General features: G+C 32.8%; 114 protein-coding genes (2 of these 114 cut by a window edge). 54 read left to right on the forward strand and 60 right to left on the reverse strand.

Annotation, left to right across the window (positions count from 1 at the left end; translation table 11 throughout):
• Positions 1-596 carry the 5' portion of a hypothetical protein gene (locus HRU50_RS10470; RefSeq protein WP_296350992.1) on the reverse strand. It extends 304 nt beyond the left edge of the window, so the window shows 596 of its 900 coding nt (coding positions 1-596); the start codon lies at positions 594-596; its stop codon lies off the left edge, out of view.
• Between the two features lie 44 nt (positions 597-640).
• On the reverse strand, positions 641-1618 hold the full coding sequence (locus HRU50_RS10475; RefSeq protein WP_296350994.1) for an aspartyl protease family protein: 978 nt from the start codon (positions 1616-1618) through the stop codon (positions 641-643).
• An 84-nt stretch (positions 1619-1702) separates the two neighbouring features.
• Here HRU50_RS10475 and HRU50_RS10480 point away from each other — a divergent pair, with 84 nt between their 5' ends.
• A complete protein-coding gene (locus HRU50_RS10480) occupies positions 1703-2323 on the forward strand; it encodes an L-threonylcarbamoyladenylate synthase (protein WP_296350996.1) in 621 nt (206 codons plus the stop codon).
• Positions 2324-2482: 159 nt separating this feature from the next.
• Entirely contained in the window at positions 2483-7264 is a 4782-nt protein-coding gene (locus tag HRU50_RS10485) for a GEVED domain-containing protein (protein ID WP_296350998.1), read from the forward strand.
• A 59-nt stretch (positions 7265-7323) separates the two neighbouring features.
• Here HRU50_RS10485 and HRU50_RS10490 read toward each other — a convergent pair whose 3' ends face one another.
• Positions 7324-8529, reverse strand: coding sequence for a multidrug effflux MFS transporter (locus HRU50_RS10490; RefSeq protein WP_296351000.1), 1206 nt, complete (start codon positions 8527-8529; stop codon positions 7324-7326).
• A gap of 22 nt (positions 8530-8551) precedes the next feature.
• Complete coding sequence (locus tag HRU50_RS10495) at positions 8552-8971, reverse strand: MerC domain-containing protein (RefSeq protein WP_296351002.1); 420 nt, start codon at positions 8969-8971, stop codon at positions 8552-8554.
• 186 nt (positions 8972-9157) lie between these two features.
• Here HRU50_RS10495 and HRU50_RS10500 point away from each other — a divergent pair, with 186 nt between their 5' ends.
• From HRU50_RS10500 to HRU50_RS10510, 3 genes are all read left to right on the forward strand, one after another.
• Complete coding sequence (locus HRU50_RS10500) at positions 9158-9535, forward strand: transcriptional repressor (protein ID WP_296351004.1); 378 nt, start codon at positions 9158-9160, stop codon at positions 9533-9535.
• 248 nt (positions 9536-9783) lie between these two features.
• Complete coding sequence (locus tag HRU50_RS10505; RefSeq protein ID WP_296351005.1) at positions 9784-11058, forward strand: ribonucleotide-diphosphate reductase subunit beta; 1275 nt, start codon at positions 9784-9786, stop codon at positions 11056-11058.
• Positions 11059-11061: 3 nt separating this feature from the next.
• Complete coding sequence (locus HRU50_RS10510) at positions 11062-12852, forward strand: ribonucleoside-diphosphate reductase subunit alpha (protein WP_296351007.1); 1791 nt, start codon at positions 11062-11064, stop codon at positions 12850-12852.
• Positions 12853-12925: 73 nt separating this feature from the next.
• Here the strand turns inward: HRU50_RS10510 and HRU50_RS10515 are convergent, their stop codons facing one another.
• From HRU50_RS10515 to HRU50_RS10545, 7 genes are all read right to left on the reverse strand, one after another.
• Positions 12926-14467: an acyl-CoA carboxylase subunit beta gene (locus tag HRU50_RS10515; RefSeq protein WP_296351009.1), complete on the reverse strand. Its 1542-nt coding sequence runs from the start codon at positions 14465-14467 to the stop codon at positions 12926-12928.
• Between the two features lie 5 nt (positions 14468-14472).
• Positions 14473-15912, reverse strand: a complete 1440-nt coding sequence (gene accC / locus HRU50_RS10520; protein WP_296351010.1) for an acetyl-CoA carboxylase biotin carboxylase subunit — start codon at positions 15910-15912, stop codon at positions 14473-14475.
• A gap of 55 nt (positions 15913-15967) precedes the next feature.
• A complete protein-coding gene (locus HRU50_RS10525) occupies positions 15968-16444 on the reverse strand; it encodes an acetyl-CoA carboxylase biotin carboxyl carrier protein subunit (RefSeq protein WP_296351012.1) in 477 nt (158 codons plus the stop codon).
• Positions 16445-16529: 85 nt separating this feature from the next.
• Positions 16530-17201 (reverse strand): PrsW family glutamic-type intramembrane protease, encoded by a 672-nt coding sequence (locus HRU50_RS10530; RefSeq protein ID WP_296351014.1) that lies wholly within the window; start codon positions 17199-17201, stop codon positions 16530-16532.
• Positions 17198-17758, reverse strand: coding sequence for an NUDIX domain-containing protein (locus HRU50_RS10535; protein ID WP_296351016.1), 561 nt, complete (start codon positions 17756-17758; stop codon positions 17198-17200). Before HRU50_RS10535 ends, HRU50_RS10530 begins: the two co-directional genes overlap by 4 nt.
• 121 nt (positions 17759-17879) lie before the next feature.
• Positions 17880-22745, reverse strand: coding sequence for a LamG-like jellyroll fold domain-containing protein (locus tag HRU50_RS10540; RefSeq protein ID WP_296351018.1), 4866 nt, complete (start codon positions 22743-22745; stop codon positions 17880-17882).
• 180 nt (positions 22746-22925) lie between these two features.
• The gene (locus tag HRU50_RS10545) at positions 22926-24014 is read right to left on the reverse strand and encodes a M42 family metallopeptidase (RefSeq protein WP_296351020.1); all 1089 of its coding nucleotides are present in this window, start codon (positions 24012-24014) and stop codon (positions 22926-22928) included.
• A gap of 124 nt (positions 24015-24138) precedes the next feature.
• Between HRU50_RS10545 and HRU50_RS10550 the strand changes: the two genes are divergently transcribed.
• Positions 24139-24828, forward strand: a complete 690-nt coding sequence (locus HRU50_RS10550; protein WP_296351022.1) for a DUF4294 domain-containing protein — start codon at positions 24139-24141, stop codon at positions 24826-24828.
• Positions 24829-25458, forward strand: a complete 630-nt coding sequence (locus HRU50_RS10555; RefSeq protein ID WP_296351024.1) for a hemolysin III family protein — start codon at positions 24829-24831, stop codon at positions 25456-25458.
• A gap of 9 nt (positions 25459-25467) precedes the next feature.
• Here HRU50_RS10555 and HRU50_RS10560 read toward each other — a convergent pair whose 3' ends face one another.
• The 4 genes from HRU50_RS10560 to HRU50_RS10575 are packed head-to-tail and all read right to left on the reverse strand — an operon-like array spanning position 25468 to position 27689.
• Positions 25468-25794, reverse strand: coding sequence for a hypothetical protein (locus tag HRU50_RS10560; RefSeq protein ID WP_296351026.1), 327 nt, complete (start codon positions 25792-25794; stop codon positions 25468-25470).
• A gap of 58 nt (positions 25795-25852) precedes the next feature.
• The gene (locus tag HRU50_RS10565; protein ID WP_296351028.1) at positions 25853-26281 is read right to left on the reverse strand and encodes a DUF4268 domain-containing protein; all 429 of its coding nucleotides are present in this window, start codon (positions 26279-26281) and stop codon (positions 25853-25855) included.
• Positions 26281-26955, reverse strand: coding sequence for a ZIP family metal transporter (locus tag HRU50_RS10570; RefSeq protein WP_296351031.1), 675 nt, complete (start codon positions 26953-26955; stop codon positions 26281-26283). Before HRU50_RS10570 ends, HRU50_RS10565 begins: the two co-directional genes overlap by 1 nt.
• 2 nt (positions 26956-26957) lie before the next feature.
• Positions 26958-27689 (reverse strand): methyltransferase domain-containing protein, encoded by a 732-nt coding sequence (locus HRU50_RS10575; RefSeq protein ID WP_296351033.1) that lies wholly within the window; start codon positions 27687-27689, stop codon positions 26958-26960.
• A gap of 125 nt (positions 27690-27814) precedes the next feature.
• On the opposite strand from HRU50_RS10575, the gene HRU50_RS10580 reads away from it, so the two are divergent.
• Positions 27815-28972, forward strand: a complete 1158-nt coding sequence (locus tag HRU50_RS10580; RefSeq protein WP_296351035.1) for a THUMP domain-containing protein — start codon at positions 27815-27817, stop codon at positions 28970-28972.
• A gap of 47 nt (positions 28973-29019) precedes the next feature.
• Here HRU50_RS10580 and HRU50_RS10585 read toward each other — a convergent pair whose 3' ends face one another.
• The 19 genes from HRU50_RS10585 to uvrA form a co-directional block, all read right to left on the reverse strand.
• Positions 29020-29652: an outer membrane beta-barrel protein gene (locus HRU50_RS10585; RefSeq protein WP_296351036.1), complete on the reverse strand. Its 633-nt coding sequence runs from the start codon at positions 29650-29652 to the stop codon at positions 29020-29022.
• A 66-nt stretch (positions 29653-29718) separates the two neighbouring features.
• The gene (locus tag HRU50_RS10590; protein ID WP_296351037.1) at positions 29719-30195 is read right to left on the reverse strand and encodes a hypothetical protein; all 477 of its coding nucleotides are present in this window, start codon (positions 30193-30195) and stop codon (positions 29719-29721) included.
• A 3-nt stretch (positions 30196-30198) separates the two neighbouring features.
• Entirely contained in the window at positions 30199-30891 is a 693-nt protein-coding gene (locus HRU50_RS10595) for a LytTR family DNA-binding domain-containing protein (RefSeq protein ID WP_296351039.1), read from the reverse strand.
• Positions 30881-31537 carry a sensor histidine kinase gene (locus HRU50_RS10600; protein WP_296351042.1) on the reverse strand — a complete coding sequence of 219 codons (657 nt, stop codon included), beginning with the start codon at positions 31535-31537 and terminating at the stop codon, positions 30881-30883. Before HRU50_RS10600 ends, HRU50_RS10595 begins: the two co-directional genes overlap by 11 nt.
• 391 nt (positions 31538-31928) lie before the next feature.
• A complete protein-coding gene (locus HRU50_RS10605; protein WP_296351043.1) occupies positions 31929-32591 on the reverse strand; it encodes a hypothetical protein in 663 nt (220 codons plus the stop codon).
• A gap of 119 nt (positions 32592-32710) precedes the next feature.
• On the reverse strand, positions 32711-32983 hold the full coding sequence (locus HRU50_RS10610; protein ID WP_296351045.1) for a DUF202 domain-containing protein: 273 nt from the start codon (positions 32981-32983) through the stop codon (positions 32711-32713).
• A 1-nt stretch (position 32984) separates the two neighbouring features.
• Positions 32985-34595 (reverse strand): class I SAM-dependent methyltransferase, encoded by a 1611-nt coding sequence (locus HRU50_RS10615; protein ID WP_296351047.1) that lies wholly within the window; start codon positions 34593-34595, stop codon positions 32985-32987.
• Positions 34596-34670: 75 nt separating this feature from the next.
• Positions 34671-35567: a DUF2807 domain-containing protein gene (locus tag HRU50_RS10620; protein ID WP_296351049.1), complete on the reverse strand. Its 897-nt coding sequence runs from the start codon at positions 35565-35567 to the stop codon at positions 34671-34673.
• A 9-nt stretch (positions 35568-35576) separates the two neighbouring features.
• The gene (locus tag HRU50_RS10625; RefSeq protein WP_296351051.1) at positions 35577-35960 is read right to left on the reverse strand and encodes a hypothetical protein; all 384 of its coding nucleotides are present in this window, start codon (positions 35958-35960) and stop codon (positions 35577-35579) included.
• A gap of 11 nt (positions 35961-35971) precedes the next feature.
• Positions 35972-36469 (reverse strand): DoxX family membrane protein, encoded by a 498-nt coding sequence (locus HRU50_RS10630; protein ID WP_296351052.1) that lies wholly within the window; start codon positions 36467-36469, stop codon positions 35972-35974.
• 102 nt (positions 36470-36571) lie between these two features.
• On the reverse strand, positions 36572-37747 hold the full coding sequence (locus HRU50_RS10635) for an AraC family transcriptional regulator (RefSeq protein ID WP_296351054.1): 1176 nt from the start codon (positions 37745-37747) through the stop codon (positions 36572-36574).
• Between the two features lie 80 nt (positions 37748-37827).
• Positions 37828-39003, reverse strand: a complete 1176-nt coding sequence (locus HRU50_RS10640) for a cytochrome-c peroxidase (protein ID WP_296351056.1) — start codon at positions 39001-39003, stop codon at positions 37828-37830.
• Between the two features lie 86 nt (positions 39004-39089).
• Positions 39090-39914, reverse strand: coding sequence for a polyphosphate kinase 2 (gene ppk2, locus HRU50_RS10645; RefSeq protein WP_296351058.1), 825 nt, complete (start codon positions 39912-39914; stop codon positions 39090-39092).
• A 1-nt stretch (position 39915) separates the two neighbouring features.
• Entirely contained in the window at positions 39916-40770 is an 855-nt protein-coding gene (gene ppk2 / locus HRU50_RS10650) for a polyphosphate kinase 2 (protein ID WP_296351060.1), read from the reverse strand.
• A 136-nt stretch (positions 40771-40906) separates the two neighbouring features.
• A complete protein-coding gene (locus tag HRU50_RS10655; RefSeq protein WP_296351062.1) occupies positions 40907-43318 on the reverse strand; it encodes a thiamine pyrophosphate-dependent enzyme in 2412 nt (803 codons plus the stop codon).
• Between the two features lie 154 nt (positions 43319-43472).
• Entirely contained in the window at positions 43473-46325 is a 2853-nt protein-coding gene (locus tag HRU50_RS10660; protein ID WP_296351064.1) for a metalloprotease, read from the reverse strand.
• On the reverse strand, positions 46322-47593 hold the full coding sequence (locus tag HRU50_RS10665) for a T9SS type A sorting domain-containing protein (RefSeq protein WP_296351066.1): 1272 nt from the start codon (positions 47591-47593) through the stop codon (positions 46322-46324). Before HRU50_RS10665 ends, HRU50_RS10660 begins: the two co-directional genes overlap by 4 nt.
• A 26-nt stretch (positions 47594-47619) precedes the next feature.
• A complete protein-coding gene (locus HRU50_RS10670) occupies positions 47620-48306 on the reverse strand; it encodes a TIGR00730 family Rossman fold protein (protein ID WP_296351068.1) in 687 nt (228 codons plus the stop codon).
• A gap of 88 nt (positions 48307-48394) precedes the next feature.
• A complete protein-coding gene (uvrA, locus tag HRU50_RS10675) occupies positions 48395-51223 on the reverse strand; it encodes an excinuclease ABC subunit UvrA (RefSeq protein WP_296351069.1) in 2829 nt (942 codons plus the stop codon).
• Positions 51224-51382: 159 nt separating this feature from the next.
• Here uvrA and HRU50_RS10680 point away from each other — a divergent pair, with 159 nt between their 5' ends.
• The 3 genes from HRU50_RS10680 to HRU50_RS10690 all read left to right on the forward strand — a co-directional run bounded on the left by HRU50_RS10680 (position 51383) and on the right by HRU50_RS10690 (position 52735).
• Positions 51383-51673 carry a DUF2188 domain-containing protein gene (locus HRU50_RS10680; protein WP_296351071.1) on the forward strand — a complete coding sequence of 97 codons (291 nt, stop codon included), beginning with the start codon at positions 51383-51385 and terminating at the stop codon, positions 51671-51673.
• Positions 51674-51828: 155 nt separating this feature from the next.
• The gene (locus tag HRU50_RS10685; protein ID WP_296351073.1) at positions 51829-52083 is read left to right on the forward strand and encodes a hypothetical protein; all 255 of its coding nucleotides are present in this window, start codon (positions 51829-51831) and stop codon (positions 52081-52083) included.
• A 124-nt stretch (positions 52084-52207) separates the two neighbouring features.
• Entirely contained in the window at positions 52208-52735 is a 528-nt protein-coding gene (locus tag HRU50_RS10690) for a hypothetical protein (RefSeq protein WP_296351076.1), read from the forward strand.
• Between the two features lie 89 nt (positions 52736-52824).
• Here HRU50_RS10690 and HRU50_RS10695 read toward each other — a convergent pair whose 3' ends face one another.
• From HRU50_RS10695 to HRU50_RS10705, 3 genes are read right to left on the reverse strand one after another with little or no spacing between them, the layout of a single operon-like run.
• Positions 52825-53556, reverse strand: coding sequence for a hypothetical protein (locus tag HRU50_RS10695; protein ID WP_366927375.1), 732 nt, complete (start codon positions 53554-53556; stop codon positions 52825-52827).
• 42 nt (positions 53557-53598) lie between these two features.
• Complete coding sequence (gene ggt / locus HRU50_RS10700; protein ID WP_296351077.1) at positions 53599-55299, reverse strand: gamma-glutamyltransferase; 1701 nt, start codon at positions 55297-55299, stop codon at positions 53599-53601.
• The gene (locus tag HRU50_RS10705) at positions 55296-55898 is read right to left on the reverse strand and encodes an acyl carrier protein phosphodiesterase (RefSeq protein ID WP_296351078.1); all 603 of its coding nucleotides are present in this window, start codon (positions 55896-55898) and stop codon (positions 55296-55298) included. The genes ggt and HRU50_RS10705 overlap by 4 nt, the downstream gene beginning before the upstream one ends.
• Positions 55899-55968: 70 nt before the next feature.
• Between HRU50_RS10705 and glmM the strand changes: the two genes are divergently transcribed.
• Together glmM and HRU50_RS10715 are read left to right on the forward strand one after the other, a co-directional pair.
• Entirely contained in the window at positions 55969-57357 is a 1389-nt protein-coding gene (gene glmM / locus HRU50_RS10710) for a phosphoglucosamine mutase (protein WP_296351079.1), read from the forward strand.
• 34 nt (positions 57358-57391) lie between these two features.
• On the forward strand, positions 57392-58894 hold the full coding sequence (locus HRU50_RS10715; RefSeq protein WP_296351080.1) for an aminotransferase class V-fold PLP-dependent enzyme: 1503 nt from the start codon (positions 57392-57394) through the stop codon (positions 58892-58894).
• 11 nt (positions 58895-58905) lie between these two features.
• Here HRU50_RS10715 and HRU50_RS10720 read toward each other — a convergent pair whose 3' ends face one another.
• Positions 58906-59796, reverse strand: a complete 891-nt coding sequence (locus HRU50_RS10720) for a lysophospholipid acyltransferase family protein (RefSeq protein WP_296351081.1) — start codon at positions 59794-59796, stop codon at positions 58906-58908.
• Positions 59797-59857: 61 nt separating this feature from the next.
• Between HRU50_RS10720 and HRU50_RS10725 the strand changes: the two genes are divergently transcribed.
• Positions 59858-60511 (forward strand): rhomboid family intramembrane serine protease, encoded by a 654-nt coding sequence (locus HRU50_RS10725; protein ID WP_296351082.1) that lies wholly within the window; start codon positions 59858-59860, stop codon positions 60509-60511.
• A gap of 53 nt (positions 60512-60564) precedes the next feature.
• On the opposite strand, the gene HRU50_RS10730 is transcribed toward HRU50_RS10725, so the two are convergent.
• Positions 60565-61716 carry a TlpA disulfide reductase family protein gene (locus tag HRU50_RS10730; protein WP_296351083.1) on the reverse strand — a complete coding sequence of 384 codons (1152 nt, stop codon included), beginning with the start codon at positions 61714-61716 and terminating at the stop codon, positions 60565-60567.
• Positions 61717-61849: 133 nt separating this feature from the next.
• On the opposite strand from HRU50_RS10730, the gene mnmE reads away from it, so the two are divergent.
• The 14 genes from mnmE (at position 61850) to HRU50_RS10800 (ending at position 73769) form a co-directional block, all read left to right on the forward strand.
• On the forward strand, positions 61850-63241 hold the full coding sequence (gene mnmE / locus HRU50_RS10735) for a tRNA uridine-5-carboxymethylaminomethyl(34) synthesis GTPase MnmE (RefSeq protein WP_296351084.1): 1392 nt from the start codon (positions 61850-61852) through the stop codon (positions 63239-63241).
• Positions 63242-63362: 121 nt separating this feature from the next.
• Complete coding sequence (locus HRU50_RS10740) at positions 63363-63824, forward strand: helix-turn-helix domain-containing protein (RefSeq protein ID WP_296351085.1); 462 nt, start codon at positions 63363-63365, stop codon at positions 63822-63824.
• A gap of 6 nt (positions 63825-63830) precedes the next feature.
• A complete protein-coding gene (locus HRU50_RS10745) occupies positions 63831-64925 on the forward strand; it encodes a site-specific integrase (protein WP_296351086.1) in 1095 nt (364 codons plus the stop codon).
• Positions 64925-65875 carry a DUF6617 family protein gene (locus HRU50_RS10750; RefSeq protein WP_296351087.1) on the forward strand — a complete coding sequence of 317 codons (951 nt, stop codon included), beginning with the start codon at positions 64925-64927 and terminating at the stop codon, positions 65873-65875. The genes HRU50_RS10745 and HRU50_RS10750 overlap by 1 nt, the downstream gene beginning before the upstream one ends.
• Before the next feature lie 157 nt (positions 65876-66032).
• A complete protein-coding gene (locus HRU50_RS10755; protein WP_296351088.1) occupies positions 66033-66332 on the forward strand; it encodes a helix-turn-helix domain-containing protein in 300 nt (99 codons plus the stop codon).
• The gene (locus HRU50_RS10760) at positions 66329-66625 is read left to right on the forward strand and encodes a helix-turn-helix domain-containing protein (RefSeq protein WP_296351089.1); all 297 of its coding nucleotides are present in this window, start codon (positions 66329-66331) and stop codon (positions 66623-66625) included. The genes HRU50_RS10755 and HRU50_RS10760 overlap by 4 nt, the downstream gene beginning before the upstream one ends.
• A complete protein-coding gene (locus HRU50_RS10765) occupies positions 66612-67520 on the forward strand; it encodes a BT4734/BF3469 family protein (RefSeq protein ID WP_296351090.1) in 909 nt (302 codons plus the stop codon). The genes HRU50_RS10760 and HRU50_RS10765 overlap by 14 nt, the downstream gene beginning before the upstream one ends.
• A complete protein-coding gene (locus HRU50_RS10770; protein WP_296351091.1) occupies positions 67517-69268 on the forward strand; it encodes a DUF3987 domain-containing protein in 1752 nt (583 codons plus the stop codon). Before HRU50_RS10765 ends, HRU50_RS10770 begins: the two co-directional genes overlap by 4 nt.
• Positions 69269-69422: 154 nt before the next feature.
• Positions 69423-69743 (forward strand): helix-turn-helix transcriptional regulator, encoded by a 321-nt coding sequence (locus tag HRU50_RS10775; RefSeq protein WP_296351092.1) that lies wholly within the window; start codon positions 69423-69425, stop codon positions 69741-69743.
• The gene (locus HRU50_RS10780; RefSeq protein ID WP_296351093.1) at positions 69740-70285 is read left to right on the forward strand and encodes a hypothetical protein; all 546 of its coding nucleotides are present in this window, start codon (positions 69740-69742) and stop codon (positions 70283-70285) included. Before HRU50_RS10775 ends, HRU50_RS10780 begins: the two co-directional genes overlap by 4 nt.
• Positions 70286-70305: 20 nt before the next feature.
• The gene (locus HRU50_RS10785; protein ID WP_296351094.1) at positions 70306-70431 is read left to right on the forward strand and encodes a hypothetical protein; all 126 of its coding nucleotides are present in this window, start codon (positions 70306-70308) and stop codon (positions 70429-70431) included.
• Positions 70432-70555: 124 nt separating this feature from the next.
• Positions 70556-71623, forward strand: coding sequence for a hypothetical protein (locus HRU50_RS10790; protein ID WP_296351095.1), 1068 nt, complete (start codon positions 70556-70558; stop codon positions 71621-71623).
• 34 nt (positions 71624-71657) lie between these two features.
• Positions 71658-71945: a hypothetical protein gene (locus tag HRU50_RS10795; RefSeq protein WP_296351096.1), complete on the forward strand. Its 288-nt coding sequence runs from the start codon at positions 71658-71660 to the stop codon at positions 71943-71945.
• 57 nt (positions 71946-72002) lie between these two features.
• Positions 72003-73769: a Piwi domain-containing protein gene (locus HRU50_RS10800; protein WP_296351097.1), complete on the forward strand. Its 1767-nt coding sequence runs from the start codon at positions 72003-72005 to the stop codon at positions 73767-73769.
• 113 nt (positions 73770-73882) lie between these two features.
• Here the strand turns inward: HRU50_RS10800 and HRU50_RS10805 are convergent, their stop codons facing one another.
• Positions 73883-74728: a LysR family transcriptional regulator gene (locus tag HRU50_RS10805; RefSeq protein WP_296351098.1), complete on the reverse strand. Its 846-nt coding sequence runs from the start codon at positions 74726-74728 to the stop codon at positions 73883-73885.
• 122 nt (positions 74729-74850) lie between these two features.
• On the opposite strand from HRU50_RS10805, the gene HRU50_RS10810 reads away from it, so the two are divergent.
• The 6 genes from HRU50_RS10810 to HRU50_RS10835 all read left to right on the forward strand — a co-directional run bounded on the left by HRU50_RS10810 (position 74851) and on the right by HRU50_RS10835 (position 81273).
• The gene (locus tag HRU50_RS10810) at positions 74851-75150 is read left to right on the forward strand and encodes an antibiotic biosynthesis monooxygenase (protein ID WP_296351099.1); all 300 of its coding nucleotides are present in this window, start codon (positions 74851-74853) and stop codon (positions 75148-75150) included.
• Between the two features lie 11 nt (positions 75151-75161).
• Positions 75162-75971: an SDR family oxidoreductase gene (locus HRU50_RS10815; protein ID WP_296351100.1), complete on the forward strand. Its 810-nt coding sequence runs from the start codon at positions 75162-75164 to the stop codon at positions 75969-75971.
• A 71-nt stretch (positions 75972-76042) separates the two neighbouring features.
• Positions 76043-78247 carry an FUSC family protein gene (locus HRU50_RS10820; protein ID WP_296351101.1) on the forward strand — a complete coding sequence of 735 codons (2205 nt, stop codon included), beginning with the start codon at positions 76043-76045 and terminating at the stop codon, positions 78245-78247.
• 122 nt (positions 78248-78369) lie between these two features.
• Positions 78370-78984, forward strand: coding sequence for an NAD(P)H-dependent oxidoreductase (locus tag HRU50_RS10825; RefSeq protein WP_296351102.1), 615 nt, complete (start codon positions 78370-78372; stop codon positions 78982-78984).
• Between the two features lie 29 nt (positions 78985-79013).
• Positions 79014-80519 (forward strand): aldehyde dehydrogenase family protein, encoded by a 1506-nt coding sequence (locus tag HRU50_RS10830; protein ID WP_296351103.1) that lies wholly within the window; start codon positions 79014-79016, stop codon positions 80517-80519.
• A 106-nt stretch (positions 80520-80625) separates the two neighbouring features.
• Complete coding sequence (locus HRU50_RS10835; protein WP_296351104.1) at positions 80626-81273, forward strand: peroxiredoxin-like family protein; 648 nt, start codon at positions 80626-80628, stop codon at positions 81271-81273.
• 82 nt (positions 81274-81355) lie between these two features.
• Here HRU50_RS10835 and HRU50_RS10840 read toward each other — a convergent pair whose 3' ends face one another.
• A complete protein-coding gene (locus HRU50_RS10840; RefSeq protein ID WP_296351105.1) occupies positions 81356-81721 on the reverse strand; it encodes a helix-turn-helix domain-containing protein in 366 nt (121 codons plus the stop codon).
• 106 nt (positions 81722-81827) lie between these two features.
• Between HRU50_RS10840 and HRU50_RS10845 the strand changes: the two genes are divergently transcribed.
• From HRU50_RS10845 to HRU50_RS10890, 10 genes are all read left to right on the forward strand, one after another.
• Positions 81828-82421 carry an NAD(P)H-dependent oxidoreductase gene (locus HRU50_RS10845; RefSeq protein ID WP_296351106.1) on the forward strand — a complete coding sequence of 198 codons (594 nt, stop codon included), beginning with the start codon at positions 81828-81830 and terminating at the stop codon, positions 82419-82421.
• 18 nt (positions 82422-82439) lie between these two features.
• Complete coding sequence (locus HRU50_RS10850) at positions 82440-83522, forward strand: bestrophin family protein (RefSeq protein WP_296351107.1); 1083 nt, start codon at positions 82440-82442, stop codon at positions 83520-83522.
• A gap of 40 nt (positions 83523-83562) precedes the next feature.
• Positions 83563-83985: a hotdog fold thioesterase gene (locus HRU50_RS10855; RefSeq protein ID WP_296351108.1), complete on the forward strand. Its 423-nt coding sequence runs from the start codon at positions 83563-83565 to the stop codon at positions 83983-83985.
• An 18-nt stretch (positions 83986-84003) separates the two neighbouring features.
• On the forward strand, positions 84004-84534 hold the full coding sequence (locus HRU50_RS10860) for a peroxiredoxin-like family protein (RefSeq protein ID WP_296351109.1): 531 nt from the start codon (positions 84004-84006) through the stop codon (positions 84532-84534).
• A 4-nt stretch (positions 84535-84538) separates the two neighbouring features.
• Complete coding sequence (locus tag HRU50_RS10865) at positions 84539-85294, forward strand: peroxiredoxin-like family protein (protein WP_296351110.1); 756 nt, start codon at positions 84539-84541, stop codon at positions 85292-85294.
• A gap of 208 nt (positions 85295-85502) precedes the next feature.
• A complete protein-coding gene (locus HRU50_RS10870) occupies positions 85503-86261 on the forward strand; it encodes a hypothetical protein (RefSeq protein ID WP_296351111.1) in 759 nt (252 codons plus the stop codon).
• A gap of 1 nt (position 86262) precedes the next feature.
• Positions 86263-87585 carry an aldehyde dehydrogenase family protein gene (locus HRU50_RS10875; RefSeq protein ID WP_296351112.1) on the forward strand — a complete coding sequence of 441 codons (1323 nt, stop codon included), beginning with the start codon at positions 86263-86265 and terminating at the stop codon, positions 87583-87585.
• Between the two features lie 934 nt (positions 87586-88519).
• A complete protein-coding gene (locus HRU50_RS10880; protein WP_296351113.1) occupies positions 88520-89236 on the forward strand; it encodes a hypothetical protein in 717 nt (238 codons plus the stop codon).
• Positions 89237-89596: 360 nt separating this feature from the next.
• Positions 89597-90238, forward strand: coding sequence for a DUF6266 family protein (locus tag HRU50_RS10885; protein ID WP_296351114.1), 642 nt, complete (start codon positions 89597-89599; stop codon positions 90236-90238).
• A gap of 289 nt (positions 90239-90527) precedes the next feature.
• Complete coding sequence (locus tag HRU50_RS10890) at positions 90528-92318, forward strand: tetratricopeptide repeat protein (RefSeq protein ID WP_296351115.1); 1791 nt, start codon at positions 90528-90530, stop codon at positions 92316-92318.
• Positions 92319-92327: 9 nt separating this feature from the next.
• Here HRU50_RS10890 and HRU50_RS10895 read toward each other — a convergent pair whose 3' ends face one another.
• Positions 92328-93422, reverse strand: coding sequence for an adenylate/guanylate cyclase domain-containing protein (locus HRU50_RS10895; RefSeq protein WP_296351116.1), 1095 nt, complete (start codon positions 93420-93422; stop codon positions 92328-92330).
• 165 nt (positions 93423-93587) lie between these two features.
• On the opposite strand from HRU50_RS10895, the gene HRU50_RS10900 reads away from it, so the two are divergent.
• From HRU50_RS10900 to HRU50_RS10945, 10 genes are all read left to right on the forward strand, one after another.
• On the forward strand, positions 93588-94364 hold the full coding sequence (locus tag HRU50_RS10900) for a serine hydrolase (RefSeq protein ID WP_296351117.1): 777 nt from the start codon (positions 93588-93590) through the stop codon (positions 94362-94364).
• Positions 94365-94367: 3 nt separating this feature from the next.
• Complete coding sequence (locus HRU50_RS10905) at positions 94368-94853, forward strand: hypothetical protein (protein ID WP_296351118.1); 486 nt, start codon at positions 94368-94370, stop codon at positions 94851-94853.
• Positions 94854-94873: 20 nt separating this feature from the next.
• A complete protein-coding gene (locus tag HRU50_RS10910) occupies positions 94874-95749 on the forward strand; it encodes an SDR family oxidoreductase (RefSeq protein ID WP_296351119.1) in 876 nt (291 codons plus the stop codon).
• Positions 95750-95853: 104 nt separating this feature from the next.
• Positions 95854-96105: a DUF983 domain-containing protein gene (locus HRU50_RS10915; protein WP_296351120.1), complete on the forward strand. Its 252-nt coding sequence runs from the start codon at positions 95854-95856 to the stop codon at positions 96103-96105.
• 93 nt (positions 96106-96198) lie between these two features.
• Complete coding sequence (locus tag HRU50_RS10920) at positions 96199-97113, forward strand: NAD(P)-dependent alcohol dehydrogenase (protein ID WP_296351121.1); 915 nt, start codon at positions 96199-96201, stop codon at positions 97111-97113.
• A gap of 10 nt (positions 97114-97123) precedes the next feature.
• On the forward strand, positions 97124-97702 hold the full coding sequence (locus tag HRU50_RS10925) for an NAD(P)H-dependent oxidoreductase (protein ID WP_296351122.1): 579 nt from the start codon (positions 97124-97126) through the stop codon (positions 97700-97702).
• A gap of 22 nt (positions 97703-97724) precedes the next feature.
• Positions 97725-98135, forward strand: a complete 411-nt coding sequence (locus HRU50_RS10930; RefSeq protein WP_296351123.1) for a cupin domain-containing protein — start codon at positions 97725-97727, stop codon at positions 98133-98135.
• Between the two features lie 26 nt (positions 98136-98161).
• Entirely contained in the window at positions 98162-99085 is a 924-nt protein-coding gene (locus HRU50_RS10935) for a hypothetical protein (protein WP_296351124.1), read from the forward strand.
• 2 nt (positions 99086-99087) lie between these two features.
• Positions 99088-100044 (forward strand): NAD(P)H-dependent oxidoreductase, encoded by a 957-nt coding sequence (locus HRU50_RS10940; protein ID WP_296351125.1) that lies wholly within the window; start codon positions 99088-99090, stop codon positions 100042-100044.
• Positions 100045-100046: 2 nt separating this feature from the next.
• Positions 100047-100766 (forward strand): GNAT family N-acetyltransferase, encoded by a 720-nt coding sequence (locus tag HRU50_RS10945; RefSeq protein WP_296351126.1) that lies wholly within the window; start codon positions 100047-100049, stop codon positions 100764-100766.
• Between the two features lie 405 nt (positions 100767-101171).
• Here HRU50_RS10945 and HRU50_RS10950 read toward each other — a convergent pair whose 3' ends face one another.
• From HRU50_RS10950 to HRU50_RS11035, 18 genes are all read right to left on the reverse strand, one after another.
• On the reverse strand, positions 101172-102611 hold the full coding sequence (locus tag HRU50_RS10950; RefSeq protein ID WP_296351127.1) for an alpha/beta hydrolase-fold protein: 1440 nt from the start codon (positions 102609-102611) through the stop codon (positions 101172-101174).
• A 94-nt stretch (positions 102612-102705) separates the two neighbouring features.
• Complete coding sequence (locus tag HRU50_RS10955) at positions 102706-103746, reverse strand: LuxR C-terminal-related transcriptional regulator (RefSeq protein ID WP_296351128.1); 1041 nt, start codon at positions 103744-103746, stop codon at positions 102706-102708.
• 132 nt (positions 103747-103878) lie between these two features.
• Positions 103879-104916 carry a serine hydrolase gene (locus tag HRU50_RS10960; protein WP_296351129.1) on the reverse strand — a complete coding sequence of 346 codons (1038 nt, stop codon included), beginning with the start codon at positions 104914-104916 and terminating at the stop codon, positions 103879-103881.
• 68 nt (positions 104917-104984) lie between these two features.
• Positions 104985-105428 carry a lipocalin family protein gene (locus tag HRU50_RS10965; protein ID WP_296351130.1) on the reverse strand — a complete coding sequence of 148 codons (444 nt, stop codon included), beginning with the start codon at positions 105426-105428 and terminating at the stop codon, positions 104985-104987.
• A gap of 32 nt (positions 105429-105460) precedes the next feature.
• Positions 105461-106015, reverse strand: coding sequence for a hypothetical protein (locus tag HRU50_RS10970; protein WP_296351131.1), 555 nt, complete (start codon positions 106013-106015; stop codon positions 105461-105463).
• Between the two features lie 127 nt (positions 106016-106142).
• Positions 106143-106397 (reverse strand): hypothetical protein, encoded by a 255-nt coding sequence (locus HRU50_RS10975; RefSeq protein WP_296351132.1) that lies wholly within the window; start codon positions 106395-106397, stop codon positions 106143-106145.
• A gap of 116 nt (positions 106398-106513) precedes the next feature.
• Complete coding sequence (locus HRU50_RS10980) at positions 106514-107017, reverse strand: YgcG family protein (protein WP_296351133.1); 504 nt, start codon at positions 107015-107017, stop codon at positions 106514-106516.
• A gap of 52 nt (positions 107018-107069) precedes the next feature.
• A complete protein-coding gene (locus HRU50_RS10985) occupies positions 107070-110204 on the reverse strand; it encodes a carboxypeptidase regulatory-like domain-containing protein (RefSeq protein WP_296351134.1) in 3135 nt (1044 codons plus the stop codon).
• 224 nt (positions 110205-110428) lie between these two features.
• A complete protein-coding gene (locus HRU50_RS10990) occupies positions 110429-110887 on the reverse strand; it encodes a hypothetical protein (RefSeq protein ID WP_296351135.1) in 459 nt (152 codons plus the stop codon).
• A gap of 34 nt (positions 110888-110921) precedes the next feature.
• Positions 110922-111140: a hypothetical protein gene (locus tag HRU50_RS10995; protein WP_296351136.1), complete on the reverse strand. Its 219-nt coding sequence runs from the start codon at positions 111138-111140 to the stop codon at positions 110922-110924.
• Between the two features lie 29 nt (positions 111141-111169).
• Complete coding sequence (locus tag HRU50_RS11000; RefSeq protein WP_296351137.1) at positions 111170-111670, reverse strand: hypothetical protein; 501 nt, start codon at positions 111668-111670, stop codon at positions 111170-111172.
• A 67-nt stretch (positions 111671-111737) separates the two neighbouring features.
• Positions 111738-112235: an ankyrin repeat domain-containing protein gene (locus HRU50_RS11005; RefSeq protein ID WP_296351138.1), complete on the reverse strand. Its 498-nt coding sequence runs from the start codon at positions 112233-112235 to the stop codon at positions 111738-111740.
• Positions 112236-112307: 72 nt separating this feature from the next.
• Entirely contained in the window at positions 112308-112865 is a 558-nt protein-coding gene (locus HRU50_RS11010; protein ID WP_296351139.1) for a DUF4240 domain-containing protein, read from the reverse strand.
• Positions 112866-112915: 50 nt separating this feature from the next.
• On the reverse strand, positions 112916-113485 hold the full coding sequence (locus tag HRU50_RS11015; protein WP_296351140.1) for a hypothetical protein: 570 nt from the start codon (positions 113483-113485) through the stop codon (positions 112916-112918).
• A 117-nt stretch (positions 113486-113602) separates the two neighbouring features.
• A complete protein-coding gene (locus tag HRU50_RS11020; protein WP_296351141.1) occupies positions 113603-114073 on the reverse strand; it encodes a DUF1801 domain-containing protein in 471 nt (156 codons plus the stop codon).
• Between the two features lie 34 nt (positions 114074-114107).
• Positions 114108-114569 carry a VOC family protein gene (locus tag HRU50_RS11025; RefSeq protein ID WP_296351142.1) on the reverse strand — a complete coding sequence of 154 codons (462 nt, stop codon included), beginning with the start codon at positions 114567-114569 and terminating at the stop codon, positions 114108-114110.
• Between the two features lie 7 nt (positions 114570-114576).
• Entirely contained in the window at positions 114577-115131 is a 555-nt protein-coding gene (locus HRU50_RS11030) for a hypothetical protein (RefSeq protein WP_296351143.1), read from the reverse strand.
• 34 nt (positions 115132-115165) lie between these two features.
• Positions 115166-115343, reverse strand: the end of a protein-coding gene (locus tag HRU50_RS11035) for a glycoside hydrolase family 16 protein (RefSeq protein WP_296351144.1). 590 nt of this gene lie beyond the right edge of the window; only the last 178 of its 768 coding nucleotides appear in the window; its start codon lies beyond the right edge, outside the window; the stop codon is at positions 115166-115168.

The following is a 115343-nucleotide window of genomic DNA, read 5'->3' on the forward strand; positions in this document are numbered from 1 at the left end:
GATGGGTTTTGAGGATCTTCAATCCAAATATCATTATCAATGACAAACTTGTATTGATAAATGTCTGGTTTTAATTGTAGAGTCACTTCCCAACCTTCATCAGTTGATTCCATAATAAAACCTGTTTCATCCCAACGATTAAAGGTTCCACTGAGTACTACTTTCTTGGCGGTTTTATAACCCTTAAGTCTAAAAGTTACATTACCATGATCTGTAGCAAAGGCGCTATAGAGCTTAAGGTTGTATACCATAAGTCTATGACCCTTATAGTCAACCGCATCGACTATATTTTCAAATTCTTCTGATGGTTCTGCCCAATATTTGCTATTTACAATGAACTTGAACTCCCAATCAAAATCTGACGTAAATACAGACAGCTCTTTCTTTAATGTGAATATGGAGTCGTTAGACTTTGTCATTTTCCATTGATTTTTAGCCCAATCATTAAATTCACCTGAGACAAACACGTCATTAACCGCATCAACATCAGCTTTAATATTGGGGTAGTCGTTTATGTTAAAAATAAAGTAAACATCTTCACCTTTAATTTCATAACCTTTTTTGTTATTGTTTTGTCCTAATAGATTGAAGGTCACAAACAGGAGAAATAGATTTGATAATATTTTTAAAACGTAACTATTCAATTTTTGAAAATTGGATTTTGAATAAAATAAAGTTTCTTTTTTCTATAATTAATTATTGTTCTCTTTTGTTTAAAGAACTCAAACCCTAAAATACCATCTAGTTTTGTACCGAAGGCATTATTCATTTTTTTTAGGTTAGTGAGAACGGTTTTCATTGGGCCAAAGTAAATAGAATCATTAAGTTTTACTTTATATAGCTTACCAACCAGGACTTTCTTCTTTTTACCACTTGCTCCTGTTAAACTTAATTGATTGGTTGGGTAAAAATAATCTAAAACATCTAGACTAAGTTTTTTATTTAATTGATTGTATTCTGCTGCAGTATCTAACCCAAATGTTACTTTTTTGTTACCAATTAGAGCATCTAAGATTATTGTATGTTTTTTAAGTTTGAAATTAATACTATCTGAAATTGTCTCTGCATATACCTTTTCTGATAGTTTGTTACCATTTTTATCAACTTTTGAAATTGTCAATTGATTAAGGTGCATATCTATAAATAATTCAAAATCTTTTAAAACACTATGCCCTATAATACCTAGTACTTTAATTTTTTTTGTTTTTTCTATATGCGAAAGATCTATAACATCTGCACTTAATTTTTTTAAATTGATATCTTTAATACTCAGTATTCTTAAGTGTTTCTCTTTTACATCTTCAATTTCATTATGTATTCCGCTTGTCTGTTTGCCTTCATCTTTTTGTTTTCGCGCGTACCTAAAATGTTTACTATTTAAGATTAGAGATGCAGAACCCGTATCTATTATAAAGTTTCCCTTTTTATTTAATAGATTAACCTCTACGATAATAAGTTGATCAATAACCTTAAAAGGAATTCTGGTAGTAGTTTTATTAATCATTTCAGCTTTTATGAAATGAATCGTTGGAATGTCTTTTATAACATCCTTAGCAAATAACTGATTTGAAATTAGTATAAGATTCAGTGCGAGGATTATTTTGATTGATTGATTCATATTATATAGACATCCAAATCATGTTTATTGTTACACACAATTAAAAAATTATACTTATTTAACATTTATATGTATCTTTAATTTATGGCAGAATTTATCAAGATATATCCTGACAATCCTAATCCCAAGGCCATTCAAAAGGTTGTAGATGTTTTAAAGCGTGGTGGATTAGTAATTTACCCAACAGATACAGTATATGGTCTTGGTTGTGACATCACTAATATTAAAGCACTAGAACGTATAGCTAGAATTAAAGGTGTAAAACTTGAAAAGTCTAATTTCTCATTCATTTGTAAAGACTTAAGTAATCTAAGTGATTATGTTAAACAAATAGATACTTCTACTTTTAAAATCCTAAAGCGAGCCTTGCCTGGTGCATACACTTTTATATTACCAGGATCTAAAAACTTACCTAATCCATTTAAGAAAAGAAAAACGGTTGGTATTAGAGTACCTAATAACTCTATTATATTGTCTTTAGTTGAGGTTTTAGGCAACCCAATTGTTTCTACTTCAATAAGAGATGACGATGATATTTTAGAGTATACTACAGACCCAGAATTGATTCTAGAAAAATGGGAAAATTTGGTTGATATTGTCATTGATGGTGGTTATGGTGGGAATGAGGCCTCTACCATTATAGATTTATCTGAAAACGAGCCAATTATTGTCAGAGAAGGTAAAGGTGATGTAAGTATTTTATAGCATTTTTAGAATTTCTAATTAATTTATGTTAAAAAAAAGTGTATTTCATCGAAAAAAATACGCTTTTTATCCTATGTTAATTATTTTAGCAACGTGATATCAGTTATCCCTAAAATTGATTGATTTCACACCCCAAATTAACCGCTTATAATAGTAACCATGGACAACCCTAAATGCTGCCCTACACAGCGTACATTGTTGTGTTGTATTTCAAATTCTAAAGGAATAGCATTAATTCTCTTTTCCTTTTTATTTTCTATTGTATCACATGCTCAACTACCTATAACAGACGATTTTGAATCCGGTTGGGGCAATTGGATTGATGGTGGTAATGATTCTAGAAGACCCAATTCAACCTTATTAAATGGTAATCGTCATTTAATGCTAAGGGATGATTCAAATTCTTCAATAGCTACAACGGTATCATTAGATTTGACTTCCTACAGTGATGTAACAGTTGCATTCATATATCGCACACAAAGTTTTGATAATGGTGAACGTTATGAATTACAGTACTCAGATGATGATGGTACGTCTTACGCAACAATTGCGCAGTTTCGAAGAGGTACTGAATTTGCTTCTAATAATACTCAATATTCAACTTCAATAACGATTGATACAGAATCATATTCATTTTCAGCAAATGCTAGATTTAGGCTGAGATCATTTGGTGAAGAAGATTCAGAAAGAGTTAGAATAGATGACATTACAATTTCAGGAACAAGTTCCTCAGGATATTGTGATACAGTTAGTTTTTATTGGGATGTGGAGCCTATAACTAATGTGAGTTTTAATACAATTAATAATACGTCTTCTAATAATGTAGGTGGACAAAACATAGAGGATTTTACAACTTCTGTATCGCCTACTACGGTTTATCAGTCTTCAACATATAGTATTAGTCTACAGGGAAATACTGTAGGTCCATATTTTAACTACTTTACGGTTTTTGTAGATTGGAATCAGAATAGTGTACTTGATGATTCAGGTGAAATCTATTATTTAGGTTCTATCTTTGATTCAGATGGAATTGATGGTCAAATAGCGACATCTACAATTGCAATTCCAGCAGACGCATTACTTGGTGATACAAGAATGAGAATTATAAAAAACTATAACTCTTGGGCAACAAACCCTTGTGGATTTTATGGTTACGGACAAGCTGAGGACTACACAATCACAGTTAGTGGTCCGATAGAATGTACAACACCAATTAATGCTCCAACTAATTTAATAACATCAGCAGATAGTAACACTATCAACGGATCTTTTAATGCAGAGGCAACTGCAGATAGCTATTTAGTAATTTATAGTACTAACAGTACATTGCCTGGGAACCCAACCGACAACCAAGCTTATAATATCGGTGATGAGATTGAGCCTAACTATATTGTGGCTGATAACGATACAGATACTAATTTCACAATTTCAGGTTTATTACCTACAACTCAATACTACATTTACGTTTATGCAATGAATAGCAATTGTGTTAATGGACCTCTCTACTATACTTCACCTTTAACAGGTGATGAAACAACAGATACCATATCTTATTGTATTCCTCAATCACTTGCAGATGAAAGTGATTTATATATTGATAATATTGAATTTATAGGAACACTTAATGATGTTCAAAATTTAAATACAGGATATTCTTCTACTTCAGGATCTGTAGGTTACCAAGATTGGACATCACTACCTAATAGTGTTCAAGCGCAAGGCTATGGAATTAATGTTTCTTGGGAATCAGGTGTAGATAGGGGGAGATTTAAGGCATGGGTTGATTGGAATCAAGATGGAGTATTTGATGATTCTTCTGAGTTAGTTTATGACACAGACGGTATTGGACTATCTAGTTCTACATTTGGTATCCAAGTGCCAAACACTCAAGCACCAGGCGATTATCGTCTAAGGTTAAAATTTTATCATTATAATTCTAATTACTATAATGCCGATTCGCAACCGTGTGATGATTTTACTGGTTGGGGAGATGATAGATATGGTGAAACTGAAGATTATGAATTTACGGTAATATCAGCTTGTGATGCTTTAGTTACATCAGTAACAGAAGGCGAACATTGCAATGAAACCGATGGTGATGTTCAAGTAGATATCAGTGTTACAGGAAATACAGGTGTAACAGAGTTTAGATGGTATGATGATAAATTAGGTGGTAATCTTGTTGCAACAACAGTTGCTGATGCATCTTTTTCAAGTACTTATTCGCCTAATCTAACAGAATCAACATTTTTTTATGTGACTGCTTTTAACGGATCATGTGAATCTTTATACAGAACTAGAGTAGGTGCAACAGTAAATCAGTCTTCAGAACTTACATTTTCACCTTCATCTGTCGAAGCTTGTGGTGATAACGATACAATTGAGGTTAATGTAACTGGATTTGATGAAACAGTCTATCTTATTGAAGAAAACTTTGAAGCTGGTTTAGGCAGTTTTAGTCTTAATAATATTGTGTCTAATGGCGCCACTGAAAACGAAGCAACAGAATGGCAATTAGAAAGCAGTACTTATATACCTTCCTTACAAGTATGGTATCCGGCAGTATCTTCAGGAATCACAGGTGATCAATTTGTAATGGCAACCTCAGATTATGGAAGTTCTAATCCTGTTGAAACAGCAATAGAATCAAGTTCGGTTAGTACGGTTGATATGTCAAATCTAACCTTAAACTACGAGATCTATTTTTCAAGATATTTTGCTTCTATAGATGAATTTGTTCATATAGATGTTACTACAGATGGTGGTGCTTCTTGGACTACGGTATTTACACATAGTGATGATGCTGGTTATGGAACTGCCTTTGAAGCTCAGACACTAGACTTATCATCATATGTTGGTGAATCTAATTTCAAGGTGCGATTTAGATATGACGCAAGTGATTGGTGCGATGGAGTGGCCATTGACAACATTGAGTTATTTGGTGAAAGATCGGTAAATTCTTCATTTGTATGGGATGACGGTGGAAATAATTTTGTTGAATTTTATGTAGATGCAGACGCAACTATTCCATATGTATATCCTGATTTTACAGATACAGTTTATATTAAACTTACGGAAGACGGTTACGAACAAACCGTTATCAATGTAGATATAACGGCAGATTTGACTAATGGTTGTACGATTGTTCAAACAGTACCAATTACGAATAATACAAAAATATGGAAAGGTACAGCCACAAGTACAGATTGGTTTGATCCTAATAACTGGTCACCTGTTGGTGTCCCTGATGCAGATACTTGTGTTGTAATTCCAGATGCAGGTGTGCAGCCAAATCCTACAATTGATGAAGGGACTGATGCTTTTGCTTATAGCTTATTTGTAAAAGATGATGGAGTTTTAAATTTAGATTCAGATCAGACTTTAACTGTGACTAATGAAGTTGTAATTGAAACGGGTGGTGAATTTACAATAGATAGTGGTGGTAGTTTGGTACAGATCAATGATGTAGCTAATACAGGTTCATTAGAAATAGATAGAGATACAAATATTAGGCAAAATGATTATGTATTTTGGAGTGCACCTGTTGCTGGTTTTGATGTTTCTCAAATATCTCCAAACACGCCTTCATGGTTTATTTATGAATGGAATCCAACATTTGATTGGCCAGATGGTGAAGGGCCAAATGATTATGGACGATGGGAGAGTGCTAGTGGCTCTATGAACCAAGGTAAAGGTTATATTGTAAGAGGACCTAACGGACATTCGTCTACACCTAGTAATTATACTGCAACTTTTGATGGTACACCAAATAATGGAAATATTATTGTACCTATTAAGAGAGGTACTTATACAGGCGCGCCATACACAGGACCTGGTTCTACAGATGTTACAGCAAATAGTGATAATTGGAATTTATTGGGTAACCCTTATCCGTCTTCAATTAGTATTACAGATTTTTTAACTGATCCTGATAATGCAAACATTGACGGAATGGTGCAATTATGGACGCATGGCACCGAGATTAGTGCTGCCAATCAAGATCCTTTCTATGCTAATTATCAATACAATTACAGCGTAGCTGACTATCTAATTTATAATGCAAGTGGTGGGTCAGCACCATTAGGATTTGATGGTTTTATAGGTTCTGGACAAGGGTTTTTCGTAAGAATGAATGATGATGCTTCTACCACTGAAACTATCACATTTAAAAATTCAATGAGGAGTAATACCTATAACAATAACCAATTCTTTAGAGATACTTCGCAAGAAGGAAGAAACTCAAGCCAATCTATTGATGATAATGAGCCACACCGAATATGGTTAGATCTTATTACACCATCAGGAAGTACCAATACAACATTAGTGGCTTACATCAATGGAGCTACAGAAGGAAAGGATAGAATGTTTGATGCCACAATGAATGGTGGAAATGGGTTAAATCTATATTCTATGATTAATGATGAACAGTTCATAATTCAAGGACGCAGTGTACCATTCGATAATACGGACATCGTTCCGTTGGGTGTTAACATATTAGAAGTTGGTGTTCATACCATCGCAATTAATACTGTCGAAGGTATATTAAATGAAGTTAGTCAAGATGTGTTTGTAGAGGATTTACATACTGGTTTAATTCATAATATAAAGAACTCACCTTTTGTATTTACTGCTACAGAAACAGGTAGAGTCAATGATCGATTTATACTGAGATATACAAATCAAACACTAAGTGTTAATGATTCGGAATATATCGATGCAATAAAGGTTTTTGAATCTAATGAAAAACTAGTTGTAAAATCCGAAAGAGAAGAAATTCAATCTGTGAGAATCTATGATGTTTTGGGAAGACTTGTAACCTCAAATACTCAACTAGATTCTCGTAAAGTCATAATGTCAGAACTCCCTAAAAACAATACCGCGTTGTTTATAGAGGTTACTTTGAAAAATTCTATTACAGGAAACATTAAAGTAATTTTCTAATAAACTTAAAGAAGTAGTTTAGACAGTAAAAGGCCCTTTCATTTAATGATTGGGCTTTTTTATTTAGATGTAAGTGTTCTTGCTAACGGACTATTTATAGTATAAAAAAGTAAGAGTGAAATCAAACCACAGATAAAGAAACCAATAAACAAAGGCATTACAGAATCTACAATGTAATTACCAATGTAATCAGCTATAGGCACAGCCATAATGGTAGAAATAAAGCCGTTTAAAGCAGATCCTATGCCTGCTATATGGCCCATTGGTTCCATAGCTAAAGCTCTAAGATTTCCAAATAGAAATCCAATAGTGAAGAACTGAACCGCAAAAAAAGTAACTAATATTTCTATACTAGGATTATTGCCAGAATAAAATAAGCAAATAAATACTAGTGAAATTAAGCTATAACTAATCATGGCCAAATGCACTATCCGTTTCATACCATATTTAACAACCAATTGACTGTTTAAAAAGGTTGCTAAACCTACAGCGATTGCTAGACTTGCAAATATCAAAGGAAATTCTTCAGCTAAATTATATTGTTTTTCAAATATTTGTTGTGATGTACTCAAATACACCATAAAAGATCCGGTAATAAAACCAGATAATAAGGTGTAAATTACTGCCGGACGAATTCTAAAAAATTGAACAGTACCATTTGTGAATATATTCAAACGATAAGGTATACGATGCTTTTCCTTTAAGGTTTCTCGTTGTCTCAACCAAAACCAAATGATTACAATTATACCGTAGATTAATGTAAAGTTAAAAATGAACTGCCAGCTGTAGTTATTCATGAGATATTGCCCAAGAGTTGGTGCTACAACAGGAACTAGAATAAAAACCATGACTACAATTGAGACAATTTTAGCCATATAATCGCCTTCATATCTGTCTCTTATCATTGCAATGCACATGGTTCTTGGACAGGCCAAACCTATGCCTTGCAATACGCGACCTAACAACATCATTTCAAAACTTTTAGTAGTCACACAAATTATAGAGGCAATTATAAACAGTATAAAACCAGTATATACAATTGGTTTCCTGCCAAAACTATCCGATAGTGGACCGAAAATTAGCTGACCAATTCCTAGTCCTAGAAAAATAGTAGTTATTAATTTAGGATTATCTAGAGGGTTATTCACGCTCAAATAATCCCCAATTAATGGTAGTGCTGGTAAAACGGCATCAATAGATAAAGCTACAATAGACATTAAGGCAGCCATTAATAGAACAAACTCAAATTGAGACGTTTTTTTCATGGCGCAAAAGTAAGCTAATTAATTAGCTTAGAGAAGTAGTACAATGCTTGTCGTTACATTGACAATATTTTTTATTGTAAAGGTGGAACCCGATTAAAGCAATTGCTGGAATATATACCGAGCCTTCAGGGAGATGTAACAATTCTATTCTCTCGTTAATAATTACTAAAAGTAGAAGAAACCAACTAGAATAAAGCGCATATTTCATCCAATATTTACTACTCTCTTTCGCCGAGAAGTAAACAGCAAAGAATGAGATTATAATAAATAAAAAATCGATCGCTTTCCACCATGTAGGTGCACTGTCACAGCATGTTGCAGAACAACTTTGTGCTATAAATATAAAAGGCGTAGCTATGCAATGTATTAAACAAAGTCCACTTGCAAAGGCACCTATAAAATCTGAATTGCTATTTTTTAATGGACTATTTAATGAAATCATTAGACTTGTTTATCTTTATAATCGAAATGAAAAAAATGGCGATTACTAGTGCGTTAAACTTAATCAATACTTAATCACATAAAAGTATGTTGTAATCGCCATAATATTTTATCATTTTTATAGCAACGTAGTTGCAAAAATAAGCTAAAATTTGATAATGCAACAAAGTTGCGTTAAATTTGTTTTATGAGTGTTGTTAGAAAAACCAAATCTGTAAATACGTTAACTACAATCTTTAATGAGAGCACTTCTGCATTGTCTGTTGTAAATTTGGTAAATCGTTTAAAGTCTCAAATGAATAAAACTACAGTTTACAGGGTTTTAGAGCGTTTAGAGAATGATGGTATGTTACATTCATTTATTGGTGTTGACGGCTTAAAGTGGTATGCAAAATGCACAGAAGATGAAGAGACGCATCAAAATCATACGCATCCACATTTTCAATGTAATGACTGTGGCAAAGTAGAGTGTTTAGATGTTACTATTACAATACCAGCTATTAAAAACAAGCAAATTGAATCTGCTAATTTTTTAATTACAGGTCAATGCGAAAATTGTAAATAAAGGCAACATTTTTTTTCTAATTATTACCTCCTACTAGAATTTTTAATTCAAAAAATTTCAATTTTTAATAAAGAATTAGATCGTTTTTTTTGCTAAAAACAGGCGGCAATTTTTTCTTTTTTCAATGTTTATCAATGTTACGATAGTGTTAATAAAAGGTTGAAAAAATAGCAATCATCTCCAAAAAATGAGGCATTATAAATAGGATATTTGATACAGTTCAAAAATTAATCCTAACATAATTCCTCATGCAAATCACACATATTCTCAAAAGAGATTTCTCGACGAAGCCTTTTCAATTAAGTAAAGTAACTAATGCGGTATTAAAGGCTATGACAGCTTTAGAACACGGCGGTTTAGAAGATGCTGAAAAGATATCTGCTAAAGTTTATGAAGTGTTATTAGAGAAAAAGGAAAAAGTAAAAGATTACATTCCTACGGTAGAGGAGATTCAAGATGCAGTTGAAAATGCTTTGATGGAAAATTCGTTTTTCGATGTTGCTAAGGCCTACATTTTATATAGAGAAGAACAGGCTAGAAAACGTAAGACCAACATATTTGAAAAGCGAATTAATTTAAAACCTTATGAGTATCCAGATTTGTATGAATATGTGCCTGCTATAAGACATTCTTATTGGATACATACAGAATTTAATTTCACAAGCGACATTCAAGATTTTAAAGCAGGATTAACAGCAGTTGAGCGGAGTGCAATAAAAAATACAATGTTAGCAATTTCTCAAATTGAGGTTGCTGTTAAATCGTTCTGGGGAGACATTTATCACAAAATGCCTAAACCGGAAATTGGATCTGTTGGCGCTACATTTGCTGAAAGTGAAGTGAGACATCATGATGCGTATTCTCATTTGTTAGAAATCTTAGGGCTAAATAATGAATTTAAAACGCTTAAGAAGAAACCAGTAATGATGAAACGTGTTCAGTATTTAGAAAACGCTTTAAAGAATTCTAAAAGTGATGATAACAGAGCTTACGCTGATGCGGTACTATTATTTTCTTTATTTATTGAACATGTGTCGTTATTTTCTCAGTTCTTAATCATTATGGCATTTAATAAGCATAAAAATATGCTTAAAGGCATTTCGAATGTGGTTGAAGCAACTTCTAAAGAAGAGCAAATACATGGTGATTTTGGTATTGATATTATCAAAATTATAAAGAACGAAAATCCAGATTGGTTTGATGAAGATTACCACACTGCAGTACAAGATATGTGTAGAGAAGCTTTTGATGCAGAAAGTAAGATTGTGGATTGGATTTTTGAAGAAGGCGAAATAGACTTTTTACCAAAAGCTGTTGTTAATGAATTTTTGAAAAACAGATTCAATAAATCTCTTGAAAGTATCGGTATTGATTCAATTTTTAATATCGATGAAAACCTTGTTGCAGAAACCGAATGGTTTGATGATGAAATAATTGGAACTAAACATGGCGACTTCTTTGTGAAGCGCTCTATAAATTATAGTAAAAGAACTCAAAGTATAACCAGTGATGACCTTTTTTAAACAATGATTGAAAACAAACTAACTAACGAAGAACTAAATCAAACAACAACTCAAACAACAAATCCTTTAATAGACGCTAGAAAAAAGTCATTACAACAACAAAAGGAACAAACAGAAGGCGATTTTAGCTGGTTAAGTGAACATAGTCGTAAATTTTTAGCGTCAGGATATTTAACCGAAGGTGTTTCACCGGAAGGAAGAATAAGAGAAATAGCCGAAAGAGCAGAGCAGATTCTTGGTATACCAGGTTATGCAGACAAGTTTTATAACTACATGTCATTAGGTTATTTTTCATTGTCATCACCTGTATGGTCTAACTTCGGTAAAGAAAGAGGATTACCTATTTCTTGCTTTGGGTCTCACGTAGATGATGATATGGGTAATATTTTATATTCTCAGTCAGAAGTTGGTATGATGTCTAAATTAGGTGGTGGAACATCTGGTTACTTCGGAAAAATAAGACATCGTGGGGCAGAAGTTAAAAACAATGGTCAAGCATCTGGTGCTGTGCATATTATGCAGTTGTTTGAATCTATGGTTGATGTTGTAAGTCAAGGTTCTGTACGTAGAGGTCGTTTTTCACCGTATTTACCAATAGACCATCCAGATATTATGGAATTCCTCGAAATTGGTACAGAAGGAAACCCAATTCAAGAGCTAACACATGGTGTTACTGTGACTAACGATTGGATGCAAGAGATGATTGATGGTGATGTACATAAAAGAACAGTTTGGGCAAAAGTGTTACAAAGAAGAGGTGAAATGGGTTATCCGTATATCTTCTTTACCGATAATGCTAACAACGGTGCGGCAGATGTATATCAAGACAAGAAATTACCTATATATGCAAGTAATTTATGTACTGAGATAATGTTGCCTTCTAATGACGATTGGTCATTTGTTTGCTGTTTGTCGTCTATAAACGTGTTGCATTATGACAAATGGAAAGATACCGATGCTGTTGAGACCATGGTATATTTCTTAGATGCTATCATCACTGAATTTACAGAGAAATTAGAAGCTTATAAAGATTCACCAAACAGAGATGACCAACAGACGTTCTTATTTATGGAGCGTGCTTATAATTTTGCAAAAGATAACAGAGCACTTGGTTTAGGTGTGTTAGGTTGGCATTCGTTATTACAATCTAGAATGTTACCATTCAATAGTCAAGAAGCATTTAATTTAAATAGTGAAATCTTTAGAATCATAAAGGAGAAGTCATACAAAGCTTCAGAAGAGTTAGCAGATCGTTTTGGTGAGCCAGCAGTTTTAAAAGGTTTTGGCCGACGTAATGCAACGTTAAATGCTGTAGCACCAACAACATCTTCTGCATTTATTTTAGGGCAAGTATCACAAGGTATTGAACCAATTTGGTCTAATATCTACGTAAAGGATATTGCAAAGATTAAAACAACAATTAAGAATCCATATTTGGTAAAATTCTTAGAGTCTAAAGGAAAGAACACTCAAGATGTCTGGAGAAGTATCAGAGATTATGACGGTTCTGTGCAGCATTTAGATTTCATGACAGAAGCTGAAAAGGATGTGTTTAAGACCTATTCTGAAATCGACCAAATGGATATCATTTATCAAGCTGCTAACCGCCAAAATCATATAGATCAAGGACAGTCTGTTAACATTATTGTACATCCAGATATGTCTGTAAAGGAGATTAATAAGATCCATGTAACAGCTTGGAAATTAGGATTAAAATCGCTTTACTACCAACATAGTATGAATGCAGCTCAAAAATTCAAACAAAAGAAAGAATGTTCAAGTTGTGAGGCTTAAACAGATTTCATTTTGAAGCATAAAAAAACCGATTGTAATTAACAATCGGTTTTTTATTTGGTTGGTTCTTTACTTATAAAGGAATATTACCATGCTTGCGTTGAGGTCTATTGACTTCCTTATTTTCTAACATAGAAAATGCTTTAATCAATTTTCTTCTGGTATTACGAGGTAGAATTACTTCGTCAATAAATCCGCGTTCTGCGGCACTGTAAGGATTAGCAAATAATTCAGCATACTCAGCTTCTTTTTCTTTCCATTTGGCTTCTTTGTCTTCAGCAGCAGAGATTTCACGTCTAAAAATAATTTCAGCTGCACCTTTTGCACCCATTACAGCAATTTCGGCATTTGGCCAAGCAAAATTCATATCTGCACCAATATGTTTAGAGTTCATAACATCATAAGCACCACCATATGCTTTTCTAGTAATTACAGTCACTCTTGGCACTGTTGCTTCACTAAACGCATACAATAATTTAGCACCATTTGTAATAATTGCGTTCCATTCTTGGTCTGTTCCCGGTAAAAAACCTGGTACATCTTCTAATACTAATAATGGAATATTAAAGGCATCACAAAAACGTACAAAACGTGCACCTTTGGTAGAACTGTTTACGTCTAGTACACCTGCTAAAAACATAGGTTGATTAGCTACAATACCAACGGATTTTCCACCAAGTCTTGCAAAACCTACGATAATATTTTCTGCAAAGTCTTTGTGGATTTCATAAAACGACCCTTCATCAATAATACTATCAATGACCTCATGCATGTCATAAGGCTTGTTAGGGTTATCTGGTATTATAGAACTAAGAGATTCTCTTAATTCTTCTTTAATTTCAAATTCTAAATCAGCAGCCTTTTCTTTGTTGCTTTGAGGAAGATAGCTTAACAGTCGTTTCACATCCTCTAGACACTCTATATCATTAGATGAGGTTTTGTGCGCCACGCCAGATTTTGTTGAGTGTACACTTGCCCCACCAAGTTCTTCACTTGTAACTTCTTCATTAGTTACGGTTTTTACAACATTTGGTCCAGTTACAAACATGTAACTTGTGTCTTGTACCATTATTGTAAAATCTGTCATAGCTGGCGAATATACTGCACCACCAGCACATGGTCCCATGATTGCAGAAATTTGAGGAATAACACCAGAAGCTTGTACGTTTCTGTAAAAGATGTCTGCGTAACCACCAAGAGAGCGTACTCCTTCTTGAATACGTGCACCACCAGAATCATTAAGTCCAATGATTGGAGCCCCAACATTGACCGCCATATCCATGATTTTACAGATTTTTTCCGCGTGAGTTTCAGAAAGTGAACCTCCAAAAACAGTAAAGTCTTGAGCGAAAACATAAACCAATCTTCCATTTACAGTACCGTAGCCAGTAACTACACCATCACCATAAAACTTCTGACTTTCCATACCAAAATCTTTGGTTCTATGTGTCACCAAAGCACCAATTTCTTCAAAGGAGCCTTCATCTAGTAAGTAAAGTACACGTTCTCTTGCTGTAAGTTTCTTTTTCTGATGTTGTTTGTCTATACGAGCTTGACCACCACCAAGTTTGGCAAGTTCAGTTTTTTCGTTAAGTGTTTTTATTTTTGAATCCATGAAAATTAGTTTGGTAGTCTTAATAGTTTTTGATCTTCTAAGTAGCGTTTTAATGCAATTTTAGCTGCAATTTCAGCTTCAGCTTTGTGCTCGTCTTCTAATAGACTTGGTGAGTAGTAGTTTTTCACAAAATGTGTATCGAAATTTCCAGTTCTGAACGCTTCGTGTTGACAAACAAAACGACCAAAAGGAAGTGTTGTTTCAACACCTTTAACATGGTAATTGTCAATAGCTTCTATCATTAATTCAATAGCTTCTTCTCGAGTTTCACCATAGGTAATGAGTTTAGAGAGCATTGGGTCATAATAAATCGGGATATCCATACCTTCTTCAAAACCATTGTCAACTCTTATATTTTTACCAACAGGTAGTTTGTAAACCTCTAAGTTTCCTACACTTGGTAAGAAGTCATTCATTGGGTCTTCTGCATACACACGTAACTCTACAGCATGACCATTAATTTTTAAATCTTCTTGTTTTATTTCTAGTGCTTCACCTCGTGCAACCTTTATTTGTAATTCTACTAAATCTACACCCGAAATCCACTCAGAAACTGGATGTTCTACTTGCAAGCGTGTATTCATTTCTAAGAAATAGAAATTGTGGTCAGCGTCTAATAAGAACTCAACCGTACCAGCACCAATATAATCGCATGAACGTGCTACGTTGATAGCGGCTTGCCCCATTTTTTCTCTAAGTTCTGGAGATAATACAGCAGAAGGAGCTTCTTCAACAACTTTTTGATGACGACGTTGAACTGAACATTCACGTTCAAAGAAATGCAGGTAATTACCATGCATATCTGCCATGACTTGTATTTCGATATGACGTGGTGACGTGACATATTTTTCAACGAAAACGGAACCATCACCAAAAGCTGAAGTCGCCTCACTGATGGCACGTTTCATTTGTTCTTCTACATCAGCTTCTTTGTCTACAACGCGCATACCTTTTCCACCACCACCAGCAGCAGCCTTAATTAATATTGGAAATCCGATATTCTTTGCAATAGAAACAGCTTCTTTTGGGTCTGTAATGGCATGATCTACTCCTGGTACCATTGGGATGTCATAGTCTTTTACCGCATCTTTTGCGGCAAGTTTGTCTCCCATCATTTGTATGGCTTTAGATCTCGGACCTATAAAAATCACATCATTAGCCTCACATAGTTCAGCAAAATCAGCATTTTCACTTAAAAATCCATATCCTGGATGTATACCATCTACATTTAAAGATTTAGCAACTTCAATAATTTTATCACCTTTTAAGTAGGATTGGTTTGAAGGTGCTGGGCCAATGCAAACAGCTTCATCCGCATATTTAACATGAGGAGAGTTTCTATCTGCTTCAGAAAAAACCGCCACGGTTTTTATACCCATTTTTTTTGCGGTACGCATTACTCTTATAGCAATTTCACCGCGATTGGCAACTAATATTTTTTTCATATATGTGAGAATAAAGAGTACTGTAATTTTTACTCTTGGTTCTTATGTGTTTTAGTTATTCGAACTCAATTAGAAGAGCATTTTTATCTACCGTTTCTCCTTGCTTCACATTGATAGACTTTATAATACCATCTCTTGGTGAATTAATGATGTTTTCCATTTTCATAGCTTCGAGAATTAGTAAAGCATCATCTTCTTTGACTTCTTGACCAACATCAACATTGGTTTCTAAAATAAGCCCAGGCATTGGTGCTTTAATGCTATTTACCTTTTTAGAAGCACCAATTTCAAACCCTAACGCCTCAATTTGTTGGTCTAGCTTGTCGCTTAGTTTTACACTATAGGTGTTATTATTCACCTTTACCGTATAACTTTTAGAGTCAAAATCTAAACTAAGGATGTTTGCTTTAATGGAATTGTTTTCCTCTAGGATGTGATACTTATTTGTTGAGGTTTCAACAGCATCAAGTTCTTGTACTGCTTCTTTAGAAATTTCAAATTCAAAAGAAGCATTAACTTTTGCTTTATACATAGTTATATATTTATATAAGGACGACTAAATTAGATATTAGTCGTCTCCTAAAATATGAAATATATCATGTTTAAAAAAGCAAATATCAAGTTTTGAAATTCGAGTTTTCTTGATGCCGTTTTATTGCTTTACGGGATAGAATTATTGCAACAATTAAAGATACAAAGGCACCAATAGAAATTCCTGGAATAAAGTTAATGAATAAGAAAAAATCATAAGCACCATGAAATAGTGTTGCTAAAAATAAACCGGCTATATTTAGTTGAAATCTATTTTTTGAAAACTTAGCTTTCCCCATATAATAGCCCATTAATACACCAAATGTGGCGTGAGCCGGTACAGCAGTAAATGCTCTTAGAATAGCAGTTTGATAACCACCTTGAAGTACATAAAGTATATTTTCTGTACACGCAAATCCCATTGAGACCATTACACAATATATAATACCATCATATGGCTCATTAAATGCCTCCTTTGGTTGTGTATAATATTTTACAATAACATATTTACTAAATTCTTCCGCAAGTGCAACCACTACAAATGCTTGGCTGAATTGTTGCCAAATACTAAATTTATTAGTTATTGGTAATAATCGACCTGTAAAAGCATATAGTATAAAAACAATAAGGACACTAACTATAGCTCCAAACAAGAAGTTGGCGAGTAATAGTCTAATAGGTTCTTTTTCGTATTTGTCTTTGAAATAGATGTAGATAATGATTGTAAATACTGGTGCAACTGCTAGAAGTAGAGTCATTGATTTATTTTTTTCTTGATTTCATTTAAAACAAATAAATAGTAGTCTTTGTTTGAAGGAATGAAATGGTTATTATCCTTACTATGGCTCAGTAAATGTTCAAATTCAGTAAATGAGACTAATTTAATTGCTTCGACTTCTTCTATTTGAGTAGAAAGATTTGCAATATGGACTGTTAATTCAGCAATGTAAATATGATGAAATTCATTGTCTTGAATCGCTCCATCTTTATAGGAAGATTCATGAAGTTTTACACCAATTTTAAGAAGCTCTTCTTGATCTAAATTTAATCCTAATTCTTCGTTGGTTTCTCTAATGGCTGCTTCAGTAAATGATTCTCCGGCATCTATGTGACCAGCAGCAGAAACATCCCAGAGCAGAGGATGAATGGCTTTTTTATGTGAACGTTGCTGCAGTAATATTTCACCATTTTTAGTATACAACCATAGGTGAATGGTATTGTGGTACCAGCCATTTTTATGTGCGTCAGATTTTAATGCGACTGTATTTAGTGGCTTTCCAAATTTATCTACAATATCAATGAATTCGTCTGACATATTTTCTTCTAAAGTATCAGTAAATTTAAAATTAATATTTGAAAATCGTTTTAGTGGTATAAATAAACAAGCTCTGAATATATTCAGAGCTTGTTGTGTTTATTATTGTTTATACAGAGATTTAGTTAACTACTATCTTTTTAGAAATAGTTGCATCATCATTTGTATTCAATTTTACTATATATGTACCAGAACTTATCGTTGGTATTTCAAATTCTGAATGCGATGAGTATTGAGAAATATCAGTTGTGCTAAATATAGGTTGACCTAACATATTATAAACGTCTAAGGATTTAATTGCTTTATTATGTGGGTTTATCAACACAAGGTTTTCTCTATCGCTTGAATAGAAAATGTCTAAACTCTCGGATAATTCATCATTAATACCTAATGTGCTAGGTACATCAAATGTTATTTCAAATCGATTTTCATAAAGTCCAGAGTTTAAAAATATGTCATAATTACTAACTCTTAGATCATGATATAAATTAAGAGAAGTATCATGAAGGTATATCTGAATATCATCAGGTACGTTTTCAAGTTCATCAATACTAATTGAACTAATTCCGTCCATACTAGTTTTTACGCATAGTGGATAAATGGTGCTAGAATCTAATTCATTACTTCCTTGTATGACATAGTTTTCGTTATTGATTCTCCATGTCATATCATCGGTTTGGTTTTCATTAACTTTGGCATCATAGGCCCAATCAACACCAGTGGATGCGTTATCATCTATTGTGAGTAGTAGTTGTCTTCTGTTTGTACTGATAGAGTAGAATCCAAATCTAAATTTCATTCTCTCATCTATTTCGGCGCTTTCGGTGGTTTCATCAAACTCATTATTTTTCACAAATACTGAAGCGGCGCTTCCTTCTTTTACAAATACACGTTGATTATTGTTAAAGGTAATAGAACCTGTGTTATCTGCTGTAACAAAAAAGCCTTGACCCACCGGAATATAACGGCCAGGAAGTTTTGAAGGTGTACCACCTGTACCAACATCTGGGTCGTTAGTTCCTAAAGATGCCGCCGCCACAGCACCTGAATAATTATACGACGCATAACCGCCTTGATATTCTTGTAGTATATGAGATCCGCCACCCCAATGTTCCCAAAAGTACAATGTACCACTCAATAATGCGTTTGTTTCTGGGTTACTTCCACCTGTTGGATCTACATAGTCTAATATAGGTCCATTATCTTCTATAAATTTGTTTGCATCAATCGCTGAAGCATATGGGTTACCTATAAGATAATTATTGCCAGAAGTTATATTTAATGTTACATTACCGTTGTTTGGTTTACCAAGGAACTCATAGTTTTGTTCAGTAGTAATTGAACCTGTGCCAGGACCTTTCATAGTAAATCCTTCCCCAGCATTAATATTACCAGTGCTTCTAATATGTTGCCATGAAGAATAATCACCAGGATAATTATTATATTTCCAGATCCAATAATCAGCTATTGTAATTGGGTTAGTTGCACTGCCATTATAACCTGAACTTGTGAAGTTTACAGGGTTTGATGTATCGTAAAATATATCTTGTACTGAATATCTGTAATTATTTTCACTCACGTCTACTTCTCCTACAGGTGCTGACCAATAATTATAGGTAAAAGTATCAGCAGTACCTTGTTGATCTTTTTCTAATACACCATTACTAACCACCAATAGGTCACTGTCATGAGTTTGTATTAACTGTGATTCACCTTCAAGATCAATTTTACCTTCTAATCTTAAATAATGAGATACTGTTAAACCATTTCCTGTGTCCGTACTGCTATCACCATCTAGAGTTAATTCATTAGCGTCAATATAGAGGCCTAAAATGGTTCTATTGTCACTATTAGCAGACGGCAAGCTAGAATTATCCATAGTGATATTATGTGAGATCCGTACAATATTCCAATCTACAGAAACATTGGTGTCTACTATAGACGTAGATCCAGGAATATATTGTACACCACCATTACTCCAAGTGGTGTCAGTGTCCCAATTTCCGTTCTGATTTGATTCATAAGGTAAAGGTGCGGACTGTCTGTCTACAGTATCTAGATTTCTCAAGGCACCTTGTTTTCCATTACCAGATAGGTCCAAAGTGTTGGTATATGAAAATATGGACATAGGATAGTAAGCTGCGAGTTCATTCCATGCTATGGCATTAATATCATTTTTCTTTATTGTGCTTGGCAAGATTAAACCCATAACTTGTCCCGAATTCTCTTCAATTTCCTGATTCATAATAAATCTAAGTTGGTCGGCAGATAAAGCTGTATCCCAAATACGAACCTCGTCGATATGCCCATTAAAGAATTGTACTGGGTTATCTTTTCCGGCCGCGCCAATTATAAAAGAATCATTAGTACTTATAGGGTTACTTTTAGTATCGTTGTTATCTAGTATTCCATCAATATATATAAATACATTTGTGCCATCATAAATTGCCGAAACGTGATGCCATTTGTCATCTGGTAACCTTGTATTAGAAATCAGAGATTGATCACTACCGTTTTTCCAAATAATCTCTATTGAGTTATTGTCTAGAATTCTGAAATCGATACCTTGTGTAAAGCCAATATCTCTTTTTGAAATGATAGACTTCACACCACTATCTACCGCATCACGTTTTATCCATGCAGATATCGTAAAATCTGTTGTATTGATACTTAGTCTATTTTCTACATCAATATAATCGTCAATACCATCAAAATAAATGGAACGTTCTTCTTCAACCTCTGGTGCGTAACCAAATGTGATATATTTTGTCCCATCAAAATCGTATTCAGTTTCTAGATTACCACTACCATCAGATTCCATTAGTCTGTAGTCTGCCGTTGGATTAAACACATCAGTGTCAGATATAAACATATAGTAATTTCCTGGAGGTGTTATGTTTCTTACAGCATCTTCTTGTAACCTAATTTTTACAGTTGGTATGTTACTACCGTTTTCTACCACTTTCCAGACACGCTGCATACCATTAAAGGTGACTTGTGTTGATAATACTGGTGCAATGGATGAGCTCATATTAACAGTTATTACATTTGGGGCAGCTTCCAAGTCGACGCCATTATTTCCCCATATTAAAAAATCACCATCATTAAAGTTTGTTGGGTTGCTAGATTTGTTATCGCTATTAGTGTCATAAATGTCAGTGAGGCCAATGGTTAAAATACCCTGAGTTCTTCCAGTACCATCTGTATCATCATTAACGCTTCTAGACTGTTTTTGATTTAGTTCTGAAGCATCATCTCTACCAATACCTGCAATATCATAGTTATAGCCTGTGTTTACAGATTGATCCCAGATGACTGTTCCATTACTGTCTACATAATCTTGAGAAGTACCATTAGTGCCTAAAGTAATACCGTATTTAATGGCTAAATAGGATTGAATCCTATTTCTAGCTTCTGTAAGATCGGTATCGCTATTTGTAGCAGAGTAGGTGATAACTTCAGCAATTCTGCCATCAAAGCTACCATTCCAATATTGGCTCCGTCCGATAAAGTATCTTGAATTACTATTATGTCCCCAACCACCAGTATTTGCATCTAAATTTCCAAATTGATTGTTATTAAGGTAAAGATTAACTCCAGTATCACCAGAGTTATGTCTAGTATTAATTATGTGGATTTGATTAAAATTAACAGAAGTACTCGTAGTTGCTCTACCGTATCCCGAAGCAGTCCCTATGCAATATCCAAAACGCTCATTAGAAAATCTAGCAGAGTAGTTTCCATATCCAAATCCAGTTACATCTTCGGTTGCTGTATCTGTTGATGTTTGATCAGAACTACAAAAAGTGTCTAGTGGCACCATTGAAGAAGTAATTGTCGGATCTGGCATCACAACCATGAAAATATCATCACTATTAAAGCCACCAGTTCCTTTTAATTCATCTCGGCTTCCATCATTAACGATATAGGTCATATCGCCATATGAACTTGAATTGTCATTTTCAAATTCTACGACTGGATTGAAGTTAAAGTTATTAGAGGCATTATTTCTGTATACAGGTTCTAAGCCGCTAACAACTGTTTTAGCATGATTTCCTTTTCCATTATCGATCCATTCACCAACATTGTTACCATCCGTTCCTTCTATAGAACCATCTAATTGGTCAGCTTTTAGCCAAAGATCTAAATGTGAGGTCACCCCACCTGGTCCGGCAGTATTGAGTAAACAGTATGTTGTACCGATTACTGAGATATTATCTATATATATAAGATCATTAGTTTCGTCAGAATCACTTCGTATTCTAAATCTAGATACGTTGCCATCTGGAAATGTGTAAGAAGTACTTTGAAGTGTCACTGTTTTACCGTAGAAAATTATTGTATCAGTACTTTCATAGTCACCATTTTGACTAGATACATCGCCGCAAACAAAATCATTTATGGTAGTCCAACTAGAGCCACTATCGCTGCTGTATTCAATAAAAAAGTCATCACCATTATCACTGTTATGTGATGCGAAAAAGAAAACGAAGTCAACTTTATTGTATTGAGATAAATTGAATAAAGGTGAAAGCATTGAAGAACTGTTGCCAGAAGTATCGTTACTACTTAATTCTATACTGTAGTTGTTAGAGTATGATCTTGATGCATTATTTACCCTATTCACGTTAGCGCCACCATCTGACCAACTATCCCAATTACTCTCAAAATCTGCGGTATGAATGGTGCTTTCGGTTCCACATGGATTATTTTTTAAATTAGGAGTAGGGATGTTAGTTGTCTTTGTATCAGTAATTGAAAAAGTATTACAGTCTAGTTCTACATTTCTTTTTTCGATTCTAATTGAATTAAAAGCCGAATTTATATCTAAAACAGCTTTAACATTAATATTTAATTCATTAAAACTATACGTTGTACTTTCAAATTTCAGATGAAGACTGTTGGAATAGATTGATAAGGTGCTAAATACAAATGTAAAGCACATCAACAGGTTCAATCGTCCTAATGAAATAGAGAGGCATTTCATAAGAGGTTAAATTTAGGTTTGGGGCCAATTTCAAAACGAATATAGTACTTTTGTCCTTGAAATGCAAAAAATAACGATGAAATACATTATTTGTATCGATAAATTTTAACCTAACGATGTATTTAAATCAAAAAAAACCTGGCTCAAACGACCAAGTTTTAATTTTTAAATGATGTTTAATTATTTAAAGTAGCTGAAGGATTCTCCATCTTCAATTTTTAATAGAGATTCGTAAATAAGTCTAATCACATTTTCAACATCTTCTTTATGAACCATTTCTACTGTGGTATGCATATACCTTAGCGGTAATGATATTAAAGCTGAAGCTACGCCACCATTACTGTAGGCAAATGCATCTGTATCTGTGCCAGTTGCCCTTGATAATGCAGCACGCTGAAAAGGAATTTTCTTTTCTTCAGCAGTATCGGTTATTAAATCTCTTAATTTTTGTTGTACTGCAGGTGCATAGGCAACCACTGGTCCTTTACCAATTTCTGCATAACCTTGAACTTTTTGATCAATCATTGGCGTTGTAGTATCATGAGTTACATCTGTAACTATAGCCACATTTGGTTTAATGGTTTCAGTAATCATTTCAGCACCTCTTAAACCAATTTCTTCTTGTACAGAGTTTGTAATATATAATCCAAAAGGAAGTTTCTTTTTATTTTCATGAAGAAGTCTTGCTACTTCAGCAATCATAAATCCACCCATTCTATTATCTAAGGCTCTACAGACAAATTTATCACCATTAAGAATATGGAATTCATCTGGATAAGTAATAACACAACCGACATGTACGCCCATTTTTTCAACTTCGACTTTATCTTTAGCGCCTATATCAATACAAATATTACTAGGTTTTGGCGGCTCTTCTTTTACACGACTTCTAGTATGTATAGCTGGCCAACCAAATACACCTTTTACAATACCTTTTTTAGTATGTATATTTACAATCTTACTTGGCGCTATTTGATGATCACTACCACCATTTCTTATGACATACAATAATCCGTTATCTGATATATAATTAACATACCAGGAAATTTCATCAGCATGTCCTTCTATGACCACCTTATATTTAGCTTTAGGATTTATAACAGCAACAGCAGTTCCGTATGTGTCGGTAATAAAATCGTCTACATATGGTTTTAGGTAATCCATCCATATCTTTTGTCCTTCCCATTCGTATCCTGTTGGAGAAGCATTATTGAGATATTTTTCTAAAAAGCTCATAGACTTTTTAGTCAGTAATTGTTTTTTTGCCATTAGTAAAAAATTTCCTTAAAAATAATAATATTAATAGGAAATAATGGTTAAAGGAGGTATTAATTCTTAATTTTGAAAGGTCTATAAGTAATGCTTTGGAACGATTTTAGTTAACACTATTATTATGAGATTTATATCATGTATTTTACTATTGATAACCGCTAGTATATATGCTCAAGAGAAACCCGTTGAGCAAGATACTACAATGGTTAAGTATATGTATATAGAAGGTGATTCTATTCCTGTGACTGAGATAGAATTAGATGAGGTATTTATGATGCCAAATCTAAATTTTAAAGATAAAGATGCGAGAGTAAGGTATATTATTCTAAGAAGAAAAACACATAAAGTATACCCTTACGCTAAGCTTGCCGCAGAGCGACTAGAGGAATTACAAAAACGATTAGATAAACTTGAACGTAAACGAGATAAGAAAAAGTATGCCAAGGTCATTCAGAAATATATAGAAGAAGAGTTTTCTGCAGAGTTGAAGAAGTTGACAAGGACAGAAGGCCAAATACTTATAAAACTTATTCATCGACAAACCGGAAAAACCACCTTTGAGTTAATTAAAGAATTACGAAATGGGTGGAGAGCATTTTGGTTTAATAATACGGCAAGTTTATTTGACATATCACTCAAAAGAGAATTTAATCCCTTAGAAGTAGAGGAAGATTATCTTATTGAAGATATTTTATTACGCGCTTTTCAAAATGGAATTTTAGATAAACAATTACCAGCTTTTGATATTGATTATTATGCTTGTGTAGATAAATGGTCAGGTAAAGCTAATACTTCAGAAACCAAACAATAGATGCGCACACAAACAAAACATGAAGAATTTTTAAACGCCTGGTCTCATGGCATTGGTGCAGCTTTAGGTATTGCAGCACTTGTATTATTAGTACTGTATTCAGACAATGATTCTAAACCTTGGAGTTTGATGAGTTCTATTATATATGGAATTTCAATTATTATATTGTTTATGGCTTCTACATTTTACCATGCTGTAAAGGGAGAGAAACGTAAACATTATTTTAGGGTTGTAGACCACATTAGTATATACCTTCTTATTGCCGGAACATATACTCCTGTATTACTTGTGCTTTTAACAGACAGTTTGGGTTGGGTGTTGTTCTGGGTTGTTTGGGGCATCGCGGCGTTCGGCACACTTTTAAAACTATTTTTTACAGGTAAATTTGAGATATTTTCAACACTGTTATATTTAGTAATGGGTTGGCTTATTGTATTTGACTATACAAACACAGCTAATGCTTTAGGAACAGATGGTGTATTTTGGTTATTTGCTGGTGGCTTGTTTTATACAGTAGGCATCGTATTCTACGTGATTGAACGTATACCTTATAATCATGTGATATGGCACTTTTTTGTATTAGGTGGTGCTATTTGTCATTTTTTCATGATTTTTAATCATGTGATTTAGAAAAAGACTTTATTCAAGATTACTACTTCCTATTTGGTCAATCTCATTTACAGGTTTATTTCTTTCCCAATTTTTTTCAAGCTGTTTATAAAGAATATAACAACTAAGTATTCCAAAAGGAATCATTAATAGTCCTAGAAGCATTTCATTCATGTTTTCTAAAGTGTCAGGTGCTGTTAGCCCTAAAATAATTCCAATTAAAGCACCAAAAAAGAATGTTCCAGCATAATATACTACTATACCTAAAATTGCAAAGCCCCATTTATTTTTATCATATTCTTCTGCTAATTTGTAAAAGTATTTACCTAACCAATAAAGAAAAATAATTGATAACATTTATTAAAAGTTTAAATTTGATATGAACAATAAAAGTAAGTAAAAACAAGTAATATTTTTAACCTTTTATAATATCCTTGTATTCCTCAAAAAACCCTTCAAACAAGGTCATATTGATATTAAAGAATTCCATAACATCACGCCAAGTATTTTTATTATGTATAGATACTTTCTGCTCTAGTGGAAGATATATACGAGAGATCTCTTTGCCGTTCTCTAAATAGAATTCTTCTTCATAAATAACATCAGATAGATATTCAGAAGTAAGGATTCCTTTTAAGGCTACAAGCTTTTCCCAGCAATTAATTCGGTTTTCTAAATCGTCTTCGAGGACTAAAGCTATTAATGCTGATTTGGTGTCAAAATGAAACTTGAAGGATAAGCCTTTAATTTTAGTATTATATAACAGCCATTTTTTTGGAAAAGATTTTCCAAAACTCGTCCAAAATTCTTGTCGTAATAATCTACTTTCTTCTCTGCTAAACATTATATAAAATATGCTATTCCTGTACCTAAGATAATCGAAATAAGTTTAGAAAGATTAAACTTATGACCTTCAGTGCTCTCAAATAGTATTGTGGTAGAAATATGTAAAAATATACCTATTACTATGGCATTTATCATGGTAATATCTTGGCTATGAATCTCAGCATTATTAGATATAAAAGTACCCAACGGTGTCATCATAGCAAAAAGCACCAAGAATGCTGTGATCTGGAGTGTGCTAAATTTAGATTGAAATAAAAAGGCACTTATCAGCGCTGCAATTGGTATTTTATGGATAAGTACTCCATATACCATATGATTATGCTCATGAATAGGGAATCCTTCTAAAAAACTATGGATACATAAACTGATAAAAAGCAACCAAGGAAACTTTGTAGTTTCTTCATTATGATGTACGTGTCCATGCTCTGCACCTTGTGATAAAAACTCTAAAATAATCTGAAGTAAAATACCGCACATTATAAGAAGTCCTGTTGTGCGTCCATCTAAATGCTCGTAAACTTCTGCTAATAACTCAAAAATTGTTAATGACAATAAAAATGCACCACTAAACGATAGTAAAAGTTTAGTGCCTATATTCTTTTGTTTTTTTATGAGTAACGCAATTATGACACCAACAACAATGGCTAGTATTGGAAGTAAATACAGATTCATAATTATTTAAAAATCATAATTAATCGCTCAGAGTTATTAGGATAGAATTTCCGCAACTTATAATCACCAAAAACATCTAATAAATATACACCAGCTTGTGCAAACATGTCTTCAAAATCTTTTAGAGTAAATGCTCTTACACGTTCTTGATATTTGTGTGATGCACCATCTATTTCAAATGCTATGTCTTTGACGATGTAACCATTTTTGACACTACGTTTTTGATAAAAATCTATACCTTCAACATGTTTAACATCTTCAGCAACTAAATTATCTATAACATACTCTGCATTCATGAAGTCTATAACGCCAAACCCAAATTCATTTAAAGCGGTTTTTATAGATTTTATGGTTTCTAGATTACAAGATTCATCCTCAAAATATCCAAAACTTGTAAAGAGATTAAAAACAGCATCAAATTGTTCTGGATATGGTTTGCTCATATCGTGAACTTTGAATTTCAAGAGTTCATTTTCAAATTGACTAGCATGCTTTATACTCTGTTCAGATAAATCCACACCAATCACATCGTAACCTAAAGAATTAAGGTAGATAGAATGTCTGCCTTTTCCGCAAGCGAGGTCTAGTATTTTACCTTTCTGAGGAATATTTAGATAATTAGTAAGATTATCCATAAATACTTGGGCTTCATAATAATCTCTGTCTTTATATAAAATGTGGTAGTAAGGTGTGTCAAACCAAGAGGCGTACCACTCTTTCTTCAATTTGGTCATAATGTTAAATGTCCTGCAAAAATAGTTAAATTTGGCATCTAATTACAGGTACTGTATTTTGAATTTAAGACATAGTCGTTTCTACTTGTAATTAATTTCAAATTAATAATTAGTTCTCCCAACATATGGATGATAATTTTAAAATGGTTGCCAAAACACTTTTTGGTTTTGAAGACATCTTAGCGAAAGAGTTGAAACAGCTCGGTGCAATGGATGTGGTAAAAGGTGTTAGGAACGTCAGTTTTGTCGGCGATAAAGGTTTTATGTATAAAGCCAATTTGGGTCTAAGAACTGCAATAAAAATTTTGAAGCCAATTAAGTCTTTCAGAGTTGTAAGAGAAGATGACCTTTACAAAAATGTAAAGCAAATTAAATGGGAGCGTTACTTGAAACCAACTGGTTCTTTGGCAGTTGATGCCACTGTTCATCATAGTGTTTTCACGCATTCAAAATATACAGCATTAAAAGCTAAAGATGCAATTGTAGACCGTTTTAGAGAAAATAATGGAGAACGACCAAACGTAGATTTGCGTTTTCCCGATTTAAAGATAAACGTACATATAGATAGACAACGCTGTACGATTTCTTTAGATACGTCTGGTGAATCGTTACATCGTAGAGGTTATAAAATCGCCACTAATATTGCTCCAATTAGCGAAGTGCTTGCTGCTGGTCTCATAATGATGAGTGGGTGGGATGGACAATCGGACTTTATGGACCCAATGTGTGGAAGTGGAACAATGCTTGCTGAAGCCGCAATGATTGCATGTAATATTCCACCAAATTTGATGCGAAAAGAGTTTGCTTTTGAGCGTTGGGAAGATTGGGATGTTGATTTATTTGAAAAAATTGAAGAATCACTTTTAAAGAAAACAAGAGATTTTCATCATAAGATTATAGGTTATGATAAATCTCCTTCCGCAGTAAGAAAAGCCAAAGAAAATGTAAAAAATGCACATTTAGATGAGTTTATACATGTGCAACATGAAGATTTCTTTAAAACCAGAAAAGCTGGAACAAATAAACTACATATGGTGTTTAATCCACCTTATGGTGAGCGTTTAGATCAATTAAATGTTGAAGAATTTTACGGTAATATTGGAAATACTTTAAAACATGGTTATCCTAATACCGATGCGTGGTTAATAACTTCTAACTTGGAAGCTTTAAAGTTTATTGGACTAAGACCTTCTCGTAAAATAAAAGTCTTTAATGCGAAATTAGAATCGCGTTTGGTGAAATACGAAATGTATGAAGGCAGCAAAAAAGCGAAAAAAAACTAAGTAGCCTGCAATAGCCAAGACTGCTTAATTTAGAAACTAATTGAATATTAAAATCTTAAGCCAAACATTAAACCGATAGTGTTTAACGTAGTTATGCGTTGTTCATCGTTCAGTGAAACATTATTTTCTGTTTCAAATTTATTAAAATCAGATTGTGTTGAAACGTTAAGTCCAACTGTCCAATTGTCTGAGACTTCATAACCGAAACCAAAATAGCCTTGAAAACCAAAGGTCCAGCCACCGAAAACGTCTTCCTCTGTAGTTAAAAGGTATCTGTATTCATCATTGATAATGGTCTGTCCATAAAAACCTGCTGAAATCGTTAAGCTAAATTTGTCACCAATATTTTTGTTAGATCTTATCATTAAAGGAATTTTCAAAAGATCACGTTCATGATAAAAGTTTCCATTACTGTTAAAACCATTTCCACTAAGTTGTAAGAATCCTAAACCTGTTGATAATCCAAAAGCTTCAGAAAAATTGTAGGTGATATGAGCTTCGCCGACGTTTGCATTAAGATCGTAATTAGGTTCGTTATCATTTTCAACCTTTCCATAACCAATTCCTGTCACCAATGTTAAATCAAATCGATTAAAATCGTTTGTGGTGTCATCTTGAGCAATTCCTTGAGTGTTAAAGATTAATGAAAATACTATAATAATTGCATACTTTAACTTCATAAGATTTTTCTTATAAAGATAACTTACAACCTGAAAGTACGCCTGTAGTTTAATCTATTTTTAACATTAGTTATGTAATTCTTCTAATTGAATCGTGTAATCGTATTGAAGATCTTCATGAAGCCCTTTTATTTTTTTCTGAATAGAAACTATTTGGCGTTCGTATAAGTTGCTTAGTGTTCTGTTTCTATGTATTGAAGGATTAAGATCGTTCAATTGATCGCAGAAGTAGAGTAGTAATTCTACCTCGGTAGATTTCTCTAAAGAATAGCGACTATAAACTCGTATTTGTCTGAGAATTTTTCTGATTGTTTTTTTCATGTAGAAATAACTGTCAGTATTTATACCATTAAAAAGTTCATCTAAAGAAGTTTTTACACTCGCTACATAACCATCTTCATCATGAGCTTCAAATAGTAAATAGGTGAGAAGTGCCTTGTTTTCTTTTTTAAATTTACCTAATCTTAAACATAATTCTAATAGATCTTCTTTAGGAAGATGTTGCAATTCCTTTTTTATAGTAACAATAGATTCAATTTTCATAGATCACGAATTTAGTGCTTTTAAAACTGACTGCTTATATGTTTGACCAATAGGAATTTTATACTCATTAATTTGTATTTGATTTCCATTTAATTGATCTAGTTGATGAAGATTAATACAGAAAGATTTATGGGTTCTTAAAAAGTAACTCGGTAAATTATCTATAAAACTTGAGAATGTGCTGTGCGTAATAATTGTTTTGTGTATAGTATGTATTTTAACATAATCACCATAAGCTTCAATGTACAGAATATCCTTTAAATGAACTTTATGCAGTGATTTGTTCTCTTTTAAAATTAAAAAACCTTTTTTAACTATGCTGTCTTCCTCAGAACTAATAACCTTATTTATGGCTGTTAAAAATCTATTATAAGCTATAGGTTTAAGTAAATAATCAACTGCATTAACTTCAAAACCTTCAACCGCATATTGAGGATAGGCAGTAGTAAATATAACTCTAGGTGGGTTTTGTAATGATTTATAAAAATCTAAACCTGTTAGTTTTGGCATATTAATGTCCAAAAATATGAGATCAATATTTTGGTTGAGCTGTAAAAATTTAAAGGCTTCAAAAGCATTATTACAAACCTTCTTTAAGTCTAGTACAGGTGTCTCATTTATAAAATGTTTGAGAACATTTTGCGATGAAGGTTCATCATCAATAATAATACACGAAATAGAGGGATTAGTTCTCATTTTTTAAAGCTAAGTTTACCTGAAATATTTTACTTGTTTCATTAATTTCAAAATCATACCTACCTGGATAAACTAGGTCTAAATTAGTCTTTATATTCTGTATTCCAACACCAGAACGATCTTTATTATGTTGATTTTTAGTTTCACTTTTTGCATTCGTAATGCTAAAATTAAAATCCAATCCAGATTGCCATATTTTGATAGTAATGGCATGTGAAGCCTCATCGTCATAAATGCTGTGTTTATAACTATTTTCTATTAGTGGTAATAGAAGCATCGGATAAATTTTAAAAGTATCATCTTCTATTTCAATGTTAAGAGTAGTTACAGCTGTTTTTGTCCGATGACTTTGAAATGCTATATAGTTTTTTAATAGGTCTAATTCTTCTTTAAGACTTACACGCTCAGTGTTTGCGTCGTATATGACATAACGTAAAATATCTGAAAGTTGCACAATAGCCTCAACTGTACCTTCTTTTTTTTCGAGAGCTAAAGCGTAAATAACATTTAGTGAATTGAATAAAAAATGTGGGTTTATTTGTGATCTAAGCGCTTTTAGCTCTGTTTCAATTTTTAAATTTTTCTGCTTTAACGCATTGTTTTCAATTGTATTAAAATGAAACCAATCTTCAGCAAGTTTAATCAAAGTTGTAGCTGTAAGAAAAATGGTAAATACCAAGAATATATTAAATTCTGATAAATAAGAAATAAAAAAATAATTGTTAAACAATATATCTAATAAAGGCTCTAATAGTAAAGAGCTCAAAAAAGCAAAAAAAATCAAATTTACTATAAAGCTAGTCGTATAATAGATATAATGTTCTTTCTGTAATAATCTAGGAATTAAAACATAGAAATTAACACATGTTGGTATTGCTAAAACTAACAAAAAACTAAGCGTATAAATTACATCTATTGTAATAGGTAATTTACCCTTAGAAAAAACAAATAAGAAAATAATAAATGCCAAAGACCACAGCAACACATTGAAGACTAATGGTCTGTGGAAGTTGGATCGTTTAAAGATAGCGTTAATATTAAGGCTTTGCATTATAAGGTTTTAATGTAGAGGTGTCATCTTTTTTCCATTTGTTTTCGATGTTAGATGCCATGAATTTCTTAAGAAAAGCTTGTAATTCTTCACTACTAGCAGTTAGAACTAGATCATCATCTATACCAACATTTTCATGTTTTAGTTTTAATTTTTGTTCTTTAAATAAACGCTTTAGTACAGTTTCCGAAATCCAAGATAATTTTATACTTCCATCCTCATTAAAATTTACATAAGCAGCTGAATGTGCTTTAATTAAATGTTGTGCTGCCATAGAGTTTATACTTGATTCTTCATATTCGAATGGGGTAAAATCTAAAAACAAATCATCTCCTACTTTAAAGGGCATTGCAATAAATAAGGCGTCCTTATCTCTACTAATGTATTCAACTACATATGCGTTTTTATAGCGTTCAAAAGTATCAAGATCCTCTTTCATTAATTTTGTTTGTCCTTGGTTTTCTTGCTCCCATTCTTTTTTAAACGAAATAAATTTCCAAGTAGATTTACTTTTTGTGATAAAATCACCAATTAAGCGTTCATCAAAATGCTGAGATTCTACAGTATAAAATGGTTGAAGAGACTTTACAATACAAGAACTTAAAAGTAGAGCAAGTCCCATAATAATAAATGAATTTTTGACTTTCATAATTTCTTATTTTATTTGTTTAGATCAAAAGTCTAACACTTTCAGAAGTGTTTCAATTTATTTCGACCAACAAGGATTTGCTCATGCCAAACAATATTAAAAAGTTATATCTTTTAGGTTTAATAATGTTTTCTGATATTCCTTTTAACCTTAAATAATCTGTATATCCCAATTAATAAGATAAAGGCTGAGGCGATTACCAAAATTATACCGTAATACTCTAAGTCTGAAAAAAATTCAAGTTTTATTATGGTTAGGCCTGTTCCGAGAATGACAAGGAACGTCCTGAAATAGGCCAGAAATGTCCGTTCATTTGCCAATTTTGTGCGCTCTATGGCTAACCAATCTCTTGTAATGAGTTGTTTTTTCTCTTTGGAGGGTTTATCGGACATATTATTCAATTCCTTTTAATAAATTTATACTTACCGTTGCTAACTCACTATCAGGAAATCTAGCAAAATGATTATCATCTGGTATGAGACCCGACTGTTCTGCCGCTTTTTTAAATACATCAACTTCTAGTATGTATTGGTCGCTATATCCATGTGTCGCATCATAAGCTGTTGCTGCTGTTTTCCCTATGTTTTTTGAGGTCAATTCTGGATTTATAGTATGAAGCTCTATAATTAATAATCCAAATTTTTCAACATATGGTTTCCATTTGCTTAAATGTTCAACAAGTGACGCTTTTACATCATTATTACTTAATCTTCTACCATTTGAAGCAAATCCTCCAGTAGATTTAGTTGTTATGTGGTGATTCTCTTTTGGTGCTTCCCAAATACGATTATGGTCTAAAAATGTTCTCACATTTAATAAATCTTGAAGGTCAATATTGTAATCTTCTTTGAGGTCTTCTGCCAATAAATCTGGTCTACCAATATCACCCCAAATGACTTTAGCCCATATGTCTGCGGTTATAAGATTAGCTCTAGTAACTTTTAGTGCAGCTTTATTAAAATCTGCTCCTACTAAGAATAACGGATAATCATCAAGCATCTTACCTCTAAGTGTTTGCTGTTCTATGACGTTAAAAATATGCTCTATAAATGCACCATTACCACAACCCATGTCTAGAATTCCTTTTGGTTGTTCATCAATTGGTTTGTTAAACAGATCTATAATGACCTTATCAATAACTTTAAAATAGGTAGCATGTGCGCCGCCGCTTCCCCAAACATTCATTTCGCGGTGTACATGTTTTTCGGTTTCGTTTGGTGATGATGTTTTTAAAATTATTGGATTTCCAAAAATGAGCTCGTCTAATTGCAAAAAGGTAGGTATATATGATACGGTTACACCATACGCACTAGCGCGTTTTGCAAAGAATAATCCTTCATTGGTAAATTGATAGGTATTTCGTTTTTTCTTAAACCAACCTAAATGGGCAAAGAAATCGAGAATTTTTTTGAAACTTTCAGGGTCTTTATGATACTCTTCAGCAGTAAAGGAAGCTTCCATAAAGTATTTATGAAACAATCCGTTAACACCAAGTAATACGATTATTGGACCAGCAATTACGCCTTCAATATGTTTATAAATTTGATAATCAATAGAATCTTCTTTGCTTATTTCAAGATCAAATCCGTTTTCAAATTTTTTAAATATGCGCTCTAATGCAATAAAGGCATCAACACTTATCATCTTTTCTTGCGCAAATCGGTCGGAATACTTCAAAAGTTTAACAGCATCTTCATAAACATCAAAGCGTTCAAAAGCGTCTTTAGATATGGAATTGACACTATAAGTCACCGTATTACTTTCATTATCTAGAGATTGGTTCAACCAACCTTGTGAGCTTAAAACTCGTAGTGCTACATTAAGATAACCTTCATTGGCATTAAAGGTTTTTGCTAATTCAGATACTGTGACGTTTTTATGTTCTAAAATATAAGATGGTACATCTTTTTTATGAAGCGCATAAGCTGAAGTCGCCGTAGCAATACCATCAAGATGTCTGAAAATTGTACTTCGTAATCTGGTTTTATCTGATTTTGTTAGCATAAACGATTGATTAGTACTTAAAGATAAAAAACCATTATGGAAATAATGGTTTTTTAAACGAATAAAGTCATTGTCTTATTCAAAAAGCGATACAATTTTATCTTCATCATCCGCTGTGATTTCAATAAGTAGTTTTTTAAATCCCAAAGTATTTACTTTATATACTTTTGTGCCAATACTCCAGTTTTCTTTTCTTGTAGCATTTGGCATCATTGGAAAACCGTAGCTAAACTTAGAACCATCTGGTTTTGGTCCGACTACATAAAACTGATTTCTATTTTTTGAGTTGTTTCTAATTTTGAATTTGATAAATTTTGCTTCGGGATTCTTAATGTTTTCCGATTCACTTAATGAAAATACTTTTCCACCTTTTTTTGTTTTTACATTATATTTTGAAGGTTTGTTAATGTAAATTAGTTTTCCGTCATTAGAAACATCTGCCCATAACGACGAAATTGGATTTACTTTTACTTTTCCCCATTTCCAAAGATTAACAAAAGCCTTTTCTGCACTTAGTTTACTTGCGTCAACAGTGGCTAATTCTGCAGCAATCCTTAATTCTTTTGTTTTTCCTTCTAGGTAAACATTACCAATTGGTGCTAAAACTTTTAAATACTCATTGTTGAGATTTATCACTTTTGTATCATCATGAGTGCCTGTTTCTAGACGTTTTAGATTTGGTGCTCCAATGGTAATTATTATATTTTGTGATGGTGAAATCCATTCTTTTTGGTCGAGATGTAATGTGCCATCTGTAATGCCTTTATCAATCAATTTTATTAAATTTTCATCTGCCGTTATGGTAAGACTTTCTTTAGCCGACTGGTCAATAGTCACCTTTGCATAAAGATTTATTTTAATTTCTTCAATTGTAGTAACATCAAACGATTGGGTTACTATATTCTTGTTTCCTTTTACTTGTGCTAAGCTTGTCATACCAACAAACAATAGCAATACTGTTAGCTTTTTCATGAGTAATAATTATTTTCTTGTTATAGTTTCTTCTCGGTTATTATATGTTGCTTCGTAGATAATAGTTTCAGGTTTATATTCGAAGGTTATAAATCTGTTGTCGCTTCCTTGTAATTCGAATTCATCGTTATTAAAGCATTTAAATTGCATCCCGAATTGTGCAGATCGTACTTCGACTTTTCCTTCGTAAATACCATCATTGTCGCTATCTGTTAACGTAATGGCTTTTTCCCAAGACGGATTGGTGAATTCGCCTTTAACACTAGGATTATTAATAACTTCTACTGTGCTTAAGTCAATTTTGAAGTTTATAGTTTTTAGATGTGTTTCTTGTACACAATTGGTTAATGATAATGTGATAATGAATATTGAAAGTTGTTTTAAAAGTTTCATGATACGTATGTTTAGTTATTTAATTTTTTAGAAATTAGGTAGTCTAGTCCAAAGCGTCCAGAGCCTAAGAAAAGATTGTAAATGGCAACCCATAAGAAGCTTATGGCTGGTAGCATATTCCAAAGAGGTCCATTAAACTTTTGACAAAAAATGGCAACCAACATTGTGCATATAATTAAGAAAGAAGCGATTCTGGTTTTTAGACCGAGCAAAAGAAAAAGACCGCCAACTGCTTCGCTAAAAGCGCCCATCCAAGCAAAAAATACAGGTGCAATGGCAAATATGCCGCCATAAGCTTTAACATCTTCAGGAAACCATGCCACGACTTCAAACAGTTGTAAATGTCTATCATCAGATGTCCAAGGCATTCCGAATTTATCCGCGCCAAACATCGTTGTTAACCAAAGTCCGCTAAGAACTCTAGGAATTGCAAAAATTAAATCTATAAACCAGTGCTTTTGAAGTACAGGTGTAATTAATAATTTGAATATTGATTTTAATTGTGTCATAACAAATGGGTTTTAATTGTTGTTGACACAAATTTCGGTAGAGATGCTCTTCGTGAGCGACTTATAACGTATTAGAACGTCCTAAATACGATTTGAGACGTCTTAATTTAATTGAGTTTTTAAATATTCAGTAGGTGAGTAGTTGGTAAGTTTCTTAAAAACACGGTTAAAGGTTGCTTTACTATTAAATCCGCATTCTTGGGCAATACCAAGTAATGACAATTGTTTATGCTTGTCTTCCTTCAGCATATTTTTAAATGCATTTACACGATAAGTATTAACAAAATCATTAAAGTTTTTATCAAATGCTGAATTTACAATTTCAGACAGTTGTGCGCGAGACATATTTGCCATTTTTGCTAAATCTGAAAGATTAAGTTCTGGATTCAGGTAGACTTTCTCAACTTCCATTAAATCTTTTACAATTGCAACTTGCTCTTCTGAAAATGATTTTTCTTTTTCAAGGTCTTTAGACTCGTCAGGTATGGCAATAGATTTTGGTGTAAATGTAAAATCTAGTTTATTCAGTTTTGTCGTATCTGTAAAAAAACCTTTAATCCCAATGTACAACATTACAATTGCCATGGTTAGGTTAAGCCACCAACGTTCTTGATAACCTAAGTCTATAAAACGAGAACCAATAATATCTTGTATCGTATCATACAAGAATAATAAACTAAAGAGAATTAAAAAGCTTAATATCCATTTAAGCTCTAGTTTATAAGTATTAGAGAAGTATTGAATGATTTTTTTTCGGTAATTGTAAAACAACTGAAATGTAAATGCTATATACATTAGCATAAATGGTGTTTCCACATAACCCATTACAGATTGCACATAAGCTTCGTCTAATTCAATTTTTAAAACACCATTCTGTGTATCATTAAATCCTGGCTGTAAAGCATCATAAGTATAAATGCTTAATCTATAAACAACGTACAAAAATGCTAATGAAAAGTGCCACCAATGCTTTCTTTTAAATTTAAAATTAGATGTTGTTATAGATTTTACATACAAATAAATTAGTGGTGCAAGTCCAACAGCAATATTTATAAGAAAGTAGTTGATTTTAGTAGTACGAAATGTATCATACCAACCCATAAAACCAACGGTATAGCAAGTTTGATTATAACAAGTTAATAGTAATATTAAGCCAAGAAATAAATCTGAAAGGTTTCGTTTTTTAAAATATCGGTTTAATAACAATACGGTAAAAACAAGTCCTTGTAGAACGAGAATTAATAACGGTAAACTCCACTTATTGAAATCTGGAAACAAACTAATTAGATTTTATTTCCTAAATGTAGTGCATTTATTTACTAAATCTATGAATTATACGTCTCAAATTGTCTCTATCATCACTGAATAAAAGGATTACTCCACTTTTCATTGGTATAAACATCACTGCCAGCTAAAGTTTTCACAAAAGCAAAAACAGCATCTCTTTCGTCTTGCGTTAAGTTTAATTGTTGTCCATTTCCACCTGGTCGTAACCTAACGTCTAGATTATTGTTTGCACCAATAGTTATATCATTATAATGATTAAGTAAAAGATCAAAATTTGTGTTTGTACCAGTGTGCATAAAAGGTCCATTTGCCGAGCCGTCTGCCTTAACAACGTCTCTAAGACTCGGTGAACGTGTAATTGTAAAATCAGTTTCTGAATTGTCGGCAGTACCAATAACACCATTATTTAATGAATTTGGGTCTATACTAAATTCTGGGGCTTGATGGCAACCAGCACAACCTAATCCACCACCAATTCTAGAACCTTGATTATTAAATTGTGGCGGCGCTAAAAATAATTGCTTACCGGTATTTTCTTCGTCTGTAAAATTTTGAAATGGTTGTCCATCATTATTCGCTTGTGCTCTTCCAACATCATATTTGCTATCAAAAGACTGAATACTTCTAATAAATTGAGCCAATGCATTCTGAATTTTAGCTTCTGTAATTTCATCTGTACCATAAGCAAATTCAAAGAGTTCAGAATAGTAGTCTGTTTGTTCTAATTTAGTAATAAGGTTTGCAAAATTTTGATCGCCATTTTCACCACTAAATCCCATTTCTACATGGTCTTGTATTGGCATAGTGGTTTGCATTTCTAAAGTTGAAGCGCGCTCATCCCAAAAGAATTGGTCTTCATCAGAAAATCTCGCATTTACCAATCGCATTGAGTGACGACCAGTAACACCATTTACACCAGTACTTACTTGTGGGTCATCACCAAAAGCTACACTTTGTTTATGGCAACTTGCGCAGGCTATGGTATTATCTGAGGAAAGATTGGTATCATAGAATAAAATACGACCTAAAGTTGCACCTTCATCAGTAATTGTATTTCCATTGGTATTGTCTCTTGTGATATAACTTGGAATTGATTGATTGCTATAATTAGGTAAATTCTCGAAGTCTATATCTAATATGTTTGAGAATTCCGGAATTGTACTCACAGGACCTAAATCCCCATTGTTATCGTTATTACCACACGATACAAATAAAACGAAGCATAATGCAAAAAGAACTGATTTCATAGATTGATTGTTTCAAAATTAGACCGATTAGATTTAGAATGGTTTAATATTAAAACTAAAAAAAGTAAAAAATATTCTCTATTGACCTATTCGTTTAGTATGGATTGCATGGATTTAGGACGAATCGTTTCCAAGTCTTTGGTTTCGTATGGAATGGATTTTAAGATATATTCAAAAGCCCTAATTCTTGCATTTGTTTTTCGGTTTGCTTTAATGATTTTCCAAGGTGCGTAGACTTGAGTTTTTTCAAACATGGCCTCTTTGTACTTGGTGTATTCATCCCAAAGTGTGAGCGCACGTTTATCAACTTCACTAAATTTCCACTTCTTTGTTGGTGTGTTTATGATGTCCTTAAAACGGCGTTGCTGTTCGGTTTTTGTAATTGAGAAATAGAGCTTCAGAAAATATATACCAGATTCTTGTATCATTTTTTCAAACTCATTCACCTGAGACATAAAAATCTCGTATTCTTTTTTGGTGCAGAAGCCATTAACAGGTTCTACAACTGCTCTGTTGTACCAACTTCTGTCAAAGAATACAATCTCGCCATTATTGGGTAATTGATTTATGTAGCGTTGAAAATACCATTGCCCAGATTCTGTTTCGTTAGGTTTTGGCAATGCAACCACTCTTATGGCTCTTGGTGGTAAATGTTGAATGATACGTCTTATAGCACCACCTTTTCCTGCAGCATCTCTACCTTCAAACAATATGACTACTTTTTTGTTGTTAGCAGCAACCCATTGTTGAAGAATTAACATTTCTTCTTGTAGTTTTTCTAGTCGCTTTTCATATTTGACATTATTAACGGTTTTATTAATGTCTAAGCGCTTTTGTCTAAGTAAAGCTAATAAGCCTTTCTTAGTGTTTATAACTTTTATTTCTTTATCGGATAAATTTCTAAGTGGCATATTATTGGTCGAGTTGTATGGTATTTCTAAAATAACGTTGTACGATGTTTGGATCTGGTAAAATGTTTTGAGCATTTTTGCCTTTATTGTCATAGTCAAACAGACTTAGCACATATTTAATACTCTCTAAACGTGCACGTTGCTTGTCATTAGATTTTATAATGACCCAAGGTGAGAAGGAATTATGTGTTCTAGAAAACATCTGATTTTTATACGTGGTGAAGACATCCCAAAGTTCTTGACCCTTTTCGTCAACTGGACTAAACTTCCATTTTTTTAATGGGTTATTCAGACGTTTTTCAAAACGACGTTGTTGCTCATCTTTAGATACTGAGAACCAAAATTTGATTAGAGTAGTGCCAGATTCATAAAGCATGTTTTCAAACTCTGGAACCTGAATCATAAAGCGATTGTACTGTTGTTTTGTACAGAAGCCCATAACAGGTTCTACAACAGCTCTGTTATACCAGCTTCTATCAAAAAATACAATTTCACCGGCATTAGGTAATTCTTTGATGTATCGGTTAAAGTACCATTGATTTTTTTCTACTTCCGTAGGTTTATTTAATGCTACGATTCTCATTGCCCTTGGATTAAGATGTTCCTTAAAACGTTTTATGGTTCCACCTTTACCAGATGCATCTCTACCTTCAAAAATGATAGCAATTTTCTTATTTTCCTTTTGAACCCATCTTTGAAATTCTACCAATTCTGCTTGAAGCGGAAGCAGTTCTTGTTCGTATTCGTATTTTTCTAAAGCAGATTTAAAAATTGGATTTTCGTGTTGGTGTTCCTCGAGATAGGACACCAAATCAGAGTGTTTTTTGAAAGTTGAGAGAATCTCTTGTGTTAGCATATATAGAATTTTGTCTGTAAGTTATCAAATATAGCCTAACGTTCTTTTAATTCTTATGATAGATGTCATTTTTTATAAAAACGAAAAGCCTTTCAAATATTGAAAGGCTTTAAGCATTTGTATTTATACTAGTTATCTATCTTAATTTAGGATAGTCATTCGGACTTAATTCGTGCATGATATCATAAACGGCTTCAAAAATATCTTCTGTTGAAGGCTTAGAGAAATAATCTCCATCGCTACCATAGGCTGGTCTGTGTGCTTGAGCGGCCAATGTTTTTGGTTGACTATCTAAATATTGAAATACATTTTGCTCATTTAATATTTGGTCTAAAATATAAGATGATGCGCCACCTTTTACATCTTCATCTATCACCAAAACTCTATTGGTTTTGGCAATACTCTTTACAATATCATGATTAATATCAAAAGGTAATAATGACTGCACGTCAATTACTTCGGCGTTAATACCAACTTCTAAGAGTTCTTTTGCAGCTTGCTCAACAAGTCGTAATGTAGAACCATAAGACACAAGCGTAATGTCATCACCTTCTTTTAATGTTTCTACAACACCAATAGGTGTTTTAAATTCGCCAATATTGTTTGGCAATTTTTCTTTTAGACGATAACCGTTAAGACATTCTACAACTAAAGCTGGGTCATCACTTTCTAATAATGTGTTATAAAAACCTGCAGCTTTGGTCATGTTTCTTGGAACAAGCACATGAATTCCTCTAACAAGATTTAAAATGCCACCCATTTGAGAGCCAGAATGCCATATACCTTCTAATCTATGTCCACGAGTTCTAACAATTAATGGTGCTTTTTGTCTTCCTTTTGTTCGGTAATGTACGGTTGCTAAATCATCACTTATAATCTGAAGCGCATACATTAAATAGTCTAAATATTGAATCTCTGCAATGGGTCTTAAACCACGCATTGCCATACCAATACCTTGACCAACAATTGTTGCTTCCCTAATACCAGTATCTGCAACTCTTAATTCGCCATACTTTTCTTGTAATCCTTCGAGTCCTTGATTTACGTCACCGATGTAACCTGCATCTTCACCAAAAATTAATGCCTCTGGGTATTTATTGAAAATAGCGTCAAAGTTTTCTCTAAGTACAATACGTCCATCAACCATTTTAGCGTCGTTGTCGTAAGTAGGTGATGCTTCAACTTGCTTAAGTGGACTCATTTCAGACTCACTATATAAGTGAGAGCTATACTTTGGTTGAGTTACAGCCAAGTAATTGTCAATCCAATTTTGTAATGCTGTTTTGTGAGTAGAATCTTCAGAAATAACATAACGTAACGCTTTACGAGCCACAGAAATGATATCTTTTTTAAGTGGTTCTTCAATAGAAGCAAGATCACTACTAAGTTTAGATATAAATACTTTATTTACACTTGTTTTTGCTAATTCATTGAGTAGAGCTATAGCTTCATTTCTTTCCTGTTGAATAGGTCCTATGAAAGATGCCCAAGCAGCTTTTTTACCTTCTCGAACAGCTTTTTTGATGTTTCGTTCTAATGCATTTAATTCTTCGTCTGTTGCAATGTTGTTTGCAATCATCCATTTGCGCATTTGCGCATTACAATCGTATTCAGCTTCCCATTGTAAACGCTCTTGATTTTTATAACGTTCGTGAGAACCAGAAGTAGAGTGTCCTTGCGGTTGCGTCAATTCATCAACATGAATTAAAACTGGGACATGTTCTTTTCTTGAAAGTTGTGATGCACGTTGATAAGTATCAATAAGTTCTGGGTAGTTCCAACCTTTAACTATAAAGATTTCATAACCGTTATTATCTTCATCACGCTGGAATCCTTTTAAAATTTCAGAAATATTTTCTTTAGTCGTTTGGTGTCTAGCATGCACCGAAATACCATAGTCGTCATCCCAAACGCTAATTACCATCGGTACTTGTAAAACACCGGCTGCGTTAACAGTTTCAAAAAATAATCCCTCACTCGTACTAGCATTACCTATTGTTCCCCAGGCTACTTCATTTCCTTTATTAGAAAAATTAGTCGCGTTTATGCCTTCTACATTTCTAAAAATCTTTGACGCTTGCGCTAAACCTAATAATCTTGGCATTTGACCAGCAGTAGGTGATATGTCAGAACTAGAATTATATTGTTTAGTCAAATTCTTCCAATGACCATTTTCATCTAAGCTATGAGTAGTAAAATGGCCACCCATTTGTCTTCCTGCTGACATTGGCTCTTCTTTGAGATCTGTATTGGCATATAAACCAGCAAAAAACTGTTCAATCGTAAGTTCACCAATGGCCATCATAAAAGTTTGGTCTCTGTAGTAACCGGAGCGCCAATCGCCTTTTTCATAAGCTTTAGCCCAAGCAATTTGAGGAATCTCTTTACCGTCACCAAAGATTCCGAATTTAGCTTTACCTGTAAGAACTTCTCTTCTTCCAAGTAAACTACATTCGCGACTGGTTACAGCAAGTTTGTAATCGTTTATAACTTCTGCTTTAAAGTCTTCAAATGTAATTTCTGTTTTAGTATCAGGATTCGTCTTCATTCAGGTCTTATTTTGGTCATGCAAAGCTACAAAAATAAGATGTGCTGTGCAATAGCCTAAAACGTTATATTATTGAATTATTATCAATAAAAGGCTTTAAAAAATAAATATGAATCAAAATAATTTAAAAAATTAACACATTACTAAGAATATGTTAATACCATTTACGTGTAAATAGGCCAAGTAGAACTTGTGGGTCTACAGTAATAATAAAACGTATGCGTTCTCCATAATTTGGTTGCGCTATTTCCCATCCAAGGTTTGAATAGACAGGAAAAAACAATTCAAAATAATCAGGAACAAGGTTTAATCTTATACCAGAATCGTAAACAAATTGAGCATTACTGAATTTATTCTTTACCAAACCAACATCCCCGTAAGCTTGAATATATCTCCAGATAGAGGTACTAAAGTTTGCAGTGGTCATCCATTGGTTAGCAAATGGGGTATCTAGCATAGATTTAAATCCACCTTCAGCTATTATGATTTGCTGACTAAATAATCCTGCAGCTTCAGATCTACCTAGATAATTAAGATCAAATAAATAATCTGTTGGTCTATCTAAGGCAAAACTGAAATAATCTGAATTGGGGTCAGTACTATTATTTAAAAACATCCCAGCAAAAAATCTAAAATCAATATTTCTATTGCTTTTAGTTAAAATTCGATATTCATAGTTGACTGAGAGTTTACTGAAATTTTCTGCGAGTTGAAAATCAGCATTAAAGCTGGAGAAATTTATTAGACCAGGTTTAAAATGTGTATAACGTAAGTTAAAAACACCATAATCTGGTTCTTGCTCATCAAAATCAATAATGGCGTCTTCACCGATTTCTCTACTGATACTTACATATCTCGCTGAAATACGGTCTCTTGTATCTTCTCTAAAGTCATCATCATTTCTAAATGTAAGTGATATTGACGGTGTAATAGAAGTGAAGAAAGCATCTTGAGCGAACGATCTGTAGCTAGCACCTAGTCCGTATGTGAGATCAAACAAGTTTTGATTTTCTAGGTTATGCGTATAGGAAATAGAAGTAGAACCAGTTAAAGCTCTAGATTTGGTGGCATATTGAGGCGAAAATCTATAGTTGAGCCGTTTTCTTAAAATGGTTTTATTGTAAACTTTAGTACCTAAGGTTAAGCCATCATATATATTTCTGAATTCAACTAATGGCATAAAGAAGATTTGATTGTAATACGGATCTTCTACATCTTTGAAAAGTCTTATCTGAAAAGGTTTATTATTCAAAAACGAACCATTTACAGCTTTATAATTATCTCTCTGATTAAATTCTGGCATGACATTGTAGTAGTCTAACACAAATTTGTCGGTGCTATCTTTTGGAATTGAAATTGTTTTTGTACCAAAGATATTTTCGACCCATTGTTTTCCAATAATTGAATCATTACTCAATCGAAACAAAGACACAGGCATACTGTTATCTCTTTTATTTTTTATGGTCACCTTTATAGAATCTTCAGTTGTTTCTATTGATTTAATTTTAAAATCTATCTTCTTCCTAGTGTCCACGTAATCCGAGAAAAACCAATCAATATTTTTATCAGTTTTTGTATTTAGATAATTTTCAAAATCTTTAATTTTAATATCAGTTTTAAGCGCATTTTGAGTCAAAAACTTAGATATAGTTTCTTTTAGATTTATGTCATCGGTGAAATCTTCTAAATAGTAAAATCCTTGTCCTGCCTTGTATCTTCCAGCAATGTTTGAATTGAATTTAATAAGTGAGTCCTTCGAAGTAGTTAATGGCTGATCTCTGTTTTTTCTTGCAATCTCCATGGCATACAAGAAATATTGAAAGTTAAAATCTAGGTCTGCCGCGTGAAACGCCCTAATTCCCCATACATCAGCTAAATTTCCTAACAATTTCATGTCAGGATAATATTCATCCACATATTTTGATAAAAAATAAATCTGTAAACCCTCTGTTAACCAATGCTCTTTTCTTGGGTTCAGAAGTAATATGTTATTTAAGTACTTTTTAAGTGCTGTCTTTAGTAATTTCAGCTCGTATTGGAACTGATTAGGAAATGGACTTAAAAAATCGGGTAATTGATTAAGTCCATAAAGTGGACTTTGTCTATAGTCAACCTCCGAAACTAATAAGTTTTTGTGCGGATAGTTTCCAATATTTTTAGTTAAGAATCTGGTTATTCTGTCCGTTAATATAGCCTTTTCACTTCCGCTAACATCTTTCTCATTAATATTTGAGATGACTACAAAATCATCCGTTTGAACGCGTCTAAATCTTGGGTATTTTGACAATGACAGATATGTGTCTGTTCTATCTTTTCCGAAGAAACGACTTATTTGATAATTGTCTTTTGGATATGGTATCATTTCAACAACATCTAATTCTGATGTTGCTCTGTAATTGATTGGATGTTTTAAAGTGATTGAAACATTAGACTTTGGGATATACAAGTCGTTAAGATTCTTATTACTGTAATAATGCCATTCACCATCAAAAACAGCTGGGGAAATGTACCAATATTTTAATTCGAAATCTTTGGTTTTTGTATATCCGTAATCTGTGAAAGTTGCATCCGGTAAAACAATGGAATATGTTAGGCTTATCTTATACGATTCTGTTGGTTTAAGCGGTTCTTTTAATGTAACTTTTAATACATCAGGATGATCCTCTAGATATTCATAATCAAGAACGGCATTTGAATATAAATCACTTATAGAAGTGATAGATGTAAATCCTCTTTGTCTATCTTTAGCTAGATGAAATTTAGTGCTAAACTCTTCTTCAAATCGTTTAGCTAATGGTGTTGATTTCGTTGAATAACTATGAATCCAATCGTGAAGATATATCTCTTTAAGACTTTGTTTAGATTCATTTTTATAGTATATGGTTTGATTGATAGAAATGGTTTTTGACTCCACATTAACAATACCATTAACATCAATAGCGTTTTGTGCATGTATTATTGAATAGCACAGAATTAAAAAAACAGTAATTTGGATTTTGATTTTCAATGCTTCACAATAAATTTTAAATTTTCATTTTTCTTTCCTTGAATCGAAATGAAGTATATACCATTAACTAGCTCTGTTGTATTAATGGTATGTTTATGATTATCGTTTAGGTAAGTTGTTGAAATATGCTTACCCAATTGATCATGAATTTTCAATGTTCTACCAAAATATTCTGAAGAGTAATTAATCGTTAATTCTTCGTCTATAACAGTTTTATCTAATGATAAATTTTGGCTTAAAAGCGATTCTTGGTCTATTGATAACGTAACATTTGCTTCTAATGATAATGTTACTGGTAAATGATCACTAAAGTCATGCAACGCATCTCTTATTGCAAAAGAATATGTAGAGCTCGCATTACCACAATTTGATGAATTTATAGCGCTGTTATAACAAGCGCCAAAACCATTATTTCCGTATGCTTGAAATGAATCTGTTACATAATTAATAGTACTCATTCCAATCATATTTTCTGAAGTTAAAAGGAAATCAAATCGGCTATCCATTCCACCTCCAGCGCCACCGAGATTGCTCTGTGTTCTTGTTGATTGTGTAAATACGTCTACAAAGTTTGGGTTATTATTCCAGGCCCCAATTCTGTTAGGTGGATCTACAAAGGTGATGTGATTTATATCATCTATAAGCTCTTGAAATGCAGGTTCGCTGGCTGAATATACGTTGAGGTCTCCACCTAAAATAACATTTGCATCTGCTGGTAAGGTGTCAAGATAATTCTCAAGATTGAGAATCATATTAAACCTTCTATTTTCGTTAACAACACCTGTTGAAGCCTTTAAATGACATACAACAACGTATAAATCAATAGGATTAGTCGCTTGGTCAACGGTCTTTAGTTGTAATCTATAAATGTTGAAATCTCGTAAATCAGTAGGAACAATCACTTCTTCTTCTAAGGTGAATTTTGAGGTGTCGTAGTATAATAAATTCTGTAATTCATTAGAGTTACCTGAGTTGTCGTCGGATGTGTTTGAAACATAAGACGCCATTTCAAAACTTGTACTAATGGCAGTTTTGGTGATATTTAAAACGTCGTTTGCACCAGTTATGTTATTTAGTTCGCAAACTAAAAAAAGATCTGGTTGGTAGTCGGAAAGTATCAGGTCTAAATCGTCAATACGATTTGGCACAGCATCTTCATTCGGGTAATTTAGAAGATTGTAAAACATAACTTTAAATGTTTCTTGTGCAGAAACATTTATGCATGTCCATAACAAAACTGCAAAAAGACCTATTGTTTTCTTTTTCATAGCGGTGAAATAAAAAATATATCTTTTTAAAAATTAGGACTTAATCTATATTCTTTATAGAAATTGTTAAGTATGTCAATAACTTCGTCCGAAGTATCTACTAAATGAATTAAGTCTAAATCTTTTGGGCTTATATTACCAGCTTCAAGCAATTTGTTTTTAATCCAATCTATTAATCCGCCCCAAAATTCTTTTCCTACTAATATGATTGGAAAGGTTTCAATTTTACGAGTTTGAATTAAAGTCATGGCTTCAAATAATTCGTCTAATGTTCCAAAACCACCTGGCATAACGACAAAACCTTGAGAGTACTTCACAAACATTACTTTTCTAACGAAAAAGTAATCGAAGTCTAAACTCTTGTCGCTGTCAATGTAAGGATTGTCGTGCTGTTCAAAAGGTAATTCAATATTAAGACCTACGGATGTTCCTCTTGCTATATGAGCACCTTTATTACCAGCTTCCATAATTCCTGGGCCACCACCTGTAATCACACCATAGCCATGTTCTACAATTTTTTGAGCTACATCTTCAGCGAGTTTATAATATTTATGATCTGGTTTTGTTCTAGCAGAACCAAATATTGATACACAAGGCCCAATTTTACTAAGTTTTTCATAACCAGTAACAAATTCTCCCATAATTTTAAAAATTGCCCAGGAGTCATTTGTTTTTATTTCATTCCAACCTTTGTGTTTATGTTCTTTTCTCATGTATTGTTGTTAAATATTAATTCGAGACGTACTAATATAATCCTTTTAGAAATAGGATAAATATTACAGAATTAAATTTAAGAAATAATTAATTCAATTCTTTTTTTAAAAATTGAGCCGTGTAGCTTTTTTTATTCTTGATAATATCTTCAGGTGTACCAACTGCAACGACTTGTCCACCACCTTTTCCGCCTTCATAACCAATGTCAATAATATGGTCAACTGTTTTTATAACATCTAAATTGTGTTCAATGATTAGAACAGTGTTGCCTTTTTCCACCAGTTCGTTTAAAACTGTCATCAGTACTCTAATATCTTCAAAATGAAGTCCTGTGGTAGGTTCATCTAAAATATAAAAGGTATTGCCTGTATCTCTTTTACTAAGCTCTGTAGCAAGTTTAATGCGCTGTGCTTCACCACCAGAAAGTGTAGTGCTCTGCTGACCTAAAGTGATATATCCCAAGCCTACATCTTGGATTGTTTTGAGTTTTCTGTGAATTTTTGGTATGTGCTCAAAGAAATTAACGGCTTCATCAATGGTCATTTCTAAGACATCACTAATTGATTTTCCTTTATATCTTATTTCTAAGGTTTCTCTATTGAACCTTTTTCCTTGACATGTCTCACATTCTACGTACACATCTGGTAAAAAATTCATTTCAATAACCTTTAATCCTCCACCTTGACATGTTTCGCATCTTCCACCAGCGACATTAAAACTAAATCTACCAGGCTTATATCCACGAATCATAGCTTCTGGGACCATAGCAAATAGTTTTCTTATTTCATCAAATGTCTTAGTATAGGTAGCGGGATTACTTCGTGGTGTTCGGCCTATTGGCGATTGATTGATATCAATTACCTTATCAATATGTTCTAAACCTTTTATGCTTTTATATGGCATTGGCTTTTTTACACCATTAAAAAAATGGGCATTTAAAATAGGGTAGAGGGTTTCGTTAATTAAAGTAGATTTGCCACTTCCAGAAACTCCAGTTACGCCAATCATCTTACCTAAAGGTAATTCAATATTTATATTTTTTAAGTTATTACCAGTACAACCTTTAAGTATCAATTTTTTACCATTACCTTTTCTACGTTTTTTAGGTATTTCTATTTCTTTTTCACCGTTTAGGTATGCGGCTGTTAAAGTGTGCTCTTTTAATAATGCTTTAGGTGTACTTTCACTTATAATCTCGCCACCATGTTTCCCAGCAAATGGTCCAATATCAATAACATGATCCGCACGCTCTATCATGTCTTTATCATGTTCTACGACAATTACTGAGTTGCCAACATCTCGAAGAGACTCTAAAGAATTAATCAATTTTTCATTGTCTCGTTGATGTAATCCAATACTTGGCTCATCTAATATATACAAAACACCTACCAATTGAGAACCTATTTGAGTTGCTAACCTAATGCGTTGTGCTTCTCCACCTGATAATGATTTAGAACTACGGTTAAGCGATAAATAAGTTAAACCTACATCTATTAAAAATTGCGTACGTGCTTTAATTTCTTTTATAATTTCAGATGAAATTTGGAGCTGTTTTTTTGATAATCTTTGATCTAACCCTTCTAACCATTCACCTAGTTCAATAATATCCATTTTAACAATGTCAGCAATGCTCTTTCCATCAACTTTAAAATAGAGTGATTCCTTTCGGAGTCTTGAACCATGGCATTCCGGACATTCAACTTTATCCATATATTCTTTAGCCCAACGCACTAGTGATGTGGAATTAGACTTGTATTGAGACTCTATAAAGTTCGCAACACCTTCAAAATCTATATTATAGTTTCTTGAAACACCAAGCAGTTTACTTTCTACAGTAAATTTATCCTTGCCACCATAAAGGATCATTTGTTTTGCCTCTTCAGGGATATCTTTCCATGCATCATTTAATGAAAAGTCAAAACGCTGTGCGATGGTATCAAACTGTTTGAAAATCCAGCTTTTCTTTTCTGGGCCATGAGGTGCCAATGCACCTTTTCTTATTGAGAGTGTGTCGTCAGGAACTAATTTTTTTTCATTTACAACATATAATTCACCTATACCGTTACATGAAGGACAAGCACCTTTTGGGGAGTTAAATGAAAAATTATTTGGTTCTGGGTTTGGATAAGAAATTCCGGAGCTAGGACACATTAGATTACGACTAAAGTATCTTACATCATTAGTATCTTGATCAATAACCATTAATACGTCGTCACCATGATACATTGCTGTATTAATTGATTCCATCAATCTTTTTTCGTTATCCTGGGCCCCATCTATTTTTAAACGGTCAATAACAATTTCAATATCATGAGTTTTATAGCGATCTAGTTTCATCCCTTTTTCAAGGTTAACTATTTCACCATCAGTTCTCACTTTTACAAAGCCTTGTTTAGCTATTTGCTCAAATAATTCACGATAGTGTCCTTTTCTAGAACGAATCACAGGGCTTAGGATATTAATTCTTTTACCTTCATATGATTCTAAAATCAGCGCTTTGATTTGTTCATCACTGTAGCTCACCATCTTTTCCCCAGTTTCATAACTGTAGGCATCGGCTGCTCTAGCAAATAATAATCTTAGAAAGTCATAAATCTCAGTAATGGTCCCAACAGTGGAACGCGGTGATTTGTTTGTTGTTTTTTGCTCAATAGCGATCACAGGTGAAAGACCATCAATTTTATCTACATCTGGTCGCTCTAAACTACCCAAAAATTGACGTGCATAAGCAGAAAACGTTTCTATGTATCTACGCTGTCCTTCTGCATAGATGGTATCAAATGCCAAAGAAGATTTACCACTGCCAGAAAGCCCTGTGATGACTACAAGTTTCTCTCTTGGAATAGTAACATCAATATTTTTAAGATTGTGAACTCTTGCGCCCTTTACTTCAATAGAATCGTGAAATGCTGTCATAGATTTTACAAAGTTGCAAAGGTACAACTTTAGATGTTAAATAGTTGTGAAGTCTCAATATGAAAAATAGTAACTTACTTATGAGCGGAATGCTTTAATGTTAGTGTCAATTGTAGAGAAAAACTTATATTGAAGGCTCTTTTTTAACTTGTTTTATATATGTCGAAAAACAAAACATGGATGCAACTACTCCAAGATTTGATTGAAGCTATTTTAGCGGCCCTAGGTCATAAGTCTGCTAAAAAAAGAACTTGGCATCAGCACGTCGTGCCTTATGAAAATGTATGGGCAGTTAGACGCGAAGGCAATAAAAGAATCACCTCAAAGCATAGAAAGCAGACTACTGCAATTAGAAGAGCAAAAGTATTGGCTAAAAGATATGATGCAGATGTAATAATACACAGAGAAACAGGTGGTATTAGAGATAGGATAAGTTATGGGAAGCATTAAGTTTTGTTATTTGTAGAATTCCTTAAAAGGAACTTCTTTGAAAAATTTATATATTTGTTAAACCCACTACTTAGATTTAATTTCCTTTTTATTGGTAATCAAGGATTTCACCCTTACGGAATCTTACAATATAGTAACCGCAAACCCTAGAAAAAATGAATGCACAACTAAGTAACATTGTTACAGAAATTCAAAAATTAGCAACAACCTCCCAAGTATCTGAAGAAGATATTTTAAATGAAGTAAATGCACATTATGAAAGTCTTAGAAACGCAAAGTTTGTAGAGGCTTATCTCAACAGACAACAAAAAGTTTCTGAGATATGTAAGGCTTATAGAATGTCACCTAAGCGCTTATATAAAATACTTAAGGCGGAAGGAGTAGAGATTAAGGAATATAAAAAATCATAATTCTTTTTTTTACTCGCCTTAAAGTCTTTTTGAGAAAATTTAAGCAAAATTTTATCTGAATTTAAGTTCGTATTCTATACTTTTATTAGCACAGTTTTAATTACAATTAATTATACAAAGCGATATGAAATTACTAGGTATAGGATCTAGAATTAACCACTCGGAATACGGAAAAGGTGTTGTAACAAACGTCACCTCAAAACATTATTGGGTCACTTTTATTGACAATGGTCTTGAAACTCTTGAAATTGATGAAGATTTTGAAGTTATTGAGGCTGCTGAAGACGAAGTAGATACAGTGAGTTTTTATGAAGTAGAAAAAAGCCTCAGAGATATATTGAAGAAATGGTCTGATGTCTCTGAGGTTGTTACCATAGCAGATAAGTGGAAAGGTGGAAAATTAATTCTAGAGCCAGGAGATACAAATCTACAAGGCAAAGAGTTACCAATTGATACGTTTTTTCATAAGATAACTATGGTGAGAGATCGCCTTAGGGTTATGGAACAAAAAATCAACTCTAGTAAAAACTTAGATGAACAAGAAAAAATAGATTTGCAACAGTACATTAAAAGAAGCTATGGTAGTCTAACTAGTTTTAATGTCTTGTTTAAATTGAAAAGTCAACAATTTGTTGGACAAAGGTCTAAATAGTAGTCAGTATACAGTAGCTGTTAAGTCATTTTAATTCAAATTCTGTTCTTTGTAGACTAAAACTGTTTGCTCAAGATTGAGACTATTTACTAGAAACGAAGTCCTTTTACTTCACCCATTTCTAAATTAAAAAATAATAATTTATGAGAGGTTGGTAGTTGGGCGCCACTTTCGGTGGTAATCCAATTGTCCCAAGTGGCTTCAAAACCTTCAATAGGTAAAATCTTTACCCACATTTGATAGCTTATTGGTTTACCGTTTTCATTCAAATGCCATAAGTAAGAATCGCCAGGTGTCGTTCCTCCAGAGGTATAAGTAATTAATAAAGCATCTTTGTTGTCCTTTGTTTTTACTAAACGTCGTTCTGTGCCTTTATCAAAGACTTTATATGGTGCTACTAACCAAAAGGAATCATTGTTAAAATAGGCTATGGCCTTATCAATATATTTTTGTTTTTCTGACCCATTATATTCTTGCTGTGAGACAAACACATTGGAATTGGTTTTGTTATTTAAATCTAAGACTACAGTAATTCTGTCCCAAGATACTTCGCAAGAATTATCAGTCTTGTACCATTTATAGTGGTGATCACCTTTAAATGTCCATTCTAAATAATCGGTATTGAGATAAGCCTCCTCATTTAATGCTTCTAACATTTTAGTTGCTAGCATATCGGCTTGTTCACCTTCAATACCAGTCGGTAAATCTTCGTTGTACTTTAAATAGATAAATCCAAAAAAGAGTAGTGATGGTAATGTGAAAAAGACAATGAGGCCACCAATAATTTTTAGAATACGCTTTATGGTCCACTTTTTTTTCAAGAGAATAAGGTATTAAATTAAAGTCTTTTCAAAATTAAAGAATTAAAAGCCAACAGCTGTATCATCACCACGATAATCTGCGCCACCTTCAAGCATACCATTTTCTAATTTCAAAATTCCATCTACTTTACCAATAATCGGTGAACGTTTCACATTGATGTTATAACCCTTTTGTTCGAGTTGTTCTATGATATCAGTACTAAATCCATGAGGTTCAATTCGGATTTCATCAGGCAACCATTGGTGATGAAAACGAGGTGCGTTAACAGCTTCTTGCATAGTTAAATCATGTTCATAAACATTTATGATGGTTTGAAAGACAGATGTTATTATTGTTGATCCTCCTGGTGTACCAACCGACATATAAAATGCATCATCTTTTTCAACGATTGTAGGTGTCATTGAACTTAACATGCGTTTTTCTGGTGCAATGCTGTTGGCCTCGGCACCAACTAGTCCGTATGAATTTGGGTGACCAGGTTTACTACTAAAATCATCCATTTCATTATTTAGAAAAAAGCCTAATTCATCCACAAATAATTTTGAACCATAACCACCATTGATGGTTGTGGTAACCGCAATGGCATTACCAAATTGGTCAACGATAGAGTAGTGTGTGGTTTCATCGCTTTCATAACCTGTGATTTTACCATGTGTAATAGATCTTGATTCAGTTGGCTTGTCAAAACTGAAATCGAACATACGACTTTCTATATAATTATCACTTATTAAAGTGTCAATCGGAATATCAATAAAATCAGGATCTCCTAAATAGAAGCTTCTGTCCGCATAGGCACGGCGCTCAGCTTCCACCATTAATTGAATACTTTTTAAAGAATTATGACCGTAAGACTTTAAATCAAAAGGTTCAACCATTTTCATAATTTGCGCTAAACAAATACCACCAGAAGAAGGTGGTGACATAGATGTTATGGTAAGATTGTCATAATTAAAAGATACAGGGTCACGCCATACAGCTTCATAATTTTCTAAATCTTCTAAAGTGATAATACCTCCTTTAGAATTTAAAAAGTCTCTAAGCTTTAATGCTGTTTCGCCTTTATAGAACTCATCACGTCCATGTTTTACAATGCGTTTTAAAGTGTTGGCTAGCGCGACATTCTTTATGGTGTCGCCAAACTTGAGCTTCTTATTGTATAGTATTTCGTTTCCATTAACAACTTTGAAAATACTATCATATTTTAAAATTCGCTGTTCTTGTTTGCTCGTAATGACGTATCCTTTTTCAGCTAGATTAATCACAGGTCTGAGAATGGTTTCTACATCAAGGTTACCAAATCTTTTTTGGGCTTTAAAGATACCAGCTACGGTGCCAGGAACACCAACAGATAAAGCACCAACTGTACTCTTACCCTTTACAATATTGCCATCTTCATCTAAGTACATGTCTTTAGAAGAAGCTAAAGGTGCTTTTTCACGATAATCTAATGCACCTTTAGAGCCGTCTGCCAATCGATATACCAAAAATCCACCACCAGCAAGATTACCAGCATAAGGATAACAGACTGCTAAAGCCATTTCTGTAGCCATTATGGCATCAAATGCATTTCCACCTTGTTTTAAAATATCTACACCAATTTTAGAAGCTTCTTCACGGGCACTAACTACCATGCCTTTATTGGCAATTATGCCTCTATTTTGTTCTTTTTGTTTGGATTTGTGATCCGATTTACAAGCAGTAAAACATGCCAGTATTAAAGAAATTATGATAAGACGCTTCATAAATTAAATTGGTTTATAAGTTGGGTGCGTTTATTGTCACTGAAGTCCATCAAGTCCTTAAAGAATTCAGAAAAATCTGCTTCAAATTCGTTGTAGAATTCTATGAGTTCTTTTGTAGCTTCATTCATTTTTGATATGCCTTTAGTCCTTCTATTCATTCCATTGAGTACCTGTTGTATGCCTTCAACAGATGCATAACTTAAAAGCCAATTACTTTTAATCATTATTGGGGTTAAGTGTTTGAATCGTTCTGGTAAGATTTCAATATGCAATTCTAGGACTTTGTAAAAACTTTCAACGTAGATAGCTAATGGTATTTCTGAATATTGATCCCAATTCTTAGCTAAAAAATGATCATAAAAAATATCAACAATAACACCACTGAAATGCCTATATGGATTGTGTAGGCGTTTTGTACTTCTTCTAAAAATAGGATGTGCATCGGTAAAGGTGTCAATTTCGCGATGCAGAAGTATACCAACTTGCAGTTCTTTAGTATAGTTTTTATAATTTTTACCTCTAATGCCATCAGCAACGAAATTTCCAATTTTAATGAATTCGTTGTCGCCAGAAAGGTAAATATGGGCTAGAAAATTCATATATCGAATTTACAAATTCATTATAACAAAACAGTATTAAGATATTATATTTGCTCAAAAATAAGAACCTATGACTTTAATTAAATCTATCTCAGGAATCCGTGGTACTATTGGCGGAAAAGTTGAAGACAACCTTACACCTATTGATGCAGTAAAATTTGCAGCAGCTTATGGTACTTGGTTAAAACAACAGCGCAATAAAGAAAATTACAGAGTTGTTGTTGGAAGAGATGCTCGTCTTTCTGGTGATATGATTCAGAGTTTAGTCATGAACACACTTGTTGGTTTAGGGATAAATGTCATCGATTTAGGTTTATCAACAACACCTACAGTTGAAGTGGCAGTGCCATTAGAGCATGCTGATGGAGGTATCATTCTAACGGCAAGTCATAATCCAAAACAATGGAATGCATTAAAACTATTAAATGCAAAAGGTGAGTTTTTAAATGGGGTTGAAGGTCAGAAAATATTAGAAATTGCTGCGTCTGATGATATGGAATTTGCTGAGGTGGATGATTTGGGAGAAATAACTAAAAATGATGCTTATATAGATATCCATATAGATGAGGTTTTAGATTTACCATTGGTAAATAAACAGGCGATTAAAGCTGCTAATTTTAAAGTGGTTGTTGATGGTGTTAATTCTACTGGAGGTATTGCTATTCCTTTATTGTTAGAGCGTTTGGGCGTAGAAGCGGTAAAGTTATATTGTGACCCAACAGGACATTTTCCACATAATCCAGAACCATTAAAAGAGCATTTAGGGGATTTAGCTGAAGCTGTTGTTAATGCTCATGCAGACTTTGGTATCGTTGTAGATCCTGATGTGGATCGTTTAGCATTTATGGATGAAAAAGGTGATATGTTTGGTGAAGAATACACTTTAGTTGCTTGTGCAGATTATGTATTGAGCAAGAATCCTGGGAATACGGTAAGTAACATGAGTTCTACCAGAGCTTTAAGAGATGTTACGGAAAAGCATGGCGGCATGTATGAAGCCAGTGCTGTTGGTGAAGTTAATGTGGTTGAGTTAATGAAGAAAAACAATGTTGTGATTGGTGGTGAAGGTAATGGCGGAATCATTTATCCAGAATTACACTACGGAAGAGATGCCTTAGTTGGTGTTGCGTTATTCTTAAGCTTATTAGCTGAAAAGAAAATGTCTGTGAGCGAGCTAAGAGCTTCTTATCCAAATTACTTTATGAGTAAAAAGAAGATTCAACTTACTCCGCAATTAGATGTTGATGGTATTTTAAGCACAATGGAATCTAATTACAGTCATGAAAAGTTAACTACTATTGATGGTGTAAAAATAGATTTTGCTGATAGTTGGGTACACTTGAGAAAGAGTAATACTGAGCCAATTATTAGGATATATACCGAAGCGCAATCACAAGAGGCTGCAGATGAGCTTGCAGACCGATTTATTGCAGAAATAAAAGCAGTCGCTAACATTTAGTATCTTTAGAAACGGTTTAATTGATTTTTTGAGAATGATTCCTGAAGTAAAACAAAACGCTAAAACAGAACTAGAATTGTATTTTGAACAATTCAGAAAGCATATAATTGGTATTGACCAAGAGTTTGAATCACCTTTTGGAACACAAAAAATCATTTATACAGATTGGACAGCATCTGGTAGATTGTACAGACCCATAGAAGAGAAGTTATGTAACGAGTTTGGTCCATTTGTGGCTAATACGCATACTGAGACAACCGTTTCTGGTACCGCAATGACCAAAGCTTATCATAAGGCAAAACACATTATTAAAGATCACATTAATGCAAATGAAGATGATGTATTAATCGTTTGTGGAAATGGAATGACAGGTGTTGTTAATAAGTTTCAGCGTATCTTAGGGCTCAAGGTTCCTGAGAATTTAAGAGAACATACATCTGTACCTGAAGAAATGCGACCAGTGGTGTTTATCTCTCATATGGAACATCATTCTAATCAGACCTCATGGTTAGAAACTATAGCAAAGGTTGAAGTCGTACCACCAAATAAAGATGGTTTATTCTGTCTTGAGAATTTAGAAAAGCTATTAAATCAATATAAAGACTGTGCTTTAAAAATATGTTCGATCGTAGGTGGATCTAACGTTACAGGAATTCAAACGCCGTATCACGACGTTGCCAAATTAATGCACAAGCATAATGGCGTGTGCTTTGTGGATTTTGCTTGTTCTGCACCATATGTTGAAATTGATATGCATCCTGAAGATAAGGATGCTTACTTAGACGCAGTATTCTTTTCTCCTCATAAGTTTCTTGGTGGCCCAGGAACTTCTGGAGTATTAGTGTTTAATAAAGAATTATATAATAACATGGTGCCAGATTGTCCTGGTGGCGGAACAGTAAGTTGGACTAATCCTTGGGGCGAGCATAAGTATATAGATAATATTGAAGATAGAGAAGATGGTGGTACACCAGGATTTCTTCAAACCATAAAAACAGCACTTTCTATAAAGTTAAAGGAGCAAATGGGTATTGAAAATATCCTGAAGCGTGAACACGAATTGCTTGATATTGTTTTTAAGAAACTAGATCCAGTTGCCAACATAAATATCCTAGCACAGCAGCATAAAGACCGCTTAGGCGTTGTGTCGTTTTATATTGACGATTTGCATTATAACCTCGGTGTGAAATTATTGAATGATAAATTTGGCATTCAAACTAGAGGTGGCTGTAGTTGCGCAGGTACATACGGACATTTCTTGTTACATGTAGATCAACAAACTTCTAAAGAATTGACTAATGAAATTTCAATTGGTGATTTGGTAAGAAAACCAGGTTGGATACGCATGTCTATTCATCCCACCACAACCACTAAGGAAATTGAATATGTTTGTAATAGTATTGTAGAGTTGGCAGCTAATCATAAAATTTGGGCCGAGGACTACGAGTACTCACCATGCAACAACGAGTTTATTCATAAATCGCTTATCGAAAAACCATGTGATACCACCAATGTTAATGATTGGTTTAATCTTTAAGAAAAAGTGCTTTATTGAAATTCTTTAGGCACATTATCCTTATGTTTCCAGCGCTTATGCGTCCATAAATAATGTTCTGGTTTCTCGTAGATTTGCTTCTCAATGAAGGCGATATAACGATCTGTGAGTTCAAATTCTTTTAATTCTTTAGGAAATTCAATCACATCTTCAATTGTTGCTACGTAATAACCACGTTTTACCTTATCTATTCTAAAAAATACTGCAGGAACATCTAAGGTATTTGCAATCATTTCTGGGCCTGTAATCACAGGTACTTTAATTCCTAAAAACTCTCTCCAATAATGTGCTTTATGTGCTTTTGGTGATTGATCTGCTGCAAAGCCAGCAATAAATAACTGCCCTTCTTTTTTCAGACGTCGTAACGTAGGAATAGTTTCTTTTGTAGTAATGAGATAGGCATTATATCTTGCTCTAATGCGTCTCACTAATTTATCAAAATGTTTATTCTTTAAACGTTTATAAATAGCATAGCCTTCGTGTCCTACATGATTTTGTATAGCAATTGACCATTCCCAATTGGCGTAGTGAGATGTCATTAATAAGACACTTTTATTTTTAAGTTCTAGGTCCTTTATTTTATCCAGATTTTTAAAAACAAATCTTTTATCAATTGTTTTTTTAGAAATAGTCAATGACTTAAATGCTTCTAAAGTGATGTCGCAAAAATGCTTGTAGAACCCTTTAGCAATTATTTCAATCTCTTTTTTTGATTTCTCAGGAAAGACCAGCTTCAGGTTGGTAATAACAATTTTTTTCCTATATCCGGACACAGTATACAATATAAAGTATAATGTATCTGAAAGAATATATAAAATTCTAAATGGTAATATTGAAACTAACCATAGTAATGGATAGATGATAATATATACTAATAATTGCATTAGAAAATGTTAGTTTAATAGCGCAAATATATACTATATTTGACTCATAAGATTACAGTTTATGCACAATTTAGATCCGGTTACTATTGCCTTAATTGTAGCCAATGTTATTATATCAATTAAAGGTTTTGATGACCGTCTATTTTTTGAAAAATATAAATTCAATGATGGGGCAATAAAGCGTGGAGATCAAATAAGAATGTTCAGTTCAGCATTTTTACATGCAGATATGACGCATTTATTTTTTAACATGTTTACACTTTACTTTTTTGCGAATACAGTGATTTTCGAATTAGGTCAGGCCAATTTTGTAATCATCTATGTTGCTAGTTTAATTTTTGGAAATTTGTTATCGCTTTATTTTCATAAAGATGAATATTGGTATAGCGCTATAGGTGCTAGTGGTGCGGTTACAGGTGTTCTATATTCAGCAATTTTATTATATCCAGGTATGAGTTTATATCTGTTTTTTATTCCGATACCAATACCAGGTTATATATTTGGAATTGGATATTTATTATATTCAATTTATGGAATGAAAAAACGCATTGGTAATATTGGTCATGATGCGCATTTTGGAGGCGCAGTTGGTGGTTATGCCATTACACTTATTTTGTTACCGAGCTTATTTGAGACAGATCTTGGTTATGTTGCCTTGCTTGCAATCCCAATTATAATTTTGTTTGTCTTATATAAGACAGGAAAACTTCAATAAATTAAAAAAGCCTACTCAATTAAGTAGGCTTTTTTAATATTCTCTATCATTGTCTAGTTTAATAACTCCGAAATCTTCTGCTCTAAAGCAGGACCTCTTAAATTCTTTGCTATAATTTTACCTTCGCTGTCTAAAATATATGTTGCTGGAATTGAGGTAATATTATACAATTTAGCAACAGGGTCATTAAAGTACATTAAGCTTGATACATGATTCCAAGTTAACTTATCTTTTGCAATAGCTTCTAACCATGCTTTTTTAGGATCTTGTTGTCTCGCCTGTTTACCGTCTAAAGAGACACCAATTATTTCAAGTCCTTTATCATGATACTTCTCGTATACTTTAACAACGTTTGGATTTTCTCTTCTGCAAGGGCCACACCATGCTGCCCAAAAATCTATGATGGTAACCTTGCCCCTCATATCGTCAAGACTAACCATTTTTCCATCTGGTGTTGGTGCTTCAAATTTTGGCGCCATATTACCAACCTCTAAATGTGCTATTTTTTGAAATTCTTCATATTTCTTATCTAGAATCTCTTTAACCTCTTTCCCTTTGTTAGAATTTTGTAAATCTGACGGAAAGCTTTCAAATGCCTTTTTATACGCAACTACATCATAGTTTGGTCGGTTAGACTCTAAGCCAATTAAGTTTAGGGAGAAGTAATTATCTGAGTTTTCTTGGACAAAACTTAAAGGATAAGCAGCTTGTCTTTCTCTTAAATTATCAAGAGCTTTTTTTATGGAGTCTCTTTTTTCAGTAGCCTCTTCCTTCCCAAGAGCTCTAAATTCGGACATTATTGTATTACCTTCTTCTCTAAATTTTTCCATCCCTTTCTGAAAGGCCTTATAGCTCTCATTAGAGGTAGAACCTGTGACTTCCGATTCCATAGGGATGTCCTTATTTAATTCAATATTAATAGGACTGTTTTCTAACATGAAAATCACATTACCTCGATTACCATCAATCGATAAAAAGTGGATTCCAGGTTCTTCAACCGTTCCTTTAATAGTAAACTTTTCTTCCATGACGATAGCAGAGTCTTTAATGACTTGCTGCCCTTTCTCATCTATCTTAGCTAAACGTACACGCATACCATTGTGTACACCTTTCGCATTTCCTGTAATGGTATATGCTTCGTTTGTAGTCGTATTACAACCCACTATAATTAATCCTAAACTTAGAATAGCAAATAGTTTTTTCATGTGTTTTATATTTCAAAATTTCAGCTGACAAATATAAAAACTAAACATATATTTCTTGAAAACGTGGTGTGAATTAAATCTTAAATTGCTGTTGTAATAAGAATTTCCAATATTTTTGCACAAAATTGAATTCATGATTCAACAAGATACAATTGTTGCTTTGGCTACAGCCTCAGGAAGCGGAGCTATTGCAGTCATTCGGCTTTCTGGAAATGACGCCATCACTATTGCTGATAATTCGTTTAGGTCAGTAACGTCTAATAAATCTTTAATTGATCAGAAAACACATACTATACATCTAGGTCATATTGTGGATGGTGAAAAGGTAATTGATGAAGTGTTGGTATCTATTTTTAAGAATCCTAATTCTTATACGGGCGAAAATATTGTTGAAGTATCATGTCATGGCTCAAGTTATATTCAACAAGAGATCATTCAACTTTTTTTGCGAAAAGGTTGTCGCATGGCTGATGCTGGAGAGTTTACGCTACGTGCATTTTTAAATGGTAAATTAGATTTATCTCAGGCAGAAGCCGTTGCCGATTTAATTGCCAGTGATAACGAGGCATCTCATCAGATTGCTATGCAACAAATGCGAGGAGGTTTTTCGTCTGAAATTGCTAAACTACGTGAAGAATTGATGAATTTTGCATCTCTTATAGAGTTGGAGTTAGATTTTTCAGAAGAGGATGTTGAATTTGCGGACAGAACACAATTTAAGGCATTGATTGATCGTATTGTATTTGTTTTAAAACGACTTATAGATTCTTTTGCTGTTGGTAATGTGATTAAAAACGGGATACCGGTTGCTATTGTCGGTGAGCCAAATGTGGGAAAGTCTACATTACTCAACGCCTTATTAAACGAAGAAAGAGCTATTGTTTCTGATATTGCTGGTACAACAAGAGATACCATTGAAGATGAAATCTCAATTGGCGGTATTGGATTTAGATTTATAGATACGGCAGGCATAAGAGAAACTCAAGATGTGGTAGAAAGCATAGGTATTAAAAAAACCTTTGAAAAAATAGAGCAAGCACAAGTTGTTATTTATTTATTTGATAGTGAATCTAGTATTACTAATCTCAATCTAGTAAAGGTTGAAATTGAAAAAATAAAGAATAAATATCCTCAAAAACCACTTAAGATTATTGCTAATAAAATTGATAAACTTTCTGATGCACAAGTCGCTTTAATAAAATCGGAGGTAGCCAATGTTCATCTTATTTCAGCCAAATCTAATCTTGGTGTAGATGAGCTTACAGATGCTTTACTCAACCTTATTAATACAGGTGGTCTTAGAAATAATCAAACTATAGTTACTAATTCCCGCCACTATGATGCATTGTTAAAGGCTTTTGAGGAAATTCAAAAAGTGAAATATGGATTAGATTCTGGTTTATCTGGCGACCTAATGGCAATAGATATACGACAAGTATTATTTCACTTTGGTGAGATTACTGGCGAGATTACCACGGATGATTTATTGGGTAACATCTTTGCGAATTTTTGTATCGGGAAGTAACTTACTTTCTTTTATTTGTTAATACATTGGTTTTATTGACTTTACAGAATTTTATCTTCTCTTTTTTGTTGCTTTTTTGCTCTTATTTAATTAAATTTGTTGTATATCTGTTGCCTTTATTATGGATTTGTTGCCCAAATCTGCTGGCGATAGGATTGGCGAAATGATGCACCATATTGCCCCACGTTGCACCATAACGCTACATAAAGCACCATTTATGAGCAGTAATTTATACATCCCAAAAACCTGTAAGCATTGCGGTAATGCTTTTACCGCACGTACAACAGTAACCAAATACTGTGGTGATAGTTGTGCTAAAAAAGCCTATAAGACACGTAAGCGCAAAGAAAAAATTCAAGCTACTCTTACAAAGGATATGCAGCAACAAAAAGAAGCTGTTCAAGTTTCCAATCCAAATGCAGTAAACAATAAGGATTTTTTAAGTGTTACAGAAGCTTCTCAATTAATTGGTGTAAGTAGATGGACCATTCAAAGAATGATACAACAAGGGCGTTTAAAAGCAGTTCCCTTTGGTAGAAAACGTATTGTTGCCAGATGGCAAATAGAAAACTTATTTAACTAATCTCTTATGAAAGTAACTTTAAGACAACGCAAGAAGAACAATAAAATTAGTCTGTATTTAGATTACTATCATAAAGGAAAACGTAAAACCGAGTATTTACGCTTATACCTTATACCTAATCCTAAAACTAAAACCGAAAGAGAGGTTAATAAGAAAACCAAGCAATTAGCTGAAACTATTTGTGCGCAAAGACAAATAGAAATACAAAACGGCATCTATGGATTTCAAGACATTGAGAAGTTGAAAGGTAGTTTTATTACTTATGTTACGGCATTAGCAGAAAAGAAAAATACAAGTTCTGGCAACTATGGAAATTGGAACAGTATGTTAAAGCATTTAAAAACCTTTTGTCCTACGGACATAAGTTTTCAAGATTTAGATAAATCATTTGTAGAGCGTTTTAAAGAGTATTTAGATAAAGATGCTATGGCAAGAGCAGGTAAAAAATTGTCTCAAAACTCTAAATATTCATACTTCGGGAAATTCTGTGCAGCACTAAAGCAAGCGGTTAAAGATGGTATTTTAAAAGTCAACCCTGCTAATGGTGTTGAATACTTCAAACAAGGAGAACCTCAACGAGAATTTTTAACCCTTGATGAATTACAAAAAGCCGTTAATACTGAATGTGAATTACCTGTATTGAAGAATGCGTTTATTTTCTCTGCGCTTACCGGATTACGTTGGTCAGATATTGAAAAATTAGTGTGGTCAGAAATACAGTATTCTAAAGAAATGGGCTATTACATACGCTTTAGACAAAAGAAAACTAAAGGTGCTGAAACCTTACCAATATCTAAGCAAGCAAAAGAATTATTAGGAGAAGAAGGCAAACCAGATGAAAAAGTTTTTAATGGTTTACATTATAGTGCCTGGTCTAATTTAAAATTACAGCAATGGATAATGAAAGCAGGAATTTCAAAAGATATTACCTTTCATTGTGCGCGTCATACCTATGCGACATTGCAATTAACATTAGGAACAGATATTTATACAGTATCAAAATTATTAGGGCATAAAGAATTAAGAACAACGCAGATATATGCCAAGGTAATTGATGATAAAAAGAAAGAAGCTGCTAACCGTATTCAACTCGATTTATAATGAAAGGAAGTGTATTTTCAAGTTTGGTTTCGATAACCAATGGCTTACATAGAGATAATAGACAGGAAAAGGATTTTAAGTACTTACTGTCTGATTTCAAATTGAATTCAAAAGCCACTGACGCAATTTTTAAAGTAAACTTTAAAAAGCCATTAAATGCGAAGAAAGAATACTACCAAAAGCTAATCTTTAATGAAACAGAAAGTATAGTAGCATCATTTGTAAAGGAATTTCCTGAAAATGCAACTACACCAGAAAATAAATACAGCTTTACTATTCTGCTTAATAAATTTGATAAGTACCTAAATGATATTGCAGCTTATATCAATAAAAGAGGAATAACAGTAGATTTAAATAATGATGACAATTATGTTATAAACTACTTAAAAATATCAGCAATACGCATATATACCGAACTTCAAGAGCAATACGGACAGTATTCAGAATCACCTCAATTCACAATTCAAGAAATAGCCGAAAAGTATTTTAATGATATTGATTTTGATGCATCTAAAATTGAAAAAGTAGATATTTCTAAAAAGGCTACAGTTAAAAAAACTTCAAACTTTAAGAGGAAACCAAAAACCTTATTTGGTTATAAAAATAATGACACCTCTGGACTACTGAAAGTATTAAACGATTTACAATTAAGGGTTGATTTGCTTGATAATAGAACTACAGTACAACAGTTGTATGACCTATTAATAGCTAAAGACTTTACGGAAGTAAATACACAAATTTATCTTCAATGTGAAACAACACAGTTTAGCTATATTGTAGATGTTCTAAAGCCATTCTTTACAGGATTCAATCCTACTTCAATTGAGCGTTCGGGTAAATTTATAACTAAAGCAGGAACGCAATTAAAAGCAAATAATCTTCATAAAAACAAAGTTCATAACCCAAAAGAAAAGGAAGAAATAGACAATATTATCCAACAACTGCAATAAAAAACAGTAAGAATAGTAAGAAATCTTACTGTTGTCTTACCCTTATTTTACACTCTTACTAAAATCGGCAAGCCAATTTTAAACCTTTGGCCTGTTCTTGAAAACCAAGAATGACATTTGGCCAGATGTCCATTTCTATTTTAAAAATTAATTAGTTATGGACGAAATATTAGAACGTCTTAAAATTATCGAGGCACACGTTTTAGACAGAAATATTATTGTAAAAAACGTATTGAGCTTCAACGAAGCCTGTAAATTTTTGGAATTATCGCAATCCCATTTATACAAGCTTACAAGTACCGGAACCATTCCACATTACAAACCGAATGGTAAGAAAATTTATTTCAACAGAGTAGAATTAGAACAATGGTTGTTAACTAATCGTGTCAATTCTCAAGATGAAATCGAACAGCAAGCTGCCGATTACTTAATTAAGAAAGGAGCGGTGAAGTTATGACTGAAATAATCGATTTACTCTTGGCACTCTCGCAAGAAATAAAAGACTTAAAAGCACGCATCGAGTTGTTGCGGCATACAAGAGCAGAAGTATTAAAAGATACGTGGATAGACAACCAAGACGTATTACAGACCTTACACATAAGTAAACGCACTTTACAAACTTTACGAGATAATGGCACATTGCCTTATAGCAAAGTTAAAGGCAAGTTTTATTACAAAGTGTCTGATATAGAGCAATTGCTTCAGGACAACTACTACAACCATAATTTCAAAAGAGATGGAAGTAAGTAGAGAGGTAATTTTAGATAAAACACATTACGGCATAAAGATTTATGCCTACGTGTTAAGACAGTATTATCCTGAAACAACAGCCCTTTCTGTAAAAGGAAGGGACTGCGGGATAACCCGAAACCCTTTTAACGGTGGTAAAGAAACCTTACGGATTCATATTGATGGTGTAATGGCAACACATCGAGATACAGAACTAAAAACCTTTAACGGTGATGTATTCGATTTTGCACAATACCATTTTAGAATAACCGATGAAGAAGAATTGTTACTCAAGATTAACCAAGAGTTGCATCTAAATTTAGAAGTCAAAGAAAAAGATGAATTAGAATGGTTGAATAATCCAGACGATACCTGGTATGCTTACTGTAGCTTTTTCAAAGCCCCAGTCCGCAATGTGTTTCCTTCGGAAACTATGCGATTACATCAAGTATTTGCATTAATCACAAGTGATAAATACAAAAAGATTACAGAAGATTTAAGGGCAATAACCTATGTAAAAGAAGCACGTAAATTCAAAGCTAATCGCTTTGATTACGTCACCTTTTCAGGAACGTTTGAAAAGCGGAATGATAACAATTTGTTACAGCATTCCAATCTGTTAACGATTGATTTCGACCATTTGGCTAATCTTCAAGAATTAAAAGCGCAATTACTGAACGATGAATATTTTGAGACCGAAATGCTATTTACATCACCTTCTGGTGATGGCCTAAAATGGATTGTCAGAATAGATGTTTCAGAAGTAACGCATTCGGAATATTTCACGGCAGTAGCCAATTATATTAAGCATACCTATAACATAGAGGTTGACCAGTCAGGTAAAGACGTTTCCAGAGCGTGTTTTTTACCATACGACCCAACAGCTTTTTTACATAAAAGACACCAAGCATTATGACAAAAATATTTAACCCAAAAGAATGGTTGGAAGTTCCAGAAGAACAACCGCAACCAACAAGCAACAACGCAACAATAAATGTTGTTGCTGTTGCTGATAATGACATTGAAACCTATATTTCAGCAATTGAGCAATCAGGTATAGATATAACTGGGAATTATGCTACTTGGAGAGATTTAGGCTTTGCTTTAGCTGAAGAATATGGAGAAACAGGAAGAGATTATTTTCACAGAATAAGCAAAAACTATGTAGGTTATGATTTAAAAGAATGTGACCAACAATTTAATAAGTGCCTTAATGCAAAAGGTCACGGCATTACCATTGCAACGTTTTACCATTATGCGTATCAGGCAGGTATAAAACTAGTGAAGCTACAACACAACAACGAGGTTGCAACAAATGTTACAACTGTTGTTGATGCACAAAAACAAAAAATGCCAACAATACCTGATGAGGTATTTAATACCTTACCGCAGTTTTTACAACAAGTTGTAAATCCTGCGAGCAGTCAAGAGGAAAAGGACATTTTGTTATTGGGAGTTTTAACGGCTTTTAGTGCTTGTTTTCCTAAACTCTTTGGTATCTACGACCAACGTAAAGTCTTTGCTAATTTATATCTTTTTGTTACTGCACCTGCATCCGCAGGTAAAGGCAGGCTTAACCAAATTAAAAATTTGGTAGATCCTGTACACAAGTTAAAGCGTGAACAAGCCAAAGTACTAAAGCAACAATTTAATACAGAAATGGCAACGTATAATATGAACAAGGGTAAAGATGAAAACTTGGAGAAACCCGGTAAGCCACCCGAAAGAATGTTATTTATCCCTGCCAACAATAGTGTTACGGGCGTTTATCAATTAATTTCTGATAATGAAGGCAAAGGATTGATTTTTGAAACCGAAGGCGATACCTTGGCACAGGCCTTTAAAAGCGATTATGGTAATTATAGCGATGGTTTTCGGAAAGCCTTTCATCACGAAACCATTAGTTATTATCGTAGGACAGATAGGGAATATGTAGATATTGAAAAACCATGTCTGTCAACAGTATTGTCGGGAACACCTAAACAAGTAGCAACCTTAATTCCTAATGCCGAAAATGGTTTATTTAGTCGCTTCATGTTCTACTATATGAATATAAAGCCTACTTGGAAAAACGTGTTTTCAAGCAACAACAATGTCGGTTTAGATGATTACTATTCGCAATTAGGAAGTGAGTTTTTAGGCTTATATAAAACACTAAAGAATAATCCAGAAATTGAAATAAGGTTAACAACACCTCAACAACAGCATTTCAATACGTTTTTTGAATCCTTACAGACCAAATACATCAGCTTACAACCCGAAGAGTATATTGCAACCATTAGACGATTAGGCTTAATTGCATTTAGATTAATGATGTTATTTACAGCATTTCGCATTATGGAAGATGGTGATGTTAACCAAATAAAAGAATGTGAGGATGTCGATTTTCAAAATGCGCTAACTGTCATTTCAATTTTAGTAAAGCACAGCAGTAAAGTGTTCAATGATTTACCAATAGAACAAAAAGCGGTAAAGCGTCTAAATCGTAAAGAACGTTTTTTGGAAAGCCTACCCAAGCAATTCAATAGGAAGGAGTATTTAGATTTAGCAACCAAACAAAACATTCCACATAAAACAGCAGAAGGCTACATTACCAAATTTGTAGAGGCAGGATTAATACATAGAGAAATACATAATAGCTATTCTAATCTTGCAAAAGCATAATAAGGAGATTGAGGAAACAAAGGATTTAAAGTATTAGTTTCCTTAAATCCTTAACTTCCTCACAATCTGTAATTAACTGTTTGTATCTTTTTGGTTTCCTTTAGCTTCCTTTTCTTAAATTAGACAAATTCTGACAAGTCTAACTAATGCTATTATGGAGTTTGGTGAGTACATACGCTCATTGCGCGAAAAGCGTAATCTGCTATTAAGGGAAATGGCTGCAAACCTGAATATGGATGTGGCTTATTTAAGTAAGATTGAACGAGGAAACCGAATGGCTAGACGTGAGCAGGTAGTTGCTTTTGCCAAAACATTAAAAGAAGACGAAAACGAATTTATTAAGCTATGGATGTCCGAACAGATTGTTCAGATGATAAAAAATGAAAAAGACAGTACGGAAATCCTCAAAATAGCGGAAGAAAAAATTAGTAAGATTGAAAAGTTGAATTTATTAAATATGGATGTAATATTTTGAGTAGAACTGAAGAAGATAAAAAAGGATGGGATGAATATCGCTTATCATTACTTGTAGAAAAGAGTAAAAGTGATGATCATTTCGAAAAGTATATAACCATAATAGCGTCTGGCGCTTTAGGTCTTACTATAACATTCATAGACAAGATAAGTCCTTTGGAAAATGCTATTTGTATTTGGATTATATCTATAGGCTGGTTTTTAATGACTACAACATTGTTTATTAATTTATTATCTCATTATATAGCAAGTAAAAATAACTCTAAAGCTGTACAAGATATTGATGACGAAAAGGATTATGATGAAATAGTAAGTGGAATAAACAAAAGGAATAAGAAAATGGACAGGCTTAATATAGCTTCAATTTACACATTAGCTATTGGACTGTGCTGCATATTAATTTATACATCAATAAACGCTTACAATGGCAAAAAAAAACAGAATTCAGCAGAATCCGAAACCGTCTACAAGACAGAATCCTGCTCAAAACAAACAAAATCAAAAAGGGAGAACGACACCATTACCAACGTCAAGTTTAAGTAATAAACCTAAAAAGAAATAATATGAAAAACAAAAGCAAATTACCAAAGTCTAACCCAAGTAAAATATGGGATAATGTCGGAGCAGGCAGAACAACAACCAAACCCCCAACATTTTTAAAGCCTAAAGATTCAACACCAAAAAAATGAAAATAATGGCAAAGCAGAATAGCACCAGTAAAACAAAAACAGTAAAGATTGATTTAGGTAGGACAACTACTAAACCATCTAATTCATTGAAACCAAAAGTGAACAAGAAAAAAAAATAGTGCTTATGGAGTCATTATCCCGATATAAATCAATAATCAAATGGGTGTTTTGGCTCACATTAGTTTTGATTGTATTTCTTACGTTTCAGGCTATAAATGAAACTGATGATTGGAAGTTCTTAGATGTTGATTTTAATACAAGAGACCATATAATTTCTGCATATGGTTCTCTAATCGGAGGAATATTAGCTTTCCTATCCATTCTTTTTGTTCTTTATCAAGTTTATGAACAAAGAGAGCAAATAATTATTGAAAGGGAAGAATCAGCAAATGATAAGCTTCAAGATTTAAAAGATCGTCTTTTATTGTTAACCAATTATTTACAAACATTAGAGAAAGATATAGTTAGACACGGAGAAAGAATGGAGACATTTTTTAAGGCTGAAAATGAAAATCCATCAACAATGAATACTATGTATTTTAATACAAATAAAAATTTTGAAAGAGTTATTGAAATGGATATCCTTTCGAACTTTAAAGCGTTTCAAGCATTTTTTAAAGAGGATGAAGAAGATTGGCAAAAGCAATTTGTTAACCTATACGAAATATCAGATTTTTATAATGAGGCATTTAAAGACTTAAAGAAAAAGTATACTTTCCATATTGAAGACAAAGTAGCTAAACAAAAACAAATTGCTGCTGAAATTATGGAGTTATTAAATGCAAATGCTCGATTAGTGGATGACTATAGAATAAAGTTTGGCGCAGCAGATTATTTAACAAAGCCTTGGGCTAATTTAATTAACGAGTATAATCCTGCTCATTATGAATATTTACAAGAAGTACAAGATGCTGGAGATGTGCCAGATTTTAGACATATATCTGATAATCTTTTATTGCCATTTATTCAAACTGCTATGGATATAAGAAGAGATGACGGATATGATGATTTAGGGAGCAGAAATATCATTGAGCTTGCTTCCACAATTAGAAAAAAAATATGGGACGTTGAAGTTTATAGTCTTCAATATGCAGGTGATATTGAAAAACAATTCAATAGTTATTTTAGTTTAGAGAATGATAATATAAATGAGCTTAAAGACATTAAAGCGAAAATCGATGCTAAACTTTAATTAATCTATTTATGTAACATTACACTCATATTCTATGCAAGAACACCTCAAAACCAATATACTTAACTTTAAATGGCCCAATAGTGCACCTACAATATTTTTATCGTTAGATGATATTGAAGGAAGCCACCCAATCCATAAATCAAAGTTTTCTAAACAAATATTAGAGGCGTTTCCAGAAACAGATTTATCGCAAACAGACGAAATTTACACCTCGTTTATTGATGAAATACCTAACACACCAAGTATTAAATTAAATTTAGTAGATGGTAGGGAATTAAGAATCTACAAACAATATTTAAAACATCAGTTAAGAAGCTAATTTAAATCTAAAGAGTATATAGTTGTCAAAAACTTTGTAGGCGATGTACAAGTGTGGATGCCATCACTTAAAGGTAATACAGAGCAGTATAATTTGTTTTATAAGTTTTCATTTAAAATTCAGTTCGCTAAACTTACAGACTTACCAGAGCTTATTGTATCTTATGATGGCACATCAAAAGTACTCACTACTTCTGTTAAGGATATTGAGGATACAGAGTTAATAAAGCGTTGCGTATATGTACAAAAAACCTTCAACTACCAAATGAACCTCGATACAGAGGAAAAAGAAGAATTTTACAACGCAATAGAATTTGATAAGGCATTCCCAATTTTTAGTTTACCGTTAGCCAGAGCATTAAATATGCCTATTGAAGACCCGGTAAGACCAGCTAATAAATACCAAAAGTATGTAGCACTTATTAATAATTTTGCGACCAATTATCTGTTTACAGATGAGTTTAAAGTCATTTTCCCGTTTAAAAATGATGCATTTATTGATGTGCCACGTAACCGCATAAATCATATTAATCCACAATTGGGTTTATTGGAGTTTGGTAAAGACCAATATGGCAATAAAAAAACACATTTAGTGCCTAAATTGGCAATGAATAACCTTAACCCATACAAAAGACCAAACAACCAAAATATTAAGTTCTTCTTTGTGTATCATACTTCACACAAAGAAGCAATTAAAACCTTTTACAACAACCTTAAATTTGGTGTTAACTCTCAAAAAAAATATTTTAAAGGGATTGAAGCGTATGTGAACATTAAAGCAGCAACTTCTAAAGAACACTTTATAGAGTTTACTCATCAAAATGACCCAATACCTGAAATAACTGAACAGTTAGAAAACCTCTCTTTTGACCACGATAATGTGCGTTATGCAGCATTTTATTTAAGTCCTTTCGATAAGTTTACACCTAATCCCGAAGACAGAGAAATATACGTCCGTATTAAAGAATTATTCTTAAACGAAGGTATAGTAACCCAGGTGGTTGATTATGAAAAAATGGTAGTTAATATTGAGAATCAATATAATTTTCAGTTTTCTTTACAAAATATGGCATTGGCTATTCACGCTAAATTAGGCGGCGCACCTTGGAAGTTGGCCGTAACCGACAAAAAAGAACTCGTCATTGGTGTAGGAGCGTTTACTAATCAAGGAGAAAACAGGCGATACATAGCAAGTGCCTTTAGCTTTCAAAACAATGGACTATTTAGAAAGTTTGAATATTTCGACCAAACAGAAACAGATTTATTAGCAGGTAGTATATGTAAAGCCATTAGAGATTTCACATCAGTGGCAGAAGCAGATAAAGTGGTTATCCATTTCTATAAAGAAATGAGTTATGAAGAATTAAAGCCTATAATTGAAGGAATGCACTCATTAGGTTTAAAAGTACCTTTATATATTCTCAACATCAATAAAACCGAAGCTGAAGATATTATTGCTTATGACCTCAATTGGAATAAAAAATTAATGCCAGTAAGTGGTACATACATACGTATAAGCGAAAATCAATTTTTACTATTTAATAATGCACGTTATCCTAATTCCCAGCGGTATGCAGATACAGATGGCTATCCATTTCCAATTAAAATTAAGATAAGTAGTCCAGATGAAGATGCTTTTGAAGATGCAGATGTAGTCTTAGAATTATTAACACAAGTGTATCAGTTTAGCAGACTATATTGGAAATCACTTCGACAACAAAATGTACCCATTACTATAAAATATCCAGAAATGGTGGCGCAAATTGCACCTTGCTTCGAAAAAGGTGTTCCAGAAGATGCAAAAGATAAATTATGGTTCCTATAAAGTACAGAGAATAAGTAGATAAGGTGTTAATTCTATATAGTATAATAATTGGTTTTGAAGGATAATTACCTTATATTCTATCTAAGCTAATCTATAGTTTCATAAAATATAAGTTAAACACTCAAAAAACATTTTAATTCTTTAGAAGTATTATCTGTTTTCCAAACAGAAATAATATTACGTTTAAATTCTTTATCAGTCAGAGGTACATATACAACAGTATCAGAATGTGTCTTTGGCTTTGCCATAAGAGATATACCTAAATTTGAGCCTACCAGTGAAGTAAGCATATCACTATGATTAGCTTTAAAAACAACATTTAGATTTAAATTCTGTTGCTCAAACGCCTCTAAAACTTGTTTATTAAGCACACAATTTCCATGTTCTATAAAAGGTAGGTTATTGAGTTCTTCAAGTTTTAGTTGACTTTTATTATTAAGCTCATGTGTTTTACATATCATAACATCAAGCTTCTCTTCGTAAACAAATTGTTTTGAAAACAAGTTATCATCTATTGGTTCATCTTGAATAAAGATGATATCTAATTCTTGCTTCTTTAGACGTTCAAGCAATTGGTTTTGATTATCCTCTATAAGCTCAAAATTATAAGCTTCATAGAGTTCTTTAAATTTTTTCAGAACTGGTACAACAGCATCAGTATGATGAATTGTGTTAAGCAGTCCTATCTTCAAAGTTTTGTTACTATTCTCTTTAAATGAAACTTCAATATTGTTCCATAATGCTAGCAATTCTTTTGCTTTTGGTAACAATATCTCACCTTGTTTGGTTAGGTTAACATTTCGTTTATCTCTATAAAAAAGCTTGCAATCTAATTCTTGTTCTAACTTCTTTATTCCTGCTGAGAATGTCGACTGTACAACAAAGTTTTTTTCAGCAGCCTTTGTAAAGTTTTTATACTGAGCTAGAGTCACGAAATATCTAATTAACTGAAGATTCATAGTTCAAATATTTTCTGCAAATATATCAATAAATCGTAATAATCGATTTATTTTATCTAAAAATTCTGTTTTTTAGATAAATAAAGTCGTCGTTACTTTGTACCAACAAAATTATAAACGACATGAAAAAACAATTTTTTGTAGTTGCAGAACTAATTGCACAAGAAGGAAAATTTGAAGAATTAAAACAAATCTTTGAAGAATTAGCAGAAGAAACCAGAAAGGAAAAAGGAGCTGTAGAGTACTTTTTTATAGAAGACCAGTCTAAACCAAACACACTTCTTTCAATAGAGAGATGGGAAAACACTGATGAAGAGGCAAAACACTGGGAAACACCCCATTTACAAAAAGCATTAACAAATGCAGATAGAATAATGGTAAACAACAGAGCTATAATACATAAAGGATTTAAAATTATTTAAAATAGAAAACAATGAGTAAAACAATATTAATTACAGGAGCTGGTTCAGGACTTGGTGAAGGTACCGCTTTCGGATTAGCAAAATTAGGTCATAAAGTAATTGCTACAGTTGAAAACTGGCCACAAAGAACATATCTTTTAAATAAAGCTAAAGAAGAAAATGTGGATATCATCATAGAGAAATTAGATTATTTGAATGACGATGATATAGACACTATCGTTAGAAAATATGGAGACCTAGTAGATATCATAAATCTAAATGCAGCCACTGGAGAAACTGGACCAGTAGCAGAAATTCCAGTAAAACGAATTAAAAATGTGTTCGAGGTAAACGTCTTTAAAACTATCGAAATAGCACAGCGTTTTGCTAAGCTTTTTGTTGAAAAGAAAAAAGGTAAAATTATATTTACGTCATCAATAGCTGGATTTTTTACATTCGAATTTTTAGGACCTTACGTAGCATCTAAACACGCCTTAGAAGGCTTAGTGCAAACAATGCAAATTGAATTAGAAGGTACAGGAGTAACTGTTGCTACAATTAATCCTGGACCATTTAGTACAGGATTTAATCATAGAATGTACGATACTGTTGACCAATGGTTTGACCCTGAAGCTAATTTTTCTAACCCAGATGCAATAAAGAAAGTACAAGAACTTTTTGCTACAGGAGGTATAGAGTTTGACCCACAAGGAATGATTGATTATATGATTGAAAAAATTCCTGCGGATAAACATAAATTTAGAAACGTATACCCTGATGATGTGCTTAAAGATGTCAACGATTATCAAGCATTATTATGGGAAAAAGAAGTAGGTGAATAACCTTTTTATTTAATGTCAAATTACAAATACTCGGTTAACTTCAATTTACCGAGTATTTTTGTTTTAGTATAATGTACAAATCAATCACATACTCTCAGTTACAAGCATCGTTTCGTTACTTTAGAAGTCACGATTTTTTGCGCTCATTAGCTATGACTTTACTTATGGTAAGCTCTGGTTATCTACTTTCTATAATAGGCTTAAACCAATGGATAGCAGGTATATGTATTGGTATTTTACTTTTAAATTTCAACGATGTACAAGGTAGTTTTACTTATCGTTTAAGGGCGATGATTTTAAATTCACTTTTAAATGCAATTATAGTTATTGTTATTAATGTTTTACAGTTTTCATTACCCTTAGTTTTACTATCTATAGCAGCAATATCTTTCACTTTATATCTACTAGCGGTATTTGGTAAACGAGGTGAGGTTTTTGCATTTTCTGCTTCTTTGGGAGTGGTTTTAAGTCTTGTGAGGCAATACCAAGGAGTAGATTTAATATACTATGCTATTGCAGTTTTATCAGGTGGACTTCTCTATACTATTATATCTTCTGTATATCATTTATTAACAAGAAAAAGACAAATAAATGAGCAACTTGGTGAATTAGCAAAACTTACTTCAGATTATTTAGAACATCGAATTTTACTTGCAAAACAGTCAGATTTTAAAGAAGAGGTAAATCAAAGATTACTCGACTTACAAGTAGCTATTATTGAGAAACAAGAAAAACTAGGAACATTAATACTATCGGATAGTAAAATAAATCATCATAATAGCTCTCGTAATAGGCAAATGTTTTTACTTAAAGAACTCATTGATATTATGGAATTAGCAGTCGCTAATCCATCTAATCTTGCTAAAATTAAATCACTTCCAGATGTTACCCCTCAAACATTTGAATCATTTTTAGAGCTTGCAGAACAAATAGCACAAAGACTAGTAGGAATTGCTCAAGAATTAAGAAGCTTTAAAATAAACACTATAGATTCTAAACCGATAGAGTACATTAAAACTGAAGATACTATTCAAAATTATTTGAATGAAATAGGATTACCTAGAGCACGCGAAGGTGTCTTGCTAATGACTAATTTACTCGATTACTACAAATTACAAATAAACCGCTTGGTAGCTATCGAAACTATGATAGGTACACCAAATAGTCATAATGAACTTGCCTTGTCACATTTTCAGCAGACTCAGTTTTTAAAAGATGAAGTATATAGTTTAAAACAGTTAAGAGCCAATTTAACTATAAATTCACCAGTATTCAGACAAGCTGCTCGTATGTCTATGGCATTGGTTATGGGATATCTAGTTGGTTATGTATTAAATGTTGAGAAAGTATACTGGATAATGCTAACCATATTGCTAGTGCTACGTTTTAGCTATGGTATAACATTAAAAAGAGCTAAACTGAGAGTTTTAGGAACAAGTATTGGTGCACTTTTAGCACTATTATTAGTTCAGTTTTCTACTTCAATACCGTATTTCGTCTTATTAGCAGCCATGGGTATGGTGTTTTCTTTTTCATTACTAGAAAGAAACTATATGTTGGCATCATTGGCAATAACCATTTGTGTTGTCTTTGCATTTGGTTTGTTAGACCCAAATGTATACTCGGTAATTCAGTTTAGATTTATTGATACACTCATAGGTTCATTAGTTTCTATATTAGTAGCTTATTCAATTTTTCCGTTTTGGGAAGTTTACTCATTAAAGAAAAATATTTTTAAAGCACTCACCGCAAATCAGCTGTTTTTGCAAAATATATTAGCATCAAATCAAGACGATACTCAATATAGGTTGAAACGTAAATCAGCATTTCTTAACAGTAGTATATTAAATGCTAATTTTCAACGATATAAACAAGACCCACATCACAAACAAAAAAAATCAAATGTACCTTATGATTTAGTAATGTTAAATCATACACTTGTTGCTTCAGTTACTAATTTGGGTAATTATTTGAAAGAGCGTAGTATTCCAAAAATTGAGATGCTTCTAGAAGATATCGCAGTAGATTTAGACAACAATTTTAAGTCTATTTTAGCTTCAATAGACCATCAAGAAAACACACAACCATATTTAAAACTTCAACAATATTGGGAGAGACTAGAAACAAAGCGTAATAAAGAATATAACGCTGGTCAAATTATTATTGAACCAGAGTTCAAACAAGAATTTCAAGATGTGCAAATGATTCAAAACGAAATCGAACGCATTAAAATGCTTTTACAGTCTATTAGAAATATTATAACTACCTCATTTTAAAGATATTTCATTTTTAAACTATATAAAATCTAATTTATCGATTATTAACATCTAAAAAATCTGTTTTTTAGATTTATTTGTTCGCCGTTACTTTGCATTGTAAATAAAAAACAATAGCAGAGATGAAACATATACATTTAGTTAACGGACACGAATACTACGAGTTTTCTCAGGGAAAATACAATCAAACATTATTTGATGTTCACGAAAGAGTATTAGGTAAACACTTCAAATTAACCAAGACAATTATCAATGATGGTTATGATATCGCTCAAGAACAAGAAAATTTCAAAAATGCAGATTTAGTCATTTTTCAATTTCCTATTTACTGGTTTAGTGCACCAGCATTATTTAAAAAATATATGGATGAAGTTTATGCTTATGGTGTATTCTTTGGTATGGGAAGCGAATCTAACAATTCAGACAAACCTCAAAAATATGGCTTTAGTAATGGTCTAATGAATGGTAAAAAGTATATGCTTTCTATCACCACAAATGCACCTGAAGAAGCTTATGGTGACCCTGATGGTTTCTTCGAAGGAAAAGATTTAGAAGAATTCTTATTCAATATTCATAAAACACATCAATTCTGTGGTATGGAACCTCTTAAAAGTTTTGCGGCCAATAATGTCATAAAAGAACCGCAACCAGAACAACACATCAAAGAGTTAGAAAAGCACTTGGATGCAACAATTGTAGAACCTTTTTCAGTTTGGGGCTCAAGCTGTAACAAATAAATATAAATAATTACATAAATTAAATCAAAATGAGTACAGAAACATTAGAAGCAAAAAAAACTATTGCTACGCCAGATTCGTCATATAAAATGTTGATTGGTGGAGAATGGGTAGAAAGCAATACAGGTAGAACTTTTGAAAACATTAATCCTGCAAATGGTGAAAAATTAACAGAGTATCCTTTAGCAGATGCAAGTGACATAGACAGAGCTGTAAAGGCTGCAAAAGTAGCGTCTAAAACTTGGGGTAAAACTTCAGCTACAGAGCGTCAAAATGCTTTATTAAAAATAGCTGATTTAATGGAAGCTCAAAAACAACGTTTTGTTGAGTTAGAAGCATTAGATACTGGTAAACCAGTAAGAGAAAGTGGATTATTTGATGTGCCATTAGCAATTGACCATTTCCGTTATTGGGCAGGTGTTATACGTTCACATACTGATGAAGTAGCAATGATTGATGATAATACAATGAGTATTGCTTTATCTGAGCCAATTGGTGTTGTAGGTCAAGTTGTACCTTGGAACTACCCTATTTTTATGGCAGCTTGGAAATTAGCACCAGCAATTGCAACTGGTAATGCTGTTGTATTAAAACCATCAGAATTAACTTCAATTACAACTTTAGAATTAGGTAAAATCTTAAATGAAGTATTACCAGAAGGTGTTGTAAATATTGTAACTGGATATGGTCCAGAAGCAGGTCAAGCTATTTTAGACCACGAAGGAACAGATAAATTAGCATTTACTGGGTCAACTCGTGTTGGATATGCTGTTGCTGAAGCTGCTGCTAAAAAATTAGTACCTGCTACTTTAGAGTTAGGTGGTAAATCTGCAAACATTGTATTTGAAGATGCTAATTGGGATAAAGCTGTTGAAGGAGCTGTAGCTGGTATCTTATTAAGTCAAGGTCAAGTTTGTGAGTCTGGTTCAAGATTATTTGTTCACGAAGATATCTATGACAAGTTCGTAGCAGAGTTAAAAGAACGTTTTGAGGCTGTAAAAGTTGGTGACCCAATGGATGAAACAACTCAAATGGGTACTCAAATGAGTCAAGCACAATTAGACCGTGTATTAAGTTATATCGACTTAGCAAAAGAAGAAGGAGCAACAATCTTAACTGGTGGTAACAGAATTACTGAAAATGGTTTAGACAAAGGATTCTTTGTAGAGCCAACAATTATTGTTGACGCTAAAAACGAAATGCGTATTTCTCAAGAAGAAATCTTTGGCCCTGTATTAGTAGTTATTCCATTCAAAACTGAAGAAGAAGTAGTAGCAATGGCTAATGATAATGATTATGGATTAGCAGGTGCAGTTTGGACTCAAGACATCAACAGAGCTATAAGAGTATCTAGAGCAGTTGAAACAGGTAGAATGTGGGTAAACACATATCACGAAATTCCATCACACGCACCTTTTGGTGGATATAAAAAGTCTGGCTTAGGTCGTGAAGCATACAAGTCTATGATTTCAGCTTATACTAGAACTAAGAATATTTATATCAGTACTACTGAAGGAACACACGGATTGTTTTAATAGCAATTTCTTTAAGACTTTAGAGCTGGAAAATAACCAGCTCTAAATGTCTTTTAAACTCTAAGTTTTAAGTTTAACGCTTTTATACAAGCAAGAAAATAACGAAATGACATTACAAGATAGTTTAGATAAGTTAAAAGAAAGAATTGAAGGCGGAATGCCACCTCAAATTGTAAACATAATGCACCAAGCTACTGCAGATTTGGAAGCATCAGGTATTGGAGAAGGTATTTTAAAGGTTGGTGATAAAGCACCTGAATTTAAATTACCAAACCAAGATGGAAACTTGGTATCATCAACTGAATTACTAAAAAATGGACCATTAGTGGTAACCTTTTATCGTGGTGCATGGTGTCCTTACTGTAATACCGATTTAGGTAATCTAAAACGTTACACTGCAGAATTACAAGAATTCAATGCAACAATGATAAGTGTATCGCCTCAAATGCCACAATACAACAAACAAATTACAACGCAACAACGTTTAAACTTTGATTTATTAAGTGATTCAGAAAACAACGTTGCTAATGAGTTTGGTTTACGTTGGGAAATGGTTGACCCATTAAAGAGTTTGTATAGAGACAGTTTTGGAATCAACTTACCTAATTATAATGGTGATGAGTCTTGGACTTTACCAGTTCCTGCGCGTTTTATCATTGGTACAGACGGCATCATTAAGTATGCAGAATTTTCAATAGACTATACAAAGCGTCCAAACCCTGACGTTTTAGTGAAAGCATTAAGTGAAATTTAAATCAGTTTCACCCTTGATAAATTAGAAACGACTATGAACTTTCAATAATCATTGGGTTCATAGTTTTTCTTTTTTATTCAAATTAACCTAAAGCAATATCAATTTTACAAGGTTCAAATTCAACCTCATCAAAAGTATGAAACGTCCAATCACTTAAAGATTTAAGAACTGGTAATAGAGCTTCGCCTTTTGGAGATAAAGAATATTCTACTCTTGGTGGTGCCTCAGCAAAACGTTCTCTAATAATAAGACCATCCTCAGCAAGTTCTTTCAGTTGGTCTGTCAATACCTTTTTAGATATCATTGGCAGAAAAATTAAGAGTTTACCAAAGCGTAAACTTCCATTAGATAAGATATATAATATTATAGGTTTCCATTTACCACCAATGATATTCATTGCGTGAACTAAAGAACACTTATTTGGGTTTTCTATTACTCTTCTTGCCATAGGTTACTTTGTTGTTACCACTATTTTTACTGGGATTGATACAAAGGTTTCAAATTTAAACTAATATTAGTTTATTTGCAAAACTAATTAAAAAACAATTACTATTATGAAAAAAATATTCGTTATCAATGGTCATCAGTACTACCCTTTTGCTGAAGGAAAACTTAACAAAACTTTCGTTGATAAAGCTACAGAACTCTTCAAAGGTGAAGGTTATGAAGTGAAGTATACAGCTACAGAAAAAGAGTATAATGTAGATGAAGAAATTGAGAAATTCCTATGGGCAGATGTAGTGTTTGTGCAATCACCTTTAAACTGGATGGGAATCTCTTGGAGTTTTAAAAAATATTTAGATGAAGTACTTACAGCTGGTATGATGGGTAAACTTTCTGCTGGAGATGGTAGAAGTGCTGAAACACCAAAAGAAAACTATGGATTAGGCGGATTATTAGATGCTAAATATATGTTCTCATTTACAGCCAATGCACCAAAAGAAGCATTTAATGACCCAAATGAAAAGTTCTTTAAAGGTATTAGTGAAGATGATTTGTTGCTACCAATGCATTTAAATATGGAATGGTTTGGCTTAAAGCCTTTAGCTACTTTTTTCGCTTACGATGTAATGAAAAATGCAGATATACCTATCGATTTAATTCGTTTCGATAAACATATCAAAGAAGAGTTAATTCAAAAAATATAATAACTCAATTAAAATTTAATGTACGCAAAACGAAATTATTCGGTGAAGATAATGCTGTTATGGACTCGTAGAAATATCTACAAGTTCATCATTATAGCTGCAATTCCTACCATTTTATATGAAGTTTTTGATTGGAAATTTCTTCACTTACCATGGCTACCTATAGCATTGGTTGGTAGTGCTTTGGCATTTATCGTCAGTTTTAAAAATAATGCGTCTTATGGTAGACTCTGGGAAGCACGTAAAGTATGGGGTGGCATTGTTAATGCTTCACGTTCGTTTACCATTATGGTTAATGATTATATTACCAATGAGCATGCAAATAAAGCACTTGACGAAGCAGAGTTTTTTAAAATCAGAAAAACTTTAATAATGCGCCATATAGCATGGTTAACATCTTTAAGACATGCGCTAAGAGTTCAAAAACCTTGGGAAATGTCAAATGTTAATGCTTCAGATAGAGAGTATATGAGAGATATATTCATTAATGAAAGAGAATATACGCTTAATGACGAATTAGAAGGATACCTTAGTGTTGAAGAAAAGAAATATGTCCTAAGTAAATCTAATAGACAAACAGCTTGTTTGAATTTACAATCAAAGCATATTAGAGATTTAAAAGAAAAGGGGTATGTATGGGAGTTTTCATTTTTAGAAATGGAAAATATGATTGTAGAGCTATTTACACTTCAAGGTAAGCTAGAACGTATAAAGAATTTCCCATATCCAAGACAATTTGCAACACTCAACTTATTCTTTGTATGGATATTTATTTTCCTAGTACCTTTTGGTATTATCAATGTATTTGATGAAATAGGTCAAGACATTATTACTTCAACAGAGAATCCTTCTGAAGTTTTAAAACTTATAGGTAATGTATTTGTGTGGCTTACTATTCCATTTAGTGTTATTGTCGCTTGGATATTTCATACTATGGAGCGTATTGGTGAGGTTTCAGAAAACCCCTTTGAAGGTATTGCTAATGATGTTCCTATCACAACAATGTCTAGAGGTATTGAAATTGACATAAGACAAATGATAGACGATGACCCAACAACAATTCCAGAACCTATTGCTGAACAAAACGGAATTCAAATGTAAAAACATGTACTACAAATAAATCATTAAATGAATATATAATATGAATAATTCTGATAAACAACGATTAATCAAATTAGCCGAAGAAGACATACCTATCCATAAATATTGGGGACTGAAGGTGCTATCACTTGAAGAAAATATGATATGCGTTAAAATGCCGTTTAGAAAGGAATTTGTTGGAGACATCAGAAGAAATAGATGGCATGGAGGTATTATAGCAGCAGTTATGGATTCTTTAGGTGGAGCAATAGGTGTTATTAATTTTCAATCACCAGAAGATAAACTGTCTACTATTGACTTAAGAGTAGATTATTTACGTTATGCAGAAGCAAAAGATATAATCTTTGAAGGCGAGCTAGTGCGTTTGGGAAATCGAATAATGGTTGCAAAAATGAAAGCACAACAAGAAAATACTATAGTTGCAGAAGGTAAAGGCGTATATAATTTTATTAGAAAAGAATAAACAATAAGTTTTAAAAATATGAACACACATAGAGCAATACCACAATCTCAAGCACCAGAATTAAATATCAAACTTTTAAATGGTGACAATTGGAGTCTTAAAGACCAAGACCCTAACTTTTTTACAATGGTTGTTTTTTATAGAGGTCTGCATTGTCCTCTATGTAAAAAATATCTAGAAAAACTAAATAATTTGGTTGATGACTTAAACACTAAAGGTGTAGATGTTATCGCTGTTAGTATGGACCCAGAAGTAAGAGCGCGTAAAAGCAAAATGGATTGGGCAATAGATAAAGTGAAGCTTGGCTATGAAATGGATGCAGAAACAGCAGCAAAATGGGGTCTGTATTTAAGCGAAGCTATTTCAGCATCAGAAACACCATTGTTTAGTGAACCAGGTCTATTCTTAGTAAAACCAAATAACGAGGTATACTACGCAAATGTAAGCTCTAATCCTTGGGGTAGACCATTTTTACAAAGCTTTGTGCCTTTAATGGATTTCTTAAAAAATAGTGGCTATCCAGCAAGAGGAGAAGTAACAAGCATTTAATAAGATGAAACAAATTCTAATACTTAGTTGTCTTGTTTTACTCTTTGCTTGCAAATCAGAAAAAAGAACAGACAACCTTAAACAAGAAAACACAATACAAAAAGAAGAACCCAAAATGGAAAACTTAAAAGTACAGTTAGAAGCCAAAAAACAGCAATATGCAGATAATTGGTCGAGTGAAACCTTAGCCTTACACGAAAATGGAATTGATGTAGTAAAAAAAACTGGGATTACAGCGAGTGCTTTTCAAGTAGGTCAAATGGCACCAGATTTTATCCTTAATAATGCTTTAGGTAAAGCCATAAGCTTAAATGAGGTTTTAAAACAAGGTCCAGTAGTGCTTACTTGGTATAGAGGTGGTTGGTGTCCTTATTGTAATTTAACACTACGTGCTTTGCAACAAGCATTACCTGAAATTAAAGCTCAAGGAGCAACATTATTAACCTTAACACCTGAAGTACCAGACGAATCTCTTTCTACTGCCGAAAAGAATGAACTAGAGTTCGAGGTGCTAAGTGATGTACACAATAAAGTTGGTAAATCATATGGTGTTGTGTTTAAAATAGAAGAAAATGTAGCTCAAGCCTATCAAAATGGATTTAATTTACACTCTTATAATGGTGATGATAGTGATGAGTTACCTATGGCAGCAACATATATAATTGGTACTAATGGTATTATAAAATGGGCTTTTTTAGATACAGATTACCGTAATAGAGCTGAGCCAAGTGATATCGTTAATGAACTAAAAAAACTCTAAGTTTTAGACTTAGTTTAATTAAAATGGAAAAGCAGTGTAAATCAATTTTGCACTGCTTTGTTTTACTTATAAATAATATTTTCATCAATTCAATTAATAAATCGTTTTTATCGATTTATTAAATCTAATAAATCTGTTTAGAAGATTTATTTTCAAGTCATAACTTTGCAGAGTAATTAAGTACAAACAAATTAAAACATAAAATATTATGGGAAAAGATATATTCAGTGTAATAGCTTATGAACCTGGCTTTCATGCACCAGCACTACCAACATTGACAGATAATATAGAAACAGAAGATGTATTCGATATAGATTTTGACAACTCTATAGTAGAACGTGTAGAAGTCCCTGAAGTTCCTGGTGCGTTTCAATTACTTAACGTATTAACAGAGGAAGAGACTCAAAAACTAATTGACATTTCTGAGAATTTAGGTTATGATGAAGATTCACCTGTATCATTACCTCACGAAGTACGTCATAACGAAAACTTCAATTGGGTAGTTAGTGAAGCTGTTGATAAAACCATCTGGGAACGTTCTCAACATTTAGTTACCGAAGAATGGCAAGGACAAACTGCAAAAGGGATTAATGCACGTTTTCGTTTTTATAAATACAAAAAAGGAGACTTTTTCAAACCTCATACAGATGGTGCATGGCCTGGGAGCAGAGTTATAGATGAAAAATTAATCACAAATGCCTATCCTGGTCTTTACAGTCAATATACATTTCTAATTTTATTAAGTGATAATTTCGATGGTGGAGCAACACAATTTATGGTAAGTAAAGCAGACCCTAGTAAACCTGCTAGAACAGAAGGTGATATCAATGTTGTGAATGTAAGAACACCAAGAGGTGCTGTATTATGCTTTCCACATGGGTCACATCCATTACATTGCTTACATTCTAGTGAAGAAATCACAAGAGGCACAAAATATATAATAAGAACAGATATTTTATTTGGATAATATGGAAACTATAAAATCATTCAACCCAGCCAATGGTGCATTAGAAGGTGAAGTAACAATAACACCAATCAATCAAATTAAAGAGATTGTAAACAATGCACATAATGCTCAAAAGCAATGGAAAAAATTATCTGTAGACAAACGTATAGATTATCTTGAAAAAGCAACACGTAAAGCTTCACCACACGCTCAAGAATTAGCAGAATTATTGAGTAGAGAAATGGGTAAAGATTACCGTCGTTCTTCAGGTGAAGTTAATGGTGTTATCAATGGCGCATCTTATATAGCATCAGAGGTAAAACAAGCCATACAACCACAAAAAACAGGTGGTGGCACTTTACATTATATGCCATTAGGTGTCGTTGGTGTAATCTCACCTTGGAACTATCCATTAGCAATGTTCAACAACTTAATGATTCCAGCATTAATTGCAGGTAACACTGTAGTGCTAAAACCATCTGAAGAAACACCTTTAGTAGCACAGCGTTATATAGAATTATTAAATGAAGTATTACCAGAAAACGTTTTACAAATCATCCACGGACGAAAAGAGGTTGGTCAAGCTTTGGTTGAATCAGACGTACAAATGATTGCCTTTACAGGCTCACAAGCAGCAGGTAAAGATATTATGAAGCGTGCTGCATCAGGAGTAAAACGCTTAGTAATGGAATTAGGTGGTAATGACCCAATGATAGTATTACCAGATGCTAATGTAAGTCACGCAGCACAGTATGCAGTTGGTGCAAGTTTAGAAAACTCAGGGCAAATGTGTACAGCTGCAGAACGTATTTATGTACACGAGAGTATTAAAGAAGAATTTGAAAATCAAGTGACCAATATAGCTTCTCAATATCAAATTGGTACTTGGGATGACCCTAATACAAATGTATTTCCTATAATAAATGACAAACAACGTACAAATATCATTTCGCATATTCAAGATGCTATAGATAAAGGTGCAAAAGTACTATTAGGTGGTACAGAACATCCAGAGCATTTTGTAAAACCAACAGTACTAACAAATGTACCTGAATCAGCAATAATGGAATCTGAAGAAACATTTGGCCCTGTTATCAGTATTTCTAGTTTTAACTCAGTTGAAGAAGTAGTAGAAAGAGCTAATAATAGTAGATATGGTTTAGGAGCTTCTGTGTATGGTAATGACAATGTAGATGAAATTGCTCAACAATTAGAAGCTGGTATGGTAGGCGTTAATAAACCTGCAGGTGCGAGCCCTTGGGTTGGTGCAAAACAAAGTGGATTTGGTTACCACGGTTCTATTGATGGTCATAGACAGTTTACACAATTAAAAGTAATTAATTAAGTATGAGATAGTATTAGTTGATTCTAGTGAGTGCTTATGTGGTTTACTTAAACAATTTTATTATCTCATTTTCTAAGACCTATAATATCAATGCAGGTAATAAGGTGTTCGTCAGTTATTCCATTTTGTTCCATAAAGCATAATCACAAATGCGATGCATTGGTGCTTACCATAAGTAGCATAACTGCGGTGACACATCCTCGTTAGTACTATTTATTTGCTTTAATTCACACACTACACAACTTCCTCACCCGCAGCTACTCTTGCACCCTAAAACCCAATAATGTATGCGCTTGTGGCGCATTTAAAGTTAATTAGGGTGCACCGCTGCTTAATAATTTGGCTCGCCTGCTGTTCGCTTCGGGCTAATCAGGGTGTCACAGTTTTTGAAGGCATCCATTTTGCATATAAAATAACCGCTTCAAGTAAAAAGAAATTTTGGATTAGTCTTAAAGCGGATATAAATATTGATTAAATAGTCTTTAAATAACAAAGCGGATTATTATATATTACAAACGCGCAGCAAGAGTAACGCATTCAGTCAGCTATTTCAGCGACCGCACATATCATTTTCAAAATGACAATTGCTCGTTAGTAAAAAACCAAACCCTCAACTTCCTTTATATCCTTATAACCCTTAAACTCGGATTTAATTAATTGAAAAACTCACAATTGCTAAATTTTAAAAATGAAACCAACCTTCAATAGCTTCATTTAATTGTTACACTTGCTTTCCACGCTACACCCAGGCTATAGCCGACGGCATCAAAAAACTGCGCCACCCTTGCGTTTTCAACGTAGGCGTGGTAGCCTTATCAGGCTATTTTCCCACACCACCCTTGCTCAACTCGCTGGCGGCTCGCTATTATGGCTATCGCCATACGCTACGCGATTACCTGCTTAAAAAGAGTAACTTTGAAATATGATTGATGATTTGAAGAAGTTATTTCTACGTTTTAATTATACCGATGAAAGAGGTTTTATTCTTAATGTTCCTTCTTTAAAGAATGGAGAGCACTTAACATTAGGTTTTGATAATAAAAGAAAAGAGTTCAATATTCATTTTACCGATGATAATATAAATGAACCAGGTGCAAAACGAAGAGAGTTTATATTTGTAATGTCCGCATTTCGCTTTTTCCTATTTTTAAAACGTTTTGAAGTATTCTACAATCAAAGCATTATCAATCTTGTCTTATCATCCAAAGTCAATCTTGGTAAGCTAAAAAAACATAAACTCATTGTTAACACCTTTGTTACATCAGAGGGGGCAGAAGACAAACTCATTCATAAGAGAAAAAATGGTAAACATTGGAAATTTAGAGAAAATTTCGATTGGGGTTTAATAGCAAACAATTTCAAATACCTTGAAGAATCAGATTTAAATTCAGATAAAGTTTTAATGGCATATAAATACAATAAAGGCCATTTATCACATCAGGGATTCATATTTAATTTTGAACATTTGAAAGGTGTTTATTTTATTCAGATTAAAAGATTCAATCGCTTTGCAAAGAATATGGCAATTGCAATGTATTATTACCTAAATACTTATCCAACAGAAGAAACCTTACCATTTAGGCAACTAATGTATGAGCGACTTAAACACCCTTATTTGAACAAACAAGAAGAAAAAAGATTACAAAGTTAGCTGGCTTCCTTCATCCCACGCTCATCATACTATAAAGTTCAAGCCCTACGGGTTTTGAAAAAAATATTGTCCTTTCGTTAGGTGCAAATTTCAAACCCCTTTCCATCAGCAATATTTTTTCCAAAAAACTTGACAGTATGTCAACGCCATCAACGAAAAGGCTTTCTTTTTTCTCTTTTTCTTTGTAAAAAAAATATTCATTTTTTTATTTCTGATGCAAAAGGAAGCAATCTGAAGCAACAAAATCCATATCTAACGAATAGCATAAAACTTGCCATATATTCAATCGGAAGGTACAACTTCGTGTTAAGTCCGTACCAAGTCCGAAGAAAAATAAGTTTCAATTAAATTATTTATGTTATGGGTAAAATTTCCCAAGGTATTTTAGGAGGGCTTTCAGGTAAGGTTGGAAACATTATCGGTGGAAGCTGGAAAGGTATTGACTACATTAGAATTAAGCCTTCAAGTGTAGCAAATCCGAGAACTGTAGGTCAAGTAAACCAAAGAACCAAGTTTACTGCTACTTTAGAATTTTTACAGGCTGTAAAATCTTTTATTAAGTTAGGTTATAAAGGGTTAGCTGTTAAGAAAACAGAATTTAATGCTGCAATGTCGTATGTATTGAATAATGCGATTACAGGAACTGAACCTAACTTTGTGGTTGACTATCCAAATGCTTTAGTAAGTCGCGGAGGTTTATCTGTTGCGTTAAACCCAACGACTGATTTAACAACTGCAGGAGAAGTAACTTTCAATTGGGATGATAACTCTGCTGAAGGTAATGCCAATGCTACCGACAAGGCAATGTTATTGGTTTACAACCCATCAAAAAAGGAGTCTATTTCTTTACTTGATGGGGCAGACCGAACAGCAGAAACTCAAATTGTTGCGATTCCAACAACCTACGCAGGAGATACAGTAGAGCTATTTATGGCGTTTATTTCTGCTGATGGTAGTCAAGTATCTAACAGTTCTTATTTAGGCTCTGGTACAGCTAATTAATGCTTGGTGTTTTTATTTGGAAACCGCTCTAATCGAGCGGTTTTTTTATGCTATATTAGTACTTCAATTTGTTAATGTTTACTCTAAATTTACTCTTTTTATGCGTTTTTTGTACCCTATTTGTTGCCCAAACGCATTAATGCCAATAAACATAAGGGTAGTTAAATATTGTATTGGGAAATAGTTTATTCTTTTTTACCTTGTCATACAACTTATTTCTGATTTCTTTGGATAAAATGTGAGTAGTCTAATTATTCATATATTATCTTTGGATCAAACAAAAGTTTGATTGAATTTAACTGATAATTTTTCGGATATTGACAAATCTATAGTTGTTTTACCATTCAAAAATATGAGTGGTGATAATAGCTACGATTACTTTTCTGATGGTATTACCGAAGAAATTATCAATGCGCTATCAAAAGTTGAAGGGCTTAAAGTAACCGCAAGAACATCTTCGTTTGCGTTTAAAAATAAGCCTACGGATATTAGAATCATAGGAAATGAGTTGGGTGTCACAAATGCGGTTGAAGGTAGTATTAGAATTGCAAAAGATAGGATTCGTATATCAACGCAATTAACACGTACTGATAACGGATTTCTCTTATGGTCCGAAAAGTTCGACAGGCAATTAGACGATGTGTTTGCACTACAAGATGAAATAAGTCTGTTGATTGCAGATAAAATAAGAGAGAACTTTGGACATATTGAAATTGAGGATTCCCTATCAACAATTCATACGCAAAACTTAAAAGCCTATCAATGGTATCTCAAAGGCAGACATTATCAATTAACCTGGAATTTGGTTAATATGGAGAGAGCTATTGAATTTTATAAAAAAAGTGCTAATATCGATTCCAATTATGCAGACCCATTAGTAGCGATAGGTTGGTGTTACGGAATAATTGCAAGTTGGCGTCATATAGATAGAGATGAAGGCTTGAAAAAAGCAAATGAATATCTTACAAAAGGTTATAAGTTAGATCCAAATTCTTATATGGGACATTTTTCGAAAGCTACAATTAGTTTTTGGGGTAACTGGCAGTTTAAGAAAGGCTATCAAGAATTAAAAAAATGTTTGGAGGTTAATCCGTTCTATGGTGATGCAAACGAAGCACTAGCAGAACTGTATACAGCAAATGGGCTTTTTGATGAAGCTTTAAAGGAAACAGATCATATTCTTAAAATAAATCCGTTATCGCCTAATCACTACTATACAAGAGGTAACATTTTCTACCTACAAGGTGATTTTGATATGGCAATAAAATGTTTTGAGAGTTCTTTAAAGATTGATACTACTTTTGATTTAAGCAGACATCTAAAATTAGCTTGTCTGATATTCAAAAAGAATAAAAAAGATGCCATAACATTCGCAAGGACGTTTTTAAGTGATAAGTTTTTAGCTATAATTGAAGAGTTATATAATGCCATTAATAACAATCAGACTGCCGAATATAACGAGTTGTTGTTAACCGATGGAGAAAACTTGATGGTCTTTTGGGATTTATATTACTTAGTATATTGTAATAAAGTAGAAGAAGCTCTAAACCGTTTAGAGGTATTGGTAGAAGATAGAATCGGACAAGTTATCAACTTCCAGTTTGACCCATTTTTAGAACCATTAAGGGAAACGAATAGATATAAAAAATTAGTAGAAGGTGTTTCTGCGAGTGAAGAAATTAAGAATCTAATTGTTCCGCAATCAACCTATACATCAGTATTAACATTCTCTGATGCTGATTCCTCAAAGTTAAAAGCACAATTAGACAAGGTTTTAAGCAAGTCCAAACTATATTTAAATCCAGAAATATCGTTACGAGTATTAGCAAAAGAATTAGACATCAACCCAAATAAACTGTCAAAGTTCATTAACGATAATCTAAAAACCAATTTTAATGAGCTTATCAATACCCATCGTTTAGTCCACTTCAAACAAATTTCATTAAAACCAGAAAACAAACATCTTACCTTATTAGGGCTAGCCTACGATAGTGGTTTTAACTCAAAGACAGTTTTTAATACTTACTTCAAAAAGGTAGAAGGAATAACACCAAAACAGTGGTTAAAGTTACAACTTTAGAAGTTGAACCTATACCTTTTTTATTTCATAAATAGTTATCGGTTGCTCTTTCCCTTTAAGTTGATGTTGTCCTTTATTAATAACTTTATAGCGTTCACCTAAGCTTAATTTCTTAATTGAGTTTTCAGAAATTAGTAAATCAGCATTGTAAGTATTCGTGTAACTTAAAATTCTAGCTGTAGTATTCAAAACATCACCTGTAAAGAAAATGTCTTTTTTTAACGCACCTATCTCACCTGCAGTCACTTGGCCGAAATGTAAAGCTGCTTTGAAATCTGGTATAAAGTTGTATTTTTTCTGAAAGTAGTTTTTTTGCTTTTGCAAAGCAATTTTCATATCAAAAAAGCATTTAATACAGTGATTATCTTTTAAACCTGTATTCAATTTCCAAGTAATGACAATTTCATCACCTACATATTGATATACCACACCGTAGTTTTTTAAGATAGCATCTGAAAAACTTTGATAGTAGTCTCTTAATAATTTGAAGTACATTTTATGACCTAATTTTTCAGCAATAGTTGTAGAATCTTTCATATCTACAAACATAAAAATTCGGTTTTCATCCACTGGTTTGTGATAACGACCAGTGAAGAAGTTATATAAAATGTTCTGTCCTATATTTTCGCTAATCTCAGCATAGAGCAATGACGCCATTAAAGAGAATAAAAGTTGAATACCTGTGCTAATATGTGTAATGCTGTAGAAGAAAATCAAATATTGGTTCCATACAGCTTTACTAAAAACCGAAGCTTTCATTTCTATGCTAGCTGCAAGCATATAAAAAACAAATATTAGTATGAACATTATAAGGCCATACAAAAAAAACTTCCCAAAGAACTTTTCTGGAAAACTCTTATTTGTGAATAAATTATTGATATAGAAAACCTCGATTACACCTACAAAACATCCTATGAAAAAAATGCTTGTACTGGCAAATAGAACAATTATGGGTGTTATCCTTATGGCGGATTCGGGTGTATTCGAACCGTCACCTAAAATTGCATATTCTGTCCATAGGAAAGCCCAAGAAATAAATAACCAGATGATTCCAAAAGGGAGTATACGTTTAAGATAATATTTGTTTTTGGCCGATAGTGACATTCTTACAAAGTAATTAAACTTTTCAACTAATACTTACCAAAAAGTTCTAAATCTCATTTCTTAAGTTCCGAATTTCATTTCAGAACGACTGCCCTTGCATTTCGCAACACCTTTGTAACATCAAAATTTATTAATCAGCTCATTAAGGGCATAAAACGAACAGTTATGTTATACAAAACAAAGACTACAATCAAAGGAGCTTTATTCATTCTATTAGCAACATTTACAATAGCCTGCTCAAACGATGATGATGCTATTTCAGAAATTCCTTCATCCTCTGAAATTCTGACCCAAGAAGACTTAACGTCATATTTGCAGCAAGTCATGGATGAGAAAGAAGTAGCAGGATTTGCAATCAACATCATAAAAGATGATAATGTGGACTACACAAAGTCATTTGGATATCAAAATATAGAACAAGACGCTTTATTTAGTAATCAAACAGTAATAAATATTGCCTCATTAAGTAAAACCTATGTAGCGGCGGCTACTGTAAAAGCTATTGAGCAAGGCTATTTTGCTTTAGATACACCTATTAATGAAATACTTCCGGTAGATATAGTTAATCTCAAAAATCCTGAAGCCATAATTACGGTAAAACATTTAGTGACCCATACTTCGGGTATCATTGATGACCCAAGTACTTACATCACAACAAATTATTTTGTCTTGCCAAATCAAGATATGACCACATCTGGTGCGAATATTTTGGTAAATCAGTTAGGGCTTTCAATCACTAACTCTGTGCCATTAGATGAGTATTTAGCAGAATATTTTGTTGAGGATGGAGAACTCTATGGTGAAGCTAACTTCATAAATGCTATACCAGGAAATACGTGGTCGTATTCAAATGTAGCAACCTCATTAATGGGCTTTGTTATAGAATCTGCAACTGAAATTGACTTTGCAACCTATGTCCAATTAAACATTATAGAACCATAGCAAATGAATAACACAACATTCAATGTGTTAGAAGTGGACTTTTCTCAAACGGCAGTACCCTATTTAGATAAGAACACACCATTACCTTTTTATGGTAACCACGGATACCCGGAAGGCAGCATACATACTTCGAATAATGACTTAAGTAATTATTTGTTAGATATGATAAAGGGTATAAAAGGACAATCTAATACACTTTTTTCAAATGAATATTACCAATTACTATTTACAGAGCAATTAGAAGATACTGTTGTTCCCAATTTTTTTGCAGAAAATCACGGTATATACTGGTATAAGAAAGGTAATCACTGGTCTCACGGTGGAAATAGTTTGGGAGTTTCAAGTCATATGCAAATAGAGGCAGACGGCTCTTATGGGTTCTCAATTATAGCAAATATGGATGCGACATTCTCTGATAATACACCACAATGGGAAGAAGTACTTCAATTAGTCACTGTAGGTATTCAAAATTACGTCCAAAACAATTAATCAATTAATTCCATTTAAAAATGATACCAAAACATAATATAAAAAGAATACTTCTTGCTGGCGGAACAGGCTATCTCGGTAATTATATCGCAGGGGAAATGAAAGAGAGAGGTTTGACAGGATTGCTAATAGCACGGAGTCCAGAAAAGCTACAACATCTTGAGTCTTCAAGATTACAAATTGTAAAAGCAGAAGTAACAAGTGCTAATACATTAACAGGTATTGCAAATAATGTAGATACCGTAATTTCTACTGTAGGTATAACACGTCAAAAGGACGGATTAACATATATGGACGTGGATTACAGAGCTAATCTTAATCTACTTAATGAAGCAAAAAAAGCTGGAGTTAGAAAATTTATCTATGTGTCAGCAATAAATGGTAATAAGCACAGAAACTTGAAAATTCTAGAAGCAAAAGAAGCTTTTGTAGATGAATTGAAGAAATCAGGTTTAGAGTATACTATAGTCCGACCTAATGGTTTCTTTTCAGATATGAAAGACTTTTTAGATATGGCTAAAAAAGGAAAGGTTTACCTCTTTGGAAATGGTGAGCAATTACTAAATCCAATTCACGGTGAAGACCTTGCAAAATTGTGTTTGGATTTAGTGGATGATGACGTAAAAGAAATTTCTGTTGGTGGTCCTGACATTCTAACACATAATGAGATAGCAGAATTAGCATTTAGCGCGCAAGGTAAAGTACCGTCAATTTTGCACTTACCAGACTGGATAAGAAGGCTAACCCTATGGGCTGTCCGAAAATTTACTTCAATAAGTACGTATGGTCCTTTAGAGTTTTTTTTAACACTTATGGCAGATGATAATGTAGCTATGCGTTATGGAAAAAACAAACTTCAAGATTTCTATTTAATAGAAGCTCGTAATTCTCAATAATTAATGTGATGATACGTAAAATTTTAGGCAATAAATGTCCCAATTGTAACGAAGGACATATTTACAGTAAAAAGAATATCTACTTCAATTTTTTTTCAAATAAGATGAATAAACAGTGCAGTAATTGTGGATATAAATTCGAAAAAGAACCAGGGTTTTTCTTTGGTGCTATGTATGTTAGTTATGTACTTACCGTAGCAGAAGCTATAGCAGTCTTTGTTTTAGGAAGATTATTTTTTGAGTCTCTTTACGATATGAGAATAGTCTTTTGGATAGGATTAACACTATTACTCTTGTCGACTTTTAATATGAGAATTTCCAGGATAATTTGGATTTATCTAATGCGAAAAATATAAGCACAAAAGAAGTTCGGAAAAGTAATTCAGAACGATTTGATACACTACATAGAAGACATTTGCAGAGTAAATTTTTAAAAATAAAAAAAAGTTATGAAAGCGGTAGTATATAAAAAATATGGAGGTCCAGAAGTACTTCAATTCAAGGATGTACCTAAACCTATAGTTAAGCCTAACGAAATTTTAATTAAAGTAATAGCAACATCCGTTACTGCTGGTGATGTACGTCTTCGAGCATCTAATTTCCCACCATTGTTTTGGCTACCTGCACGATTGATTTTTGGATTATTTAGACCTAAAAAACAAATATTGGGTCACGAGTTTTCAGGAATTATTGTTGATGCTGGACTAAAAGTTTCAAAATTTGAAATAGGTGATGCTGTATTTGGTACTACATCAATGCTAAAAACAGGAGCATATGCCGAATTTATGGCAGTACCCGAATTATGGAAACAAGGAGCATTAGCAATTAAACCAACAAATTTAGATTTTAAACAAGCAGCTGTGCTTCCTATTGGTGCAATGACAGCATTATTTTTATTAAAAAAGGCAGAGACTTATAAGGGTAAAAGAATCTTAATATATGGAGCTTCTGGTAGCGTAGGTAGTTATGCTGTCCAAATGGCGAAATTTTTCGGTGCAGAAGTAACAGGCGTATGTAGTAATCGCAATATAGAAATGGTAACCGCACTGGGTGCAGACACAGTTATTGATTATACAAAAGAAGATTTTACAAAAACAGACAAAACATTTGATATTGTTTTTGATGCTGTTGGTAAGTTAACTAAAGCAGAGGCAAAAACTGTCCTTTTCAAAGGCGGGAAATATGTTACAACCAAAATGTTTACTAAAGAAAGTAAAGCCTCTTTAGAAGAAGTGAAAAGTATGGTTGAAAATCAGGCAATCCGTCCATTTATAGATAAAACTTACCCTTTAGAAGATATTCAAAAAGCACACGCTTATGTTGATACAGGTAGAAAGCGTGGAAATATTTCAATAATAATTTAAAACTACAAAAATGAAGAATATACTAATAATCAATGGTCATCCAGACAAAGAAAGTTTCAACTGGGCCTTATCAGAAAGTTATACTAAAGGCGCTATTATGGCAGGTGCTAAAGTAGAAACGATAAACCTTATAGACTTAAAGTTTGACCCTAACTTAAAATACGGGTATCGCATTCCATATCCTTTAGAGCCAGATTTAGAAGAGTCTATTGCTAAAATTAAGAATGCAGACCACATCGTTTGGTTTTTTCCAATGTGGTGGTATGGTACGCCAGCATTATTAAAAGGATTTATAGATAGAACATTCTTACCAGGTGTAACATTCAAATATCAAAAAGGAAAAGTATTTCCAAATAAATTACTAAAAGGAAAAACGTCAAGAATGGTCATAACATCAGATACGGTAAGCTGGTATCATAGCTTGGTTATGAAAAAACCAGTGATTAATCATATGAAAAAAGGAGTATTAGAGTTTTGCGGCATTAAGCCCGTAAAGACTACCTATTTAGCCCCTGTCAAAAGTTCTTCTTTAGAACAACGTAAAAAATGGCTCTATAAAGTCGGAAAACTTGGAGAGCAATTAAAATGAAGTTTAACATAAATCAAACAACATGAACAAAACAGTTAAAAAATCAAGAATAAAACCTGTCCACATTTCAGGCGGTAAGTGGTTAAAGAATACGAAATTGCCTAAAGGAGTTCAAGAAGGATACCCCTATGGTTTAGATTTTGTAGTGATTCGTTATAGTACAGACAAAATAGGTGAAGGACCTAATTTACACGTGCATCCATATGACGAGATATTTCATATTCTAGAAGGACGTGCCGAATTTACAGTTGGAGATTCAAAATTTGTGGCAGAAAAAGGGGATTTAGTTATTGGACCTGCAAACATACCTCATTCGTACAAAAATCTAGGTCCAGGCAAATTAGATTCCGTAGACTTTCATTTAAGCAATGAATGGATACAATACGATATGCCAATAGATGGAGAAAAACTAAGTGTTTTAGAATTAAGATAAAAAAGAATAATAGAATATAGAAAGCCATGTCAAACAGAAAAATCTTTCAAGCAACAACGCTATTACTTTTTTTGGCCATGTTTATCAATGCACAGGAGAAAACAAGATTTAATAATATTTCATTCAATGAATCCTTGGCAAGCGTTCAAAGAAAATTGGATTCTATTTCAGAAAACATAACCGTTATAGGAATCAGAGAACCTAATTTTCCATTATCTCACAATAATGAAACTCACCTGATTGCCACTAATATTAGGTTCGATGGAGGGAATTTAGATAGAGCTGTTTTTACTTTTTCTGATAACAGATTATCCTATATTCAGGCTTCTGGGAATATCACAAACACACTAGTTTCAAACATAAAGTGCGATCCGGTCTTATACTTAAATTATCGATTTTACAAGTCACATATTCTTTTTATCGATAGCGACAAAGATCTTGCATGGCAATTAACTTCTGAATCTTTACATACCAATTTATTCGCTTGGGATAATCCTTATTTGTATGCTAACAAAGGTGATGTGGTCAATTACAAGCAATCAGTAAAAGTGCCAGATTTTTTAAGGATGGGAGGGGAATTAGATGATCTCCTACCACTATTAAAACAGAACAGTGAGTTTATAGAAATTCAGGAATTAGATACGACTGATGGAAGTTCCAAAACTCAAATCAATTGTTTTGGAATTGAATTCGCTGGCTTCCCTAGAAAATTTGAAGCGCGTTTCGAAAATGGCACATTAAAAAAAGTTTGGATCTTAACTGCGAAGGGAGAGGAAAATCGCTTACGAACAAAATTGACCAAAGAATATGGTCAGGTTAATTATGTAAACAAAGATTGGGAAGTGTTTAACAATTGGACTGTGCTTTTACGGAAGGATAAACCCGAAGTTCTCCTGTTAACGGATGATTTAGGTAAGACCTATAAAAATCAATATTTAAAACAAGAATAATCATGAAAAACATTTTAGCATTTTCTGGAAGTAATAATCCAGATTCGATTAATGAAAAATTAGTACAATCTGTAATCAACAAATATCCAGAATATGATATTCGATTTATAGATTTAGAGAAATTTGACGCACCTATTTACTCTCAAGAAATACAGTCAAATGGCATACCTACTGCAATTTTAGAACTGTACAAAATTTTTCAAGAGAGTGAAGGCTTTATCATAGCATCACCAGAGCATAATGGTTTACCATCAGCTTTTTTGAAAAATACAATAGATTGGTTATCAGTAATAACTCAAAAGTTTTTCGATAACAAGCCAGTATTGTTATTAAGTACATCACCAGGAGCTACAGGCGCAAAAACACATTTAGGACTCTTGGCTAACTTGGTTCCTTTATGGGGAGGAAAATTAAAATCAACCTATTCTTTAGGTAGTTTCGAGAGCAATTTTGATATCAATACTGCAAGAATTAAAAGCAATTTAGAGGCAGAAAAGCTTGATAAAGCGTTTAAGACCTTTATTACCAACAATACACGAGCAGTGAAAACTAATAAGGAAGTTGTAGAATCTTATTTCAATGCATTTACAAGCGGCAATTTAGACGAAGTGCTTACTATTTTTCATCCAAACACTTATATAGTTAGTGTTAAAGAAGAAGAGCGTTCTACCGAGCAATTACACGGTATATATCGTACACGTGAAGAAGCACAGCAATTCTTAAAAAATATAGTAACACTTTTTGAAACTAAAGAGTTTATGGTAGATACTGTAGTTGAGGCTGAAGGAAACTTGGTTATTGCTAAAGGAAAGTTTTCACATCTTGTAAAAAGTTCAGGAAAATTATTCAATAGTAACTGGGTACAACTATGTGTAATCGAAGATGAGATGATAAAAGAATATAGATTCTATGAAGATTCTGCTGCATTAATTGAAGCATCATCTATTCAATTTGTATAGTTATGAAATCAAGACCAATAGAGCATCAATTTGAGTTTTGGGCAAATTTAGGTAAGGTAGGTGGTTATATTTATCAACATGATGGATATACCACACTCTTACCAAGCCAAGGTACTTGGCCATCAAAAACATTCAATATTCAGAATAATAGTATTACTAAACTTAAAACTGAAATTTTGAAAACTAACATACCCAATGCTGTTGCTTTAGACGCAGATGATAGAAGCAATCAAATACTAATTGAAAATCAATTTAATATGACATCTGCAGTAGAAGGTATGTCAGTTAGAGTATCGTCTAATATGGTGTTTAAAGAGAGTCCTAACATAATCAAGGTAGATGATGAAACTGAAATTGATAAATTTTCAAGCATTGCATCAAACGCTTTTGGTTATAATATTCATCCCAAAGTATTAGTAGGATTATTAAAAGACCCAAATACTCAATTATTTATAGGGCCGCACAAAGCACAATTTGTAAGTTGCGGTATACTATATTTGGATAAAAACGGAGATTCGGGCTTGCATATGATTGGAGCTAAAAAGCAAATGAGAGGTTTAGGTCTTGGTAATGAAATGACGCAACATTTGTTAGCACATGCACTAAAAAACAATAGTAAAGAAATACATTTAGTAGCATCTAAATTCGGTGCGCCTATATACCGAAAATATGGTTTTACAAACAGAGGCTATTTAAATTCTTATTCTTTAATTAAAAAATGAAAGGTAAGGTGTTTTTATATATTTAATTTGATCATTTTTGATATACCAAATCTTTACTGTTTTTAATTTAAGTATTGGGCAAAAGCTATAATTGCTTTCTCATAAGGAACTATACTTGTTAAGTTGAATTAATCAGAATATTTTTAGTCTTTAACATTGTAGCTAACTGCAATGATATTTGTCTATTGCACTTAAGACTCACATCATTTTCATAAGAGTAAAGTACGTTTTGCTAATTCTATTATTTCCATGCATATTTTTATAAAAGCAATTAATATGCCTCATTAGTCGTGGTAAGTGTAAAATAGGACTATATAAAATTCAATTTTATTTATTTCTTCAACTGTTGTAATCTCACAATAAATAAATGATTTTACTCAACTAATTATTGTGAGATGAGTTATGTTACTGAATTGATTTTTGAAATTCTAAGGCACTTTCATATTCCGGATCGATTTCTAAAGACTTATTCAAGTATTTTTTACTTTCTTCTATATTTTTAAGTTTCCAAAATGATTGAGACAATAACAAGTAAACTTTTTGTTTAGGTTCTTTAGGGTTTAAATCTGGATTTTCACTTTCTGGCAGAGCTAACATGAAAAGTAAGTGCTTTATTGCTTTTTTTATGTCTTTTTCATTTTCATAAAAGTTAGCATATTGAGCAAACCTTGATAACAAGTACTCATCCTGAGTGTTCTCAAAACCTTCTTCTAATGTACTTAAAACACCTTCATTATTCTTGAGTTTATGATTTGTATTAGCCAACCAAGAGTAAGTATTTGAAAGATTCATTTTCCTATCACCAACTTTCTTAGTTTTCCCTCTTTTTATAGATTCTTCAAAAGCGGTGGCAGATAAATCATGATAATTTAATTCACTAGATAAAATATTTCCTATGTTAAAAAGGTCTAATTCAGAAATATTTACTTCATCTTGAAATAATTTGTCTAATACAGTTTGTATGTCTTCCTTTGGACTTTCTTTTGTGAGTTGTGTAAATGTTTGAATTATTAGTCCTACATAAAATGGTGTACCATATTTATTCTCGATGTCATCGACTACATTAAAGAAGTAATGAGAAAAGCTTTCTTCTTTTTCCATCTTTCGATAGGATACAAAATCTCTGTAGATAAACAGCAAACCATCAACTAAACCATATAGCATACCGTAAGAATGGTCGGCGTTTTTGTATTCCTTTTTTTCTACATTTAAATTTTCATTTTCACTTAGATTTGTATTTAATTCCTCAGCATATTTCACTCTTCTTTCCACATCATTTGCAACCGCAATAAAGTAATCTTTCTTCTCTTTCAGTTTATTGGTATAAGCAATAAAATCTGGTTTATAATTTGGACTTTCAATTGCAAATATCATATAAGCATCAAAAAGTTCTGGATTTGTCCTTAGAATGTAATTAACGTAATCAGCTCCTTGTGATAAACCTGTTGCTGTGCTATGTAATGTTTTGTATTTTTTCTTAATATGAGGTATTAGTTCTGCCTTGACAAATTGATAATATTTTTCACCTTTTGCTGAAAGCGCGGGATTGTCATAACTAGTACCAGGATAAAAGTCTGCGTGAACTACTATTGTTGACGGACATTCATAAATATGATTTAGAGTTGCTGCTATATAGTCTGTATGGTCATACACAAACTCATAAATGACAGGATAACTTTTTTGACTATCATAATTTTTTGGAAGCCAAATTTTGATATCTATAGAATCTTGAACAGAATTTGAATAGAATTTTTCTTTTACTAATTCTTGTGCTTTGGTTGTGAACAAGAATCCGAAGACACAAATGAATAAAATAAGAATTTGTTTTGTTTGAATTACTTTCATCGTTTTATAAAGTTTTTTGATTGAGCGACAAAAGTATTCTAGGATTTGTCTAAAACCCTCTTTAACAGGGATGAAATAGGGATTAGTCCTAGGCTTATTTTTTGAATTTTTCAGTAAACTGTTGCCTATTGTTTACCTCGAGCTTGGCGTATAAATTTCTTATGTGAGTTTTTACGGTACTTAAAGAGATGAAAAGTTCGTTGGCTATTTCTTTATTTGATTTTTCTTCAATTATAAGCTTAGCTATTTTTTCCTCTTGACTGGTTAATTTAATGCTTTCAATTTCTACAATCTTTGGTTTTTTATTTAATCGTAGTAATAAAAAAGTGATACATACAAATAGAACGAATATCACAATAAACAACACATAATTCAATCTTTTATGTGTCATTAATTGTTGCTGCATTGTGGTCACTGATAAGTCAGTAAATAAACTTTTAAACTGTAGAGCATAAGAAGAATTTAAAAAATAGTCATTTAATTCATCTTGTAATTCAATGTAAAAACCAGCGTCATTTTCAAAATCCTTTTTTAAGATGCTTTCATTAATGTTGTCAAGTATAAGTAATTTAACTAACGGATGTACCTTTGATTTTTGCACGTGTTCTTTAAGTTCCGAAAAAAACTGAAATAACGATTGTATTTTGGCTTCGTTATTTTGGGTTTCAGAAAATTCCTCACGCAATTTTTCGATAAAGATTTTAGTCTCCTTCCATTCCTTATCTACTACGTTTGTGTTTAAAGTATCTTTAAACCATGGTTTCTGCGCCTTTGTAAATACAATGGTATCTGTATTAGAAAAAATAAAGTTGTGAAAGTTCTTTCCAGCAATGCCATTTGCAAAGTCTAATCCTTCACTGCGTTCTCTTAAGTTGGCATGAATACGGTATAATTTATGTTTGTCAGATAATAGCTTTCCAGTAAAGCTGAAATAACCAGTACTATCTGAAAGTGTAGAAGTTATTACTTGATTTTTATTAACACCATTTTGTTCATCATACTGAAGTAAACTTAGATATACTCTTTTCTCTTTATCGGGTGTATTAATATAACCAGAAATGGAATACTGACTGTATGATTTATTTGTGATGAGAACACTAAAAAATAAACAAAAAATGAATATGTATTTCTTCATAATTTTAGAACAAAAATAGAAAGAATTAAATCTTCTTTTTATTAATATTTAACTCGATATTATGTAAACCAAATAATTATACAAAATATTTAGACAAAGCCTTAATTTTAAAGAAAGTAGTGAATTGTAATTTTATGGTTTTGTAGTCTTTTCAATAATTTTAACAAGTCTACCATTTACTATTTCGGACAAGTTCCAATTAAAAAGTTTAGCGTCGGTTGTACTGTAGAATGCAACGACAACAGCGTCAATGTCTTTATGGTATTCTGCAAAGCTCTGATATCCAGGAACCCAACCAGAATGTTCATATTTATACAATGTAGAGTAGATTTCTCTTTCTTTAGGTTCAAATAATGACCCATCATTAAGGGCTCTAAGAAAAATCCCAACATCTTCTGCAGTGGCAATCATATCGTAGCCATTTCCTTTTAAGTCGTGAGGATAACCTACATGATAGCCACTCATTAAATTATCAATATTAACGTCGCTATACCATCCTTTAGTGTTCTTGAGATTTTGTGGAGTTAGAATTTCTTCTTCAATAAATTGAAAATTATCATAGCCAAGTAGATCATCCATTATTTTATTAAGAAGAAGGTAATTTGTATTACAATATTCATAATCTTCACCAGGCTCAAAGTTTGCAGGTTGGTTATAAATTAATGCTATACCTTCTTCAAATGTGCCTGTTGGTGCTTCCCAAAAACCAGGTGTATCTGTAAAGTTTGGGAGACCACTGCGATGCTGAATCATAAGGCGTAAGGTTACTTCTTCTGCATTGTCAATTTTACCTTTAAGATCTGGAAGATAATCAGCTATAGTATTGTCTAAGGCAAGTCTACCATCGGCTACAAGTTTAGTAACAGCAACAGCGTCATATAATTTACTAATGCTTGCAATTTTAAAAAAGGCATCCGTTCTAGCTGGAACTTTAGTATCTCTATTATGCCAGCCAGCTGCGGCAAATAAAGGAGGTTTACCAGCCTGATCAACATAAATAACAACACCATCAAAACCATGACCTACAGCTTCTTCTGCTTGTTCTTGTAAAGAATCGGGTAGAGGTAGTATCCATGCTTTTACTAGAAGCCAAGGCACAAAATATAATGAACCAATAGAAGCCATTATAAATAAAGCTCTCAATATGTTTTTCATTTTACCTGTTGCCATAGTTATCTATAATTTGTAATTAAATATATACAAAGTTTTAATAACTAGTAAAGTGATTTATTATGCTACTAAATCTTTATATAAGTAAAAGTTTGCTGTTGATTCTGAGGATACGTACCATCAATATTATCACCTGTTTCAACATAGATAAGTGTTGAGGTGTTCAAGGTTAAAACATTATTAGTTATTTCAAATGGCATACCATTAATAACTTCATCTCCATTTAAGGATACTAAAACATCGTTGTTGAAGGTGTATTGTATGGTACTGGTATTGTAGGTACAAGGTGTGGTTTCTTCCCAAAAGTACTCAATAAGGTTACCATTATTTTGAAACGTTCTAGTTTGCTCTAGCATACAGGCATTAATATCTAGGTTCTGACCATTTACGGAAATGCTACTTAGCTTCCATTTACCAATTATTAGATTCTGTTGGTCTGATGAATCGTTGTTATCTGAATCGCAAGACAGAATTGCCAATGAAATTATAAGTGCCAAAAAGATTTTTTTCATGTGTTTTATTGAGAATTGAAGGATAAATCTAATTAATTTTTAATAGAATTATTTTGTACTAATTCTTCTAGAGCATTTTGAAATCTTTTTTCAGCACCTACAATATCTAACGTCATCATATGCATAATTTCTTTTTTACTTCGACTAGTGTCTTCAAAATTTTCGAACAAATAGTCTAATTGCTTTTCTATACGTTTATTAAGATTCTCTTTTCTGTCCGCGATTTCTCTTAAAGCAGCTAATTTTTCATATTCAATAAGATCTATGCGTGAATTAGAAATGGCATCCCAAGATGTGGTTCTTATGTTTGGTAAATGAATACCATCAGACTTTATCATTATATTATAAAGAGACATACTAGAATCAGTAATGTATTTTTGGATGGTATCTGCAGCCGCAAGTTGTTTGGGTATGGTTGTTTTTAATCCATCAACACTTTCTTCTAGCTCTTTTTGAATGGACGTGTAAACTTGGTCTAAGTATTTCTTTTCTTTTCTTTCGTCATTCCAATTGTTGATAAAAAGTGCGATTAAAATTCCTATTATAACAGTTAAGACTTCTCTAATTAATTGTTTGATACTTTTCATTACTATTGAATATTTAGCTTTTTATAAATATAGCCGTAATGTTTTAATTAAAAATTAATTCACCAATAGCATTTACTTTTTTATCAAGAGAATTAATTAGATCAACACTAATTTGAATTTTAAACCTTTAGCAGGTTTTTATCCAAATCAATGAAATAGTAATGATAGAGACAACAACACATACGATAAACCAACGTCCAACTTTCTTATTGGTTTTGAGTTCTTCTACAGAATAAATAGAATTAAAATTTCGTTTACGTTTAAACCAGAAATATCGTAGGATTGCACCAAACCATTCATTAGTATTAGGTCCGGATTGTTCAAAAAGTCTATCACCAATTCTTTCTAAATGTTTTTGTCTTTCTTGTTGTTCTTTATTCAAAATACAAGGTTACCTCAATTTGTTCTTTGTAAATTATGAGTAAGAAAATTGAAAAAATTGTTACAATAAAATTGAATAGTATTTAGATATCAACCATTAGTATTGGCAATAAAACTCTACTCCATCCATTTTCTAACCAATTCATCTAAGCCAAGTAATAATCCATCATAGTACTTACCGTCTTTAAAATCTGGAAGCATATATACATCAATTACATGTTTACAGAATTCATCAGATAAATAAAGCTTTTTGGTTTTGTCTGTAGTAGAAATTCTTACTTTTTGAAGTGTTTTACTGAGGACAACAGTGAGTCCATTACCTTTTGTTTTTTTACCAATTTTCCAATGGTTCGATAATTGAATGGCATATTTGTCAAAACTGATATTCTCTGGCAGTGAAGATATTGTAACAACAGCAACTTCTTTATCCATACTATTCACCATCTTCAACATTTTTTCGATGTATGCCATTTCTTCTGGCTTTATTATATTTTCAAAATCGTTGACAATTCCTAATTTTTCTGGGAATTCTTTTAATTTTTGATGGCTAAGTAATTTTCCTGTGTTTAAAGGTTTACAAGATGTAAAGATCAGTAAAACTATTAGGAATATTTTTTTCATTATTTAAATTCTGTAAATAACTAAAATACAGAAAATCGTGACAGTTTTTTAGTTAGAAACTATAATTTAAACCTAACTGAGCTCGCCATCGAGAATTAAATGCGTCTGTTACATATGGCTCTGTTCCTTCTGGAATATTAAATTGAAATTGAGGTTCATTATTTTCAATTCCTCTAAAGTCTAAGAGACTAAAACTTGAATTAACAACATTAGGAACAAAAACTAATCGTCCCCAATCCTTGTTAATGAAGTTAAAAACATTGAGCATATCTAGAGACAATGAAAGTTTCTTGCCGTTTTTTAATTTTAGGCCATATTCTAATTTCATGTCTAGTTCGTGATTCCAAGGAGTTCGTGCCCCATTTCTTTCAGCTATTTTTCCTCTTCTTTGACTCAGGTATGGATCATTATTAATAAAGTTGTTCAGACTGATCCATTGTTCATTCGCTGAGATGGTAACATTACCATTTGAATCTGTAAGATCAATTAGGTTGATTTCTGAAGCATCTCTTGGGACATAAATAATATCGTTTCTAGACGATCTATCACGATTTAAGTCACCTCGATATACATAAGAAAATGGGCTACCGGCTCTTCCATTGTAAAGAAAGGAAACTAATCCAATACCATTTTTTCCGACATTAAAATTGTAAGATTGATTACTGACTATTTTATGTCTTAAATCAAAATTTGAAAAAGAAAGAGAAGGGTTATTGCCAACTAAAGCTTGATTCCATTCATAGTTTGCAGCAGGTGAACTTCTAACTGTGCTTGATACGTCTTTGCTCATCCCATAAGTGTAACCCAGATATCCATTGTAATGATCCGTTTGTTTGGTTAAACCTAGGGTTAAATTATAGCGATAACCTTTATTGGTATTTGTAAGCAAGAATACATTGGTGAAATTAGGGTTGATTTTAATGGCATCTCCAGTTTCTAGGAAATAAGGGCGATTATCAGCACCATTAAAATTACCAATATTATTTTCTCTATTAATTGATTGAAAAAGTAGTCCGTTGATAACTTCTGTGTACGTACCTTCAATATCAACTGTCCAGCGTCCAGGAAGTTTTGCTTTGAAGGCAATATTAGTTTTCCAATCTCTGGGTAAACTAAAATTAGGATCTAATAAGTTGATTTCTGTAAGATTTGGTTGTACACTTCTTAAATCTTCTAAATTTTCGGTCAATGGTACAACATCATCTGGTCTTAAATCAATATTGAAATAATCCGTACCAGAAATATATTCAGCATATGCAAACCACAAATATGGAATACGTCCAGAAAACAGGCCTGTTCCACCACGAAGGGAATACTTTCCGTCAGTATCAAATTTATAATTGAAGCCAAACCTAGGATTTAATTGTGGCTTTTTAGATATGGTATTATCATATTGAGTAAATTCTGGCGTGGTTTTTACAGCTTCACTTACAGGTAACCTTTCTGTTAAAAACTGGCTATCTAGTCTTATACCAGTTGTTATTTCTAGTTTTTCATTAAGATGAAAATTATCTTGTAGAAAAGTAGCAGCCTCTATAACGCCTATGGTTGCTGAAGGGCGATTGCTTACAAAATCAAAATTATTATTGCTTGTATTATACACACCACGTATTCTAGCTGGCCTATCGTTTAAAAAATCTTCTACCGATCTATATTCCCATCGACCGTTCCAAGCCGATAAAAATCCATAATCTACATCATGTAATTGACCAAATATGCCTGAAGTGAAATGATGTTTATCAATATCAAAAGTAAAAGTATCAGAAATTTGTAGCGTTGAGAAATCAGTGTTATAGATAGAGGCTTCACGGTAAGTACCAGCAAAAATTCGAGCTGCAGATGATGTAGCTATTTGAATATGCGGAAAAACTCGTCCTTGAAAGTTTCTATCTTCCTTAACAGTATTGTAGCCGATAGATAATTTATTGGTATTACCAGATTCGAAATTTGACTTTAATTCAACAGCAAGACTGTTAGCAATACTATTATGTCTATATCCTTGATTGCCAAAATTGAAAAATGTACTGTTCCATTCTAAATTATCGGCATAACTATTAATATAATTGTTGCGTAGAGTTAGTTTGTGATTATCTGACAAATTATAATCCAATCGTGTGAATAATTTAGTACTTGCGGTTTTTAAGTCAGCAGACGTAAAGGTGCCAGGATCATAGTTATACTCACTTATTAATCGTTCTCTAATAGCTGTAACATCTTCTAAATCGATATCAGAGGTTGAGGTACCAGGAGCATTAACCACCGGGAAATTAGATAATGCTTGTTCAAAATTAACATAGTAAAATAATTTATCTTTTATTATGGAACCACCGATACCTGAACCTAATTGTATGTCGTAAAAGGACGGAACATCTTGTTCTATATCATTAGCGAATTTTCCGATTAAAGCTTGGTTATTGCCATAACCATATACTTCAGCTTTGGTTTTATTAGTTCCGTTTTTTGTTACTAAGTTTATACTAGCACCATTAAAATTACCGATGCTAACATCAAATGGTGAAAGTTTTACACTGACTTGCTTTATAGCTCCCAGTCCTATAGGTTGACTTCGAGACAAACTGCCTGGTGTGCCGTTTGCAGAGGATCCTGAAGCCCCACTTGCGGGTTCTTGAAAACCAATAATGTCATTATTGGCAATACCATCTATATTTAGGTTATTAAATCTATTACTTGCACCACCGAATGAGTTAAGGTTATTTTCTGGTAGATTTTTTGTTAAATCTTGAATACTTCTATTTATCGTTGGCGTAGCTTTAATGCTTTTTTGATTTAATAACGATTCATTTCCATTTTTCTTAGGATTAGATTGGGTTATAATAACAACTTCGTCAAGCGATGTGTTTTCTTCCATTAGAACAAAATCTTTAGTTATAGTAGAACCTAGATTAATGATAATATTAGACTGTTCTATCGTTTTAAAGCCAACATATGAAATACTGATTTTGTAAGAGTTACCTGGTGGAATATTATTTAATCTATAGAAACCATTCTCTTGTGAAATTGCTCCATAAGTAAAACTCGTCTCCGTATCAATTAAAACAACATTGGCGTATGGAATAGGGTTTTTATTATTGTCTTTTAGCAAACCTTGAATGCTTCCTGTAGTTTCTTGTGATAAAGCTAATGTGTTTAATAAAATTAAGAGTAAAGCAGTGAGGCGGTATTTCATTTAAAAAATATTGCATATCAATTCAATCATAAAAATTGAAAAGATCAAAAAATGATGTTAGATATTAGTAGAAAGTGTCGGATGAATTGAAGTGAACTTACGTAACGAATGAAGAAAATCTATAAATTAAGAGATCAATTATATTGAAGCAGCTCATAGCCAATAGTATAAAGAAATATTTATTCTAGTTATTTCGTAATTATAATGAGTGAAATATTGAACGTTTAATCTAGTATATGCCAACCTCTTTTACCGTCCATTCCTAATCGCTCAATGACGACCTTTTTCTTTTTAAATTTTATTTCAATTAAAGCAGCGACATTTTTGTCCTTGTTTGTCCAAACTAAATTCTCGTTAATATAAGCTCTAAATTCTTCAATATTTAAATTAGTAGTCTTCATATTGGTGTCATTCTCATAGCTTAACAAACAAGAACTACTATCGGTATATACAATAATCTGAAGCTTTAGTTTTCCTTTAATCTTATTTCTTTGTGTGTCATCAATTAATGTTGATAGTGCTTTTATAATCTCCGTATCATCAATATGAGCTGTTTTTGTTTCACTCTCTAAGGCAAACATTTTGGTGTCACAACCTTCTAGTTGTTCTTTATAAATATTTTGAGCATGAATACATAATGCTGAAATAAAAAGAACAGCGGAAGTTATATATATTTTTTGCATGAATTAAAGATAATACTATTCTTAAACTTGTTGATTAACTATTTAGAAAGTCCTTTTTATTGTGATATCTAAATATTTTTAGAAGTAAACCAACTACAGAGAAGAAAACAAATGCGTTAGCACCACCAGCGATTAGGCCATACGTAATGGGATCTAAATCTGTTCTTATTGCGATAACGGGAAATGTTAAGTTTAATACTATTCGTATTGCAAAAGCTATTATAACGGCATAAACAAAGTATTTTGTTTTCATAATAATTCACTTAATTGTTGAGTTATAATTTATTCAAATTTACCTAGACGTTTTGCAAGTAAGAGCATAACTATTGCAAATAATCCTGATGATACAAAAAAGTATGAACCGTATTTATTTTTATTACCTCTAATAAAATAAGGTTCACCATCTTTATCGATAAATTGTACAGTTTTAATCACATTATAGTATTGTGTATTCTGTAAAGGTGTTTTGTCGGCATAATAGACTGTAATTTCATCACTAGGTTTTAGTTTGTCAATTTGTTCAAATTCTGGACTAAAATCCATTGTGCGTTTTCCAATAAACAAATCAAAAACTTCGTTAGAGTCGGTAATGTAAATATACCTATGATCTCTTTTGTTTATTCTACCAAATGTAGAGTCTAAGTGTGTAATGGTGCCAGTAATTTTATTAAACCCACTTTTTGGTTTATGACTTATTACAGACAAGTAAATTCCAAAACCAATGATTATTATTGTTCCTAAAATGAGTTTATAGAAAATTTCTATTGGAGCTTTTTCTGGCAATTTTTTAAAATGAAGTTTATGTCAAACTTATTTTTCTTAGTTGAAAACTTGTTTAAACAGGTAAATTTTAAAGTATCTCGGTGATGTCATAATCAAATCTCATATGCCAAAGTTTTTTAGGTGATTTTCCATAATTATTTTCTGATTCTATATCGGCATTGTTTAAAATTAGAATTTTCACTATTGAAAAATCATCTTTGGCGTTCATTATAGCTGTCCATATAGGTGAGTTTCCATAAACATCTTTCATATTAAGATCAGCACCGTTTTTAATTAAAGTTTCAATAATAGTATAGTGACCATTTTGAGCGGCAAAGTGCAATGCAGTATATCCATTTTTGTCTTGAAAATTTAAATTTGATTTGGCTTGAATCAAATAATTTAAAACGACTTCATTTCCTTTGGCTGCTGCCAAAATTAAAAATGTACGTCCGTAAGTGTCATAACAATCAACTCCAAATTCGTGTAGTAGCATTTTGATGCTGTCGAAGTCATCGTTTTCAACATAGTTGTCAATGTACTCTAATTCCGATTCTACTTTTAGTAGTCTACCTGATCTTGCCATATATTTTATTCTACGATAAGGATTAAATATGAATACCTTTTTAATTTAGACTTATTTGCAGGATATCCATAGTTACATGCCCCATTTTTCATAAAGCTTAGGGTATTTTGTTTGCAGTTCTGTTTCATTTTCTTCCCACTCGATACCACCGATTTCGAAATTTTCCCTAATTCCAGTTGGCATTTCTTTTCCTGTCTTTTTCATGTAGACCTCCATTGCAACATAGCTCAATCCTTCCCAATCGCCATTATTAGTGTCATTTAATGTAGTGAGGTTTTCGATATTTGTTATAGCAGTTTCATAAGTATCTTTTCCTTGTCCTATCAACCAGCCTCTAAAGTCAGAAAAACAGTCGTCAGAGCAACCACCATTAATAATATAAGCAGCTGCCCAAAAATCCCAATTGTAAATTTTACCTCTTAATGTTCTGAAAGTGTTGTCAAACTCTAATACTTCAAGTGCAGTTAAATTTTGAAGCTCTTGTTTTAAAACGGTTTGTTGCTTTTCATAGTTTCCGCTACTACGAGATTTGCTAGACTCTATGATGCCCCAAAATTTATTTTCATTCATTAAGTTTTCAGAATTTTGAGCCATTTCTTTTTTTCCAAATAGTCTATTAAATATTCCCATTTCTAGATCATTAAATTGATTTTTGATTAATTTTTAAAAAAAGAAGTGTATTATTTTTCGCAATGCAGATAAGTACTTAAAGCTAATTGCCATGACGCTTCAGCATCAAAATCTTCAACCAATCCATCACCTTCAGTTTCTAAAAAAGCCTGCATACCATGCTGAATCATATAAGTAGGATGATAATTTGGCATACCAATAGCTATTATGGCTTTACAAACTTCTTTAAGTTCTTCTGATTCTTCTTTTAAGGTTTTTTGAAGTTCAGCTATTAAGACGTTTTTATCTTCTTCTGCGACTTCCAACAATGTATTTTGTTGTAGCACATATAAGGCTTGATGTGCACTTTTATCTTTAACTCTATACGAATCAAACTTTCCGTAAACGCCTGCAATTGCAAAAAGCCTTGCAGCCTTATAAAACTCTTTTTCTTCTATACATTTTCCCATACCGTGAAGTATATCAGCAGGATTATGCGCATTGGTAATTTCTGATATTTCTACACAATCACATGGCTTAGTTGATTCTAGGTTACCTTCGGCTTCGATGTTAATTGTTTTTTGTGCATAAACGGTATGCAAACAGAAGGCTAGAAGGGAAAGTAGTATGATGTTTTTCATGATGATGTGATTTAAACTAGGAAGAGAGATAATTGTTATACTTCTCAAAAGTAAGTATTGTGACTTCTCAAATATAAAGTTAAATACTTAATTCCTCCATGAAAATTCAATCAACTTTTATTGATTGGTATTAGTATTAGGTCGTACCTTTTTTTCTGATATTGACATTACAATACTTTGTCCTTTGGTATTCTTATGGACTAAATTTGGGTTTAGCTTTTCGGAGATTGCCACGGCTTCCCAAATCATGCTTTCAATTTCAGTTTTAGGGAAAGTATTAAACTCATTCACCTTTACATGACGAATTAATTTACCTTTTCCGTTTAGCGTTATTGGAGTTTTAGTTAATTCCGCACCACGATTAAAACCAAAGTTTACATATTTAGAATACACAGCAATATGACAAAACGCATCCTTTAATTTTTCTGATTTAGAATAGGCCATTGCTACGGCATTATAGTTGTCCCAGATTAATTCATTAGCTTCAGGAACCAAATCAGTAATGAAATTACGCAATGCTATTGTTAGCTCTTGTATGTTCTTATCATATGGCGCTATAAACCCTTTAAACTGTGGATGCGGTTTCATGGTGTTTAAGATATATCGTTTAAATGCGAGTTTTTTATTTATTACTTATTTCTAACCATTCTTCATAGGTTACCACACGTTTTTCTTCATTAGGTCTAGTGTTACCAGGAAGAATTCCAATAAATTCTAAGTAATGCCCATCAGGATCACTAAAATAGATAGATACTGCTGGCATCCAACAGAAGACCATTGGTTGTTCATTATCGTCTTGTAGAAAATTCCAGAAGTTTAAGTTGTGAGATTTTAAAAAACTTATAGACTCGTTAATAATCCATTCAGGATCACATTCAAAAGCAAAATGTCTTAAATCGATCTCTGCTTTAGGTTTTTCCCAAAGCCCTAACATGGCTTGTTTGTCTTCACCTATCCAAAAGAAAGCCAAGCGTCGCTCATCATTAAAGCGACATTGTTTGAGCCCCAAAACAGTGGAGTAGAAGTGTACTGAGTGTTCTAAGTTTTCTACATATAAATGGGTTTCGTAAAGTCCTTTGATCATGGTTTTATTATTTCTTACTTGAGTTATGGGTGACCTTGTAAAGCGCAATAGCTTCTAAATATTTCATTCCACCAGACTTTGTTTGGTCGTAAATAAACCCATTTAGTTCAGGGTGATTTTTGTCAATCCAATTGAGAAGTGTATCTCTGTTTTTGACAAAAATTGAATCGTTAAAAACGACATATTTTGTGGTTTCAATACTACTTATTCTGTTCTTTTTGAAACGAATAACTTGTTCTGTTACTATAGGCTCCTGGTGAAGAAAAGCAATTCTTTTGTCTATTTTTGAAATTTTAGCTTTTACAGCTTCGTTGTCTTGTTCAATGTCAAGAATTTTGTAAGTTGGGTGAAACACAGCATCCCATTTTAACCATTCCACATATTCTTCTTTCGAAAATGTCTGTTCGTAGTCATATGCGGTTTCTCTTGTTAAAAGACTATCTGTTAGTAAAGCATCAATTCCTAAAATATCTGATTTGTCGAGAACTTCGTAATATTGCTTTGCAATTTTGAGTTTATCAATATTTTGATTAGTGTTTTTGCAGGAAAATATTCCGAGCATAAGACATAATAAAAGAGCTAATATTTTATTCATCTTATTGATAGATTCTAATGTAATCAATCACCATAGGACTTTCTATAAAATTTGAGTCAATGTCTGGTTTTATGGCAATATTAAGGATCAAATAATAGTCAGAATCATAAGGCCAAGTGTAAGTGTTTTTAATACTAGGTTGGTATTGGTAATGTTCAACTCCATCAATACTAAACGTC

Origin of the sequence: Winogradskyella sp. (assembly GCF_013213835.1) — a bacterium.
Classification (GTDB): domain Bacteria; phylum Bacteroidota; class Bacteroidia; order Flavobacteriales; family Flavobacteriaceae; genus Winogradskyella.

What these genes read in the sequence shown, in the direction of transcription:
- HRU50_RS10475 (WP_296350994.1), bottom strand. Translation starts at nt 1,618, where the DNA reads ATGAATCAATCAATCAAAATAATCCTCGCACTGAATCTTATACTAATT.
- HRU50_RS10480 (WP_296350996.1), top strand. Translation starts at nt 1,703, where the DNA reads ATGGCAGAATTTATCAAGATATATCCTGACAATCCTAATCCCAAGGCC.
- HRU50_RS10485 (WP_296350998.1), top strand. Translation starts at nt 2,483, where the DNA reads ATGGACAACCCTAAATGCTGCCCTACACAGCGTACATTGTTGTGTTGT.
- HRU50_RS10490 (WP_296351000.1), bottom strand. Translation starts at nt 8,529, where the DNA reads ATGAAAAAAACGTCTCAATTTGAGTTTGTTCTATTAATGGCTGCCTTA.
- HRU50_RS10495 (WP_296351002.1), bottom strand. Translation starts at nt 8,971, where the DNA reads ATGATTTCATTAAATAGTCCATTAAAAAATAGCAATTCAGATTTTATA.
- HRU50_RS10500 (WP_296351004.1), top strand. Translation starts at nt 9,158, where the DNA reads ATGAGTGTTGTTAGAAAAACCAAATCTGTAAATACGTTAACTACAATC.
- HRU50_RS10505 (WP_296351005.1), top strand. Translation starts at nt 9,784, where the DNA reads ATGCAAATCACACATATTCTCAAAAGAGATTTCTCGACGAAGCCTTTT.
- HRU50_RS10510 (WP_296351007.1), top strand. Translation starts at nt 11,062, where the DNA reads ATGATTGAAAACAAACTAACTAACGAAGAACTAAATCAAACAACAACT.
- HRU50_RS10515 (WP_296351009.1), bottom strand. Translation starts at nt 14,467, where the DNA reads ATGGATTCAAAAATAAAAACACTTAACGAAAAAACTGAACTTGCCAAA.
- accC (WP_296351010.1), bottom strand. Translation starts at nt 15,912, where the DNA reads ATGAAAAAAATATTAGTTGCCAATCGCGGTGAAATTGCTATAAGAGTA.
- HRU50_RS10525 (WP_296351012.1), bottom strand. Translation starts at nt 16,444, where the DNA reads ATGTATAAAGCAAAAGTTAATGCTTCTTTTGAATTTGAAATTTCTAAA.
- HRU50_RS10530 (WP_296351014.1), bottom strand. Translation starts at nt 17,201, where the DNA reads ATGACTCTACTTCTAGCAGTTGCACCAGTATTTACAATCATTATCTAC.
- HRU50_RS10535 (WP_296351016.1), bottom strand. Translation starts at nt 17,758, where the DNA reads ATGTCAGACGAATTCATTGATATTGTAGATAAATTTGGAAAGCCACTA.
- HRU50_RS10540 (WP_296351018.1), bottom strand. Translation starts at nt 22,745, where the DNA reads ATGAAATGCCTCTCTATTTCATTAGGACGATTGAACCTGTTGATGTGC.
- HRU50_RS10545 (WP_296351020.1), bottom strand. Translation starts at nt 24,014, where the DNA reads ATGGCAAAAAAACAATTACTGACTAAAAAGTCTATGAGCTTTTTAGAA.
- HRU50_RS10550 (WP_296351022.1), top strand. Translation starts at nt 24,139, where the DNA reads ATGAGATTTATATCATGTATTTTACTATTGATAACCGCTAGTATATAT.
- HRU50_RS10555 (WP_296351024.1), top strand. Translation starts at nt 24,829, where the DNA reads ATGCGCACACAAACAAAACATGAAGAATTTTTAAACGCCTGGTCTCAT.
- HRU50_RS10560 (WP_296351026.1), bottom strand. Translation starts at nt 25,794, where the DNA reads ATGTTATCAATTATTTTTCTTTATTGGTTAGGTAAATACTTTTACAAA.
- HRU50_RS10565 (WP_296351028.1), bottom strand. Translation starts at nt 26,281, where the DNA reads ATGTTTAGCAGAGAAGAAAGTAGATTATTACGACAAGAATTTTGGACG.
- HRU50_RS10570 (WP_296351031.1), bottom strand. Translation starts at nt 26,955, where the DNA reads ATGAATCTGTATTTACTTCCAATACTAGCCATTGTTGTTGGTGTCATA.
- HRU50_RS10575 (WP_296351033.1), bottom strand. Translation starts at nt 27,689, where the DNA reads ATGACCAAATTGAAGAAAGAGTGGTACGCCTCTTGGTTTGACACACCT.
- HRU50_RS10580 (WP_296351035.1), top strand. Translation starts at nt 27,815, where the DNA reads ATGGATGATAATTTTAAAATGGTTGCCAAAACACTTTTTGGTTTTGAA.
- HRU50_RS10585 (WP_296351036.1), bottom strand. Translation starts at nt 29,652, where the DNA reads ATGAAGTTAAAGTATGCAATTATTATAGTATTTTCATTAATCTTTAAC.
- HRU50_RS10590 (WP_296351037.1), bottom strand. Translation starts at nt 30,195, where the DNA reads ATGAAAATTGAATCTATTGTTACTATAAAAAAGGAATTGCAACATCTT.
- HRU50_RS10595 (WP_296351039.1), bottom strand. Translation starts at nt 30,891, where the DNA reads ATGAGAACTAATCCCTCTATTTCGTGTATTATTATTGATGATGAACCT.
- HRU50_RS10605 (WP_296351043.1), bottom strand. Translation starts at nt 32,591, where the DNA reads ATGAAAGTCAAAAATTCATTTATTATTATGGGACTTGCTCTACTTTTA.
- HRU50_RS10610 (WP_296351045.1), bottom strand. Translation starts at nt 32,983, where the DNA reads ATGTCCGATAAACCCTCCAAAGAGAAAAAACAACTCATTACAAGAGAT.
- HRU50_RS10615 (WP_296351047.1), bottom strand. Translation starts at nt 34,595, where the DNA reads ATGCTAACAAAATCAGATAAAACCAGATTACGAAGTACAATTTTCAGA.
- HRU50_RS10620 (WP_296351049.1), bottom strand. Translation starts at nt 35,567, where the DNA reads ATGAAAAAGCTAACAGTATTGCTATTGTTTGTTGGTATGACAAGCTTA.
- HRU50_RS10625 (WP_296351051.1), bottom strand. Translation starts at nt 35,960, where the DNA reads ATGAAACTTTTAAAACAACTTTCAATATTCATTATCACATTATCATTA.
- HRU50_RS10630 (WP_296351052.1), bottom strand. Translation starts at nt 36,469, where the DNA reads ATGACACAATTAAAATCAATATTCAAATTATTAATTACACCTGTACTT.
- HRU50_RS10640 (WP_296351056.1), bottom strand. Translation starts at nt 39,003, where the DNA reads ATGAAATCAGTTCTTTTTGCATTATGCTTCGTTTTATTTGTATCGTGT.
- ppk2 (WP_296351058.1), bottom strand. Translation starts at nt 39,914, where the DNA reads ATGCCACTTAGAAATTTATCCGATAAAGAAATAAAAGTTATAAACACT.
- ppk2 (WP_296351060.1), bottom strand. Translation starts at nt 40,770, where the DNA reads ATGCTAACACAAGAGATTCTCTCAACTTTCAAAAAACACTCTGATTTG.
- HRU50_RS10655 (WP_296351062.1), bottom strand. Translation starts at nt 43,318, where the DNA reads ATGAAGACGAATCCTGATACTAAAACAGAAATTACATTTGAAGACTTT.
- HRU50_RS10665 (WP_296351066.1), bottom strand. Translation starts at nt 47,593, where the DNA reads ATGAAAAAGAAAACAATAGGTCTTTTTGCAGTTTTGTTATGGACATGC.
- HRU50_RS10670 (WP_296351068.1), bottom strand. Translation starts at nt 48,306, where the DNA reads ATGAGAAAAGAACATAAACACAAAGGTTGGAATGAAATAAAAACAAAT.
- uvrA (WP_296351069.1), bottom strand. Translation starts at nt 51,223, where the DNA reads ATGACAGCATTTCACGATTCTATTGAAGTAAAGGGCGCAAGAGTTCAC.
- HRU50_RS10680 (WP_296351071.1), top strand. Translation starts at nt 51,383, where the DNA reads ATGTCGAAAAACAAAACATGGATGCAACTACTCCAAGATTTGATTGAA.
- HRU50_RS10685 (WP_296351073.1), top strand. Translation starts at nt 51,829, where the DNA reads ATGAATGCACAACTAAGTAACATTGTTACAGAAATTCAAAAATTAGCA.
- HRU50_RS10690 (WP_296351076.1), top strand. Translation starts at nt 52,208, where the DNA reads ATGAAATTACTAGGTATAGGATCTAGAATTAACCACTCGGAATACGGA.
- ggt (WP_296351077.1), bottom strand. Translation starts at nt 55,299, where the DNA reads ATGAAGCGTCTTATCATAATTTCTTTAATACTGGCATGTTTTACTGCT.
- HRU50_RS10705 (WP_296351078.1), bottom strand. Translation starts at nt 55,898, where the DNA reads ATGAATTTTCTAGCCCATATTTACCTTTCTGGCGACAACGAATTCATT.
- glmM (WP_296351079.1), top strand. Translation starts at nt 55,969, where the DNA reads ATGACTTTAATTAAATCTATCTCAGGAATCCGTGGTACTATTGGCGGA.
- HRU50_RS10715 (WP_296351080.1), top strand. Translation starts at nt 57,392, where the DNA reads ATGATTCCTGAAGTAAAACAAAACGCTAAAACAGAACTAGAATTGTAT.
- HRU50_RS10720 (WP_296351081.1), bottom strand. Translation starts at nt 59,796, where the DNA reads ATGCAATTATTAGTATATATTATCATCTATCCATTACTATGGTTAGTT.
- HRU50_RS10725 (WP_296351082.1), top strand. Translation starts at nt 59,858, where the DNA reads ATGCACAATTTAGATCCGGTTACTATTGCCTTAATTGTAGCCAATGTT.
- HRU50_RS10730 (WP_296351083.1), bottom strand. Translation starts at nt 61,716, where the DNA reads ATGAAAAAACTATTTGCTATTCTAAGTTTAGGATTAATTATAGTGGGT.
- mnmE (WP_296351084.1), top strand. Translation starts at nt 61,850, where the DNA reads ATGATTCAACAAGATACAATTGTTGCTTTGGCTACAGCCTCAGGAAGC.
- HRU50_RS10740 (WP_296351085.1), top strand. Translation starts at nt 63,363, where the DNA reads ATGGATTTGTTGCCCAAATCTGCTGGCGATAGGATTGGCGAAATGATG.
- HRU50_RS10745 (WP_296351086.1), top strand. Translation starts at nt 63,831, where the DNA reads ATGAAAGTAACTTTAAGACAACGCAAGAAGAACAATAAAATTAGTCTG.
- HRU50_RS10750 (WP_296351087.1), top strand. Translation starts at nt 64,925, where the DNA reads ATGAAAGGAAGTGTATTTTCAAGTTTGGTTTCGATAACCAATGGCTTA.
- HRU50_RS10755 (WP_296351088.1), top strand. Translation starts at nt 66,033, where the DNA reads ATGGACGAAATATTAGAACGTCTTAAAATTATCGAGGCACACGTTTTA.
- HRU50_RS10760 (WP_296351089.1), top strand. Translation starts at nt 66,329, where the DNA reads ATGACTGAAATAATCGATTTACTCTTGGCACTCTCGCAAGAAATAAAA.
- HRU50_RS10765 (WP_296351090.1), top strand. Translation starts at nt 66,612, where the DNA reads ATGGAAGTAAGTAGAGAGGTAATTTTAGATAAAACACATTACGGCATA.
- HRU50_RS10770 (WP_296351091.1), top strand. Translation starts at nt 67,517, where the DNA reads ATGACAAAAATATTTAACCCAAAAGAATGGTTGGAAGTTCCAGAAGAA.
- HRU50_RS10775 (WP_296351092.1), top strand. Translation starts at nt 69,423, where the DNA reads ATGGAGTTTGGTGAGTACATACGCTCATTGCGCGAAAAGCGTAATCTG.
- HRU50_RS10785 (WP_296351094.1), top strand. Translation starts at nt 70,306, where the DNA reads ATGAAAAACAAAAGCAAATTACCAAAGTCTAACCCAAGTAAAATATGG.
- HRU50_RS10790 (WP_296351095.1), top strand. Translation starts at nt 70,556, where the DNA reads ATGGAGTCATTATCCCGATATAAATCAATAATCAAATGGGTGTTTTGG.
- HRU50_RS10795 (WP_296351096.1), top strand. Translation starts at nt 71,658, where the DNA reads ATGCAAGAACACCTCAAAACCAATATACTTAACTTTAAATGGCCCAAT.
- HRU50_RS10800 (WP_296351097.1), top strand. Translation starts at nt 72,003, where the DNA reads ATGCCATCACTTAAAGGTAATACAGAGCAGTATAATTTGTTTTATAAG.
- HRU50_RS10805 (WP_296351098.1), bottom strand. Translation starts at nt 74,728, where the DNA reads ATGAATCTTCAGTTAATTAGATATTTCGTGACTCTAGCTCAGTATAAA.
- HRU50_RS10810 (WP_296351099.1), top strand. Translation starts at nt 74,851, where the DNA reads ATGAAAAAACAATTTTTTGTAGTTGCAGAACTAATTGCACAAGAAGGA.
- HRU50_RS10815 (WP_296351100.1), top strand. Translation starts at nt 75,162, where the DNA reads ATGAGTAAAACAATATTAATTACAGGAGCTGGTTCAGGACTTGGTGAA.
- HRU50_RS10820 (WP_296351101.1), top strand. Translation starts at nt 76,043, where the DNA reads ATGTACAAATCAATCACATACTCTCAGTTACAAGCATCGTTTCGTTAC.
- HRU50_RS10825 (WP_296351102.1), top strand. Translation starts at nt 78,370, where the DNA reads ATGAAACATATACATTTAGTTAACGGACACGAATACTACGAGTTTTCT.
- HRU50_RS10830 (WP_296351103.1), top strand. Translation starts at nt 79,014, where the DNA reads ATGAGTACAGAAACATTAGAAGCAAAAAAAACTATTGCTACGCCAGAT.
- HRU50_RS10835 (WP_296351104.1), top strand. Translation starts at nt 80,626, where the DNA reads ATGACATTACAAGATAGTTTAGATAAGTTAAAAGAAAGAATTGAAGGC.
- HRU50_RS10840 (WP_296351105.1), bottom strand. Translation starts at nt 81,721, where the DNA reads ATGGCAAGAAGAGTAATAGAAAACCCAAATAAGTGTTCTTTAGTTCAC.
- HRU50_RS10845 (WP_296351106.1), top strand. Translation starts at nt 81,828, where the DNA reads ATGAAAAAAATATTCGTTATCAATGGTCATCAGTACTACCCTTTTGCT.
- HRU50_RS10850 (WP_296351107.1), top strand. Translation starts at nt 82,440, where the DNA reads ATGTACGCAAAACGAAATTATTCGGTGAAGATAATGCTGTTATGGACT.
- HRU50_RS10855 (WP_296351108.1), top strand. Translation starts at nt 83,563, where the DNA reads ATGAATAATTCTGATAAACAACGATTAATCAAATTAGCCGAAGAAGAC.
- HRU50_RS10860 (WP_296351109.1), top strand. Translation starts at nt 84,004, where the DNA reads ATGAACACACATAGAGCAATACCACAATCTCAAGCACCAGAATTAAAT.
- HRU50_RS10865 (WP_296351110.1), top strand. Translation starts at nt 84,539, where the DNA reads ATGAAACAAATTCTAATACTTAGTTGTCTTGTTTTACTCTTTGCTTGC.
- HRU50_RS10870 (WP_296351111.1), top strand. Translation starts at nt 85,503, where the DNA reads ATGGGAAAAGATATATTCAGTGTAATAGCTTATGAACCTGGCTTTCAT.
- HRU50_RS10875 (WP_296351112.1), top strand. Translation starts at nt 86,263, where the DNA reads ATGGAAACTATAAAATCATTCAACCCAGCCAATGGTGCATTAGAAGGT.
- HRU50_RS10885 (WP_296351114.1), top strand. Translation starts at nt 89,597, where the DNA reads ATGGGTAAAATTTCCCAAGGTATTTTAGGAGGGCTTTCAGGTAAGGTT.
- HRU50_RS10895 (WP_296351116.1), bottom strand. Translation starts at nt 93,422, where the DNA reads ATGTCACTATCGGCCAAAAACAAATATTATCTTAAACGTATACTCCCT.
- HRU50_RS10900 (WP_296351117.1), top strand. Translation starts at nt 93,588, where the DNA reads ATGTTATACAAAACAAAGACTACAATCAAAGGAGCTTTATTCATTCTA.
- HRU50_RS10905 (WP_296351118.1), top strand. Translation starts at nt 94,368, where the DNA reads ATGAATAACACAACATTCAATGTGTTAGAAGTGGACTTTTCTCAAACG.
- HRU50_RS10910 (WP_296351119.1), top strand. Translation starts at nt 94,874, where the DNA reads ATGATACCAAAACATAATATAAAAAGAATACTTCTTGCTGGCGGAACA.
- HRU50_RS10915 (WP_296351120.1), top strand. Translation starts at nt 95,854, where the DNA reads ATGAATAAACAGTGCAGTAATTGTGGATATAAATTCGAAAAAGAACCA.
- HRU50_RS10920 (WP_296351121.1), top strand. Translation starts at nt 96,199, where the DNA reads ATGAAAGCGGTAGTATATAAAAAATATGGAGGTCCAGAAGTACTTCAA.
- HRU50_RS10925 (WP_296351122.1), top strand. Translation starts at nt 97,124, where the DNA reads ATGAAGAATATACTAATAATCAATGGTCATCCAGACAAAGAAAGTTTC.
- HRU50_RS10930 (WP_296351123.1), top strand. Translation starts at nt 97,725, where the DNA reads ATGAACAAAACAGTTAAAAAATCAAGAATAAAACCTGTCCACATTTCA.
- HRU50_RS10935 (WP_296351124.1), top strand. Translation starts at nt 98,162, where the DNA reads ATGTCAAACAGAAAAATCTTTCAAGCAACAACGCTATTACTTTTTTTG.
- HRU50_RS10940 (WP_296351125.1), top strand. Translation starts at nt 99,088, where the DNA reads ATGAAAAACATTTTAGCATTTTCTGGAAGTAATAATCCAGATTCGATT.
- HRU50_RS10945 (WP_296351126.1), top strand. Translation starts at nt 100,047, where the DNA reads ATGAAATCAAGACCAATAGAGCATCAATTTGAGTTTTGGGCAAATTTA.
- HRU50_RS10950 (WP_296351127.1), bottom strand. Translation starts at nt 102,611, where the DNA reads ATGAAAGTAATTCAAACAAAACAAATTCTTATTTTATTCATTTGTGTC.
- HRU50_RS10955 (WP_296351128.1), bottom strand. Translation starts at nt 103,746, where the DNA reads ATGAAGAAATACATATTCATTTTTTGTTTATTTTTTAGTGTTCTCATC.
- HRU50_RS10960 (WP_296351129.1), bottom strand. Translation starts at nt 104,916, where the DNA reads ATGGCAACAGGTAAAATGAAAAACATATTGAGAGCTTTATTTATAATG.
- HRU50_RS10965 (WP_296351130.1), bottom strand. Translation starts at nt 105,428, where the DNA reads ATGAAAAAAATCTTTTTGGCACTTATAATTTCATTGGCAATTCTGTCT.
- HRU50_RS10970 (WP_296351131.1), bottom strand. Translation starts at nt 106,015, where the DNA reads ATGAAAAGTATCAAACAATTAATTAGAGAAGTCTTAACTGTTATAATA.
- HRU50_RS10980 (WP_296351133.1), bottom strand. Translation starts at nt 107,017, where the DNA reads ATGAAAAAAATATTCCTAATAGTTTTACTGATCTTTACATCTTGTAAA.
- HRU50_RS10985 (WP_296351134.1), bottom strand. Translation starts at nt 110,204, where the DNA reads ATGAAATACCGCCTCACTGCTTTACTCTTAATTTTATTAAACACATTA.
- HRU50_RS10990 (WP_296351135.1), bottom strand. Translation starts at nt 110,887, where the DNA reads ATGCAAAAAATATATATAACTTCCGCTGTTCTTTTTATTTCAGCATTA.
- HRU50_RS10995 (WP_296351136.1), bottom strand. Translation starts at nt 111,140, where the DNA reads ATGAAAACAAAATACTTTGTTTATGCCGTTATAATAGCTTTTGCAATA.
- HRU50_RS11005 (WP_296351138.1), bottom strand. Translation starts at nt 112,235, where the DNA reads ATGGCAAGATCAGGTAGACTACTAAAAGTAGAATCGGAATTAGAGTAC.
- HRU50_RS11010 (WP_296351139.1), bottom strand. Translation starts at nt 112,865, where the DNA reads ATGGGAATATTTAATAGACTATTTGGAAAAAAAGAAATGGCTCAAAAT.
- HRU50_RS11015 (WP_296351140.1), bottom strand. Translation starts at nt 113,485, where the DNA reads ATGAAAAACATCATACTACTTTCCCTTCTAGCCTTCTGTTTGCATACC.
- HRU50_RS11020 (WP_296351141.1), bottom strand. Translation starts at nt 114,073, where the DNA reads ATGAAACCGCATCCACAGTTTAAAGGGTTTATAGCGCCATATGATAAG.
- HRU50_RS11025 (WP_296351142.1), bottom strand. Translation starts at nt 114,569, where the DNA reads ATGATCAAAGGACTTTACGAAACCCATTTATATGTAGAAAACTTAGAA.
- HRU50_RS11030 (WP_296351143.1), bottom strand. Translation starts at nt 115,131, where the DNA reads ATGCTCGGAATATTTTCCTGCAAAAACACTAATCAAAATATTGATAAA.